This window comes from Streptomyces sp. NPDC043726 (assembly GCF_056436565.1).
Window position 1 is genome coordinate 114202 of sequence record NZ_JBWKCI010000009.1, and the last position, 115343, is coordinate 229544.

Below are 115343 nucleotides of genomic sequence, written 5' to 3' on the forward strand. Positions count from 1 at the left end.
CCGAGCGCCGCGATCGACATCGGCAGGGCGAACGGGAACCGTCTCTCGGCCCGGTCCACGGACCGCAGTCCGAGCAGGGCGACCGTGGCCACGAGGAGGTAGGTCAGCGCCTCGACGAACCAGAAGTGCATGGCCGTCTCGCTGTCGTGCGGCCCGAGGACGCTGTGCAGCAGGGCGAGGTTGCTGAGGCCGTAGTCGTCGGTCAGCGGCAGGACCAGGGCGATCCAGGCCAGGCTGGGCACGACGATCCGGGCGAGGCTGCGCAGCCCGTGCCGGACGCGTTCGCGGCGCTCGGCGGACGGCGTGAGGTGGAAGCGGGCGAGGTTGTACCCGGCCACCGCCAGCAGGAGATGGGCGCCGCCCTTGACGTAGACGACATGGATGTGCGAGCCGACGATCAGGACGATCGCCGCGGCGCGCAACGCGATGCCCGTCTCCAGCGTGCGGCGGCGCGAGAGCTTCCGGGGCTCTTCGGGGCGGCGCAGTTCGCGGATGGGTCTGGTGTGCCAGTCGGGCGGGAGATGGCCGAGCGCCCGCTCCAGGTTCAGGGACATCTCGACGTACGACAGGGAGTCGCCGCCCAGCGAGACGAAGCTGCTGTCCTCCGTGACGTCCGTGCGGTCGAGTATCTCGGCGTACAGCCCGCGCAGATCCGAGGGGTCGAGCTCGTCCGGCGCGTGCAGCGCGCGTACGGCCTCGTAGTCGGGCTTGCCCGTGGCCAGCCGGGGGAGTTCGGGCAGGACGTGGACGCGTACCGCCCGCGGCGGAAGGCCGTACTCGCCGGTCACGAGGCGCCGCACCCGGCCGGGGTCGGTGTCGCCGCCCGCCACGGCGACGACCAGGCGGTCGTCGGTTCCGGCGCACAGCGCGCTGAAGCCGTCGCGACTCAGCAGGGCCTCGACGCGCTCGGGGTCGATCCGCAGGCCGAGGATCTTCGCGAACCGGCTGCGGCGGCCCACGATCTCGTAGAGCCCGTCCGCGGTGCGCCGGGCGATGTCCCCAGTGCGCAGTTCGCCGGTGGTGCGGCCCCGGGCGAGGTCGGAGGGGTGTTCGGCGTAGCCGAGCATCACGTTCGGGCCCGAGTAGACCAGTTCGCCGGTGTCCTCGTCCGGCCAGTCGGGATGGGGTGCCAGACGGAAGGACCCGCCCGGTATGGGGACGCCGATCGCCTCGGGGTGGGCCGAGGCGAGGTGCGGGGGCAGGTAGGCCATGCGGGCGGTGGCCTCGGTCTGGCCGTACATCACGTACAGGTCCCAGCCGTCCCGGCGGCCCAACTCGGCGTAGCGGCGCACCCGTTCGGGGTCCAGTCGGCCGCCCGCCTGGGTGATGTACCGCAGGTGCGGCAGGCGCAGTCCGGCGAAGTCGATCCGGTCCAGCAGGTCGAAGGTGTACGGCACCGCGGCGAAGGTGGTGGCGCGCGCGGCGCGGAACAGCTCCCAGAAGGCGCCGTCGGCGACGGAGAGTTCGGTGAGGATCAGGGCGGCGCCGCGCAGCAGATGGCTGTTGAGGACCGACAGGCCGTAGCAGTAGTGCGGGGGCAGGGTCGTGGCCGCCCGGTCGTCCGGGCCGATGCCCAGGTAGGTGGCGATGGACTCCGCGTTGGCCTGCACGTTCTCGTACGACAGCCGTACCAGCTTGGGCGACCCGGTGGAGCCGGAGGTGCTCAGCATGAGGGCGAGGTCCGGGTGGAACCGGTGCGCGGAGCCGGACCGCCGCTCGTCCAGCCGCCACCGTCCCGTGCCGTCCGCCCCGGCCACGACGTCCGGGTCGTAGGCGGCGGTCAGGGAGCGCACCGCCTCCTCGTTGTCCCCGGGGACCAGCAGGACCGGATGCCCGGCGGAGAGCGCCGCGAGGTAGGTCACCACGGCGTCGACCGTGTTGGCGCCGGCGAGCAGGACAAGGCGCCGCCCGGCGCCGAGCCGGGTGGCTGAATCTTGTACCAGCTCGGCGAGTTCGTGGTATGTAAGCGCTCCACCGTCGCCGGTCAGCAGCGCCGTGCGGTCGCCATGCGCCGCCAAACCCCTTGCGAACAGGGGTGATGTCACGCCCGGGGTGTCTGGGGCCAGGTCGGAGGGGTTGAGCACAGGCGCATATTAGGTATGCCTAACCACTAAGGAAAGGCACAGGAACATCACAGTCAGTGCATGGGGGGCTCACGGATTCGGACCGGAGGGCGTGTGCGATGCCCGTTATCGAGACGTTGTTGACGTGAGGCCAGCCTTACCTTATTCATAGCTCGTTCACAGGTTTCCCGCCGGACCCGAGCTCGGTCAGGAAGGCTTCACCATGCGACGCCCTTCACTCAGACGTCTCGCCGTGCCGCTGCTCGCTCTCGGGCTGCTCGCCCCGGCGCTGGCCGCGTGCAGCGACGAACCGGCCGACCTGGTCATCTACTCCGGCCGCAACGAGGACCTGGTCTCCCCGCTGCTGGACAAGCTGGAGAAGAAGCTCGACGCCAACGTCGAGGTCCGCTACGGCGACAGCGCCGAACTGGCCGCGCAGATCCTGGAGGAGGGCGACAAGACCGAGGCGGGGCTGTTCTTCTCGCAGGACGCGGGAGCCCTCGGCGCCCTGTCCAAGGAGGGCCGCCTGATCGCGCTCCCGCAGGCCACGCTCGACCGGGTCGACCCGGCCTGGCGGGGCGGCGAGGGCGACTGGGTCGGCGTCTCGGGGCGCGCCCGCGTCCTCGCCTACCACCCGGGCAAGGTCCCGACGCCCCCGGACAGCGTCCACGAGCTGACCGGCCCCGAGTGGCGGGGCCGGGTCGGGCTCGCCCCCAACAACGCCTCCTTCCAGGCCTTCGTCACCGGAATGCGCGTCCTGGAGGGCGACGACGCGGCCCGCGACTGGCTGAAGGGCATCGAGGCCAACTCCCCGAAGACGTACGAGAGCAACCTCGACATCCTCGAAGCGGTGGACTCCGGCGAGGTCTCCGTCGGCCTCATCAACCACTACTACTGGTACGAGAAGGCCGCCGAGGAGGGCGAGGACAAGCTCACCGCCAAGCTCCGCTTCCTGCCCGGCGGCGACCCGGGCGCCCTCGTCAACGTCGCCGGCGTGGGCCTGCTGAAGGGCGCCGACGAGAAGCAGGCCGGCTACGCCCGGCAGGCGGCGGAGTTCCTCCTCGGCGAGGATGCCCAGACCTACTTCGCCGAGGAGACCAAGGAGTACCCGCTCGCCGCCGGCGTCGCCCAGGCCGAGGGCGTGCCCCCGCTGGACTCGCTGGAGGCCCCCAGGATCAACCTGGGCGAACTGGACTCGCTGAAGGAGACCCTCGCCATGCTCCAGGAAACCGGACTGGTCTGAGGCGCCGTCAGCCATGGCGACGGTCCGAGAACCCGGGAAGGTTCCGTGGGCGCTGAGCCTTCCCGCGACGGTGGCCGCCCTCCTCGCCCTGCTCCCGCTCGGCTATCTCGTCGTGCGTGCCCTCGAACGCGGCCCCGGATACGCCTGGGACGTCGTCACCACCGCGCGCGCCGCCGAACTGCTCGGCCGCACGCTCGCCCTGGCGGCCGTCGTCGTCGCGGCCTGTCTGGTCCTCGGGGTCTCGCTGGCCTGGCTGACCACGCGTACGGCGCTGCCGTGGGCGCGCGGCTGGGCGGTGCTGGCGACGCTGCCGCTGGCCGTGCCCAGCTATGTCGCCGCCTTCGCCTGGCTGTCGGCCGCCCCCCGGCTGGCCGGGTTCGGCGGGGCCGCGCTCTCCCTGACGCTGGTCAGCTTCCCGTACGTCCATCTGCCCGTCGCCGCCGCCCTGCGGGGCATCGACCCGGCCCAGGAGGAAGCCGCCCGCTCGCTCGGCCTCGGCCCGGTGCGCACCTTCCTGCGCGTCACGCTGCCGCAACTGCGCCCCGCGGCGGCGGGCGGCGCGGTCCTCGTCGCGCTGTACGTGTTCTCCGACTTCGGCGCGGTCTCGCTGATGCGCTACGACACCTTCACCCGCGGCATCTACACCTCCTACCGGGCCTCCTTCGACCGCACCCCGGCCGCCGCGCTCAGCGTCGTGCTCGTGGTGCTCACCGTGGCCCTGGTCGCCGCCGAGGCCCGCACCCGCGGCCGCGCCGGTTACGCCCGCACCGGCACCGGCACCGCACGCCGGGCGGAACCCGCCCGCCTCGGCAAGTGGCTGGTGCCGTCGCTCGGTTGGTGCGCCGCCGTCACCGCGGCGGCCGTGGCGTTCCCGCTCGGCACGCTCGGCTACTGGCTGGCCGTCGGCAACTCCGCGACCTGGGACCCGGCCCGGCTCACCGAGACCGCGACGACCACCCTCGGCGTCGCCGCGGCCGGCGCCGCGCTGACCACCGCACTCGCGCTGCCCGTCGGCGTGATCGCCGCCCGCCACCGGGGCCGGGCCGCCCACCTGCTGGAACAGGCCGCCTACGCGGGCCACGCCCTCCCGGGCATCACCGTCGCCCTCTCGCTGGTCTTCTTCGCGGTGCGCTACGCCCACCCCCTCTACCAGGAACTCCCGCTGCTGGTCGGCGCGTACGCGGTGCTGTTCCTCCCGGTCGCGGTGGCCGCCACCCGGGCCGCGGTGCTCCAGGCACCGCCCGGCCTCGAGGACGTGGCGAGATCGCTCGGCCGCCGTCCCTGGCGGGTGCTGGCCGAGATCACCGTGCCGCTCGCGGCCCCCGGAGTCGCCGCGGGCGCCGCGCTCACCTTCGTCGTCTGCATGAAGGAACTCCCCGCCACCCTCCTCCTGCGCCCCACCGGCATGGACACGCTGGCCACCCGCCTGTGGACGGAGACCGGCACCGCCTCCTTCGCCGCCGCCGCCCCCTACGCCGCCGCCCTGATCCTGCTGGCCGCGATCCCCTCCTACCTCCTCGGAAGGCACCGCACATGACCGAGCTGCGCGTCGAGGGACTGTCGAAGTCCTACGGCGGCCCCGAGGCGCCCCGGGTCCTGGACGGACTCGACCTGACCGTGCCGGGCGGTGCCCTGGCCGCCGTACTCGGCCCGTCGGGCTGCGGGAAGACCACCCTGCTGCGGATCGTCGCGGGCTTCCTGCGCGCCGACGCGGGCACCGTGACCGTCGGCGGACGCGTCCTGACCGGCCCCGGCACCCAACTGCCCCCGGAGCGGCGCCGGATCGGCATCGTGCCCCAGGAGGGCGCGCTGTTCCCGCACTTGAGCGTGGCCCGGAACGTGGCCTTCGGCCTGACCGGTCAGGACCGGGCCGAGCGCGGGCGCCGTACCGGGGAGATGCTGGAGCTGGTCGGACTGTCCGGCTACGGCGAGCGAATGCCCCACGAGCTCTCCGGCGGCCAGCAGCAACGCGTCGCGCTGGCCCGCGCCCTGGCGCCGCGTCCGGCACTGGTTCTGCTGGACGAACCGTTCAACGCCCTGGACAGCGCCTTGCGCGCGGGAGTGCGGGCCGACGTCCGCGCGGCGCTGCGGCTGAGCGACGCCACGGCCTTGCTCGTCACCCACGACCAGCAGGAGGCCCTGTCCACCGCCGACCTGGTGGCGGTCGTACGGGACGGCAGTGTCGCCCAGTGCGGCACTCCGGAACAGGTCTACCGGCACCCTGCGGACCCCTGGGTCGCCGGGTTCGTCGGCGACGCGGTCCTCCTGCCCGCAACAGCGGAGGGCGGCACCGCGACCACCCCCCTGGGCCCCGTCCCGCTCGCCCAGGGCACGGGCACCGGAACCGTGCTGCTCCGCCCCGAACAGCTCGAACTCCTCGGCCCCGAGTCCGCCGCCGTCACCGGGACGGTGACCGACGTGCGCTTCTACGGCCACGACGCCATGGTCAGCGTCGCCGTCGACGGACTCGGCGCCCCGGTTCAGATCCGCACGTCCGGCACCCTGACCACCCGCCCCGGCGACCGCACCGGCATCCGGGCCACGGGCAAGGCGGTTCTGCACGCCGACGAGCCGTCGTAGTTCAGCCGCCGGCACTCGCCCAGGGCGATGACATCCGGCAGGAACCGTGGGTGCAGCTCCGGCATGGCCGCCTCGCGGCGGCATGCCGTGTCAGAGCCAGTCCCGCCGTTTGAAGATGACGTACAGGCTGAAGCAGACAACTCCCATCAGGCCGATGGCGAAGGGGTAGCCGAAGCTCCAGTCCAGTTCGGGCATGTTCTCGAAGTTCATGCCGTAGATCGTGCCGACCAGCGTGGGGGCGAAGAGGATCGCCGCCCAGGACGAGATCTTCTTGATCTCCTCGTTCTGTTCGAAGCCGGCCTCCGCCAGGGCTCGCATCTCGGCGTTCTGTTGCTGGGTGACCAGGGTGGCGTTCACCGTGAGGATGTCGGTGAGGGCCTGGCGGAAGCCGTCGACGCGCTCGCTGGTGTGGGTGACGTGGTCGGCGACGTCCCGCAGGTAGCGCTGGAGTTCCTCGTCCGTGCCGTACTTGGCGAAGCCCGCCATCAGGCCGTGCAGCATGCCGACCAGAGGGCGCGTGGCGCGCTGGAACTCGACCATCTCGCGGGAGAGTTCGTAGATGCGGCGGGAGACCTCCGGGTCGCCCCGGAAGACCTCCGTCTCGATCTCGTCGATGTCGTTCTGGACCCCGGCGACGACGGGGACGTAGCCGTCCACCACCGCGTCGAGGATGGCGTACAGCACTGCCTCCGGGCCCAGTTTCAGCAGGTCCGGGGACTCCTCCATCCTGCGGCGCACCGCCGACAGATCCGGCGCCGCGCCGTGCCGGACCGTGATCACGAAGTCGGGGCCGACGAAGACGTGCAGCTCGCCGAAGTCGACCTCCTCCGAGGCGTCCAGGTAGCGGGCCGCGCGCAGGACCACGAAGAGCGTCTCGCCGTACCGCTCCAGCTTCGGGCGCTGGTGCGCCTCCATCGCGTCCTCGACCGACAGCGGGTGCAGATCGAACTCGGCCGCCAAGGAGAGCAGTTCGGACTCCGTCGGGCGGGCCAGGCCGATCCACGCCATGCCGGACGGCTTCTCGCGCAGCTCGCGGTAGGTCTCCGCGAGGGTCGCGGGGGAGGAGACCCGCACGCCGTCCTGGTACAGGGCCGCCTGGACGATGCTCGCCGGTTCCGCCTCCGGCGCGGACGCCTCGCCGGCGGGGTCGGCGGAGCGCGGTGGGGCGGCCGCCGGTGCCAGGGGGCGGCGCCACACGGACTTCCGGTTGTTCTTCGGCATCGGGGCCGCCTCTCGGCCGAGGTCCGGACGATCTCGGAGCAGGTTAACCGGGGCGCACCGGGAAGCGGCATTGCGGACCGCCGCTGTCCGCGAGTGGTACTAGCGTGCGGAGCATGACGAAGTCGACGACCGCCCAGGGCACCGTTCTCGGCACCCGCGCCCTCAACCGCGCGACCCTCGACCGGCAGCTGCTGCTGCGCCGTACGACCATGTCCGCGAAGGCGGCCGTGGAGCATCTCGTCGGCCTCCAGGCGCAGGAGGTCAAGCCGCCGTACTACGCGCTCGCCGCCCGCCTCGACGGCTTCCGGCCCGAGGAGCTGGCCGGGCTGATGGAGCGGCGCGAGGCCGTGCGGATCGTCACCATCCGCTCGACCATCCACACGCACACCGCCGACGACAGCCTCACCCTGCGGCCCCTGGTCCAGCCCGCCCGGGACCGGGAGATCAACATCTTCCGCAAGGGCCTCGTCGGCGTCGACCTGGACCGGCTCGCCGCCCTCGCGCGCGAGCTCGTCGAGGAGACGCCGAGGACCATGAAGCAGCTGCGCGAGGCCCTGAGCACCGAATGGCCGGACGCCGACCCGCAGGCCCTGGCCATCGCCGCCCGCTGCAAGCTGCCGCTCGTCCAGACCACCCCGCGCGGAGTGTGGGGCAGGAGCGCCCAGGTCTCCCTGACCACCGCCGAGCACTGGCTGGGCCGCGCCCCCGAACCCGCCGCCTCCGCCGACGCCACCGTCCTGCGCTATCTGGCCGCCTTCGGGCCCGCCTCCGTGAAGGACATGCAGACCTGGTGCGGACTGACCCGGATGCGCGCCGCCTTCGAACGCCTGCGCCCGGAGCTGATCACCTTCCGCGACGAGAACGGCGTCGAACTCTTCGACCTCCCCGACGCCCCCCGCCCCGACCCCGGGACCCCGGCCCCGCCGCGTTTCCTGCCGGAGTTCGACAACCTCCTGCTCTCCCACGCCGACCGCACCCGGGTGATCCCGCCCGCGAACCGCGGCCGCACCTGGCAGGTGAACACGGTCTACTGCCCGTTCCTCGTCGACGGCTTCCTCGCGGGCGTCTGGCGGATCCTCGACGACGCCCTCGTCATCGAGCCCTTCGGCGAGCTGACCAAGGCCCAGCGCGCGGAGGTCCTGGCGGAAGGCGCGTACCTGCTCCAGGTCATGCACCCGCGGTCGTCGTACGACATCCGCTTCGGGACCGTGCTCCCCGGATAGCCTCCGGCCCCGGACATGGATCGGGGGCGTTGCGGGCCGCTCGTGGAGGCCCGCAACGCCCCCTGGTATTGCACCTGAGGGATACTCAGGAGTCCGTCCGGGTCACGAGTTGACCTGCGTGGTCACCAGGCTGGAGAAGGTGGTCAGCCGGGTGTAGACACCCGGGTAACCGGCCTCCGCGCAGCCCTCGCCCCAGGAAGTGATCCCTGCCAGGACGCCCCCGACGAGCAGGGGACCGCCGCTGTCGCCCTGGCAGGTGTCAACGCCGCCGGAGGTGTATCCGGCGCAGACCATGTCGGACGCGACGAAGTTCGAACCGTAGGAACTCGCGCAGCTGGAGTTCGACACGATCGGCACGGTCGCCGTCCGCAGCTGGTTGGAGGAGCTGCCGCCCGCGGAGGTGGTGCCCCAGCCGACGATGCGGGCGGTGGTGCCGGCCGCGTACACGCCCGTCTGGGTGGTGGAGACGTACGGCGCCGTCGTGTACGGCATCGACGTCGACAGGGTCAGCACGGCCACGTCGTCGCCGTTGGTGGCGTCGGTGTAGCTCGGGTGGATCCAGATCCTGCTCACCCGGCTGACCGTGCCGTTGGTGCCGTTGCGGTAGGTGCGGCCGCCGACGACTCTGACGCTGCTGGTGGTCTCGCCGACCATGCAGTGCGCGGCGGTGACGACTTTCGTCGGCGAGACGAGCGTGCCGCCGCAGAACTGGTTCTGCGAGGAGTCCGTGATCTGCATCATGAACGGGTACGCGGTGGTGGTCGTCGTCGTACCGCCCACGATGGGCTGGGGGGCCGCGGACGCCGAGGGGGCGACGCCGATCAGCGCGGTGGCCGCGGCGGCGGTCGCGGCGAGCGCGGCCGCGGTCTTCTTGGCACGGGTGAGCCCGAACATGAGTCTCCTCATTGGATGGCCGGTGGGGGGTCGCGCGGGTGTGGGGGGTGAAGCACGGGGGTCTCGGGACAGACCCCCGTGTGCCCGGCGAGCGGCACGAGGCATACGCTAGGACCGGGTGGGTTCTCTTCCCAAGGAGGGAACCCCCTAAGGGAGTTGGGCAGGGAAAACCCTCGGTCGGCCCCCGCTAAACCCCCGCTGCCGGTGATTCGGCCGGGATCTCAGCCGCCGGGACGGCCCGCCGCCAGTCTGACGATGTCGACGCGCGACCGGATCCCGAGCTTGCGGTAGACCCGGGTCAGCGTCGCCTCCACCGTCTTGACGCTGATGAACAGCCGCGCCGCTATCTCCCGGTTCGTCGCGCCCTCCATGACCAGCGCCGCGACCTGACGCTCCATCGAGGCGAGCGAGTCCAGCGCGTCCAGGGCGGCGGACGGCGTCGGCGCCGGTTCCGCGGGCGGCGCCGTCGCCGCCGACTCGACCTGACGCAGCCAGGGCAGCGCCCGGCACCGCCGGAACAGCCGCGCCGCCTCGTCGTAGGTGGTCGGCCCCGGTCTGCGGGTGCGCAGGGCGGCCAGCGCGAAGGCCGCCCGTGCCTCCTCCAGGCCGTAGCCGAGCTTGGCCAGCCGGTCCTGCACGGACGTCAACTGGGCCAGCGCGCGTTCACGTTCCCCGCGCTCCGCGCGCACCAGGGCCTCGGCGCGGTCCAGCACGGCCAGCACGCTCTCCCGGCCCAGGCGCAGCGCGTGCGCGCGGGCCGTGTCGATGACGTCCTGCGCCTCCTCCGCCTCCCCGATCCGCACCAGCGCCTCGGCGAGATCGCCGTGCCAGCGTCCGCGCGCCGGGTCGGTGATGCCGAGGCCCTGCTCCAGCTCGCGCACCCGGCGCAGCGAGGCGACCGCGGCCGACGCGTCCCCGGCCACCAGCTGGGCGTGGCCGAGCGCGGCCAGGGCGCGCGAGACGTACATCTGGTCGCCGTCCCGCTCGGCGTGGTCCAGGGCCTCCCGGGCCAGCTCCAGCGCCCGGTCCAGATCGCCGCCCGCGCCCTCCGCGAGCGAGGTGAGCACGGCGGAGGCGACCTCGCCGATCCCGGTGTCCCGGGCCAGCCGGAGGCTCTCCCGGGCGAGGTCGAGGGCGCGGGCGCAGTGCCCGGTGCGCAGTTCGGTCTCGGCGAGCCCGCGCAGGAAGTGCACCTCGCTCTCGACCGAGCCGCGCCGCCGCACCTCGCGCAGCAGCGCCGTGACGGTGGCCCGCGCCTCGGGCAGCTGGTCGCTCATCACCAGCCAGCGGAACCGGGCGTACCCCGCGCCGTTGTGATGGCACGCCACCCTCGGGTCCTGTGGTTCCCGCAGCGCGCGCTTGATGGTCGCGGGCGCGTCGGGGTGGCCCATCAGGGTCTCGATCTGCGCCCGGAAGGCGAGCGCCATCAGCTCGGTGTACCGGTCCCGGCCCCGCGCCGCCAGCTCCGCGGAGTACGCGGCCTCCTCCCGGGCCGGCTCGAAGTCGCCGTCCACCAGCAGGGCCCGCCAGGCCAGCTGGTAGTGGATCCGGGCGAGCAGCCTCGGGTCGTCGCCCGCGTCGGCGAGCGCCTGCGGGAAGACGGCGTCGACCTCGGTCATGGCGTGCCCGGCGGTCTCGATGACGACGATCCAGGCCCGGACGCGCTCGGCCGGCACGGTCGACCGGGAGAGCACCTCGCGGGCGATGTCCCGGGCGAGGTCCAGCTCACCGGCGGTGATGGCGTCCTCGGCGGACTGCAGCAGCACCGCCTGCGGACTGTCCTCCGCCGGGGTGTGCCGCGCGGCCAGCCGGCCGAGCGCGGCGGCCACCGAGGGCGCGCCCCGGTCCCGGGCCAGGGCGGCGGCCTCCGCCAGCGAGGCGGCCACCGCCGGATCGGTGCCGGTGGTCGCGAGCGCCAGGTGCCGGGCCCGCTCGATGGGGTCCGAGGCCGCCGTGGACAGCGCGGCATGCGCGGCACGGCGCTCCTGGGCGGGCGCCTCCGCGTACAGCGCCGCCGAGATCAGCGGATGCGCGAAGCGTACGGCGGGACCCTCGGACTCCGTGGCCAGCAGCCCGAGTTCGGCGGCCCGGGCGGTCTCCGCCTCGGCGTCCGTCCGCCCGGCCGCGTGCAGCAGGGCCAGCGTGGGGCGGGCGCCGGCGCTCGCCACGAGGAGGGTGTGCCGGGCGTCGGGGGAGAGCATCCGCAGCCGGCTGAGGACGAGGGCGCGCAGCGAGGTCGGCACCGGCAGCGGCTCGCCCGGGCGGGGCGGGGTGGGGTTCTCGGCGAGCGCGCGGCCGAGTTCCAGCGCGAAGAGCGGGTTGCCGCCGCTGGTGCGGTGGATGTCGCGGACGGCGGAGCGGGGCAGCCCGGTGTAGCCGCGGTGGTCGAGCAGCGCCGCCACCTGGGTGCGGGAGAGCGGGCCGAGCCGCAGGGCGAGGGTGTCCGGTGGGGACGCGCGTAGATGGCGGTCGTACTCCTCGTCCTCGGTCCGTGCCGCGCACAGCATCCGGACCGGGGTGTCGCCGAGGCGCCGGGCGGCGAAGCCGAGGAGTTCGGCGCTGGCCGGATCCAGCCACTGCAGATCGTCGGCGACGACCAGCACGGGGCCCTCGGCGGCGAGGGCGCGCAGGGCGGAGAGCACGGCGAGGCGCAGGGCGAGACCGTCGCGTTGCAGGGTGGACTCGCCCCGGCCGGTGAGCGCGGACTCCAGGGCGGTGCGCTGGGCGGCGGGCAGCTTGTCGCAGACCTCGTCGAGGACCAGGCCGAGGAGGTCGGCGAGGGCGAGGAAGGGAAGATGGGATTCGGACTCGGTGGCCGAGCAGCGCAACACGGTCCGTGCCGCTTCGCCGTATTCCGTGGCCAATGCCCTGAGGACGGTCGACTTTCCTATTCCGGCGGGTCCGTGGAGCAGGACGCTGCCGCCCCGGGCGAGCTGCTCACGCGCGGCCGTGACCGGCTCCTCCCGGCCGATGACCAGGTCGGGGCGGGATCTGGCAGGCTCCTGGAAGTCCCGTGGCACGGTCACCGCTCCCCTCCGTGTGGCGTGTCCTGGCCAATATTAGGCAACGGGTCTTTGAATTACGGAGCGCCTGCCGGGTGAGGGAAATAACAGCGCGGGGGCATAGGGAAATTCAGGGCACGGATGAATAAATGGGGGAGCGAGTGCCATGACACGACTCCGACCAGCTGTTCCCACCCAAGGGGCGCGGGGAACTGCGCGACCAGCCGAAACGAGCCCGCACCCGCAACACAACCCATCGAGGCACCCCCAAAGGCGCCCTACGGCAACAGCCCAGCCCGCCGCGCAGCGACCACAGCCTCGCCCCGCGTATGCGCACCAAGCTTCCGCATGGCCGACCGCAAATACCCCTTCACGGTCTCCGGGCGCAGCCCAAGCCGCTCCGCTGCCACGCCATTCGTCGCACCCCCCGCCACACAGGCCAGCACATCCACCTCGCGAGGCGCGAGACAGACCCCCTCCCCGGCAGCCTCCGACGTCAGCAACCCACACACATCCAGCAACTCGGCCCGCAACCCCGGATCAGCAACCCGAGGCAGCATCGCCCGCAACGCAGCATGAGCCTCCCGCACCTGCTCCCACGCGCCGCCCTCCCCCGGCCGCTCCGGCGCAAGCCGTACCGCGTCCATCAACGACCGCACCGACTCCTGCGCCACCAACGCCTGCTCCACATCCCGCGCGGCGGAGACCGCCGCCGACAGCGTCCGGTCCCCGAGCGGCTGCGCGGTGCGCAGGGCGCCGTAGAGGACACCGCGCACCCGGCGCCGTACGACGACCGGGACCGCGAGCACCGAGCGCAGCCCTTCCGTGGCCACGGCGGTGTCGTACTCGTGGCTGATCTGCCGTGAGGAGGAGTAGTCCGTCACCGCGCACGGCCGCGCCAGCGCCACCGCGCGGCCGCCGAGTCCGGTGCCGGAGGTCACGGCGAGGCGGCGCAGCGAGTGCGTGGCGGTGCCGCTCAGTTCGCTGATGAGCATCTGCGGCCGGCCGGAGTCCACCAGGCCGCCGAACGCGACCGGCAGCCCGGTCGAGCGCCGCAACCGGACCAGCGCCCCGCGGATCTCCACCGCTCCCGTGGCATCTGCTGTCAACTGCCCGACCTTCCCCTGCGGCGTACACCCCCGTTCGGGGGTAGTGAGAGCTGCATCACGGATTACACGATGGAACAGAGCCGCCCGGCAACGGTCCGGGAACGAGGAGGACAGATGACGACGGCCACCGAGGACTTCCGCAGGGCCCGGGACTTCCTGCTGGAACACCGCGAGGACTGGGCCACGGCCTACGACGGCTTCGACTGGCCCCGGCCCGAGCTGTTCAACTGGGCGCTCGACTGGTTCGACGTCATCGCGGAGGGCAACGACCGCACCGCGCTGCACATCGTCGAGGAGGACGGCACCGAGGCGAAGCTGACCTTCGCCGAGATGTCCGCCCGCTCCAACCAGGTCGCCAACTGGCTGCGCCGAAAGGGGGTCGGCGCCGAGGACCGCGTCCTCGTCATGCTCGGCAACCAGACCGAACTGTGGGAGACGGCGCTGGCCGCGATGAAACTGCGCGCGGTCGTCATCCCGGCCACCCCGCTGCTCGGCCCGGCCGATCTGCGCGACCGGGTGGAGCGCGGCCGGGTGCGGCACGTGATCGTGCGGTCCGAGGACACCGACAAGTTCGCCGAGGTGCCCGGCGGCTACACCCGGCTGGCCGTCGGCGGCGCGCGCGAGGGCTGGCTGTCGTACGAGGACGCCTACGCGGCCTCCGACGCCTTCGCCCCGGACGGCCCCACCCGCGCCGACGACCCGCTGATGCTCTACTTCACCTCCGGGACCACCGCCCGGCCCAAGCTGGTCGAGCACACCCACGTCTCGTACCCGGTCGGGCATCTGGCCACCATGTACTGGATCGGCCTCAAGCCCGGCGACGTGCACCTCAACATCTCCTCGCCGGGCTGGGCCAAGCACGCCTGGTCCAACCTGTTCGCGCCGTGGAACGCCGAGGCGACCGTCTTCCTGCACAACTACACCCGCTTCGACGCGGCCCGGCTGATGGCGGAGATGGACCGCGCGGGCGTGACCACCTTCTGCGCCCCGCCGACGGTGTGGCGGATGCTCATCCAGGCCGACCTGTCCGCGCTGCGCACCCCGCCGCGCGAGGTCGTGGCGGCGGGCGAGCCGCTGAACCCCGAGGTCATCGAGCAGATCCGGCGGGCCTGGGACGTGACGATCAGGGACGGCTTCGGGCAGACCGAGACCGCCGTCCAGGTCTCCAACAGCCCCGGCCAGCCCCTGAAGACGGGCTCCATGGGCCGCCCCAGCCCCGGCTACCGGGTCGAGCTGCTGGACCCGGTCTCCGGCGCGCCGGGCGCCGACGAGGGCGAGATCGCCCTCGACCTCTCGGCCCGCCCGGTCGGTCTGATGACCGGCTACCACGGCGACGCCGACCGTACGGCGGAGGCGATGGCCGGCGGGTACTACCGCACCGGGGACATCGCGTCGAGGGACGAGGACGGCTATCTGACGTACGTCGGACGCAGCGACGACGTCTTCAAGGCCTCCGACTACAAGATCAGCCCATTCGAGCTGGAGAGCGCGCTGCTGGAGCACGAGGCCGTCGCCGAGGCCGCCGTCGTGCCCGCCCCCGACGAGCTGCGGCTCGCCGTCCCCAAGGCCTACGTCGTCCTGGCCGAGGGCTGGGAGCCGGGACCCGACACCGCGAAGGTCCTCTTCGAGCACTCCCGCGAGGTCCTCGCCCCCTACAAGCGCGTCCGCCGACTGGAGTTCGCGCCGCTGCCCAAGACCGTCTCCGGCAAGATCCGCCGGATCGAGCTGCGCGAGGCCACGGCGGCCGGCTCGGACGCCGAGTACCGCGAGGAGGACTTCCGGTGACCGCACTGTCGTACGCGCACGGCATGGGCCCGACCGCTCTCCTCGGTGACACGATCGGGGACAACCTGGCGCGTACGGCCGCGACCTGGCCGGAGCGGGAGGCGCTGGTCGACGTGCCCTCGGGGCGTCGCTGGACCTACGCGCAAATGCTGTCCGACGTCGACGAGTTGGCGTACGCGCTGCTCGCGAGCGGGGTCGCGAAGGGGGACCGGGTCGGGATCTGGGCGGTCAACTGTCCCGAGTGGGTGCTCGTCCAGTACGCCACCGCGCGCATCGGCGCGATCATGGTGAACATCAACCCGGCGTACCGCGTGCACGAGGTCGAGTACGTGCTGAAGCAGGCCGGGATCTCGCTGCTCTTCGCCTCCCTCGGCCACAAGGGCAGCGACTACCGGGCGATGGTGGACGAGGTCCGGGGCGACTGCCCCGAGCTGCGCGAGGCCGTGTACTTCGGCGATCCGAGCTGGGACGCGCTGCTCGCCCGCGCCACCCCGGTCGCGCTGCCGGACGACCTGTCCTGCGACGACCCGGTCAACATCCAGTACACCTCGGGCACGACCGGCTTCCCCAAGGGCGCCACGCTCTCCCACCACAACATCCTCAACAACGGTTACTTCGTGGGGGAGTTGATCGCCTACAGCGAGCAGGACCGGGTGTGCATCCCGGTCCCGTTTTATCACTGTTTCGGCATGGTCATGGGGAATCTGGCCGCCACGTCCCACGGTGCCTGCATGGTCATCCCCGCCCCGTCCTTCGAGCCGAAGGCCACGCTGGAGGCGGTCCAGCGGGAGCGGTGCACCTCGCTCTACGGTGTCCCGACCATGTTCATCGCGGAGCTGAACCTCCCCGGCTTCGCGAGCTACGACCTCTCCTCCCTGCGCACCGGCATCATGGCGGGCTCGCCCTGTCCGGTGGAGGTGATGAAGCGGGTGGTCACCGAGATGAACATGGCCGAGGTGTCGATCTGTTACGGGATGACGGAGACCTCGCCCGTGTCCACGCAGACCCGGCGGGACGACGACCTGGAGCACCGCACCGGAACCGTCGGCCGGGTCCTGCCGCACGTCGAGGTGAAGATCGTCGACCCGGCCACCGGCGTCACCCGACCGCGCGGCACGGCGGGGGAGTTGTGCACCCGCGGCTACAGCGTGATGCTCGGCTACTGGAACGAGCCGGAGAAGACCGCCGAGGCCGTCGACAGCGCCCGCTGGATGCACACCGGTGATCTCGCGACGATGCGCGAGGACGGGTACGTCGAGATCGTCGGCCGGATCAAGGACATGATCATCCGGGGTGGCGAGAACATCTACCCGCGCGAGATCGAGGAGTTCCTCTACGGCCACCCGAAGATCGCGGACGTCCAGGTGGTCGGCGTCCCGCACGAGCGCTACGGCGAGGAGGTGCTGGCCTGCGTCATCGCGCGCGACGCGGCCGACCCGCCCACGCTCGACGACGTACGGGCCTTCTGCGAAGGCCAGTTGGCGCACTACAAGATCCCGGCCAGGGTGGAGGTCCTCGCTTCCTTCCCGATGACGGTGTCCGGAAAGGTACGCAAGATCGAGCTGCGGCAGCGCTACGCCGGCTGATCCGCCCCCGGGGCACTCGATCATGCCGCGCACGAGCCGTAGGATCGGGTGCCCTTGGGGGGTGGTTATGGGCAGGCAGCGCCCTGGTTCGCCGACGCTGGAAGAGGTCGCGGCCCTGGCCGGTGTCGGGCGGGGGACCGTCTCGCGGGTCATCAACAACGCGGCGGGCGTGAAGGATTCGACGCGCCGGACCGTCGAGCGGGCCATCGCCGAACTGGGCTATGTGCCCAACCTGGCGGCCCGCTCCCTGGCCGGGCGGCGCGCGGACGCCGTGACGCTGGCGATGACCGAGCGGGACTGGCGGCTGTTCGGGGAACCCTTCTTCTCGGAGATCGTCCAGTCCGTCGGCGACGCCCTCGCCGAGACCTCGGTCCAGCTGCTGCTCACCCTGGTCCGCACCGACGCCGAGCGGCGGCGCCTCGTGGAGTACGCGCGCGGCGGACGGGTGGACGGGGTCCTGCTGATGTCCGTCCGGGCCGAGGACCGGCTGCCGGACATGCTCGCCGAGGCCGGACTGCCCACGGTGCTGCTCGGCCGTCGCTCGGGCGACGAGAACGTCACCTACGTGGACGCGGACAACGTGGGCGGCGCCCGAGATGCGGTGGAGCACCTGGTGCGCGGCGGGCGCACCCGGATCGCCGCCGTCACCGGGCCGCTCGACATGTACGCCACCCAGTGCCGGTTGCGCGGCTATCGGGAAGCCCTGGTCAACGCGGGTCTGGAGGCGCTGCCCTCGCTCGTCGTCGAGGGCGACTTCACCGAGAGCAGCGGGCGCCGGGCGACGGCCGAGCTCCTGGAGCGGCACCCGGACGTCGACGCCGTGTTCGCCGCCTCGGACACCATGGCCGCCGGAGCGCTGGGCGTGCTGCGGGCCGCCGGGCGCCGGGTGCCGGAGGACGTCGCGGTGATCGGCTTCGACGACTTCCTGCTCGCCCAGCACACCGACCCTCCGCTGACGACGGTCCGTCAGCCGATGGAGGAGATCGGGCGGACCATGGTGCGTCTGCTGCTGGAGGAGATGGAACAGCCCGAGGTGGCCTGGCGGCACGTCATCCTGCGCACCCGGTTGGTGGTGCGCGGCTCCGCCTGAGCCCGGTCCGCTCCGCAACATTTCGGGAGCGCTCCCAAAGTGCCGACAGGTGTCCGGCCGCCCTCCGGGCTGACCTGCGGCTTCGAAAATCCTTCGACACAGTCGTTGCGTACGGGGTTGTCAGGGACATGGGAGGACTCCTACAGTCCGGACTCAACCGGTGGGTGGGAGCGCTCCCATCAGTGGGGAGTTGGGAGCGCTCCCGAAATGACCCGTCCGGATCTTCCGTGAGGCGCGACCTGTCCGGATCTCCTTCCGAGAGGCACCCGCATGCGACCGTTACCGCACCGTCCCCGCACCGCGCGCGGCCTGTTCGCCGCGCTGCTCTCCGCTCTCGCCGCCGTCGCGGCACTCCTCGTCGCGGCACCACCTGCCCAGGCCGACACCGTGATCTGCGAGCAGTACGGATCGGCCGTCATCCAGGGGCGCTACGTCGTCCAGAACAACCGCTGGGGCACCAGCGCCGCCCAGTGCGTCACCGCCACCGACACCGGCTTCCGGGTCACCCAGGCCGACGGCTCGGTCCCGACCAACGGCGCCCCGAAGTCGTACCCCTCGGTCTTCAACGGCTGCCACTACACGAACTGTTCGCCGGGCACGAACCTCCCGGCGCAGGTCAGCACCATCTCCAGCGCGCCCAGCAGCATCTCGTACGGCTATGTGTCGGACGCCGTCTACAACGCCTCGTACGACATCTGGCTGGACCCGACGCCCCGCACCGACGGCGTCAACCGGACCGAGATCATGATCTGGTTCAACCGCGTCGGGCCGATCCAGCCGATCGGCTCCCCGGTCGGCACCGCCTCCGTGGGCGGGCGCTCCTGGGAGGTGTGGACCGGCAGCAACGGCTCCAACGACGTGATCTCCTTCGTCGCCCCCTCGGCGATCAGCAGCTGGAGTTTCGACGTCATGGACTTCGTCGACCAGACGGTCGCCCGCGGGATGGCGCAGAGCAACTGGTATCTGACGAGCGTCCAGGCCGGTTTCGAGCCCTGGCAGAACGGCGCGGGTCTGGCCGTGAACTCCTTCTCCTCCGCCGTCAACCTCGGCGGCGGCGGTGACCCGGGCGGCCCCGGTGAGCCGACCACGGCCTGCCAGGTGACGTACGCGACCAACGTCTGGCAGGGCGGGTTCACCGCCAACGTCACGGTCAAGAACACCGGTTCGGCAGCCGTGAACAACTGGCAGCTCGGTTTCACGCTGCCCTCCGGACAGCGTGTGACCAACTCCTGGAACACCACCCTGTCCGGCTCCTCCGGCGCGGTGACGGCGAGCCCCGTGGCGCACAACGCGCAGATCGCCGCCGGGGGCAGCCAGAGCTTCGGCTTCCAGGGCACCTACAGCGGCACGTTCACCAAGCCCACCGGATTCAGCCTGAACGGCACCGCCTGCACCAGCGCGTGACCGACGCCGGTGCCCCGCACCGGCCTCCTCCGGGGCCCGCCCCGCCTTCCCGCACCGACGGGGGCGGGCCCCGGCCCCTCCTCCGCCCCTCCGGCCCGCACCCGGAAAGGCCCGCCGCCCATGAGCCCGAGCCGCCTCCTGCCCGCTCGCCGCCCCGCGTCCCCGCGCCGCCCCGCGATCGTCGCCGCGCTGTGTGCCGCGGCCCTCACCCTGACCGGTCTCGCAGCCGCCCCGCCCGCCGAGGTCCCGACGGCCGCAGCCGCCCTTCCTTACCAGGACCCCGCCCTGCCGGTGCCCGAGCGGGTCGCCGACCTGCTCTCCCGGATGACGCTCGACGACAAGCTCGGGCAGATGACCCAGGTCGAGAAGGACGCGCTCGTCCCGCGGTCCGACCTCGCCGCCTACCGCATCGGCTCGGTGCTCTCCGGCGGCGACTCGACGGTCAGCCCCAACAACGCCGGGACCTGGGCCGACACCTACGACTCCCTCCAGCGCACCGCCCTCGGCACCCCGCTCGGCATCCCGATGATCTACGGCATCGACGCGGTGCACGGCCACAACGCCGTGCGCGGCGCCACCCTCTTCCCGCACAACATCGGCCTCGGAGCCACCCGCGATCCCGCGCTCGTGCAGCGCGTCGGACGCGCGGTGGCCGAGGAGGTGGCCGGCACCGGGATCGACTGGTCCTTCGCGCCCTGTCTGTGCGTGGCCCGCAACGACCGGTGGGGCCGCACCTACGAGTCGTTCGGGGAGAAGCCCGAACTGCCCACGTCCATGGCCACGTTCGTCACCGGCATGCAGGGCACGACCCTGGGCGGCGACCCGGCGTCGGTGCTCGCCACGGCCAAGCACTACCTCGGCGACGGCGGCACCACCGGGGGCGTCGACCAGGGCAACACCGCGTTGTCCGAGGCGGAGTTGCGCGCGATCCATCTGCCGCCCTTCCAGGAGGCGGTACGGCGGGGCGTGGGCTCGGTGATGCTCTCGTACAGCAGCTGGAACGGGGTGAAGTCGCACGCCCACAAGTACCTGGTCACCGATGTGCTCAAGGGTGAACTGGGCTTCTCCGGCTTCGTCGTGTCGGACTGGGCCGGGGTCGACCAGCTCGACGGGCAGAGCGGCTTCACCGGCGCCGAGATCGCCACGGCGGTCAACGCGGGGGTCGACATGGTGATGGTCCCGCACGACTACCGGAAGTTCCTCACCCTGCTGCGCGGCGAGGTGTCCGCCGGGCGCGTCCCGCTCGCCCGCGTCGACGACGCCAACCGGCGCATCCTCACCAAGAAGTTCCAGCTCGGCCTGTTCGAACGGCCGCTCACCGACCGCTCGTTGACGCCGTCCGTCGGTTCCGCAGAGCACCGGGCGCTCGCCCGGCAGGCCGTGCGGCAGTCGCAGGTGCTGCTGAAGAACGACGGCGGCGTCCTGCCGCTGGCGAAGAACGCCAAGCTGTTCGTGGCCGGCAAGTCCGCCGACGACATCGGCAACCAGAGCGGCGGCTGGACCCTGGGCTGGCAGGGCCGCAGCGGGCCGGTGACCGAGGGCACCACGATCCTCCAGGGCATCCGCGCCGCCGCGAGCGACCCGTCCCGGATCGCGTACGACCGGTACGGCAACGGCATCGACGGCAGCTACACGGCCGCCGTGGCGGTGGTCGGGGAGACCCCCTACGCCGAGATGCACGGTGACCGGCCCGGGAGCATGGGCCTCGACCAGGAGGACCTGCAGACGCTGGCCCGGCTGAAGGCGAGCGGGGTGCCCGTCGTGGTGGTCCTGGTCTCGGGGCGCCCGCTCGACATCGCCGCGCAACTCCCCGACTGGCGGGCCCTGCTGGCCGCTTGGCTGCCCGGCACCGAGGGCGGCGGAGTGTCGGACGTGCTCTTCGGCGACCACGCCCCGAGCGGCAAGCTCCCCATGACCTGGATGCGCGCCGCCTCCCAGCAGCCCGTCAACGACGGCGACGGCCAGAGCCCGCTCTTCCCGTACGGGCACGGCCTGACCTACGGCACCGATCCCGGCCCCGACCCGGACCCGGACCCGGAGCCCACGCCCAAGGCCTGCACCGCTCAGCTCAAGGTCGTCTCGTCCTGGTCCGGCGGCCACCAGGCCGAGGTGACCGTCAAGAACACCGGCACCGGCCCGCTCACCGGCTGGTCCGTCGCCTGGGACCTGGGCGGCTCCACCGTCACCAGTCTGTGGAACGGCTCCCTGACCGTGGCCCAGGGCCGCGCGACCGTCCGCAACGCGGCCCACAACGGCGCCCTGTCACCCGGCGCCACCACCTCGTTCGGCTTCACCGCGAGCGGCACCGCGGGCGCTCCCGCGGCGCAGTGCACCGGCTCCTGACGTACGACCGGCACACCCGCACGTACCACCGAGGAGGGCACGAGATGACCGAACCGACCAGACCCGCCGGCGCCATGCGGCCGCGCACGCGCCGACGACGGTCGGCAGCCCTGGCCACCGCCCTGGCCACCCTGATGCTCGGGGTGGCGGGCCAGATCGCGGGACAGCCCGCGGCAGCGGCGGAAGCACATGTCGACAACCCCTTCGCCGGGGCCACCTTCTACATCAACCCCGACTACGCCGAGCGCGTCGACACGTCCATCGCCCAGACCTCCGACGCCACGCTCAAGGCGAAGATGGAGAAGGTCAAGAGCTATCCGACCGCCGTCTGGCTGGACCGGATCGCGGCCATCCACGGCGGTACCGCCAACGCCGGACGCAAGAGCCTCGCCGACCATCTCGACCTGGCGCTCGCCCAGAAGAAGCCCGGACAGCCGATCACCGCCACCATCGTGGTGTACGACCTGCCCGGGCGGGACTGCGCCGCCCTCGCCTCCAACGGCGAACTCCCGGCCACCCAGGCGGGTCTGGACCGCTACAAGACCGAGTACATCGACGTCATCGCGAACGTCTTCAAGAACCCCAAGTACCAGGACATCCGCATCACCACGGTCATCGAGCCCGACAGCCTGCCCAACCTGGTCACCAACACCGCCGACCCCGAGTGCGCCCAGCTCAAGAGCAGCGGGATCTACGTCAAGGGCATCCAGTACGCCCTGGACAAGCTGCACGCGATCCCCAACGTGTACACGTACCTGGACTACGCGCACTCCGGCTGGCTCGGCTGGGACAACAACCTCACCCAGACCGTGCAGCAGTACACCGAGGTCGCCAGGGGCACCGCGGCCGGTCTGAGCAGCGTCGACGGGCTGATCACCAACGTCGCCAACTACACGCCGCTGGAGGAGCCCTTCCTGACCAACCCCGACAAGACGGTCGGCGGCAACATGGTCAAGTCGGGCAAGTTCTACGAGTGGAACCCGAACTTCGACGAGTCCGACTTCACGAAAAACGTCCACCGGGCGCTGGTCGCGGCGGGCTGGCCCGCCTCCACCGGCATGGTGATCGACACCTCCCGCAACGGCTGGGGCGGCGCCGCGCGGCCCACCGCGGAGAGCACCAGCACCACGCTCGACACCTACGTCACCGAGTCCAAGGCCGACCGCCGTACCCACCGCGGACTGTGGTGCAACGTGAGCGGAGCCGGCATCGGGCAGCCGCCGCAGGCCTCGCCCTCCGGATACCCCGACTCGCACCTCGACGCCTTCCTGTGGGTCAAGCCGCCGGGGGAGTCGGACGGCGCCAGCAAGGACATCCCCAACGACGAGGGCAAGCGCCAGGACCCGATGTGCAACCCCGACTACTCCGCGCCCAACGCGGGCGGCAACAAGACCGGGGCGCTCCCCGACGCGCCGCTGGCCGGGCACTGGTTCCACAACCAGTTCGCGATGCTGGTGCGCAACGCCCACCCGGCCGTGCCGGGAGGCGGCACCGACCCGGGTGACACCACGGCCCCGACCGCCCCGACCGGACTGCGGGCCACCGCGAAGACCGCGAGCAGCGTCTCCCTGGCCTGGACCGCGGCCACCGACAACGTGGGCGTGACCGGGTACGACGTGTACCGCGACGGCACCCGGGTCGGCTCGCCGGCCTCCGGAACCACGTACACGGACACCGGGCTGAGCGCCGCCACGGCCTACAGCTACACCGTGCGGGCCCGCGACGCGGCCGGGAACGTCTCCGCCGCCTCCACCGCCCTGAGCGTCACCACCGAGACGGGCGGCGGCGGTCCCGACCCGGCGGGCGGCCTCAAGGTCGCCTACAAGAACAACGACTCCTCGGCCACCGACAACGCCATCCGCCCCGGTCTGCGGATCACCAACACCGGCACCGCCGCCCTCGACCTGACCGGCGTGACAGCCCGCTACTACTTCACCCGGGACGGCGGCTCGCCCACCGTGAACGCCTATTGCGACTACGCCGCGGTCGGCTGCTCCAACCTCAAGCTCAGGGTCGTCCCGCTGAGCACGCCGGTCGCGGGCGCGGACGCCTACCTCGAGGTCGGGTTCTCGGCCGGCTCGCTGGCCGCCGGCCGGGACAGCGGTGACATTCAGCTCCGGATGGCCAAGTCCGACTGGTCCGCGTTCAACGAGGCCGACGACCACAGCCGTACCACCGCCACGACGTACACCGACGCCCCGGCGATCCCCGGTTACCTCGGCACCGTCCTGGCCTGGGGCGCACCGCCCGCCTGATCCGCCTACCTCCCCACACTCCCCCGCCCGCCCGGAGCGACCGTGTCCCCGGGCGGGCGGGGGCTCCACAGCGGACAGCCACGGAACGACAGGAGGCACCACAATGGTTCGACGCAGAAACCGGCTCCTCTCCTGGGCGGCGGTGCTCGCCACCCTGCTCAGCGGGCTCGGCCTGGCCCTGCTCGGGCAGGGCAGCGCGCAGGCGCACGGGGTGGCGATGATGCCCGGATCGCGGACCTATCTCTGCTACCAGGACGCCAAGACCGGCACCGGCGCCCTCGACCCGACGAACCCGGCGTGCAAGGCCGCGCTGGCGGAGAGCGGATCGACGGCGCTGTACAACTGGTTCGCCGTGCTCGACTCCAACGCGGGCGGGCGCGGCGCGGGTTACGTGCCGGACGGCAAGCTGTGCAGCGCCGGTGACCGCTCCCCGTACAACTTCACCGGCTACAACGCCGCCCGGGCCGACTGGCCCCGCACGCATCTGACCTCCGGGAAGAGCATGCAGGTCCGGTACAGCAACTGGGCGGCCCACCCGGGTGACTTCCGGGTGTACCTGTCCAAGCCCGGCTACTCGCCCACCTCGCCGCTGGGCTGGGGCGACCTGGAGCTCATCCAGACCGTCACCAACCCCGCCCAGTCGGGTTCGGTGGGCAGCGATTCCGGTCACTACTTCTGGAACCTGAACCTGCCCGCGGGCCGCTCGGGTGACGCGGTGCTGTTCATCCAGTGGGTGCGCTCGGACAGCCAGGAGAACTTCTTCTCCTGCTCCGACATCGTCTTCGACGGCGGCAACGGCGAGGTGACGGGCATCCGCGGCTCGGGCGGCACGCCCACCCCGACCCCGACGCCCACGCCGACGCCCACCCCGACCGACCCGCACTCCGGCTGCATGGCCGTCTACTCCGTGACGAACTCCTGGAGCGGCGGCTTCCAGGGCTCCGTCGAGGTGATGAACCACAACACGGCCGCGCTCAACGGCTGGGCCGTGCGCTGGCAGCCGGGCACCGGAACCCGGCTCAGCAGTGTTTGGAACGGCGCGCTCAGCACCGGAACCGACGGCACGGTCACGGTCAGGAACGTCGACCACAACCGGAGCATCCCGCCGGACGGCAGCGTCACCTTCGGCTTCACCGCCACCTCCACGGGCAACAACCATCCGGTCGGTTCGATCGGCTGCGTCAACCCGTAGCGGGCCCTTCCCCGGCGCCGGCTCCCGTCTCCCCGGGAGCCGGCGCACTCGTGTGCGCGGGCGGTCAGCCGGTGGGGGAGTCCAGGGCGTCGGCGTGGTCGTTGACCGGCTGCGGAGTGCCGGTGAGGTCCAGGACGAACAGGGGGACGCCGAGGGCGTCGGCGCGGGAGCGGGCGTCGGGGGCGTATCCGGCGAGGGAGAAGTAGACGCAGTCCGCGGACTCGGTCATGGCGGTCAGCCACAGGCACTCCACGTCCCGGACCGAGGCCGGGCGCACGGTCGGATCCACCTGCGCGACCAGTCCGTGGGCCGCGAGCCCGATGCCGGAGGGGGGCCGCTGGTCGGCGCGGCGGATGTCCCGGTAGCCGAGCCAGCGCAGATAGAGCGCGGCGGCCGTGACCGTGTCCCGGGCGGTGCGGATCGTCACGGGCTGGAAGGGCGCGCGACGGCGTGACCGGCCGGGGCCGCCGGTGCCGGTCGCGCGCGGGTCGGTGCGGGGGCCGCTCCCGGTGCCGGGCCCGGCCGCGGAGAGGGTCCCGGCGACGGGGATCCGTACGACCGTCCCGCACGGGCACCCCAGCTCCGGATGCGGCCACTGACCGCGCCGGCCGCAGGAGGCGCACTCCACGGTCACCCACTCCTCCGCCCACGCGCGATGCGTGACGGCGGACGGGGTGCCGCGGCGGTCCAGCGGCGGGGTGACGGGGGCGCCGCAGACGCACGGGTACGACGGAGCCGCGTACTGGTGCTCACGTCTGCAGGCCGGGCAGCACACCGCCACGCTCTGGGGCATGGCCCCATGGTCCTCCCGCGCACCCCGGCTTGTCCGTCTCTTGACGCGCTTCGTCCCCCCTCTTACTCTGCTTCCAGATAGTAGAAATTACTTTCCGCAATACGGAAGAGCATCAACCGCGGGGCGCGACGGGCGTGCGAATCCGACAGCCGAAGCAGGAGTACTCGATGGCTCGAATGACCGCTGCCCGTGCGGCAGTTGAGATCCTCAAGCGCGAGGGCGTCAGCAACGCGTTCGGTGTGCCCGGCGCGGCGATCAACCCCTTCTACGCGGCGCTCAAGGCCTCCGGTGGCATCCACCACACCCTCGCCCGCCATGTCGAGGGCGCCTCGCACATGGCCGAGGGCTACACCCGCACCCACGCCGGCAACATCGGCGTGTGCATCGGTACCTCGGGCCCGGCCGGCACCGACATGATCACCGGTCTGTACTCGGCCATCGGTGACTCCATCCCGATCCTGTGCATCACGGGCCAGGCCCCGACCGCCGTGATCCACAAAGAGGACTTCCAGGCCGTCGACATCGCCTCGATCGCCAAGCCGGTCACGAAGATGGCGGTGACCGTCCTGGAGGCCGCCCAGGTTCCGGGCGTCTTCCAGCAGGCCTTCCACCTGATGCGCTCCGGCCGTCCCGGACCGGTCCTGATCGACCTGCCGATCGACGTCCAGCTCACCGAGATCGAGTTCGACCCGGAGACGTACGAGCCGCTTCCGGTCTACAAGCCGGCGGCCACCCGCGCCCAGGTCGAGAAGGCGCTCGGGATGCTGAACGCCGCCGAGCGGCCGCTGATCGTCGCGGGCGGCGGTGTCATCAACGCCGACGCCGCCGACCTCCTCGTCGAGTTCGCCGAGCTGACCGGCACCCCGGTCGTCCCGACCCTGATGGGCTGGGGCGTCCTGCCGGACGACCACGAGCTGAACGCCGGCATGGTGGGCCTGCAGACCTCGCACCGCTACGGCAACGCGACCTTCCTGGAGTCCGACTTCGTCCTCGGCATCGGCAACCGCTGGGCCAACCGCCACACCGGCAAGCTGGACGTCTACACGGCCGGGCGGAAGTTCGTCCACGTCGACGTCGAGCCGACCCAGATCGGCAAGATCTTCGCCCCGGACTACGGCATCGCCTCCGACGCCAAGGCCGCCCTGGAGCTCTTCGTCGAGGTGGCGCGGGAGCTGAAGGCCGCGGGCGAGCTGCCCGACCGCGGCGCCTGGTCCGCCGCCGCGCAGGAGAGGAAGGCGACCCTCCAGCGCCGTACGCACTTCGACGACATCCCGATCAAGCCGCAGCGCGTCTACGAGGAGATGAACAAGGCCTTCGGCCCGGAGACCCGGTACGTCTCCACCATCGGCCTCTCGCAGATCGCCGGCGCCCAGATGCTGCACGTCTTCCGGCCGCGGCACTGGATCAACTGCGGCCAGGCCGGTCCCCTCGGCTGGACGATCCCGGCCGCGCTGGGCGTCGCCAAGGCCGACCCGGAGGCACAGGTCGTGGCGCTCTCCGGCGACTACGACTTCCAGTTCATGATCGAGGAGCTGGCGGTCGGGGCGCAGCACAGGATCCCGTACGTCCATGTCCTGGTGAACAACTCCTACCTGGGCCTGATCCGCCAGGCGCAGCGGGCGTTCGAGATCGACTTCCAGGTCAACCTGGAGTTCGAGAACATCAACTCGCCGGAGCTGGGTGTGTACGGCGTCGACCACGTCAAGGTCGCCGAGGGTCTCGGCTGCAAGGCGATCCGGGTGACCGACCCGGCCGAGCTGGGGGCCGCCCTCGAGCAGGCCAAGAAGCTGGCCGCGGAGTTCCAGGTGCCGGTCGTCGTCGAGGCGATCCTCGAGCGCGTCACCAACATCTCCATGTCGGGCACCAACGACATCAGCAATGTCGTGGAGTTCGAGGAGATCGCGACCGAGCCCGGCCACGCGCCGACCTCGATCAAGACGCTGAAGGTCTGACCCACAGGTCAGTCAGGGGCGGCCCGACCCGGGTGGGGGTCGGGCCGCCCCGCTTTGTCGTCTCCGGGCGCGATCAGTCCCCGCCGCCCCCGCCGCAGCCGTATCCGCCGGAGCCGGAGTCGTAGCCGCTGGAGCCGTACTCGCTGCCTGCCGCCATCTCGTCGGTGAGGGCGCGGCGCAGGCCGGTGATCGGGCTGACGGAGCGACGGCCGTCGTGTCCGCTCCGGTCACGGCCGCGTCCGACGAGCCCCTCCGCCTCGGCCCAGCCGGGCAGCAGCGCGGTCAGCGCGCGGTCGCCGTGGAGCGCGACGGCGAGTGTCAGCTCCTCGGGGGTGAGACCCGCCGCGTCCGACGGCAGCGGGTGCAGGCTCCGCAGCTCCGCCAGTCGGCGGCGGCCGGCGCGGGTCGGGCCGGGGACGGTGGAGCGCAGCAGCCCGGCCGCGGTGAGTTCCCGGCGCAGGCGCTTGAGGGCATGGCGTACGACGTACCGGGTGAGCAACTCCCGCGGCCCGGCGGGCCGGTAGAGCCCCACGCGGACCGCCTTCTCCAGCGGATGCCAGGGCCCGGAGCCGTCGTCGGGCGTCCTCGACCGGCGCAGGGTGCCGGGCCGGCCGGCTTCGACGACCCCCCGCCGGTACAGCGCCACCACGGCCGTGGTGACGGCGGCGCGGGGGCCGCCCCGCAGCAGTGCGATCCCGTAGGGCTCCGGAGGGTGGTCCGTACCGTCGCTCATGCCCTGCCCCGGACGGCAGGGCGACCCCGTGGGTCTCCGGTAGGTGCTGCGTACCCGTCGCTCATGACCCGCCCCCCGTCCGGCCTGAGCCCCGCCGCACACCCCCGTCCGGCGGGGCTCGGGCCGCCCCCGTCCCCCGTGGTACCGGGCCGCCCGGACACCCCTGACCGGAGTGCGGCCCGAGGGACCCGCCGCCCCCGTGCCGGCGGGCCCCGTGTTCCGAGAATGTGCCCGCGCCCGGGGGTGGTTGAAGCCCCCGGGCGCGGGTTCAGAGGTTGATTTGAGGGTTGCGTAGCCGGACTACGGACAGCGGTGTACGTGGCTCAGGCCCCGGGTGTCTCGTGGTGCTCCGAGAGACCCGGCCAGTCGTCGGGGCCGCCGCCCTGCCATTCGATGAGGTCGCTCTCCGCGACGTCCGTGACGTACAGGTCCGCCAGCCGCAGGAACTCGGCGACGTCGTCGACGTGCGAGGCGATGCCCAGCGTCTCGTTCCCCGCGGTGACCCGCCGGGAGCCGTCCAGGGCCGGGGAGTGGACCACGATGTGCGGTTGCTGCGTCGGTTGTGCCATGTCTTCAGCCTCCGGCGCTTCGAGGGGTTCCGCACCCCGGAACACCGAACAGCGCCGGATACGGGACCGTCCGTATCCGGCGCTGCTCAGCCCGGTGAGGCTCCTTCTTTCGGGACCGCGGCGGTGGCGACGGAGCCTGAATCACCCTTCCCTCAGGTCGAGAAGGGAGTTCTGGTCCTTCACCACCGCACTGGCTCGCACACCGCCGCGGTCCTCACCCCGGCCCGCGCCCGATGCTGATCGACCACCCCTCATCCGGGTCTCTCAGCTGGTCGGACGCGGCCAGGGAGCTGGTGCTAGTCCTCGCGCAGGGCGCGGACCGCCTCCTCCACGCGCTTGCCGTACTCCGGGTCGGCGGCGTGGAAGTGGGCCAGGTTCTTCTCGATCACGTCGTCGCGGGAGACCTGCGAGAGGCCGCCGGCGATGTTGGCGATCAGCCGGGACTTCTCCTCGGCGGACATCAGCCGGTACAGCTCACCCGCCTGGAAGAAGTCGTCGTCCTTGGTGTGCTGCGGGGCCTCGTGGGTGCCGGTGTACCCGGTCACCGCCAGCGGGGCGGCCAGCGGGCGGCCGGTCTCGACGGGGCCGTCGTAGGAGTTCGGCTCGTAGTTCTTGGCGTACCGGCCCTGGGAGTTGGACGCCATGAGGCCGTCGCGGCCGTAGTTCTGCGCCGTCGTCGCCCTCGGGGCGTTCACCGCGAGCTGGGTGTGGTTGACGCCCAGGCGGTAGCGGTGCGCGTCCGCGTAGGCGAACAGGCGGCCCTGGAGCATCTTGTCGGGGGAGGGGCCGATGCCCGGAACGAAGTTGTTCGGGGAGAACGCGGCCTGCTCGACCTCGGCGAAGACGTTGTCGGGGTTGCGGTCCAGGACCAGTCGGCCCACGCGCTGCAGCGGGTAGTCCTTGTGCGGCCACACCTTCGTCAGGTCGAAGGGGTTGAAGCGGTAGTCCGCCGCCTCGGCCGCCGGCATCAGCTGCACGTACAGCGTCCAGGACGGGTTCACGCCCCGCTCGATGGCCTGGAGCAGGTCCGTCTGGTGCGAGTTGGGGTCCTGGCCCGCGAGCTCGGCGCCCTGCTCGGCGGACAGGCAGCGGATGCCCTGGTTCGTCTTGAAGTGGTACTTGACGAAGAAGGCATCGCCCTCGGCGTTCGTCCACTGGTAGGTGTGCGAGCCGTAGCCGTTCATGTGGCGGTACGACGCCGGGATGCCGCGGTCGCCCATCAGCCAGGTCACCTGGTGCGTGGCCTCGGGGGCGTGCGCCCAGAAGTCCCAGACGTTGTCCGGCTCCTGGCGGCCGGTGAACGGGTCGCGCTTCTGCGAGTGGATGAAGTCCGGGAACTTGATCGGGTCCTTGATGAAGAACACCGGGGTGTTGTTCCCCACGAGGTCGTAATTGCCCTCTGCGGTGTAGAACTTGACGGCGAAGCCGCGCGGGTCACGGACCGCGTCCGCGCCGCCGAGGCTGTCGGCCACGGTCGAGAAGCGCAGGAACACCTCGGTGCGCTTGCCGACGCTGTTCAGGAAGTCGGCGTGGGTGAAGCCGGTGACGTCGTCGGTCACCTCGAAGTAGCCGTAGGCGCCGGAACCACGGGCGTGCACCACGCGCTCCGGGATGCGCTCGCGGTTGAACCGGGCGAGCTTCTCCAGGAGGTGCTGGTCCTGGAGCAGGAGCGGTCCGCCGACGCCGGCGGAGGCGGAGTTCTGGTTGTCGGCGACCGGGGCGCCGGACTCGGTCGTGAGCACGCGCTTCGACATCGTGGACCTTCCGTGCGGGAGTCAGCGGAAACCTGTTTCCGCTTTGTGGAGCCTAGGAGGGGGCAATCGGGGCGTCAACAGTTTGTTGAAGATGCGCTCGGGCTTCTCCGACTCGTTGTTGAAGTGGATTCCGGGCGGCGCCGCCGCTTGGGCGCGACAGGACAGGTGTCAGCGGCGGCGCCGCCCGGAGGTCTGGGCAGGTCGTCAGACCTGCGCGCCGGAGAGGCGCTCGACCGCGCGCAGCAGCGCGGAGTGGTCCAGGCCGCCGTCCCCCTGGGCGCGCAGGGAGGCGACGAGCTGGGCGACCACGGCACCGACGGGCAGGGCCGCGCCGACGTTGCGGGCGGCGTCGGTGACGATGCCCATGTCCTTGTGGTGCAGGTCGATCCGGAAGCCCGGCTTGAAGTCGCGCTGCAGGAAGTTGTCCTTCTTGCGCGTCAGCACGGTGGAGCCGGCGAGGCCGCCGTTGAGGACGTCCAGGGCGGCCTTCAGGTCCACGCCGGACTTCTCCAGGAAGACCACGGCCTCTGCGCACGCCTGGATGTTGACGGCGACGATCAGCTGGTTGGCGGCCTTCACGGTCTGGCCCGAGCCGTGCGGACCGCACAGCACGATGGTCTTGCCGAGGGCTTCCAGGACCGGCTTGGCCTCGTCGAAGTCGGCCTGCTCGCCACCGACCATGATCGACAGTACGGCCTCGATGGCGCCGGCCTCGCCGCCGGACACCGGGGCGTCCAGCACGCGGATGCCCTTGTCCTTGGCGGCCTTCGCCAGGTCGACCGAGGTCTGTGGGGTGATCGAGGACATGTCGATCAGCAGGGCGCCGGACTTCGCGTTCTCCAGGATGCCGTCGGGGCCGTAGGAGATGGCCTCGACCTGCGGGGAGGCGGGGACCATCGTGACGACGACGTCCGCGTCCTTGACGGCCTCGGCGATCGAACCGGCCGCGGTGCCGCCGGCCTTGGCCAGGCGCTCCAGCTTGTCCTGCTCCAGCGTGAAGCCGGTGACGTCGTAACCGGCCTTGATCAGATTCTCGGACATGGGGGAGCCCATGATGCCGAGGCCTATCCAGGCGATCTTGGGAAGGGTGCTCATGATGGGGGTGCCTCTCTTGCTACGGCTAAAGGTCAGCCACTACGGCTGAAGCTCAGCGAATGGGCGGGCGTCGGCGCTCGCCGGCGTTCAGCGGGCGGCGCGCCGGTCCGCCGGCAGCCAGCCGAAGGCCTCCGCGCTCGGGCGGTCGCCCGGCTTGTACTCCAGGCCGACGTAGCCCTCGTAACCGGCCTTCCTCAGCTGGTCGAGCAGCTCCTCCAGCGGCAGCGTCCCCGTGCCGGGGGCGCCGCGGCCCGGGTTGTCGGCGATCTGGACGTGGCCGGTCTTCGCCGCGTAGCTCTCGATCACCGAGGGGAGGTCCTCGCCGTTCATGGACAGGTGGTAGAGGTCCATGAGGAACTTCGCGTTGCCGAGTCCCGTCGCCTCGTTCACCCTGTCGACGACGCCGACCGCGGCCGGCGCCGACACCAGCGGGTACAGCGGCGACTCGGGCTGGTTCAGCGCCTCGATCAGCAGGATCGCGCCGATCCGGTCGGCGGCCCGCGCCGCGAGGACGAGGTTCTCCAGCGCCAGCGCGTCCTGCTCGGCCGGGTCCACGCCCTCGACGCGGTTGCCGTAGAGCGCGTTGAGCGCGGTGCAGCCGAGGGAGGCGGCGAAGTCGGCGGCCACGTCGATGTTGGCGCGGAACCTCTCCGACTCCTCGCCGGGCACCGACAGGGCGCCGCGGTCCGGGCCCGGGAGCTGTCCGGCGTAGAAGTTCAGGCCCGTGAGCTGGACGCCCGCGTCCTCGATCGCCTTCTTCAGGGCGTCGAGCTCGGACTGCTCGGGGGTGGGGGAGTCGATCCAGGGCCACCACAGCTCGACCGCGGTGAAGCCGGCCGCGGCGGCGGCCGCGGGGCGCTCCAGGAGCGGGAGTTCCGTGAAGAGGATCGACAGGTTGACGTTGAAGCGCTGTTCTGCGAATCCCATCAGGATCGGCGCTCCCTTCCGTGTCGAGATTCCGTATGACGGAAGTTGTTTTCTGCTTATTGGAAGATTGCCGTCGGGTGTCCGGGCTTGTCAAGAGGGCTCGGCGGAAAGCGGCACCGCGCGTTAGGTTGAGCGCGTGCGACTGAGAGTGGAATTCACGACCGAGCCCTTCGACCTCGACGAGGCGCCCGCGCACGCGGTCGTCGCCCGCGAGGTCATCGAGGCGGCCGAGCTGGACGCGGTGGACGTCGGCCCGTTCGGGAACACCGCGGAGGGCAGCGCGGACGCCGTGCTCACCGCCGTGGACGCGCTGCTGCGCAAGACCCTGGAGTCCGGCGCCACCCGGGTCTCGCTCCAGCTCAATGTCGTCGGGGAGGGCGAGCGGTGAACGAGGAGCCCTTCATCACGGCCGTGAAGCCCCTGGTCGACGCCATGGGCGGCGAGATGCTCCCGCCGGACGAGGCGGGACCGGACGACGTCGTGCTCGCCTGGGAGGGCGCGGACGTGGTCGCCGTACGGCTGCCGCAGCTCGCGGACTCCCTGGACCACATCCTGGCCGCCATGGAGCGTCGGCAGGGCAAGCCGCTCGCCGACCTCGACCGCAAGGCCAAGCAGGAGGTCGTACGGATACTCGAGGCGCGCGGCGCCTTCTCCGTACGGCACGGGGTGGAGACCGTGGCGAGCGCCCTGGGCGTCAGCCGCTTCACCGTCTACAACTACCTGAACCGCGAGAAAGGGGCCTGACGGGGGGCTCCGGGTTTCGTTACCCGGAATTTTCAACAAAGTGTTGACGTGATGTCGCGCAGGGCGTTAGCTATCGGCAGCCCGTTCAGCACAAGGCCACGGAGGCTCCCGTGACGTCCACATCCACGCCGGGCCTGCTCCGGTTCAACGCCCTGGAGCAGCACGCGGCCCTCGCCGCGCTCCACGAGGCGTGCGCCTCCCGGGCGTGGGCCGAGCGGCTCCTCGCCGCCCGCCCGTACGCCACCGCCGAGGCCCTCTACGCCGCCAGTGACGCCGCCATGGCCGAGCTGACCGCCGCGGACCTCCAAGAGGCGATGGCCGGACACCCGCCGATCGGCCGCCCCAAGCCCGGCGACCCCACCTCGGCCCGCGAGCAGCGTGGCATGGCCGGCGCCTCGGAGGAGCTCAAGGCCGAGATGCTCGAACTCAACCTGGCCTACCAGGACAAGTTCGGCCATGTCTTCCTCATCTGCGCCACCGGCCGGACCGGCGAGCAGATGCGCGACGCGGTCAAGGAACGGATCGGCAACTCGCCGGAGCAGGAGCGCGAGATCGTCCGCACCGAGCTGGGCAAGATCAACCGTATCCGGCTCGCCCGACTCGTCGAAGAGGACTGAGAGCAGCATGAGCACCAGCACCACCGCCTCCGTGTCCACCCACATCCTGGACACATCCGTCGGCCGCCCCGCCGAGGCCGTCGCCGTCCAGCTCTCCGCCCGCGGTGCGAGCGGCGCGGACTGGCAGACCCTCGGCGGCTCCGCGACCGACGCGGACGGCCGGTGCAAGGACCTCCCCGCCCTGCCGGAGGGGACCACACACGTACGGCTCGACTTCGCCGTGGAGCCGTATTTCGAGAAGAAGCAAGCCGATGCGCAGCAGGACGCCCCCGCGAATCGGGACAGCGGTGCCGCCGTGTTCTTCCCGGAGGTGGCGATCACGTTCGCCGTCGTGCCGGGCGAGCACTACCACGTACCGCTGCTGCTCAACCCGTTCGGCTACTCCGTTTACCGAGGGAGCTAGCTAAATGCCCACCATCCTGGGACAGAACCAGTACGGCAAGGCCGAGAACCGAGTCGTAAAGATCACGCGGGACGGCGCCACCCATCACATCAAGGACCTCAACGTATCCGTGGCGCTGAGCGGCGACATGGACGAGGTCCACTACTCCGGCTCCAACGCCCATGTCCTGCCGACCGACACCACCAAGAACACGGTGTACGCGTTCGCCAAGGAGTACGGCATCGAGTCGGCCGAGCAGTTCGGCATCCACCTCGCCCGGCACTTCGTCACCTCGCAGGAGCCGATCAAGATCGCTCGGATCCGCATCGAGGAGTACGCCTGGGAGCGGATCGCCACCTCCGACGCCAACTCCAGGTTCATCGGCGCCGACGAGGTCAAGCACTCCTTCGTGCGCAAGGGCCAGGAGACCCGCGTCACCCAGATCACCTACGACGGCACGTCGTGGGAGGTCGTCTCGGGTCTGAAGGACCTGGTCGTGATGAACTCGACGAACTCCGAGTTCTGGGGCTACGTCAAGGACAAGTACACGACCCTCCAGGAGGCCTACGACCGGATCCTCGCGACCCAGGTCTCCAGCCGTTGGCGGTTCAACTGGACCGACGACGAGCAGAAGATGCCCAACTGGGAGAAGTCCTACGAGCAGGTGCGCAAGCACATGCTCCAGGCCTTCGCCGAGACGTACTCGCTCTCGCTGCAGCAGACGCTGTACCAGATGGGCTCGCGCATCATCAACAACCGCAGCGAGATCGACGAGGTCCGCTTCTCCCTCCCGAACAAGCACCACTTCCTGGTGGACCTGGAGCCGTTCGGGCTGAAGAACGACAACGAGGTCTACTTCGCCGCCGACCGCCCCTACGGCCTGATCGAGGCCACCATCCTGCGGGACGGCTGCGAGGCGAGGATCCCCGTGGACCTCACCAACCTGTGATCCACCCGTAGGCGAAGCAACTTCATCGCGGCACCCGCGGCCGGAGAGGTCCCCCCGATCCGGCCGCGGCACTCAAATCTCCCGGGGTCCTGCCGTGCCCTCTCCAACACTGCACAACTCCCGTGAAAAAGGGGCGAACCATGGCAGCTGACCAGCGCATCGTCATCGAGAACTGTGCGATCGCGACCGTCGACGCGGGCGGGACCGAGTACGCGAGCGGTTACCTCGTCATCGCCGGCAACCGCATCGAGGCGCTGGGCGCCGGCCGGGCCCCCGAGGGCCTGGAGAACGTCGTACGGCGCATCGACGCCACCGGCCACCTCGTGACCCCCGGTCTGGTCAACACCCACCACCACTTCTACCAGTGGATCACCCGGGGCCTGGCCACCGACCACAACCTGTTCAACTGGCTGGTCGCCCTCTACCCGACCTGGGCGCGCATCGACGAGCAGATGACGTACTCGGCCGCGCAGGGCTCGCTCGCCATGATGGCCCGCGGTGGTGTCACGACCGCGATGGACCACCACTACGTCTTCCCGCGGGGCTCCGGCGACCTGTCCGGATCGATCATCCGCGCCGCCCGCGAGATGGGCGTCCGCTTCACCCTCGCCCGCGGCTCGATGGACCGCAGCGAGAAGGACGGCGGTCTGCCCCCGGACTTCGCCGTCGAGACCCTGGACGGCGCCCTCGCCGCCACCGAGGCCACCGTCAAGGAGCACCACGACGCCTCCTTCGACGCGATGACCCAGGTCGCCGTCGCGCCCTGCTCGCCCTTCTCCGTCTCCACCGAACTCCTGCGCCAGGGCGCCGAGCTGGCCCGCAGCCTGGGCGTCCGGCTGCACACCCACGGCTCGGAGACGGTCGAGGAGGAGAAGTTCTGCCACGAGCTGTTCGGCATGGGCCCGACCGACTACTTCGAGTCCACCGGCTGGCTCGGCGAGGACGTGTGGATGGCGCACTGCGTCCACATGAACGACTCCGACATCGCCGCCTTCGCCCGTACGAAGACCGGTGTCGCCCACTGCCCCTCCTCCAACGCCCGCCTCGCGGCCGGTATCGCCCGCGTTCCCGACATGCTCGCCGCCGGTGTCCCGGTCGGCCTCGGTGTCGACGGCACCGCCTCCAACGAGTCCGGCGAACTGCACACCGAGCTGCGCAACGCGCTGCTGATCAACCGCCTCGGCGCCCACCGCGAGGCCGCCCTGAACGCCCGCCAGGCGCTGCGCCTCGGCACCTACGGCGGCGCCCAGGTCCTCGGCCGCGCGGCCGAGATCGGGTCACTGGAGCCGGGCAAGCTCGCCGACCTGGTGCTCTGGAAGCTCGACACCCTGGCCCACTCGTCCATCGCCGACCCGGTGACCGCGCTGGTCTTCGGCGCGGCGGCACCGGTCACGGCCTCCTTCGTCAACGGCGAGCAGATCGTGGAGAACAACCGACTGCTCCACGTCGACGAGGACGCCATCGCCCGCTCCACGCGGGAGCAGGCGCAGCGCCTGGCGCGGATCGCCGCGCAGGGCTGACCAGTTGAAGATCTCCGGCTGAGGGGGACGGCCCTCGGCCGGTGGCCGTGGACCCGAGCGGGGTCCATGGCGGCCGTCTCCGGGGCGTGCATGGACGTGTGCGCCCCGGAACGGTCTACCGTCCCCGTCTTCACCGGTCCCGCACGACCGCGCATCACCTCCAAGAAACCCACGTCAGAGCCGACGTGTTAGCTGACCCGGAGGAACCGCCGTGACCGCCCATCCCGTCGACGAAAAACTCCCCGCACTCAAAATGGCCACCACCGGCCTCCAGCACGTGGCCGCCATGTACGCGGGAGTCGTCGCCCCGCCCCTGATCGTCGGGGCGGCCATCGGCCTCTCCGGCGCCGAACTGACCTTCCTCACCGGCGCCTGCCTGTTCACCGCGGGCCTGGCCACGTTCCTCCAGACGCTCGGCATCTGGAAGATCGGCGCCCGGCTGCCGTTCGTCAACGGCGTCACCTTCGCCGGTGTCGCCCCCATGACCGCGATCGTCGCGTCCACCGACGACAAGTCCGACGCGCTGCCGATCATCTTCGGGGCGGTGATCGTCGCGGGCCTGCTGGGCTTCATAGCGGCGCCGTTCTTCAGCAAGATGGTCCGCTTCTTCCCGCCCGTGGTCACCGGCACGGTGATCACCCTGATCGGCATCTCGCTCCTGCCGGTGGCCTTCGGCTGGGCCCAGGGGCCGAATCCCGCGGGCGACGACTACGGCTCGGCCACCAACCTGGGCCTCGCCGCGGCCACGTTGGTGATCGTCCTGCTGCTGCGCCGGTTCACCCGGGGCTTCGTCAAGCAGATCGCCGTCCTGCTGGGCCTCGTCGCCGGCACCCTCGTCGCCATTCCCTTCGGCGTCACGGACTTCGGGCCCGTCGCCGACGCGGACGTCATCGGCTTCCCGACCCCGTTCCACTTCGGCGCACCGCAGTTCCAGATCGCCGCGATCGTCTCGATGATCGTCGTGATGGTGGTCTCGATGACCGAGTCGACCGCCGACATGCTGGCGCTGGGCGAGATCGTGGACCGCCCCGCGGACGAGAAGACCATCGCGGCGGGCCTGCGCGCGGACACCCTCGGCTCGGCGATCAGCCCGCTGTTCAACGGCTTCATGTGCAGCGCCTTCGCGCAGAACATCGGTCTGGTGGCGATGACGAAGATCCGCAGCCGCTATGTCGTGGCGACGGGCGGCGGCTTCCTCGTCCTGATGGGCCTGTGCCCGATGGCCGCCTCACTGATCGCGGTCGTGCCGCGCCCGGTGCTCGGCGGCGCGGGCGTGGTGCTCTTCGGCTCGGTCGCGGCCAGCGGTATCCAGACCCTGGTCAGGGCCGGTCTGGAGAAGGACAACAACGTCCTGATCCTGGCCGTGTCGCTGGCGGTCGGCATCATCCCGATCTCCGCGCCGGAGTTCTACCACGCCTTCCCGGAGACCGCGCGGATCGTCCTGGACTCCGGGATCTCCACGGGCTGTGTGGTGGCGGTCCTGCTGAACCTGGTCTTCAACCACCTCGGCAGGGAGCGCGATGCCGAGGACGTCACCCACCCGATGGAGGCGGGCGAGGAGATCACCGGCTCGGCCCGGCCGGCCCCGGCCACGCCATGAGATGGGCGAACAGCTCGGCCTGCTCCACGGCGTCGTCGAGGGCATGGTGCGTGTGCCGGCGCCGCGACAGCAGCTCGCGCGGCATGGTGCCCTTGGCGACGGCCCGCAGGGGCAGCCCGGCCTTGGTGGCGTAGAGGGTCTTCATGTCCAGGCACCCGGAGTGCCCGAAGGGACTCTCGCCGGTGAACCGGATGAGATACCAGTAGAGAAAGGTCCAGTCGTACGAGGCCGGGTAGCCGCACATGACGGCCTGCGCCCCCTGACTGACCTCCCGCACCCACTGACTGAACTCGGCGAGCGCTACGGCCGGTTCAGCCCCCTCCGTGCCGAGGCGCTCCCGGTCGAGCCCGCTGACCGCGAGCGCCTCCGGCACGAAGTCCGCACTGATGGGCCGCAGTTCCCGGTAGAAGGTCCGCGCTTCGGGATCAGCGGCCTCGAACCCCTCGCCATCCTGCCGCCCGGCCACGGCGGCCCCCAGGCTGAGCATGGAGTAGGGCCCCGGAATCGGCCCGTCGGCCTCGATGTCGACGGAGATGTAGAGACTGGGCTTGATACGTCGTGCTGCCATGACAGGTGAGCCTCGCAGCCTCATGGCGGCGCCCGCACCCGGATTTACCCGGCATCCGGCAGGGCGCCGCCCGGGGCAGCCATCCGGCGAAGGACGACCGGAGTGCCGGCGGTCAGCGTCGGGGCCGGAGAACCCACGCTGCCAGCGCCAGCGCTCCCACCGCGATCACCGTCGCCACCCGGAACGCCAGCTGGTACCCCTCCGCCGCGGCCGCCACCACCTCGGCCCCGCCCCCCAGCAGCCCTTCCGTCCGATGCGCCGCCAGGACCGACAGCACCGCGAGCCCCAGTGAACCGCCCACCACCTGGGTGGTGTTGAACAGTCCCGAAGCCACGCCCGCGTCCTCTTCGCGCACCCCGGACATCGCCAGCCCCGTCAGCGCGGGCATCGCGGCCGCGAACCCGACCGACAGCAGAAGCATCGCGGGGAGGACATCCACCACGTACGAGCCTTCGGCCGGCGCCCGTCCGAGCAGACCCATGCCCGTGGTGATCAGCGCCAGCCCCGCCAGCAGCACCCGATACGGCCCGTACCGCCCGATCACCCGCGCCGACAGCCCCAGCATCAGCACCCCGATCACCAAAGGGGCCGGCAGGAACGCCGTGCCGGTGAGCAACTCCCCGTACCCCAGCACCCGCTGGAGATACAGCGCCCCGATGAACTGGAAGCCGTACATCGTCGCGATCATCAGCACCTGCACGGCATTCGCCCCGGCCGTCAGCCGAGCCCCGAACACCCGCAGCCGCAGCAACGGCCGAGCGGCCCGCGCCTGGCGGACGGTGAACCCGACGAAGAGCACGAGGGCCGCAAGGGACATCCACAGCGTCTCGGCGACCTCCCGCTCACCCGACCCCACGATCACATACACCGTCAGCATCAGCGCGGCCGTCACCAGCGCCGCCCCCGGATAGTCCGCGCCCTTCCCGAGCCCGGCCCCGTCCTCCCGGTCCAGCACCCGCACCGCGGCCGCCCACGCCACAAGCCCGATCGGCAGATTGATCAGAAAGATCCAGTGCCAGTTCAGTGCCTCGGTCAACGCCCCGCCGAGGAAGGTACCGAGCGCCCCGCCGGCCGCCCCCACCGCACTGAACACCGCGATGGCCTTGGCCTGTTCACGCGGCTCGGGGAACAGGGACACCAGCATCCCGAGCACCACGGCGGTCGTCATCGCCCCGCCGACCCCCTGGAGGGCACGCGCGGCGATCAGCGCGCCCTGACTCGTCGCCACCCCGCACAGCACCGACGCCACCGTGAACACGGCGAGCCCCGCCGTGAACATCCGCTTGCGGCCGACGAGATCCCCGAGCCTGCCCGCCAGCAGCAACAGCCCGCCGAAGGGGATCAGATACGCGTTGACCACCCATGCCAGCCCCGACGCCGAGAAACCGAGGTCGCTCTGGATCGCCGGCATCGCCACCGTGACGATGTTGCCGTCCAGGATGGTCATCAGCGCTCCCGCGCAGAGGATCACCAGGGATGCCCAGCGGGAGTACGTTCGTTGCGTCGACCGCGTACGGGACTCGATGATGGCCGTCATGGCGGCACCGCCTCCAGGTCTTCCGGCTTCCAAAGGTGCACGACTTGTAACGGGCAACATCGTGCGGAACCATGGAAGTCGGCGTAAGGAGGCAGTTCGATGTCCCAGAGGAACACCGGTGTTACCTCGCAGGTCGTGAACGCGCACGCCTGCCCCGTGCGGGAAGTTCTTGACAGGGTCGCCGGAAAATGGAGCGTGCAGATCCTGGTCGCCGCCGCCCACGGCCCCATCCGCTTCACGGAGTTGGAGCGCAGCATCGAGGGCATCAGCCGCCGCATGCTCACCCTCACCCTGCGCAACCTGGAGCGCGACGGCCTGGTCACCCGGACCGTGCACCCGACGGTCCCGCCCAAGGTGGAGTACGAACTCACGCCGCAGGCACGTGAGTTGCACGAGACACTGCAACGCCTCACCGACTGGGCGGAGCGCAACCGCGTGCACATCGCCGAGTCACGGGCGGCCTACGACGCCGAGCACGACCCGGAGCTCGCCGACGCGTAGACCGCCCGTCCCTCACGGTGTCGCCAGTGCCTCCGTGGGCGAGAGCCGGGCCGCCCGGAGCGCCGGGTACAGGCCCGCCAGGCCACCGATCACCAGCGTGGCCGCCACCCCGCCCGCCACGGCCCAGGCCGGCACCACCGTCGGCCACCCCTGGTACAGGGCATACCCGGAGGTCACGGCCAGGCCGAGCACGGCCCCGCCCGCACCGCCGAGCGCCGACAGCAGCAGCGACTCGGCGAGGAACTGGCCCCGGATCTGGCCGCGTGTCGCGCCCATCGAGCGGCGCAGCCCGATCTCGGCCCGGCGCTCCAGCACCGAGATCACCATCGTGTTGGCGACCCCCACCCCGCCGACCAGCAGCGCCACCGCCCCGAGCCCGAGCAGCAGCCCGGTGAAGGCCTCGCCCGCCGCCCGCTGCGCCGCCAGCGCGTCCGACGGGCGGGAGACCTCGACCTCGCTCGGCGCCTCGGGGTTGGCCGTCGCGCCGAGCACCTCCCGCACCGACTCCACGCTCGCCTCCGCCGAGCGTGTGTACAGGGTCGTCGCGTGTCCGTCGAAGCCCAGCTCCCGCTCGGCCACCGGCCAGCCGATCAGCGCGGCGGAATCCAACTCCGGTGCCAGCGGAGCCCGTTCGAGGATCCCGACCACCGTGAACCACCGTCCCCCGACCAGCACCCGGGTGTCCTCGCCCGCGTGGCTCACCCCCAGCCGTTCGGCCGCGGCGGCACCGAGCACCACCGCCGGAAAACGGGCCGTGGCCGCGTTGAGCCAGGCGCCGTCCGCGAGGCCGGCACCGACGGCATCACGCAGCGAGGTACGGGCCGCGTAGGTCGCGAGACCGTTCGTTTGGACCTCCGGTATCCGGTCGGTGCGGTACACCTTCGCGTCCGGTACCTTGCCGACCGCCGACACGGACTCCACTCCACCGATCCCGGCGACCATCCGCTCGGCCGTGAGCGGCAGTTGGGCCTGTCCGCCGGTGAGCGTGCTGCCGGGCGAGACGGTAAGCAGATTGGTGCCCAGCGCCGCGAGCACCCGGTCCAGATCGGCGCGCGAGGACGAGGAGATCCCGACGACGGCCACCATGGCGGCGATGCCGATCGCGATGCCCAGCGCCGACAGGAAGGCCCGCAGCGGACGGGTGCGCAGCCCGACCGCGCCGACCCGGACCACGTCCGCGGGGCTCAGCCGGGCGGGCCGCAGCACCTCGGGCGCCGGGACCGTCGCCGTCATCGGGCCGCTCCCGCCGCCGTACGGGCCGCCGAGTCCTCGACCACCCGGCCGTCCCGCATCCGCACCTGCCGGGGCAGCGACGCGGCGATCTCCCGGTCGTGGGTGATGATCACCACCGTGGTGCCGGCCGCGTTCAGCTCCCGCAGCAGGGTCATCACGCCCGCCCCCGACGCGGAGTCGAGCGCCCCGGTCGGCTCGTCCGCCAGCAGCAGCGGCGGCTCGCCGGCCACCGCACGGGCCACGGCGACGCGTTGCCGCTCCCCGCCGGACAGCTCGTGCGGCGCGTGGTGCAGCCGATGGCCCAGACCCACCCGGCGCAGGGCCGCCGTGGCCCTCGCCCGCCGCTCCGCCGGGCGCAGACCGGTGTACAGCAGGCCGTCGGCCACGTTCTTCAGCGCCGACGCCCCCGCCGCCAGATGGAACTGCTGGAACACGAACCCGATCCGCCGCGCCCGCAGCGCGGAGAGCCGCCCGTCCGACAGGGAGCCGGCGTCGTAGCCGTCGATCCGCACCCGACCCGACGTGGGCCGGTCGAGCGTGCCGAGCATGTGCAGCATCGTCGACTTGCCGGACCCGGACGGGCCGACCACGGCGACGAGTTCGCCGCGCGCGACGGCCAGCGAGACCCCGAACAGCGCGGTGACCCCGCCCGGGTAGACCTTGGTGACGTCCGTGAGCTCGATCATCCGGGCATCCCCACCGTCGTACCGGCGGCGATGCCCTCACCGCTGATCTCCACCCGTCCGTCCGCGAACAGGCCCGTGCGCACGGGGACGTACGCCGTGCCGCCGTCCGCCCGGACCACCTCCACGCCGAACCCGCCCCCGTCCAGCGCCACCAGCGCCGCCACCGGAACGGTCAGCACGTCCTCGCGCTCACCGGCCGTGAACGACACGTCCACCGACGCCAGCACGTAGGAAGCCGCCGCCTTCTGGGCCTTGGCCCCGTCGAGGGCGACGAGCACCTTCACCTTGGTCGTGGGGTCCGCCTCGGCGCCGTCACCCGGATCGACCTCGGTCGTGACCTCGGAGACCCGGCCGTCGACCCGGGTCCCGTCCGGCAGCTCCACGCTCACCTTCGCGCCTCGTTCGGCCAACCGCCGGTCCGCGGTGTCGAGTTCGACGGTGACGGCCTGGGCGGTCGCGGTGTACGTGAGCACCTTCCGACCCGGTGCCGTCGCGGCGCCCTCCTCGGTGTCCAGGACGTCCACCCGGACGGCGGCCGGCGCGAACACCACCCGGCCCGGCGCCACCGTCCCGGTCTCCTCCAGACCCAGATCCTCCTGCCACTGCCGTACGGCCTCGGCGGTCGCCTCCGTGTACGTGTCGTCCACCGTGAAGCCGTCGTGGCCGAGGGCCTTCAGGTTGCGTTCCAACTGCTCCACGTCCCGGCCCTCGACCCCCGCCCGCAGCTCCCGGTAGGCCGGGACCGCGCCGTACAGCAGCACCACCGGCTCGTCGTCCAGGCGGTACAGCGCCTCGCCCCGGGTGATCCGCTCGCCGGCGTCCGGCAGCTGGGTGATCGTCCCGGGAACCCGGGCGGTGGCGGTCGTGGCCGCGCCGTACCCCAGTTCGCCGTCCTCGGTACGGGTGTCCCGCAGCGTCTGCCGGGTCACCTCCGCGGTGGCGGGCGGCCGCCGGTCCTCCGCCCGCTCGGCAGACCCGCCGTCCCGGAGGCCGGCCCCTGCGGCCACCGCTCCGCCCACGGCGGCCAGGGCGCCGAGGGCCACGAACAGGCGACGGGTACGGCGTGGGCGGCGCGGGCCGGACGAGCCGTCCTCGGGGGCCGGGTGCGCGGCCGGGGCACTGGTCACCTCGTCGGTCTCAGTCATCGCCCTCGGTCTCCGTGGACCCGCGGCTGCCCGAAGGGGCGTACTTGTCGCACTCCTTCTGCGCCTGCTCGAAGTCGGGGTCCGCCGCGACACCCTGGTCGAGCTGGATGCCCTTCCCGGGCTCCGGGTCGGGGAAGTCCTCGACGCCGTTGTCGCGCATGCACTGCGCCATCTTCCGCATCCGCTCCTCCGCCTCCGGATCCGGACTGCCCCCGTTCTGCATCGGGCTGTACTCGCGGCAGGCCTCCATGGCCGCGTCCACCTTCTCCTTGGGCACCCGGCCGGTGATCCGGATGCCGCCGCCCTCGCCGGGGTCCGCCACCTCCACGCCGTGCTCGCGCAGGCACTCGGCGAACTTCACGGCCATCTCGTCCTGGGCGTTCGCCTCCGCCACGGCATCGGCCGCCGCGTCGGTGGAGTCGTCGCCGGAACCGCACCCGGTCAGGGCCAGCGCCAGGGCCAGGAGCAGGGCCGACGGCAACGCCCCCCGGGCGCCGCCGGTCCGAAACCGCGTCATGTCGTCTCCTCGTGTCGGGATCTTTGGCCTGAAGCGAAGCGGGCGGGCTGTTTCCCCACCGTTTCCGCACCCGGCGCGACGGCTTTCCACCCGACAGGGCGGCCTTCCTTATGCCCGGGAAACGCGGGCTTCGGCACTCTTTCCGGGCGGGGCGGAGCGCTCCCGAGGGGACAGAGGGGTGACGTGGATGCGGGTGCTGGTGGTCGAGGACGAACCGTTGCTGGCCGACGCCGTCGCCGAGTGGCTGCGCGGACAGGCCCACGCGGTCGACCTCGCACACGACGGCGCCGCGGCTCTGGAGCGGGCCGGGGTCGTCGACTACGACGTGGTCGTCCTGGACCGGGACCTGCCGGTCGTGCACGGGGACGACGTCTGCCGCGAACTCGTCGCCTCGGCGTCCGACGCCCGCGTCCTGATGCTGACCGCCGCCGCCGACGTCACCGACCGGGTGCGCGGACTCGCCCTCGGCGCCGACGACTACCTGGTCAAGCCCTTCGCCTTTCCCGAACTCGCCGCCCGGGTCCTGGCGCTCGGCCGGCGCTCCCGGCCGGCCGCGCCGCCGGTGCTGCGCCGGGCCGGTCTCACCCTGGACCCGGCCCGCGGCGAGGTCTTCCGGGGCAGCCGCTACGTACCGCTGTCCAAGAAGGAGTTCGCCGTGCTGGCGGAACTGCTGCGGGCCGACGGGGCCGCCGTCTCCGCGGAACACCTGCTGGAGAAGGCCTGGGACGAGAACGCCGACCCGTTCACCGGCGCGGTGCGCATCGCGGTCCTCAAACTCCGCCGCAAACTGGGAGATCCGCCGGTGGTGGAGACCGTGACCGGCGTCGGGTACCGCATCCCGTGAGCCGACCGAGCCCGAGCCCCCTGTGCCGTCGGATCCTTCCGCTGCCCCGCCGTATCACCCTGCGGGCCCGCCTCACCCTCACCTACGGCGGTCTGTTCCTGGTCGGCGGAGTGGTGCTGCTGGGCGTCACCTACGCGCTCCTCGGCCGGCAACTGGGCGGCACCGGCACGAAGGTGGTGTCGCGGACGCATCCGGCCGGGCAGCCCACGCCCTCCCCGAGCGACGCCCTGCGCGAGTCGCGGACCGTGGTCGGCGGCGGCCCGGGCCTGTCCACCCCGCCGCCCGGCGCCGACCTGGAGAAGTGGATGGAGAAGCAGCGCGAGCACTGGCTCGACGAGGCCACCACCTCCCTCCTCACCCAGGGCGGCATCGCGCTCGGCGTGGCGGGCAGCGCGGCGGCCGGACTCGGCTGGGTGCTCGCCGGGCGGGTGCTGGCGCCGCTGCACCGGGTCACCGACACCGCGCGCCGGATCGCCGGTGCCCCCGCGGCCGACCGGGGACTGCACGAACGCATCGCGCTGCGCGGCCCGGACGACGAGGTCAAGGACCTCGCCGACACCTTCGACACGATGGTGGAACGGCTCGACCATTCCTTCGACGGCCAGCGCCGCTTCGTGGCCAACGCCTCCCACGAGCTGCGCACCCCGCTCACCCTCGGCCGTGCCCTGGTCGAGGTGGCCATGCACCGGCCCGCCGCGTCCTCGGACGTGCGGCAGCTCGGCGAGCATCTGCTGGAGATCAACGCCCGCCACGAACGGCTGATCAGCGGGCTGCTGCTGCTCGCCCGGTCGGAGCACGAGATCGCCGAGCGGCTGCCCGTGGACCTGGCCGACGTGGTGGGCCATGTGGTGGAGCAGAGCGCGGCGGAGGCCGACCGGGCCGGGATCGTCGTGCACGACGAGTCGGCCGAGGCGCCTGTGCTGGGTGACGCGCTGCTGCTGGAGCGGCTCGTGCACAACCTCGTGGAGAACGGCGTCCGCCACAACCGCGGCGAGGGCGGCTGGGTCCGGGTGGTGAGCCGGGCACCGGACGCGGAGCGGGTGGAGCTGGAGGTCAGCAACACCGGTCCACCGGTGCCGCCGTACGAGGTGCCCGTGCTCTTCGAACCCTTCCGGCGGCTCGGCGCCGACCGGCTGGTCACCGGGAAGGGGGCGGGCCTCGGCCTGTCCATCGTGCGGGCCATCGCGCACGCCCACCACGGGGAGGTCACGGCGGTGCCCCGGGAGGGCGGGGGCCTGACGGTGACCGTGACGCTCCCCAGGGAGCCGGAGCCGGAGCCGGAGCCGGGGCCGGGGCCTCAGAGCCCGAACAGGCCTGGATCCGTGGCCAGTTCCTTGAAGTAGCCCTGCGGATCGGGGAGCAGCTTGCGTGCCTTGAGATCCATCAGCCCGCCGACAGCCGTGATCTCCGCCGCCACCGTGCCGTCCGTCTTCGTGATCGTCTGCCGCATGCGGAAGGTCTTGCCCTGGCCCCACTCGAAGACGCAGGAGACCTCGACCTCGTCACCGGCGAGCAGCTCCCGCTGGTAGCGGATGGTCGTCTCCAGGGCGACCGGTCCCACGCCCTTGCCGATCAGGCCGGCCTGGGTGATCCCTGCGGCCCGCAGCAGCGACCAGCGGGCGTGCTCCGCGTAGTTGAGGTACACGGCCTGGTTGAGGTGCCCCTGTACGTCCGTCTCGTACCCACGGACGGTCACCGGAACGGAGAACGGCTCGGTCACGACTTCCCCTTCTCGTGCCACGCTTCCTGATCGCTCCGATCCTGGCATGTGCTCCCTACGTCCGTCGCGGGGATGCCAGCAGATACCGGGCGCGTGTTCGAGGGTCCGTATGCTCGCTCACCTGCCAGCCCGCCTTCTCCAGGGTCGCCCCGCACGCCCGCAGCCGCTCGGGGTCCGGCTCGTGCACGGCCACGGCGTCCGGCTGCGGGGTCGCGCGGACCCGGTAGCCGTCGTCGCCGGCCGGCCCCGCCGGAGGATGTCCCGCCGCCTCCAGCGCGAGCGCGGCGCCCGGCACCAGATGCGTGCGCTCCCAGCCGCACGGCCGGTCGGTGGCGCCGTCCGGGTTGGTCATCCGGCGCAGCTCCAGCAGCCCCTCCCAGGCGCTGCGCACCTCACGGAGGCGGGCCGGACCAGCCGGGGGCGGCTCCTCCTCGCCGCCGATGCGCGCGGCGAACACTCCGGTCGCCGAGGCGGCGGGCTCGGGCGCGAGGCCCGCGACGGCCGCGTCGCCGCCCGCCGCCTCCCGTATCCGGTGCCCCGCCGGGGTCAGGAAGTGGTCGTGCGGCGGACGCGGATGCCGGAAGGCGAGCCCTCGCTTCACCAGCGCCGCGAGCTGGGTCTCCGTACCGCCCCGCAGGCGCCCTGTCTCCGGGTCGGCGGCGTCGATCACACGCCGCTGGGCGGCGGTCGGCGGTCGTGTCACGGCGTGCTCCCCTCTCACGGCGGCGAGATCCCCACCGCTTCGAAGGTTACGACCCGGGTCTGACAATCCGGTCGGCGACCGCTACGACCGCGCCCGACATTCCACCGGCGATCACTCCGACCCGGGTCCGACATCCGAGTCGGCGATCGCTACGCCCTGCATCCGACATCCGAGTCGGCGATCGCTACGCCCTGCATCCGACATCCGAGTCGGCGATCGCTACGCCCTGCATCCGACATCCGAGTCGGCGATCGCTAAGCCCCGCATCCGACATCCCAGCCCGCGATCACTACGCCCCGGGTCTGACATTCCACCCCGCGATCACCGGCCGCCCGTGCTCGGTGCCCAGGCGGCACACGGTCCCGGTGGCCAGTTGGAACAGGGCCCCGTCCGTCGGCGGCAGCCCGAGTCGCCGTGCCGTCAGCACCCGCAGGAAGTGGCCGTGCGCCACCAGGACCACGACTCCCTCGGTGTTGGCGTGCGCCGCGTCCACCTTGGCGAGCACCCGGTCCGCGCGCGCCCCGACCTGCGCCGGACTCTCCCCGGGATGGTCCGGCGGCCCCGGCGCGACCCCGTCGGTGAACAGGAACCAGCCGGGCCGCTCGCGCTGGATCTCGACGGTCGTGACGCCCTCGTACCCGCCGTAGTCCCACTCCCGCAGATCCGGATCGATCCGCACGTCGGTGAGCCCGATCAACTCGGCGGTCTCGCGCGCCCGCTGCAACGGGCTGACGAAGGAGGCCCCGATCCGGTGCGAGCGGATCAGCGGCACCAGGCGCCGCGCCTCCTCCCGTCCGTGCTCGGTGAGCGGGACGTCGGTGGAGCCGGTGTGCCGGCCGGACCGGGACCACGCGGTCTCCCCGTGCCGTACGAGCAGAAGATCACCCATGCCTCACAGGCTATGGGCCCATCGCTCCAGCCGCGCGAACTCCGCGTCCCCCAGACCCCGGCGCGGATCGATCCGCAGCAGCAGCGCGGGCCCGTCGTGGTGCTCGGCCACATACGTCACGTCCAGATCGGTGACCATGTCGTCGACCCATACGAACGGCCGTCCCGCCGCCCACGCCACGACCTGCCGGGTCTTCCAGTACAGGCCCTCGGGGTCCTCGGCGAACAGGTCCGTGAACTCGATGACCGGCAGATCGGTGGGCAGCCCGATCACCGGCCCGATCATCTCGTTGGCCTCGTGCATCCAGGTGGTGGCCCAGGCCAGCTCGTACGGCAGCCCGAGCAGCCGTGACCCGTGCCCCGGATGCAGTCGTACCCGCAGTCCCCGCCGCAGCCGCCGGGAGCCCGGGACCTGGCGGGCGGACCAGTTCGCTGGGTGCACGCGACGGGTGACGTAGCCGCGATGTCTCAGGTAGGGGGCGCGGAACGGGTTGAGGGGGCCGTCGACGTCGAGGAGTAACAGCGGGCGGTCGCTCATGGTGGTGGGTCTACCCAGGCGGCGAGGCGAAGCCACGCGCGGTCAGTGCACGGGGCGCCGGCGATCGCAGGCCTCGTCCAGCAAGGGCGCCTCGGGGTCGTCCCAGACCAGGCAGCCCCACACCAGGCCGGGTACGTCCGGGCCCATGGCGTCCGCCGGCCCTACGGTGAGCGTGCGGTGAACGGCCTCGAGGTAGGCGGCGATCGACGGATAACCGGGCTTGTCGCACGCGAGATCGTCCGGCAGCGACCAGGAGCCGACGCCGTCCTCGCCCACGTAGTGCCCGGACTCGGGGCCGGCCTCGTCGCCGGTCAGCCACGGCACCACCGCGGCGCGCCCCACATGTCGTCGCGGCCGGCTTCCGGCAGCCGGGGCCTGAGCGCGTCCTGCGGGCCGAGCAGGATCCCGCCCGGCAGGAACGCCCCCGAACCGACCTCGCCCGCCTCCTCGTTGGCCTCGATGTACTGGTGCTCCACACCACCGCACAGCCGCCACAGCGCCGCCAGTTCCGTGGGCAGCCCGAATCCGAGGGCAGCCCGCAGGCGTACGTCGGCCGCGGCGATCTCCTCCTCCGTCGCGGGCGGCAGAAGAGAGGCGTGGGAGACGGGCGCGTGCTCGGCGAGCCAGCCCGTCACGGACCGCCAGGCGGCCGCGACCCGCTCGGCCTCACTGCGGTGTTGAACAGACATTCGCCCACCGTAGCCACCGAATTGCCTGCCCGGGCCGGCAACGGATCACCGGTGGCGCGAAGTCAACCCCTACTGCCGGTACCCGCTGAGGAACCGCCCGATCCGCCCGATCGCCGCCTCCAGGTCCTCCGCGTGCGGCAGGGTGAGGATGCGGAAGTGGTCGGGGGTGGGCCAGTTGAAGCCGGTGCCCTGGACGACCTGGATCTTCTCGCGCAGGAGCAGGTCCAGGACGAACTTCTCGTCGTCGTGGATCCGGTGCACCTTGGGGTCGAGCCGCGGGAAGGCGTAGAGCGAGCCCTTCGGCTTCACGCACGACACCCCGGGGATCTCGTTGAGCTTCTCCCAGGCCACATCGCGCTGTTCGCGCAGCCGCCCGCCCGGCGCGGTCAGCTCGTTGATCGACTGGCGGCCGCCCAGCGCGGCCTGGATGGCGTACTGCGCGGGCGCGTTGGCGCACAGCCGCATCGAGGCCAGCATGGTCAGCCCTTCAAGGTAGTTCCGGGCGTGCTGCCTGGGCCCGGTGACGACCAGCCAGCCCGAGCGGAAGCCCGCCACCCGGTACGTCTTCGACAGCCCGCAGAAGGTGAGGACGACCAGGTCGGGGGCGAGCGCGGCGGCCGAGTGGTGGACCGCGTCGTCGTAGAGGATCTGGTCGTAGATCTCGTCCGCGAAGACCATCAGGCCGTGCCGGCGGGCGAGGTCGAGGATGCCCTCGATGATCTCCTTGGGGTAGACCGCGCCCGTGGGGTTGTTGGGGTTGATGATGACCACGGCCTTGGTGCGATCCGTGATCTTCGACGCCATGTCGTCCAGGTCCGGGTACCAGTCGGCCTGTTCGTCGCAGAGGTAGTGGACCGCCTTGCCGCCCGCGAGGGTGGTGACGGCCGTCCAGAGCGGGAAGTCGGGGGCCGGGATCAGGATCTCGTCGCCGTCCTCGACGAGCGCGGTCACGGCCATCGAGATCAGCTCGGAGATGCCGTTGCCGAGGAAGACGTCGTCCACGTCGACGTCCAGACCCAGGTTCTGGTAGCGCCCCACGACGGCCCGGCGGGCCGAGAGGACGCCCCGCGAGTCGGTGTAGCCATGCGCCTGGGGGAGCATCCGGATAATGTCCTGGAGGATCTCCTCCGGCGCCTCGAAGCCGAACAGCGCGGGGTTGCCGGTGTTCAGGCGCAGCACGCTGTGGCCCGCCTTCTCCAGTGCGTCGGCGTGCTCGATCACCGGGCCGCGGATCTCGTAACAGACCTCGCTGAGCTTGTTCGACTGCCGGAACTCCATGCGCCCCTCCAGGATCTGGTGTCACTTGGTTTTACCAAGTCCGCGCTTGGAAAGTCCAATGACATGTCTAGACTGCGTGCCATGTCACCACGCCGAAGCTACGACCAGTACTGTTCCGCCGCCCGCGCGCTGGATGTCGTCGGCGACCGCTGGACCCTGCTGATCGTCCGTGAACTGCTGGCGGGCCCGCGCCGCTACACCGACCTGCACGCGGACCTGCCGGGCGTGAGCACCGACGTACTCGCCTCACGGCTGAAGGACATGGAACGGGACGGCCTGAGCACCCGCCGCCGACTGCCGCCCCCCGGCGCCGCCTACGTCTACGAACTCACACCGCGTGGAAAGGAGTTGCTGCCGGTGCTCCAGGCCCTGGGTGCCTGGGGTCAGGCCGAACTCGGCGAGCGGCGACCGACGGACGCCGTCCGCGCCCACTGGTTCGCGCTGCCGCTGCTGCGGGCCCTGGAGGGCGAAGGGCTCGTCGAAGTGCGTCTGGAGGAGGGGGAGTTCCACGTGTACGTCGGCGGCGAGGGCGATCCCGTCTACGGCGACGGACCCGCCCCGGCCGAACCCGACGCGCGGCTCGCGCTGGACACCGACACGTGTACGGCCGTGGCGCGGGGGGAGTTGAGCGTGGCGGACGCGGTACGGGACGGGCGGATCACGGTCACTGGGGACGGGACCCTCGCCAAATCTCTCCGCGAGGCATAGGCGCTGCGCCAGGCATGGCAAAGGGGCCCGTCAGGCCACGGGCCCCTTCGGCACAGAGCGGTCAGACGCCCGGCGGTCGCCCGGTCCCGCGCGTCAGCGCGTACCCGCCGATGCCCGCGAGCGCGGCCAGCACCCCGCCGATCGCCGTCCACACCCAGCGGTCGGACCACCAGCCGGACGCCCAGCCGTCCTCCGGGTCGATGCTGGACAGCACGGCGGCCGAACTGTCCTCCTCCGCCTCGGACTTCACCGCGACACCCGGCACCAGCGGCTCGGCCAGCGAGCCGTCCACGGCCGCCGCGCCGCCCATGTCCTTGGAGTCGACCCGGACCGAGGCCCGCACCGGCAGACCCAGGTCGGCCGTGGCGAGGTTCACCACGGTCAGCCGGACGTAATAGGTGCCCGGCAGCGGGTCGTTCGCCCACGGCTCCGACCAGGCGCGGACCGTGCGCATCACACAGGCCAGCTCCACCGAGGAGGCGTCGGCGGCAGCGGTGCGCGTCTGGGATCCGTACTGGCAGGCCTGGCGGCGCCGCAGCCCGTCGTAGACGTCGATCTGCCAGGTCTCGGCGGCGTGCGTCTCGGGCAGCTTCACCGTCGCCTTGACGTCGGGGCGCTGTCCGGCGTCCGCGGGGAAGGACCAGTACAGGTAATCGCCCGCCGAACCGCTGGCGGTCGCCTCCTGGCCCTGCTCGATCTCGGTCGCCGTACGGAAGGACGTACCCGCCTCGTCCGGGGCCTTCTCGTCCGCCAGGGCGGGCGCCGCCGCGAGCCCCAGCATCAGCAGGGCCGCTGCCGCCGCTGTCAACGTACGTGTGATCCGCATCAGTTGGTCCTCCAGACCGCGACCCGCCAGCGCGACACCCAGCCCCAGATCAGCCCGGCGAGGAAGCCGGCCAGGATCAGCGCCCCGAGCAGCCACCAGCCGCGTCCGAGGCCGAAGGAGGCCACGTCGCCCGACCCCGAGGGGCCGTCGACGACGTCCACGGTCAGCTCCAGCGGCAGACCGGGTGTGGTCTTCACCCCGGAGGCGGCCGAGAAGGAGTGCGTGACCTGGAGGCACACGGTCTCCGCCGTGGCGTCCTCGTCGTCGCTCTCCGCCTTCGGGTGGCGCAGACCGGTCGACACCACGTCCGTACGGCCGTTGCCCGCCGCCTCACCGCGCACGATCTCCCGGCCGCGTTCTGTCACCGCCCGCAGCAGCACGCCGTACGACGGGTTCACCTCGCGGTCGGCCGACACGCTCACCGAGGCCCGCAGCTCCTGGCCGGGCTCGACGTCCACCCGGTACCAGCGCTGCTGACCGAACTCCGCGCGGTCGGTGTACAGGCCGGATTCGAGCGTGGGCGCCTCGGCGCAGACCGAACCGCCCTCCGTCGCCACGGGCGTCACCACCGGCTCGGCCGCCCGGTCCACCAACTGGTTGACGCGGTCGCTGAGTTCGTCGGTGTGCTCCACCGAGGTGTAGGTGCCGCCGGTCGCCTCGGCGATACAGCTCAGCTGCTGCCGCATCTTGGTGTTCGGGACCAGACCGAGCGTGTCGATGGTCAGCCCGATGCCCTTCGCGGCGATCTCCCGGGCCACCTCGCACGGGTCGAGCGGGGCGCAGGTGTCCTCGCCGTCGCTGATCAGCACGATGCGCTTGGAGCCGGTGCCGCCGTCGAGGTCGTCGGCCGCCTTCAGCAGCGCGGGCCCGATCGGCGTCCAGCCGGTGGGCGTGAGGGTCGCCACCGCCGTCTTGGCCTCGGTGCGGTCCAGCGGGCCGACCGGGTAGAGCTGCGCGGTGTCCTTGCAGCCCGTCTTCTGGTTGTCGCCCGGGTAGTTGGCGCCGAGGGTCCGGATGCCGAGCTGGACCTCCTCGGGCGTGGCGTCGAGGACTTCGTTGAACGCCTGCTTCGCCGCCGCCATCCGGGACTGGCCGTCGATGTCCCGGGCCCGCATCGAGCCGCTCACGTCGAGGACGAGGTTCACCTTCGGCGCGTCCTCGCCCGTGGGTTCGCCGGCGGCCGCCCCGGCCGGGAACGCGAGCCCCGCCGTCAGCGCGGCGAGCAGGGCACAGGCCCCTGCCGCCAGCCGTGTTCTTGTGATCATCGGCGGATCCTATTGATCCGGACCGCCGCACTCCAAAACGACCCCGGACGGCCACCTGAAAGCCCCCTCAGCGCAGGGGATTGGGCAGCCGCGCCCACTGGTCCCCGGGCGTGCTCGGCGACAGCCGCATCAGCGTCAACGCCTTCGCGGGCAGCGGCTCCTCGCGCAGCACGGCGAGATCGGGCGTGCGCGGCAGATCCCGTACGACCGTCTCCAGCGCCCCGCCGAGCGCCGCCGCCGAACCCGCCGTACCCGCGAGCGCGCCCGCCACGAGGGAGCCGAACAGCTTGCGGCGCAGGGTGGTCTCGTCGTCCGTGACGATCCGTCCGGTCAGCTCCGGCACCGGGATGCCGTGCCGGGCCAGCCGGGCCGGGCTGATCCGGATGTCGGCGAGGTCGCGGTAGACCAGGCGCAGCGGGGTGCCGTCGGCGTCCAGCACGACCAGCAGGTTCTGGCCGTGCGCCTCCAGGGCCACGCCCAGCTCCAGCAGCCGCAGCCCGACGGTCAGGGCGAGCCGGGCGAAGGAGGCCAACCAGTCCGCGGACGCGGGCAGTTCCGTGGTCGCGAGCGCGGCCACCGGCACCACCCGCTCGCCCGGCCCCGCGTACTCCTGCGGCGACTCGCGCAGTACGGCCGCCAGGTCGGGGGAGTCCGCGGTCGCCGCCCCCAGCGTGCGGGTGATGTGGAGCAGCCCGTCCGTGTGCGCGGCCAGCGACTCCGCGAACGCGGACAGGGTCGCCGAAAGGCCGATGGAGTACACCGAGATGTCCCGCACCGACGAGGTCAGCCGGGCGCTCAGGGCCGTCTTGACGTGCGGTCCGCCGGGCAGGGCGAGTGTGCGCAGGGACATCAGCGGACGCGCGCCGCCGAGGCCGCGTTCGCAGGGGCGCTTGAGCACATGCGCGGCCTGCCAGGGATGCACCGGCAGCAACAGGCTCTCCCCGTCCCGGAGTTCGTCCGGCCAGGCGCCGGTCAGCAGGCACTCGGCCGCCGGTACCGGCCACAGGCCCAGCTCCACCAGCGGCCGGTGCTCGGGCCCGTAGGCGAGCTGCTCGGCCACCGAGAAGCCGGGCCGGGAACGGCAGTTGGGGTGGTACGGATGGCCGTCGACGACCCGCTGCTCCCACTCCCAGTCGTGCGCCGGCCACTCCGGCGAGGACCCTGGCTGATTCGCCCGGGACAGCGCCAACGAGGCCACACTGTGCCCGAGTTCGGACACGAAGGCCGTTCCCTCGGCTACGCCCAGGCCGGTCGCCAGCAGCGCCGGATCGGCGTACGCCGTCTCGTCGAGGCGTACCTCCGTGACATACGCGGCGGTGGCGTACGGGTCCGCGTGCGGTCCGTGCAGCCGGCGGCCGTCGGCCAGGCGCAGGGTGAGGCCGTCCCGGCCGGTCTCGCGGGCCGTGATCCAGGGCAGCGGCTCATGAGCGAGCGCCCGCCACAACCGCGTCAGTACGGCCGCGCGGGCGCCGGGCAGCTCGGCCGCGTACCGGGAGGCCATACCGGGGCGGAGTTCCGCCAACTCGGCCGCTACCTCGGCTTCGGCGGTGAGGGGACGGTGCACGGTCGGGCTCCTCGGGTACGAGTAGGGCGTCAGCGCGGGTGGTGACGACAGACATACTGATCTTCGCCGCCCGAACGGACCGTAGAGAACGAGTGAACGCGTGGACCTGATGCCCCCGCCCGCCGCTGCCGACGCCGCCGCCGACGCGTATGCCGCCGCGCCGCTGCTGAACTGCCTGCTGCGGGAGGTGGCCGAGCCGCTCGACCGGCCCGGCGAGCCGCGCGTGCACCGCCTGCCCAGCGGGCGGCTCCTGAGGGTGCGCGGCACCCGGCGCCCGGCCGCGCCGGAACTGCGTGTGGACGGGGAGTGGCTGCGCGTCGGCCATCCCGAGCTGGTGAAGCTCGTCGCCGAGGAGCTGCGCCGGCACACCGGCCTGGACAACCCCGAACTCCCCGCCGAGATCGTCGACAGCCGGGACGCGGTCGCCGCGCTGCTCGCCGTGCGGTCCCGAGCGGTGCCCCCGGCCGACCCGTACCTGCTCTCGGAGCAGTCCCTGGTCACCGGTCACCCGCACCACCCGGCGCCGAAGGCGCGCGGCGGCGGCCCGGTGGCGGCCTGGCTGCCGTACGCGCCCGAGGCGCACGCCCGCTTCCCGCTGGTGCTGCTCGGCGCGCGGGAGGACACGGTCGTGGAGGAGGGCGACACCACCGCCCTGGACGCCCTCGGCGAGGCACCGCCCGGCTACCGGCTGCTGCCCGCCCACCCCTGGCAGCTCGACCTGGTGGACCTCGGCCGGGCCTTCACCGACGGACGGCTGATCCGCCTGGGCACGACCGGCTTCGAGACCTGGCCGACGGCCGCGATCCGCACGGTGTACGCCCCCGAGCGCGATCTGTTCCTGAAGTTCAGCCTCGACGTCCGCATCACCAACGACATCCGCCGGCTCTGGCGGCACGACCTGCTCAAGCTCCGCAGGACCGATGCGGCGGTCACCGAGGCGTTCGCCGCCGGGCCCGGCGCCTGGCTCAGCGACCGGGGCTACCGCACGGTCGACTTCGCCTTCGAGGAGCTGGCCGTCCTGGTCCGCGACGGCTTCCACGGCCACCTCCGCCCCGGCACGACCCCGCTGCTGGCGGCGGGCCTCGTCGAGGGCTTCGCCGGCAGCCCGCTGGACGCCGCCGAGGACCCCGTGAGCTGGTGGGACGCGTACCTGGACGCGGTCGTACCGCCCGCCCTCACCGCCTTCGCCGACCACGGCGTCGTACTGGAGGCGCATCTGCAGAACACGGTGGTCGCCGTCGACGCCGAGGGCACCCCGGTGCAGGCGCTGTACCGGGACGCCGAGGGCGTGAAGCTGCTGGCGGACGTGGACCGGGCAGCCGGATGGGAGCGGCTCGTGTACTGCCTGGTGGTGAACCACCTGTGGGAGGTCGCCGCCGCCCTCGCCGAGCGCCGACCGGGCTTCGACCCCTGGCCCGCCGTACGCCGGGCCCTGACCGCGCACGACCTCCCCGAGATCCCCGCCCTGCTCACCGCCCCCACGCTCCCCGGCAAGACCAACCTGCTGCTGCGCTGGACCGGCGCGGACGGCGCCGCCGCCCGCTACCGCCCCCTGCCCAACCCCCTGGCCACACCTGAGCTGACATAGGCTGGCCGGTGTGCTGCGTGAAGTGACCGGTGAGCGATACGTGACCCCGCTGCGGTCCGGCGGCTCCGTGCCCGGAGTCGTCGAGGCCGACGATCTGGGCACGTACGTCGTGAAGTTCACCGGTTCCGCGCAGGGGCACAAGGCGCTGGTCGCCGAGGTGATCGTCGGGGAGCTGGCGCGCGCCCTGGGCCTGCGGTTCCCCGAACTGGTGCTGGTCCACTTCGACCCGTCGATCGCCGACGCCGAACCGCACCAGGAGGTCCGGGACCTGCACGCGGCCAGCCACGGCGTCAACCTCGGCATGGACTACCTGCCGGGCGCCAAGGACTTCACCCCGGAGCTGGCCGAGGTGTTCCCCGTGGACCCGCTGGAGGCCGGCCGGATCGTCTGGCTCGACGCGCTGACGGTGAACGTGGACCGCACGGTCCACAGCTCCAACCTCATGGTCTGGCCCACCCTCGGCACCGTCCCGCCGCGCCTGTGGCTGATCGACCACGGCGCGGCCCTGGTCTTCCACCACCGCTGGGACGGCAGCGACCCCGCCAAGGCCTACGACTTCCGCCACCACGCCCTCGGCCGCTACGGCCCCGACGTACGGGCCGCCGACGCCGAACTCGCCCCCAAGGTCACCGAGGAGCTGCTGCGCGGGATCGTCGCGGAGGTCCCCGACGCCTGGCTCACCGACCACGCCTCGCCCGACGAGGCGCGCGAGGCCTACGTGGCGTACCTCCACGCGCGCGTGCGGGCCTCCGAGGCCTGGCTGCCCACGGACTTCCCCACCCGGGACGAGCTCGCCGCCGAGGACGCCCGCCGGGCGGCGCAGAGACAGCAAGGACGCCCCGCGTGGCTCAAGCAGGTCCCCGACCTGCACGGCAAGCCCGCGGCCGAACAGGATTGGTCGGTGCACCTCGGATGAGTGGCCGGGTCGAGATCGAGTACTGCACCCAGTGCCGCTGGCTGCCGCGGGCGGCCTGGCTGGCGCAGGAGCTGCTGACGACCTTCGAGGCGGAGCTGGACGAACTGGCCCTGAAGCCCGGCAAGGGCGGGGTGTTCGTCGTCCGGGTCGACGGCGAGGTCGTCTGGGACCGCCGCGAGCAGGGCTTCCCCGAGCCCACGGCGGTCAAGCAGGCCGTACGCGACCGAGTGGCCCCGGGGAAGTCCCTGGGCCACTCGGACAGGTCCGCGCAGGAGTAGGTCCCGCCCCGCGCGGTCAGCCCCGGAGCTGCTCGTACGCGGGCAGCGTCAGGAAGTCCGCGTAGTCGGCGTCCAGGGAGACCTGGAGCAGCAGGTCGTGGGCCTGCTGCCAGTGGCCGGCCGCGAAGGCCTCCTCGCCGATCTCCTCGCGGATGGCGGCCAGTTCCTCGGCGGCGACCTTGCGGGCCAGCTCGGGGGTGGCCTTCTCGCCGTTCTCGAACTCGACGCCCGCGTTGATCCACTGCCAGATCTGGGAGCGGGAGATCTCGGCGGTGGCCGCGTCCTCCATCAGGTTGAAGATGGCGACCGCGCCGAGCCCGCGCAGCCAGGCCTCGATGTAACGGATGCCCACCTGAACGGCGTTGACCAGGCCGGGGTAGGTCGGCTTGGCCTCGAGGGAGTCGACGGCGATGAGGTCTTCCGCCCGCACCTCGACGTCCTCGCGCAGCCGGTCCTTCTGGTTCGGCCGGTCGCCGAGGACCCGGTCGAAGGAGGCCATGGCGATCGGCACCAGGTCCGGGTGGGCGACCCAGGAGCCGTCGAAGCCGTCGTTCGCCTCGCGGTCCTTGTCCGCCTTGACCTTCTCGAAGGCGACCTTGTTGACCTCCTCGTCCCTGCGGGACGGGATGAAGGCCGCCATGCCGCCGATGGCGTGCGCGCCGCGCTTGTGGCAGGTGCGGACGAGGAGTTCGGTGTAGGCCCGCATGAACGGGGCCGTCATCGTCACCGCGTTGCGGTCCGGCAGGACGAACCTGGCGCCGCCGTCCCGGAAGTTCTTGACGATGGAGAAGAGGTAGTCCCAGCGTCCCGCGTTCAACCCCGAGGCGTGGTCGCGGAGTTCGTAGAGGATCTCCTCCATCTCGTACGCGGCGGTGATCGTCTCGATCAGCACGGTCGCGCGGACGGTGCCCTGCGGGATGCCGACGTAGTCCTGGGCGAAGACGAACACGTCGTTCCAGAGGCGGGCCTCCAGGTGCGACTCGGTCTTCGGGAGGTAGAAGTACGGGCCCTTGCCGAGGTCGAGCAGCCGCTGGGCGTTGTGGAAGAAGTACAGGCCGAAGTCGACGAAGGCGCCGGGCACGTGCCGTCCGTCGATCTCGAGGTGGCGCTCGTCGAGGTGCCAGCCGCGCGGGCGCATGACGACGGTGGCGAGTTCGTCGGCGGCCTTCAGGGCGTACGACTTGCCGGACCGCGGGTCGGTGAAGTCGATGCTGCGGGTGTAGGCGTCGATCAGGTTGAGCTGGCCGAGGACCACGTTCTCCCAGGTGGGAGCCGAGGCGTCCTCGAAGTCGGCGAGCCAGACCTTCGCGCCCGAGTTGAGGGCGTTGATGGTCATCTTGCGGTCGGTGGGACCGGTGATCTCCACCCGCCGGTCGTTCAGGGCGGCGGGGGCCGGGGCCACCTTCCAGGAGTCGTCCGCGCGGATCGCGGCGGTCTCCGGGAGGAAGTCGAGGGTGGAGGTGCGGGCGATCTCGGCGCGGCGCTCCGCACGGCGGGCGAGGAGTTCGTCACGCCGGGGCGTGAACCGGCGGTGCAGCTCGGCCACGAAGGCGAGGGCCGCGTCGGTGAGGACCTCCTCCTGCCGGGGCAGGGGCTCGGCGTCGACGATGGCCAGCGGGGACGGCGCTGGTGCGGACATGAGCTGTCACTTCCTTCAGCGGTGGCACCGGGTGCCAAGAGGCACACATGGGTCGGGCAGCGCCCCTGTGCGGTCGGACGCTTCTGAACAGTGGATAGTAGTTTCCTCATCGTGGAACTTCAATGGTTTGTTGATGTCGAGATTCTCTGAGTCGAGGCAAGGTGTCGCTCAGTGCCACCCCGCTCACTCAAGGTGGACCAGGTCGGCCTCGGTGTCGATGTCGTACGGCCGGGCCACGTCCGCGCACTCGACGAGCGTGACAGCGTCCGCGTGCTTCTCGAGGTAGCCGCGCGCTCCCCGGTCCCCGGTGGCGGCCTCGGCGATCCCCGCCCAGTGCGCGGCGCCGAACAGCACGGGATGCCCGCGCACGCCCTCGTAGGCGGCCGACACCAGTGAGGAGTCCCCCTCATGGGCGGCGAGCACCCGGGCCACCGCCTCCGCTCCGATCCCGGGCTGGTCGACGAGCGAGACCAGCGCGGCGGATGCGCCTGTTCCGGCCAAAGACGCGAGTCCCGCGCGCAGCGAGGTCCCCATCCCCCGCTCCCAGTCGGGGTTGTCCACCAGTACGCAGTCGCCGAGCTCCGCCCGCTCCCGTACGGCGTCGGCGCGGGCCCCGAGGACCACATGGACGCGGGTGCAGCCGGCTGTACGCAGGACGCCGACCGCGCGTTCGACGAGCAGCTGTCCACGGTGTTCGAGCAGGGCTTTGGGCCGTCCGCCGAGCCGTCGCCCGCCGCCCGCGGCGAGGATCAGACCGGCGACCTGCTGTTCGTTCTGCGTCATGTCTCCTGCATACCCGATGCCCTGCCGACGCCACGATGTCACCAGAGGATGAATTTCGGCCCGCATGGTGGCGCACGGCGCACGGGTGGCGTTTACTGACCCGCGTCCCCACGGCGCCCGACCAGGGCCCGGGGACACTCGGCGACAGCACGACATGGACGCGCACCCCGGCGTGCGTGGGGGGAGGGGCTGTGGTGCGGAGCTTGGGGCAGAGGCCGATGACCGGCAGCGACGAGGATCCGAGGGTGACGGGACTGCGGACCGCGGTGTCCCGGCTGCGCCGCGAACTCGCCGCGCTCCCGGCCGAGTTCCCGGACCGGGCCATCGCGGAGGACGAACTCGCGGCGCTGGCCGCGATGACGATCAGCGGCGCCCCGGAGATCCCGCGGTTACAGCGGTCGCTGCTGCTGATCGCCGGGGCGATCGGTTCGGTGAGCGCGCTGTCGCGAGGGCTCGGCGAGGTCCGGAACGCGGTGGAACTGTTCGGGGAGCAGCGGCCTTAGGGCCGGCCGCGGTAGGGGAACGGGCCCCGGTAGCCCCGGTTGGCGGTGCGGTGCTCGAACTGTTCGCACAGCCAGGTCTCCTGGACGAACTCCGTGAGGTGCTCCCAGATCGTCATGATGCCTTGCGAGCCGTACTTGCCGTCGCATGCCCGGTAGACGTCCTTGGCGCCGCGGAAGCAGGCCAGGCCGGTCATCAGGCTGTGCCCGATGGGGTGGTAGTCCGACCAGGCGCACGAGACGCAGGCCTTGAGCCGGGTGCCGGCCGGCAGTGCGACCCCGATCTCGTTGAGCGCGTCCTCGAAGTCGGGGTGCGTGGCGCGGTACTCGCGCCTGTCGAGGCGCAGGGCGAGGGTCAGGTTCTCCGTCTCCTCCGGATACCAGAGGTTGAGCGCGCAGTGCAGCGTCGCGATCCGTTCCCCCGCCCCCTCGGCCTCCACGGGCACGGTCAGTCCCCACTCCAGCAGGCAGGACCACAGATCCCCGTCCTGGAAGGTGAACATCGGCTCGGGCGGGTTCCCGGTCTGGGCGCCGAGCGAGTCCATCGTCGGGCCCTCGAAGCGGACGCCCCTGATCGTCGTACGGATCAGCTCGCGGCCGTCGGACTCGAGGACGAGCTCCTCGGAGCCGTGCCGGTCGGTGTACCGGCCGGGCCAGCTCGCCAGGCCGGTCATCCAGGGCTCTGGGCGGCCAGCGCCTCGGACAGTTCCCGGGCCATCTGCTGGAGCACCGGGACGATTCGTTCGGTGGCGGCCTCGGTGACCCGGCCGGCCGGGCCGGAGATCGAGATGGCGGCGGCGGTGGGGGAGTCGGGCACCGACACCGCGAGGCAGCGGACCCCGATCTCCTGCTCGTTGTCGTCCACCGCGTAGCCGAGCCGGCGTACGTCCGCCAGCGCCGCGAGGAAGCCGTCCGCGGTGGTGATCGTCTTCTCCGTCGCGGCCGGCATGCCGGTACGGGCGAGCAGGGCCCGCACCTCGGGGTCCGGGGTGTTCGCCAGCAGGGCCTTGCCGACGCCGGTGGAGTGCGGCAGGACGCGGCGTCCGACCTCGGTGAACATCCGCATCGAGTGCTTGGACGGCACCTGTGCCACGTAGACGATCTCGTCGCCGTCGAGCAGTGCCATGTTGGCGGTCTCGCCGGTCTCCTCGACCAGACGGGCGAGGTAGGGGCGCGCCCAGGTGCCGAGCAGGCGGGAGGCGGACTCGCCGAGGCGGATCAGCCGCGGGCCGAGGGCGTACCGCCGGTTGGGCTGCTGGCGGACGTAACCGCAGGCCACGAGGGTGCGCATCAGTCGGTGGATGGTGGGAAGCGGCAGTCCGCTGCTCGCGGAGAGCTCGCTCAGGCCCACTTCGCCGCCCGCGTCCGCCATCCGCTCCAGCAGGTCGAAGGCGCGCTCGAGGGACTGGACGCCACCGCCGGAGCTGGGCTTGGCGGCGTCGGTGGTGCTGGCGCTGGACGTCGGCACGGCGCGTTCCTTTCGGGGCGGGCGGGAAGGGCAGAAGCCTACCCGGGAGCCGGTTGACTCCCCGCTTGTGCGTAGCTACGTTCTGCTTGCTGGAATTCTAATTCCGCTTTGTGGAAACGTCCAGAGTGGGTCCGTGGAGTGCGCCCGGTAGCAGTGTGCCCTTGACGGGGTGGAAGCGGGAGTTCAAACTCCTTCAACAGAACGTTGAATTCCGTAACGTGGAAGTCAGCCCCGTTTCCGGAAGCGCCGTCAACGGCAGAGAGAGGGGTCCCGGGTGTCCGACGTAGAACTGGTGCTGCGCTCGACGCGCGTCATCACCCCGGAGGGGACGCGGGCCGCCTCGGTCGCCGTCTCCGCCGGAAAGATCACGGCCGTGCTGCCCTACGACGCATCCGTCGGGAGCGCCCGGGTGGAGGACCTCGGCGACGACGTCCTGCTGCCCGGCCTGGTCGACACCCACGTGCACGTCAACGACCCCGGCCGCACCGAGTGGGAGGGCTTCTGGACCGCCACGCGCGCGGCGGCGGCCGGCGGTATCACCACGCTCGTCGACATGCCGCTCAACTCCCTCCCGCCGACGACCACGGTCGAGAACCTGCGGGTGAAGCAGCGGGTGGCCGCCGACAAGGCGCACATCGACGTCGGCTTCTGGGGCGGCGCGCTGCCCGACAACGTCAAGGACCTGCGCCCGCTGCACGAGGCGGGTGTGTTCGGCTTCAAGGCCTTCCTCTCCCCGTCCGGCGTGGACGAGTTCCCGCACCTGGACCAGGACCAGCTCGCCCAGTCCCTGGCCGAGATCGCCTCCTTCGGCGGCCTGCTGATCGTGCACGCGGAGGACCCGCACCACCTGGAGGCGGCCCCACAGCAGGGCGGCCCGAAGTACGCCGACTTCCTGGCCTCGCGCCCCCGGGACGCCGAGGACACGGCGATCGCCCAGCTGATCGCGCAGGCCAAGCGCCTGGACGCGCGGGTGCATGTCCTGCACCTGTCCTCCTCCGACGCCCTGCCGCTGATCGCGCGGGCGAAGGCGGAGGGGGTACGGGTGACGGTGGAGACCTGCCCGCACTACCTCACCCTGACCGCCGAGGAAGTCCCGGACGGGGCAAGCGAGTTCAAGTGCTGCCCGCCCATCCGGGAGTCCGCCAACCAGGACCTGCTCTGGCAGGCGCTCGCGGACGGCACGATCGACTGCGTGGTGACGGACCACTCCCCGTCGACGGCCGACCTGAAGACCGACGACTTCTCCACCGCCTGGGGCGGTATCTCCGGCCTCCAGCTGAGCCTCGCCGCGGTGTGGACGGAGGCCCGCAAGCGCGGCCACGGCCTGGAGGACGTGGTGCGCTGGATGTCGTCCCGCACGGCGGAACTGGTCGGCCTCGACACCCGCAAGGGTGCCATCGAGGCGGGCCGGGACGCCGACTTCGCGGTCCTCGCCCCGGATCAGACGTTCACCGTGGACCCGGCGGCCCTCCAGCACCGCAACCGGGTCACGGCGTACGCGGGCAAGACCCTGTACGGAGTGGTGAAGTCGACCTGGCTGCGCGGCGAGCGCGTCGTGGCGGACGGCGACTTCACGGAGCCGAGGGGTGAGTTGCTGACCCGTACCAAGTGACCCCGATGTTTGTCCCCCGAGACCGAAAGGCACCAGCAGTGACGGCGATTCCGAGTTTCACCGGCGACGCGAACCCCTACGGAGGCGGTGACCCGTACGCGGACTACCGCACGGCCGACCTCCCCTTCACCCAGTACGCCAACCTCGCCGACCGGCAGCTCGGGGCCGGTGTCATCGCCGCCAACGACGAGTTCTTCGCCCAGCGCGAGAACCTGCTCGTGCCCGAGCGGGCCGAGTTCGACCCGGAGCACTTCGGGCACAAGGGCAAGATCATGGACGGCTGGGAGACGCGGCGCCGGCGCGGCGCGTCGGCGGAGCACCCGTGGCCGACGGCCGAGGACCACGACTGGGCGCTGGTACGGCTGGGCGCGCCCGGTGTGATCCGGGGGATCGTGGTGGACACGGCCCACTTCCGCGGCAACTACCCGCAGGCCGTGTCGGTCGAGGCGACGTCGGTACCGGGCTCCCCGTCGCCCGGGGAACTCCTCGGCGACGACGTGAAGTGGACGACGCTGGTCCCGAGGACGCCGGTCGGCGGCCACGCGGCGAACGCCTTCGAGGTGTCGGTGGAGCAGCGCTTCACGCACCTGCGCGTGAACCAGCATCCGGACGGCGGCATCGCGCGCCTGCGGGTGTACGGCGAGGTGGTCCCGGATCCCGAGTGGCTCTCGGTGCTGGGCACGTTCGACGTCGTGGCGCTGGAGAACGGCGGCCAGGTGGAGGACGCGTCGAACCTCTTCTACTCCCCGGCGACGAACACCATCCAGCCCGGCCGGTCCCGCAAGATGGACGACGGCTGGGAGACGCGGCGCCGCCGTGACCAGGGCAACGACTGGATCAGCTACCGCCTGGTCGCGCAGTCCCAAATCCGCGCGATCGAGATCGACACGGCGTATCTGAAGGGGAACAGCGCGGGCTGGGCGTCGGTGTCGGTGCAGGACGGCGAGTCCGGCGACTGGGTGGAGATCCTCCCCCGCACCCGCCTCCAGCCCGACACGAACCACCGCTTCGTGCTCCGGACGCCGGTGGTGGGCACCCACGCGCGCGTGGACATCTACCCGGACGGCGGAATCTCCCGCCTGCGCCTGTTCGGCTCCCTGACCGAGGAGGGCACGGCCTCCCTGACGGCGAGGCACCAGGAACTGGGCGGCTGACCCGAACGCCTCACGCCGGACGGGCCGCTTCTTCCAGCCCGTCCGGCGTTCGAGGACGAGACCCGTTCAGGGCCGACGGGGGAGGGCTACGCCGCGTGGCCGCCGTCCACCGCGAACTCGGCCCCCGTGACGTACGACGCCCCGGCCAGATGCACCACGGTCTCCGCCACCTCCTCCGCCCGCCCGAACCGCCCGAGCGCCGTCATCTCCGCCTGCCCCGCCGCGTAGGGACCGTCCGCCGGGTTCATGTCCGTGTCGATCGGCCCGGGATGGACGATGTTCGCGGTGATCCCCCGGGCCCCCAGCTCCCGCGCCAGCGCCTTTGTCAGCCCCACCAGCGCCGACTTGCTCATCGCGTACAACGTGCCACCCGGCCCCGGAACCCGCTGCGTCATGCACGTCCCGATCGTGATGATCCGCCCGGCTCCCTCGGGCATCCGTGAGACAGCCGCCTGCGACGCCAGGAACACCCCGCGCACGTTCACCGCCAGCACCCGGTCCACATCGGCGAGGGACAGCGACTCGAGCGGCCCCAGCACCCCCACCCCCACGTTGTTCACCAGCACGTCCAGGCCGCCCAGCGACGACACCGTGCGCGCCACGGCCTCCGCCGCATCCCCGGCGTCCGCCGAGTCCGCGCGCAGGGCCACCGCCCGCCGCCCCAGCGCCTCCACGGCCCGTACGACGTCCTCGGCCGCCTCCTTGCCGTTCACATAGGTCACGGCCACATCGGCGCCGGCCCGGGCCAGCCGTACCGCCGTGGCCGCGCCGATACCGCGGCTCCCGCCGGTCACGAGAGCCACCTTGCCGTCAAGCGTTCCACCGTTTGTGTTCATGCCCCCATCCCACCGGCCGGCGCCCCCGCGCGCTGGCGGCCGACGGACATCGACGTCAGCACCGGGGCCGGGCCGCCGAGCGATGAGTTGCGGGTGCCGGTGGGGTCTGAACTCATGGCACACAAACCCCCCGCCCGCACCAGGGCCCGAAGGAAGGCACCCGTCATGGGCAAGCTCGTCTCCACCGTCTTCGTCACCCTCGACGGCGTCTACCAGGCCCCCGGCGGCCCCCAGGAGGACCCGCGGGACGGCTTCGCGCACGGCGGCTGGGTCTTCCCGTACGCCGACGACGACTTCGGCACCTTCATCAACGGCGTCTTCGACCGCGCCGGCGCGTTCCTCCTCGGCCGCCTCACGTACGACATCTTCAGCGGGTACTGGCCCAAGGTGACCGACCCCCACAACCCGGTCGCCGCGCCGCTCAACTCCCTGCCGAAGTACGTCCCCTCGGCCACCCTCACCGACCCGTCCTGGTCCGGCACCACCGTGCTCACCGGTGACCTCGCCAAGGAGGTCACCGCCCTCAAGGACCGCACCGACGGCGAGCTCCAGATCCACGGCAGCGGCGCCCTCGTCCGGTCCCTGCTCGGCCTCGGCGTCCTGGACACCGTCCACCTGCTGACCTTCCCGGTCGTCCTCGGCACGGGCCGCCGCCTGTTCCCGGAGGGCAGCACGCCGACCGCGTTCCGCCGGACCGACGGCAGCGTCACGTCGAAGGGCGTGTCGATCCAGACGTACGACGTGGCGGGCGAACCGGACTACGGCGAGTTCGGCCTGCCCGAGGAGGACTGACCGCTTCCCCGCCCTCGGCGGATGTGACGTTCCCCCTTGCGCCGCCGGGCCGGTGTCGTAAGTCTCTCGTGGAACTGGTGTCCGAGTAACTGTTATCCGCGGCGCATCGAGCGATCTCCCAGGTATCGGACAGCACCGTTCGGCGTCGAGGACAGGGAAGCTTTTGATGAGTACAGAGGGCACGAGGGACGCGGCGGCACTGGTGACCGCCGCCCGAGACGGCGACCCGGAGGCCCAGGACGCCCTGGTCAGCGCGTACCTCCCACTCGTCTACAACATCGTGGGGCGGGCGCTGAACGGCTCGGTCGACGTGGACGACGTGGTCCAGGAGAGCATGCTCCGCGCCCTCGGCTCGCTGGGCGGTCTGCGCGACCCCGAAGCCTTCCGCTCCTGGCTCGTGGCGATCGTGATGAACCAGGTCCGGGCGCACTGGCACGACCGGCAGTCCGCCCCCGGCGCCGTGGAGGAGGCCCAGGACCTCGCCGACCCCGGGGCCGACTTCGTGGACCTGACCATGGTGCGGCTCCAGCTGTCCGGGCAGCGCCAGGAGACCGCGCGCGCCACCCGCTGGCTGGACCCCGACGACCGCGGACTGCTGTCGCTGTGGTGGCTGGAGTGCGCCGGTGAGCTGACCCGGACCGAGGTCGCCGCGGCGCTCGAACTGTCGCCTCAGCACACGGCCGTGCGCGTGCAGCGGATGAAGGCGCAGCTGGAAGCGGCCCGGGTGGTCGTGCGGGCGCTCGACTCGCGGCCGCTGTGCGAGGAACTGCAGGGTCTGCTGGCCACCTGGGACGGCCGGCCCTCGACGCTGTGGCGCAAGCGGACAGCCCGGCATGCCCGAGGGTGCGCACGCTGCTCCGGCCTGTGGAGCGGACTGCTGCCAGCGGAGGGACTGCTGGCCGGGCTTGCCCTGGTCGCTGCGGCCCCCGCGCTGCTGGACAGGGTGCTGTCGGCGTCCGGCGGGTTGGCCCTCGTGGGCTCCACGTCCCGGCTGGACGCGTCCGCGGGTCCTGGAGGCCCGGGTACCGGGGCCGGGCGGCGGGCCGCGCGCGGGCGTACGACCGCCCGCGGCGAGGCCCGCCGGCGTCGCCGCAACCGCCGCCGCGCGGTCGGCGGCGCCGTCGTGGCGGCCTGCGTGGCGGGCGGCGGACTCTGGTACGCCGACAGGGACTCCGGGACCGGGACCGGCCCCGGCGAGGCGTCCGCCGCACGGACCGCCGGAGCGCCGGCGCCCGAACTCGCCGAGACACGCGCCGCCGAGACCACCCCGTCGGCCAGCAGGTCCGCGTCGCCGTCCGCGTCGAAGTCGAAGAAGCCGCGCCCCTCCAAGACCGCCGAGGCCGGCGAGAAGCCCACGCCGACTCCGAGCGCCGCCACCCGGCAGGCCAGGACCGCGTCCGGCGCGCCGCAGGCCCAGTCGGCCCCGACCGACACCGTCGGCCAGGTCGTCGCCCTGGTCAACAAGGAACGGGCGGCGGCCGGCTGCGGTGCCCTCGCGCAGGACGCCCTGCTGAACAAGGCAGCGCAGGGCCACTCCGCGGACATGGCCGCCCGCGGCTTCTTCGACCACACCAACCCGGACGGCGAGGACCCCGGGCAGCGCATCACCGCGGCGGGCTACCGCTGGTCCACCTACGGGGAGAACATCGCCAAGGGCCAGCAGACGCCGGAGGCCGTGATGGAGTCCTGGATGAACAGCCCCGGCCACCGGGCCAACATCCTCAACTGCGCGTTCAAGGACATAGGCATCGGCGTCCACAACGGCTCCGGCGGCCCCTGGTGGACACAGAACTTCGGCGCCAAGCTGTGAGCCGGAATCGCACCTGGTGTCGACCCGGACCACGCTCTCGTCCTCCTGCCGCCCTGGCGATCACCGTGGCCCGAGGGAAGTAGCCGGGACGCTCGGGCGCCGCGCCACCCGTGACGACCTCGGCGCGCTCCGGCGGCCGCCACGGCGGCCCCGGTCACGGGAGGTCGTCGAACTCCAAGCTGCTCACGTCGTCCACGTACCACTCCGCACCGTCGTCCGGGCCCTCCTCCACCTCGTCCAGAAAGCCGGGTTCGTCGTCCCGGAACAGGTGCCGGACCATGCCCTTCGCCCGGAAGAGCGGCGTGAGCGCACCTGCTGACAGGACTTGCAGACTGGCCACGGAACCGCCCGCCCATTGCAGTCCGCCGGAGGCTGTGAGCAGGTCGAGACCGGCGACGGGAGCCTCGGCCGTGGCGCGCAGGGCGATGCGGTCGTTGCGCTTGCTGCACATGATCGCCGTGGTGCTCGTGGCATGGGTGACCTCGGTGATCACGACCTGGTCGCGGGGCCAGTCGCCATGGCGGTGCCGTTCCATCATGAGCTTCTCGACCAGGTCAATGCGGTCGATCTCGTGAGTTCTGCAGCCCGTCGCGCGAAAGAACACGGAGTCAGCCTTGCCGAACTCCAGCACGACCGACCCATCAGCGTTGACCAGCGCGGCTCCTGCGCCGATGGCGCTGTTGTGGTGTACCTGCACGGTGCCCTTGGAATCACTGGAGTAGACCGTGGTCGTCTCCTTGACGCGCCGATGCTTGACGTGCAGTCCGAACAGCGTCTTGAGAGTGCCCCTCCGCTCGAAGTTGCCCTTACGGAACCGGCCCACCGCTCCGAGCTCGTGGTCGGCATCCGGCGGCCAGGACGGCTCCATGCCCAGGTCTGCGCGGACATGCTCGATGTACTTTCGGTAACGGCCGTCGGTCATGGCGGTCCCCCCGCAGTGGTTCGGCCCAAAGAGTGGATGGCGTAGCGTAGAACGCTTGACGGTCCGTCAATAGACCTTATTTCGAAGCGAGTTCAAACGGTCATCCGTCGTCCAGAAGGGGGCGTGATCAAGCATGAATCGATCAGCCGTGCTCGAGATCAGTGACTACCACATCGATCAGATGAGCGGCCTGCCGGACTGGTGGATCTGGTCGCTGCGACAGCCGGGTTCACTGGGTACCGAGTTCAACGAGGTGCGTCTCGAATCGGTGGACGAGCTGAAGACGGTGTACGCGCTGCCTGACCGAATCGCACAGTTGCGCAAGGCGCGAGCCGGGGTGTGGGCACTGGAGGAGGAGGTGCGGGTCTGCGGAGAGTGGATCGGGGGGACGGGACTGGGACGGACGGCGGCTTGTCTCCGGGCCCTCGGGCCGGTTGCGGTCGAGCTTCGACTACCGCCGCGGTTGAGCGACTTCGAAGCCCTTCCTTGGGAGCTGGCGCTCTGCGACCACCGTCCGCTGGTGCGGGACGGAGTGATCTTCATCCGTGGACTGCGGCCGAGGGCACCGATGACTTGTGCACAGGGCTCGCCGCTGCCGGAACACTTGCGCATGCTGGCGCTGTTCAGCCTGCCGTGGACGGCGTCTCCCGTGGACCTCGGGGCGCACCGGTCCTTCCTGAGCGCCGAGCTGCTCGACATGGCCGCGAGCGGGTCCGGCGAAGCGGTCCCGCTGGAGCTGCGCACCCGGCAGTTCGGGGTGAGCCGCGGGACCCTGGAGCGGATGGTGGCGGAGCCCGACGGTTGGGACGTTCTGCATGTGGTGGCCCACGGGCAGCGGGGCGGCCTGTGTCTGGAGCGGGCCGACGGCACCGTGGACGAGGTCCGCACGTCCGACGTCGTCGGCCTGCTGCGACCGGGGTGCGGCCGTATTCGGCTGGTGTTTCTCTCCGCCTGCTGGTCGGGGAGTGAGGTCGCCGCTGACGAGGGTGGTGCACGTCCCGCTCCGGCCCCGTCCCTCACCTCCTTGGCAGCCGCCGTGGCCACGGAGCTCGGGTGTGCCGTCGTAGCCATGCGCTTCCCTGTCAGCAATGACTTCGCTCGCGCCTTCGCCGTACGCCTCTACAGCCGCCTCTTCCGCGACGGCCACACGCTCCCTCTGGCCGTGCACAAGGCGCTGGTCGACAGCGGTGGCAACAGCGAACTCGACGAGGTCCACACCCCGCTGCTGGCGGCGGCGACACCCGTGCTCTTCGGGGCCGCCGCCCGGGGACAGCGGCTGCCGGACCGCCCGATGACGCGCGGCCCCGTGCGCGGTCACGTGAGAACCGGTGTCGGGGACCTTCCAGACAGCCCGAGTTCCTTTGTCGGACGCCAGCGGGAGATGACCGAGGCGAGCCGCGCGCTCGCGCCGGAGAGCGGGCTGCGTGGCGTGGTGGTACACGGGGACGGCGAGCGGGGCATGGGGGTGACGGCATGTGCGTCACTCCTCGCGCACGACCATCGTGAGGCATTCGACGTGCTCCTGTGGCACCCGAGCCCGGCGGGTGAGGAGGCGATACCGTCCTCCCCAGAGGATTCGTTCGAAGATCTCCTGCGAAATCTGATCATCCAAGCACCAGGACTCGAGCGGCTCGGCACGAAAATGCCCTGGCCGGAGTATCTGGACGCGGCGAGGTCACTCCGACTGCTCCTTGTGATCGACGCGGCCGACCGAGCCATTGCGGGGGACTCCCGGTTCGCCTCCCTGATCGAGCATTTCACCCGGGCAACCGGCCCCGGCAGAATTCTTTTGACCTCCGGGGACGCGTTGGCGCACCTTGCCCCCGCGCTGCCTCGCGTGCCACTGAACCCGCTGAGCGGAGCGGAGCTGACGCAGATGGCGCGGAGGCTGAGCCGCCTCGGGCGTCTCGCGCGGGACCCCCGTACCTCGGTGTTGGTCAGCAAGGTGGTGCGCCGGGCAGGCGGATTGCCCGGTCGGTTGATGGACGCGGAGAGCTGTGCCGGGACAGTGGAGAGTCTGCAGGAGTGGATCGACCGGCACTGAGGCTGAATTCGCATTCGTATTCGATTGATTCTGCCTTGAGATCGTCGGCGAAGGATCAATCACCGAGAGCGAACGCATTTCTCCGCAGCTATGGAACACATGAGGCCCGCATGGGTCTACTCTTCTGCTCTGCACTGGCATATGCGCGGGGTTCTTAGGGGGACTGAGAACGTGACGGGGGAATACGACGCTTTACTGGAAGTCCTGGACTTCAGCAAGGGAGAGGGCGCACCGCGATGGCGGTGGCGAATCAGCGGCGGTGACGCTTCGGGCGAAGCCCATGAGTGCTCGGTCGACCTGACGGGTGACTCGCTGGGCCGTCAGGAGTACTACGGCTTCCTGACCGATCCGTCCGGGTTCATTCGAAACACGTGGCTCGACGAAGCCGGGAAAGCCAACACGCTGCGAAGACTGAGCCATTGGCTGCGCAGTTCGGTGCTCACGCAGGGGATCTGGGACAGGCTGCCTCTGGGACGGCCGTCGACGGTGCTGATCCGGCTGAATCCGCGGGGACCGGAGCGTGAGATGCTCGGGTACCCACTCCTGCTGGCGGCGGACGACAGCGGATCTCTGGTCAAACGCAGACTCACCTTCGTACACGATGTCTCGTCCGGGCCCTCCCTGGTCCGCCGGGCGGCCAAGGACCGACCACTCCATCTCGTCGGAGTGTTCAATCGGACGAAGACCGGCGAGCCGCTGGACCTGCACGCCGAACAGTCGCAGGTGTTCAGTACCGTGCGTGACATAGCTGCTGACGGCGACGGGATGGACGTCACGAGCCGGACGCTTTCGTACCATGTGACCCACGATCAGCTCAAAGACTTAGTGGAGAGCGCCAAGCGTGGCGGGCGCCAGCACGAGGGCCGCTGGCAGATGATTCTGCATCTGGCCGATCGAGGGGTCCCGGGCAGCTGGTCCGCGGTGTCCCGAAGTGGGGAGTCCGGAACCAAGCAGCCGTTGAGCGCGTCCGAACTGGTCGACATGCTGCAGACCAGTGACAACGACGAACGTCTGCGACTCGCGGTGATCACCACGAGACCGGTCAGCAGTCCGTCGATCGCGGATCAGTTGGACCTGTTCCGCATCCCCTCCCACCTTGCGGCCGAACCATCCTTGGCGGCGAGTCCCCAAGGAGACGCGGATCTGGCCGTTGATCTGGCCAGGAGGCTGGGCTGCGCGGTATTGGCCTTCCGGCACCGAATCGGCGACCAGGCCGCGGTCGACTTCGTCACCAAGGTCTACGCCTATCTGCTCGAGCGGAATCTGACCCTGCCCAGAGCGGTGGGCACGGTCCTCGCCGAGTGCGATTCGCTGAAAACCCTCGACCGTGTGGCGCCCGTCATCTACGGTGCCGAAGCCTGCGGTCTGGTCGTGGCGCCGCCCCGACTGCGCACGCCTGATCCGCCGACGCTCGAGGATCCGCCGCCCAGCTTCATCGGCCACCACGACCCGATGTGGAAGGCCAGCGAGATCCTCGCCCGGATCGGCGGCAGCACGGCCAACGGCGCCGTCCTGCACGGCATGGCGGGAGTGGGCAAGACGACCTGCGCCGACGAGCTGCTCAGCCAGTACGCCCACCGCTACCGGGAGGTCGTGCGATATCCGCTCAAGGGCGGACAGATGGATGACGACCCCTCGGACGCGCTCTGCGGCTTCGTCGGCGAACTGCTGAAACTGCCGGCACTGCGAGCGGCGTTCGACAGCCGTTCGGAAGCCGTGCCCGACCCTGCCGACCTTGCGGGCTTCCTCGCCGACGACATCAAATTCGAGCGGTTGTGCACGGACATCGAACAGAGACTGACGAAGAACAACCGCGAATACGCCCTGGTTTTCCTCTCCGACGTCGAGAAACTGATTAAGCGTCAGCCCCGGGATCTGCGGGCGTCGTCCGCGAACGGTCACGAGGCCGGTGCCCGCGGCCCCTGGATTCACCCTCGCTGGGAGCGGCTGATCAACGCGATGGCTGTGCCCAAGGCTCCGGGCTTCCGGCTGTTGATCACCAGCCCACGCGCGCTTCGTCTGGACCAGCGGCAGATGCCCGACGTCCGGGTGCCTCTGCTGGCGCCGGCCGAGGCGTATCTGTACGCCCAGAGCCTTCCTGACCTCGGCCGTGTCATCACGGACGCTGCTGCCGGGAACATGTCCGGCGAGGACGAACGGGACCTCGTACGCAGGGTGATCGTACGGGCCGAAGGGCACCCGGGACTGCTGCGCTTCGCGGACGAGGTGGCGGCCGGGGGCGGTGGGTACGAGCGGCTCCGTCGCCTCGCGACCGCGGACGCCGACCAACTGGAGCAGGAGTTCGACGAACGGATTCCTGAGGTGTGGCAGCGGATTCAGCGGTGGACCCTGGACACGCTCCGCTGCATCCCCCGCGACGATCCTCGCCATCTGCTGCTGCTCGCTCTCTCCTGGCTCAGCCATCGGCACCGTGAACTCCACCCGGACGGCGACGACTGTTCGCCGGGCCTGCTGGGGGAGGTGTGGGCCGGACTGCGCAGCCGTGCTCACTGCTTCACCCGTCCCGTCGGGGAACAGGGAGGCGCAGAGGGGCAGTCCGCGGACGGAGAGCGAGACGAACTCCGGTTTCTGCTGCAGTCCTTGGAGGACTCCTGCCTGATCGACTGCCTGACGCCGGTGGACGGGAAGCACCTGAAGATCAGGATGCAGCTCGCGGTCGTCACAGCAGTTCAGCGCGATCACGCGTCCTGGCTGGACCCCGACGGTGAGCTGCGGGCAGAGGTCGAGCGGATCGCTCGGCGGCACACAGAGGGCCGGGTAAAGGTGGCCCTGCGGCACCGGACCCACGGCAGAACGGCCGCGGTCCAGCAGCTGATACCCGACGCGATGCCCTATCTGGAGCGGGCCGGCGACTGGGAGACGTGGCTGCACTTCGTCGCCGTCAGTATGAGCCGCTCACGCCGGGGCCGCTCGGGGCTGGACGACACGGTGCGCAAACTGGAGCGGGTCACCGCCGCCATAAAGGACAGGGAGTCCGACCAGTTCACGATGGCCCAGCGTTTGAGCGACGTGTTCGAGGCCCTGAGGAAGGGCGAGCGCCCCGGCCTGTCCGCGCTCCTCGGGGAGGGGCCCGGCGACACCGTCGTGGACAACTCGCCGCTGGCCATGGCCATGAGTGTGGGGATCCTCAGCGGGCTGCGGGACACCGGCAGACTGACCGAGGCCCGGGAGGTGGCACAGGACTACCTCCGCTTTGTCGCTTCGGGCAGCGGTGCAGGCCTCGTGGCCAGCGCCGTCGAGGTCGAACTGCTTCGGGTGCTGGTCGACGAGGGGAAGCTGAGCGAGGCGTTGGACCGCGTCGAGTACGCCTTCGAGGAACTGGCCGACGTCCGATTCCGCGACGCCGTCCGAACCCGCTGGGCCGATGGGGAGATCTTGCGCCGCAAGCTGTTCACCATACGACGGGACATCCACGTCCTGCGGGCCAAGAACACGTCGGAAGGGGATCCGACCCGAGTCGGCCACATGGAGCTCGCATGTGCCGACCATGAGCGGCTCGGTCAGCAACTGCTGCTGGAGGGTCATGACGAGGTCGAGCGGCATCTGCACACCGTGGAAGGCTGCCTGCTGGAGCTGGACAGACGACTGGACATCGACGGGGACGAGTTGGAGGCGTTCGATCAGAAACTGATGGGCTGCCTGCAGGAAGTCGAGCGTTCCGGTGACATCGTCGTCCGGGCCATGACCGATGCGGCCCGTGCCCAGATCAGACGCCGGCAGGCGGAACGGATGCGTCGGACGGAGGGCGAGGATGCGTGGCACAGGGGCATGAAGGCGGCCCGGGACTACGAACTCAAAGCGCTCAGACTGCTGTACGCGCAGGGCACGCCCATGGACATCGGTGTCTGTCACCGACGAATAGGTGACGACCAACTCGCCTGTCAGCACGAGCCCTTGCGGCGTACGACTCCGGCGCACCACATGTACGCAGGGTTGATCGGCCGGCTGACCGGAGCACACGCTCTGCGGCCGCAGGCCGCGCATCGTGCGGGCGGAACGCTCCCGGGCACGGTCGAGGAGCTGTGCGAACGCGTGGGCGAAGACCTTATCGGGGAGGGGAACAAGCCGGTACCCGGCGCGCTGGACCCGAGGAGCGTGCTGGGGAAAATCGCGAACGACGCCGAGGTGGAGCGGGCTTTTCGGGAACTTTCAGCGGATTCATAGGCTCCATCGATAAAGTGCGGGGAGTATGGGGGGTGGGTGAATGACGCACGTCGTCCACCTGAGGGTCGGATCGGCTGGAGAGGCCACTCCGGCGTCTTACATCGTCGAGACGACGTTCTTGCGGGACAGCGGGGTCGAGAGGGAACGCATACCGCTGGAACTGAGGAAACCGGACGGACCGCAGGCGCTGTGGGGCCGATTGCTGGAGCTGATGGCGGAGCGCCAGGATGACGGGGGTGCCCCCGATCTGCTGGCCCTGCAACTGAGAGAGCCCGAGCTGCGCGCTCTGAACTGGGAGGACCTTGTCCATGGGACGACGGTCGCCGCGGGAGACGCCGAGCTCAGGGTGGTGCGGACCGCGGCCGGTCCCGGCAGTTTTCATCAGAGCAGGGAATTGTCGTTCGGTGATCTCCCGGTACGGGTATTGGTCGTGGGGGTGGATTCCCTCGTGGAGCACGGGGCGGCGGACGACCCGCTGTGGCACGAGGACGTCGCCGTGCATGACGCGGTTCACCAGCACGCCGAGTGGTGGGAGGTCGACGTGCTCCCAGGGTCAGTGAGCCACAAGGCCCTTGCCGAGGCCATCAAGACGAGCAAACCCCACCTTCTGCACCTGGCCGGAAACACTGCCCGCACGCTGTACGAGGACGGCGCGCACTCCCTGGGCGGGCTCGACCTCTGCGACGTACGGCTGGTGATCTCCAGCAACCACGAGCCTCCGGCCGAGGCGCACCGACTGCTGGAGCCGTACATCCAGCCCGATGCCCTGACCCCCGCGCTCGCCGTGGTGTCCCTGACACCGGGTCCGGAACCAGAGCCGGGGCATGCGCTGTGCAGGTCGCTCAAAGATCTGTACGGCATGCTGGCCACGGGCGTCGCCGTCGATGTGGCGGCGCGGATCGTTACCGAAGCCGATCCGTCGGTGTCCGCGGCTGTCACCATCAACTGCAGGCCCGAACATCTGCTGCCGAGCGCCCCCGAGCCGCCGTCGGCGGTCCCGGAGCTGTACGGCAGCCTGCGCGGGGCCACCGACCGGGTGGGCCAGCGTCTCACCGCGCTGGAGAAACTGGAGTCGGGGACCGCTGCCCGCCAGCTGATCGTGCTGTCCGGCGGCGAGGAAGACGACAAGATCGGTGCCACCTGGTTCCTGCTGTCCCTGATCCGGCTCTGGGAACAACGCCCCCGTTGCCGGGCGCTCTACCTGGACTTCAGCCGGCCGAGCAGCACCAGACCGCCAAGGTCTGTAGGACAGGTACCGCAGCTCGACGATGTCGTCCGGGAGACGGTGGCCCTGCTGGCCGACAGTGTGCGCGCACACAGCGAACGCCAGGGTGGCTGGGGCTTGGACAACCGGCTGGACGCCGTACAGGATCTGGTGACGGGTGACGGTGGCTACCACACCCGGATGAGCTCCGTCCGGAACGATGTCATCAAGGCCGCGATCGATCTGCTCGTCAACGCCGCACCGGCCGGCACCCACCTCGTACTGGCTCTCGACCATTTCCTCGAGAACGACAAAGTGCGGTCGTCGGTCGAATACCTGGTCAGGCACTTGTTCAGGCCGGTTCTGCACAGCCATAGCAGCATCACGGTCGTGGTGACCGCCAAAAGGCCGCATCAGCCTCAGACTGCCGACCGGCTCGCGGAGTTCTTCGCGGAGCGGCAGTACATCAACCTTCAGCGCTGGCCCGCCCACCACGGCGGGTCGCTGTTGCGGGAATTGGGCACACGAATGGGCTACGACTGGCATGCCATGCCCGAGTGGCGCGAGCTGGTCAGGGAGAAACTCGGCACCATTGCGGAAGGTGGGGACTTCGGCCCGAAGTTCTTGCAAGAGGTCTGCGACACCGCACTCACCAGGATCGGCTGAGACGTGGGAGAAGGGGGGGCGACGAGCGAATGGGACAGGCTGGACGAGGAGCTGCGGCCGGGGCCGACGAGTACGGAACGGCGTTCAAAGACTTGAGCGGCTCTCGCGAGAACAAACCGGTGCGTTACGAGGTGCTCAAGCGTTGCAGTCTGATGACAGCCATCAGTAAGACTGCCTTCGCGGTCGCTGCCGACGGCCTGGACTACTCGTTCGAGGAGTTGCGGCGGGTCCTTGCGGCACACCCCGCCGAAGCCGGATGGTTCCAGCTCAACGGCATGGTCCGCAAAGGAGCCTGGGCCGCATGGTGGCTGGACGGCCAGGAGAAGTCCTTCACGGCCGCAGGTCTGCCCTCCGCGATGACAGAGACGGCCGCCAGGCTGGCTGCTCAGCTGACCCGCGTGGACGGGGACACGGCCGTGGTCGAGCGGTTGCGGCTGCTGGTGCTCGCGGGCCGGCACCGGGAAGCGGTCGACGAGTTCGACAGGTGGTACCCGCAGTTCGAGAACGTCGCCGACTTCACCGTCTGCCGCAAGCTCGCCGAAGCCGTCGCCCCGGATGATCTGCGTCGGTTCGCCGCCGATGCCCTCGATGCCGAACTGCTGCGGCGCCGTGAGCGCGCGGAGCGCCGACTGGAGTTGAGTGCCGGGCTGCACGAGTACTTCGAACGAACCCGGCACTATGTCTCCCGCTGTGACATCGAGGGCATCCTGGAGTCGGCGATCCACGGCACCGTGCCGTCGCCGCCCGGCGTGCTGTCGGAGGGCATTCCGCCCGGACCGCCCCGGGTGATCCATCTGCACGCCGGCGGGGGGATGGGGAAGAGCACCCAACTCGCCTGGCTGGTAGCGCGTTTCGGCGTCCAGCAGCATCCGCCGTTGCTCTCCGCCGTGCTGGACGCGCAGAGCATGGTCTCGGAGCGCGTTCGCGATGTTCCGGAGCTGCTGCTGGTCAATGCGGCTGAGCGGCTGTTGGAACAGGCACAGGTACTCGACCGCGAGCACCGGACGTCGGGCATGGAGGACTTCTTCAGGGCTCACGGACACCGGCGCCGTGAACTCGACCGCGAGTTCGCCCCGCCCGGTTACGCCCCCATGCAGCACTGGAACGCCACACCGCTGCCGCAGGATGTGGTCGCAGTCTTCGCCGACGCCCTCAATGAGATCGCGGGTCGTCACCCCGTCCTGCTCTGCCTGGACACCACCGACGAACTCTTGCAAGCAGAGGAGGGCGAACTCAGTCGTCTCTTCGGCATGCTGGGGCGGCTGGTATGGCAAGTCCCCTGGTTGCGGCTGGTGCTGTCGGGACGCTCCGACGTCACCAGCCGAGACGACTTCCGAGATGCCTTTCGCGACGTACCGTGGCGAGCCCTCGAACTCAAGCCCTTCACCGGCCAGGAGGCGCGGAGGTACTTGAGGCTGCGTGGCGTCGCGCCGGAGCAGGCGGCACGGATAGTCGCCGTGTGCGAGCAAGACGTCGAGGGATCCCCGGCCTTCAATCCGCTCATCCTCGCCCTGCTCGCCGACTCACCGGACAAGTTGCCCACTGCGAGTGACTCGCTCTATCTGTTCGTCGTCGACCGCGAACTGGACTACATCAAGGACGACTACACCCGCACCGCCCTCAAGTACTGCGCGGTGGCCCGTCATCCGACGTACGAGTATTTTCTGAAGGTCCTGTTCCCCCTGCTTCCCGCGCACGGTGGCGACGCCACGGACACGGAGCAGGACGAACCGGCGGACCCCGAGGGACTGTGGCGCCGACTGGTCCATTACGCCAGGCGTTCGGCCTGGATCAGCGCCCAGGACACCCGTTTGAACGTGCACGTCAACGTGCGGCGGGAACTGCTGCGGACCATGCGATCTACCGAGGAGCGTGTGTGGCGGCAACTCCATCGAGACGCCGCCGTCCGCTGTGAGGACCTCGCCCGGTTGGCCGGGAGCGCTCAGGAGCAGGCCGGCTGGGTCGCCGAGCAGGTCTACCACCAACTGCATTCCGCCGTGGACCGACCTGACGACCACGACGCGTTCCTCGAAGAGGTGGCTCAGACCTGGCACGAACAGGTGGCTTCGGCTTGGCGGCGGGGCGACTTCGCGACCGTGATCGACCTGGCCGACCGGCTGCTCAGCGCCGACCTCGAGCACCCCGACAGCGACGCCGACGGACTTGGGTGGCCCGATCCCCAGGTGATGTCATTCCAACTCTGGTACGACATCGCTCTTGAACGCGCGTACGGCGAACTACACGCCGTGCTGTACGGCGGCAGGGCGGGCTGGTTCGACATCGAGCGCTATCTCCGGCTGGCGGAACGCCGGTCCCGGATGAGCTGTCCGGGCCACTCCGCCGTGCGGCAGGACCGCTTGCGGGTCGAGGTCATCACCGCCGCGCTGAGTATGCGCCGAGGGCTGCGTGACGGCCTGACCCCGGTGCACGATGCCTACGATCGACTGCGGCGCGTGCTGGAAGAGCGACGAACATCGGAGGCCGGCACGTCCCGAGGGCTTGCGGACCTGTGGACCGCCGACGCTCAGCTACTGCTGGCCAGTTGCCAGATCAGGATCGGTCGTACCCATGAACGGCCCCACCTCACTCATGCCGGAGCCGACCGCGACCTCGCCATGATGTTCGAGGCGGCAGTCGCGCGCGAGGCCTCCCAAGCGCCACTCGTGGCGCGCTACGCCATGCAGGACTGGGACCTGGCGGACCGCCCCGACCTAGTGCGGACTTGGCACGGACGGCTGGAGCGACTCAACGCTCCCATCGAGAACTGGCTGCAACTGCTGGCCGCCGATGCCGAACTGCGCTCCGGGCTGCCCCTGGCGGCGGAGCGGTTCCCGCGTTCCGGGCTGACTCCGGACGACCTGCGGGCGGATCTGATGCTGGCCAGATCGCTGATGCTCCTGGGCGATGCCGAGGACGCCGGGCGGCTGCTGCGCGAGGTCACTCTGCCCGCCGTGGCCGGGCAGGTGGAACCCGGTCTGGCCTTCGAGACGCTGATGGTGCTGGCCCGCGCGTGTGCGCAGGTGCTGGAGCTGGGCCAGGCCGAGACCTATGCGGGCATGGCGATGGGACGCGCCTCCGACGACGAGCGGCGGCTGTCGGTGATGGTCCTTCGGGCCACCACCGCTCTGTCCGTCGCCGGCGATCTGGGACGGGCGGACCAGTGGATCTCCCGCTCCAAGCCGCTCCGAGACGGTCCCCGAGGTCCGGCCGGTACGGCCATGAACGGCGCCGAATGCGCGCTGCTGCACCGCTGGGGACGCTTTGAGGAGGCCGAAGACCTGGTGCGCCGCTGGGCTGCCCAGTTGCGTGAGCGCCGCGCTGCGGCAGGACGTCAGGGCGCCCCGCCCACCCCGGCGGAATGGCTCTGCTACGGCCTCCACGCTCTGGTATGCGGACCGGTCGGCGAGGTGAAGAACCATCTCGCGACGTTGACCACGGCGGGTGAGTCCATCCCGACCATGAACCGGCGACTCATGCTCCTTGCCGAGCAGGCGAGACTGTACGCGACGATCGCCGAGAAGGGGCTGCTCACCGATCCGGCCCGGATTGATGCGATGGAGCGTTTTCTGGGGCGACACAGCTCCGGCGTCAAGGAGGCCGACCGGCCCGCCGGGCTGAGGGCCCTGTGGTCGGCGGAACTTCACATGCTGCTGCTCGGCCGGAGCGGCCGAGCAGCCACCGATCTGCGCAAGGCAGCCGACCTGCTGGGCCCGGACAACCGTCAACTGCACTCCACCTGGCTGCGCCTGCACCCCGTGGTGCCCGAGGACCTGCTCCCCGCCCCACTGCCCGAGGCACAGGACATCGACACCACCCAACACCTCACGTTGCGCGCCGCCGACATGATGGCCCGCGCTCACCACAAGTCGCGCAGGCAGCGCCGCAAGACCGCCGCCGAAGCCGCCGCGATCCTGAGACTGACCACCGAGACCGACGTGCCCACCGCCTGGCACCTGCACGCCGCCCGCCACGGCGCCGACGTCGGAATCCCCGCCGACACCCTCGCGGACCTGCTGCACACGCCGATGATCGAGGAGGCCCGCCGCCGCAACCTGCAGTTCGCGTTGCGACGGCTCGGCCGGTACGACGACGCCTTGCCCACAGGAAAGGCGGACGAGCGATGGTACAAGGCATGGGCGGCGTATCGGCGCGAGGTCCGCGGCGAGGTCCCCGACGACCTGAGGCAGGCCGTGCTCGCTGCCGCCGAGGAAAGGCCCGTGACCCAGGTCGAGGTGGACGTCCACGGCAATGCCCCCGGCGCGGCCCGTCCCATGCTCGAGCCTCCCGCGGCGACGCAGGAGAATCCGAGGCGTGGGCCGGTCGTGTGGCGGGTGACCGAGGATTTCCTGCTGTCCTCGGAACCCCTCGGCGTGGCCGACGAGCAACCCGTCGACGTGATTCTGCTCCACGGCGACATGCGACCTTACGACCAGGGCGCTGCCTTACGCCTGCCGGGCAGTGCCCGGTCCATCCGTCCGGAGGACGTGGACGCCGCCGTACGCAAGCTCTGCGACCGGCGGCGTCAAGCGCCACCGCTGGTGGTACTGGATGCTCTGCCGCAGGAGGCCGCGGACGGTGACGCGGCTGAGTTGCGCGATCTTTTCGCCTTCCAGTTGCACCTGCTCGGATATGTCCCCGCCGTGCTGACGTCCGGCCCCCTCCACTCGGATCCGGACGGAAGCTGGCGCCGGACCGCGCTGAGGCAGGCCGTGGCCTTCGGCCGGACTGCCCATCAGATCGCCGAGCGGCTTCAGCAGATGGCAGCGCGGCGTGAGAAGACCGGCGCGCGTATCCGGCTGCTGACACATATCCCGGAGGAGGAAAGCTTCGGCATCGGCCTGTTGTGAGCGGACCCGCCAGGCCGTCAGGCCGCGTCGCGCCACATCACTACGACCACCAGAAGCATCACGACGACGGCAAAGCCGAGCAGCAGCTTGCCGAGCAGCAGAAAGTCGTCGGTATTACCCTCCGGCCGCGCGCGAGGCGGTGTGTCGGCCCTATGCGCCGCTTCCGTCTTTCCGCCGCGCTTCCTGCCCGCCAGCCAGTTCGCGGGTCTGAATCGTGGCGGGCGGCTCGACGGCCCCCGGGGGCGAGGCCGAGTGCTGTCGGGCTGTTCGAGGCGCAGTGCACGGGGAATGGCCCAGCGACCCATGACGACGAAGAAGACCGAATGGATGTCGACGAGGTGCCGGTCGTATCGGTCGAACATTGCCTGGACCACGGAGCGCAGCGGCTCGGTGAGCGCGGCTGTGGACTCCTGACGCAGGAACACGGCCCACTCGAGGGCCGGTTCCCGCTGATATAGGTTCGCGCCGATCAGCAGGTCGAACACCTCTTGAGGATCATGGGAGAAGACCGGCTTCCCGGCCTGGCCACGTTCTCTGCGTGAGGTCAGGCCGAGCCGGAAGCGGATCGCCGTGAGACACGCGATCTCTCTCTGCGACTCTCTCCACGTACCCGACCGGTACGCGATCTCTCTCAGCAGTTCCTCCCCCTCCTCCGCGCTGCGGGCCTGGAACAGCCGCTCGACCAGGGCGGCAGCCTCCCGGTCCAGGGCCTCGTCGTCCGGTTGGTCGAGCCGGGGCACATCCGGGGCGTGGGACGGCAGCGGGGGTTCCGGGGCCGGTGAGGGTTCCTGCGCCCGCATGGGCTCGGGTTCGTCCCGGTCCGCCTCCGGGTCCGTCGGCGCAGTCAGTGTGTCGGCCCCCTCGATGGCGTACTCCTGCTCGTGGGCGGCCGGAGGAGAGGAGGGAACCGCGGGCAGCTCCTTGTGCGGCGTGGTCCCCGCGTGCAGAGTCAGCAGGTTGCGCAGCGACTCGGCCCGTTCGACGGCGGACATCGTCTGCCAGTCCCCTCGTTGGCGCAGCACCTCGAGACCCGGCAGGCCGTAAGCCTGGTAGCGAGCGACCAACAGTTGTGCGGCCGTATGCGCCGGACCGTCGGGCGCGGGCTGGTCGATGATGCGCCGTCGGCCGTAATCGGGGCTGCCGACCCGGGGCCAGACCGGCATGACGATGAGACGGTACGGGCCCGATTCGGTGGACTCCTCCGTGGAGAAGGTCCAGTCGCCAGGAACCAGTCCGGAGAGCATCTCCATCAGGCCGAGCAGCACCGCGCGCGGTTCTCCGGCCACCTGGGCCGCGGCCACCGACATCTTGGATCGCGGTTCGGTCAGTACCCAGGTCGCGAGGTGGCACAGTGTCTCGGTCAGGCTCGCTGCACGGCTGATATCACGGAGCCGGTCCGCGCCCTCGCGCCCGAGGTGCCGAAGCTCGTTGGGGTTCGGGCGGGGCAGCGGCTCACCCCGTTGTACGCGGGCGATCGCGTCGCCCAACGGCCAGTCGGCCTGGTCGAGTCCCAGGGCCGTCTCGGGGGAGAACTGGTCACGGCCTCCGATCACGGCCTGGCTGAGGAGATTGTCCCGGCGCAGGGAGTCGATGACGACGACCCGGCGGACGATGAGATCCTGCCCTGAGGGCAACTGCCCGTAGGCGATCGAGTTGCCGACCGCGAAGCTGCCCGGTGGCCGTAGGACGGTGGCCGCGAGCTTGAACAGGCTGACCTCCTCCAAGGTGGGGAGAGAGGACGCGACCGGGCCGAACCCCTTGCTGTCGGCGGCGTTGTCGGGGTCGTAGGCACAGATGACCTGGTGGACCTCGGTGCTCGGGACGGACACGTCCTCACACTCCCCTCAGCTGAGCGACGGGCAGCGGAATGTCGAGCAGACCGCACATCTGGAACACGGAGAGCAAGGGGCCCAGCACCCGCCGAGGGCGGATTCCACCAATGAAGGCGGTCGGTGGAGTCGCGCCCGACGAGCCCCCGCCGGCCGCGGGCAGCACGGCGGGGGACATCCCGGTGGCCGTGGCGAAGTGCAGGGTGCAGCGACGGCACTCCATGAACGGACGCAGCCATGAGGACGCTTGATGGTGAGTGAGGAAGGCGAACACGTCCTGGCTCTCACGAAGTACCTCCGCCGGGTCCGGGGCGCTGCGGGGGCGGCTGTCCTCGCGCAGCCATTGGTCGATCGGCGGCTCGAACCGCAGGACGTCGCACTTGTTCAACACGATCGCCGTCGGCACGTTGCACAGGCCGTCCTCACGTGGCAGGCGGTCGAGAACGGCGCCGAACGTGGGGTCGGCCACGCCCGCCGCGTCCGCCCGAACGCCCGCGAGCTCTCGGGCCGGCATGAGCTGCTTCAGCCGCAGCGCTCTGAGTGCGTCGACGACGAAGATCAACGCATCCACGCCCAGGAGGAACTCAGTCGTCTTCCCGGGCAAGTTCAGTGACTCCCCTGCGATGTCGAAGAAGGCCACCGGCCTGGTTTGGCCATTGACTGTGATCAACAGGGCGTCGGTGAAGTCGACGAAGTCCGTCGGCCTGGTGGCCGGCAGAACTCGTCCCGCCTCCAGCTTGTTGACCGCCTCGGCAAGGAACGCATGGTGCTGCGAGGTGTTCACCGCACGGCAGCGCATGCCCAAGGAGTCAAGGCCGCCCCGGCCGATCTCGGCCATGATCGCTGCCAGTAGGTGCGTCTTGCCGGTGCCGGACTGGCCGACGAACGCGATGGTCAACGGCTTGCCGAACATGAGATACGGCACGGGAAGGAAGTGGGGGTCAGGCCTGTCGTTGGGACACTTCATGAAGGCGCGGTTGAGCTGGTCCTGACGCCGCAATCGGTTGGGCTCCGACGCCGGGTCCCACGGCACCATCTTCTCGGTGTGCGGATCCGGGACGTGCAGTTGCCGTTCGTCCAACAGCAGTTCCTCAAGACAGCTGGGACATCGCACCGGTTGTCGCGATTCTCCGTTGGGGAATACCTGATCCACTATCCGCCATCTCCCGCCCTGCGGCCGCCTGTGCCCCAGCGTCCCGTTCCGGAACCCTTCCGTCGGCGGCCCCAGCCGCCGAACTGGTCGTACGAACCGCTCCGTTCCCCAGAGTCGGCCTCCTGCGGGGGAACGGATGGGCCCGGGTCCGCAGCCGCGGGTACCACCGGCCAGGCCGAGGGCCCTTTGTCCGTGAGGAGTTCGAGGAATCGGCGGCGACTGTCCAGTAGCGGATCCGAGGGGCGTCCGAGGTCGTCCCACGGATCCGGCGCGGCGACCCGCCGCAGCATGGTCTTCGCGTCCGGCCGCTGCTCGGCGAGTTCAGCGAAAACGTTCTTGAGCAGGTCGTCGCGGACCGGCCCGGCGAGCGGCGGCATCCGATTGCCCGTCGGCTCCCGGGAGTGGGCGACGAAGTACACGAGCTGTCCGGCGCTCCAGATGTCGTCACGGGGGTCGATGCTGCCGGTGCCCTCGCGCTGCTCGAGGGGGGCCCAGGGCGGGGAGCCCAACCGCTGTCGCGGTCGTCCCACTCGTTCGGCGGTGCCGAAACCCGTCAGCTGCACCCGGGCGCCGTCCCAGCGCACCGTCGCGGGGCTGATGGACCGGTGGACCAGGCCCGCCCACTCCAGCAGGCGCAATGCCCGAAACAGACTGCTCTCGAACTTCTTCTGCTCGGCGGACAGCACCAGACCGCTGGCCCGCTCCGCCAAGGTCCGTCCGTCGCGCGGCAGGTCCAGCAGCAGGAACGGCTGCTCCGCCTCGATGGCGTACCCGGCGAGCCGCGTGAACTCGGGGGGATAGCTGACCTCTCTGAACACTCGCACGAGGGTGAGTCCGGCCCGGATCTCCGCCTCCAGCGCGTCGACGCTCTCCGCGCGCGTGGTGTACGCGGGCAGCAGCCGCCGCTGCAGGAAGAGCCGTCCGTCCTCCAGCCTGAGGGTGCGGGTGCGCAGCCCGGAGGCGGGCGCCGGCTGCTCGTCGATACCATATTCGAGCACCCGGACTCGTTCGGGCATGCCGGATGAATCGACGAAGGACAAGCTCTCGTTCATCCCGTCACGCTCCGGGTCGTTTTCCGTGCCACTTCCGCCGCGCCCCTCCGCCTTACCCTGTCTCGCCCGGCGTCCGCGAAACCGACGGGCCGGGCGGGGCGCCACGCGTCGAGACGCCGTCCGCCTCGGCGTCCGGCCACACCGCGCGTACCGCGCCCGATGACAAGGGCACCAGCCGCAGCAGGCCGGCGAACCGGCCCGAGGCCGTCCAGACGATCTCGGGCAAACCTGCCCCCACCGCCGGGGATCCCGACGCCGCCCAGCGGTTGGTCTTCGTGGTCTGTTCCCTGCCGACGGGCCCCTTCTCCGTGCCCGAGGTGCTCACCAAGGCCTTCCAGAACGCCCCCTGCATGGCCTGCGGCACGAAGCCGAGGCTGTGCGCGGAACCCGGCGCTCGATCGAGCATGCGCAGCTGGTCCGGGGAGCACAGCTGCAACGCGTTGTCGCGGCCGTCGGGCAGCAGGACGTCGATGATCCGCCGCAGGTCGATCCCGACGAGCGTCGCGGGATCGGGTCGGCCGGCCGACGCCGAGGCGAACGGAGGCGGAGGGGTGGTGCCCATCCTGGCCAATTGCTGCTGGTACGCATGCATGAGCTCGTCGGTGCGGGAGATCAGGGGCAACGATGCGGCACTGGACGGGTCGCGCAAGACCACGTCCCAGTATGGTGCCAGCACCTCCGCCACCAGATCGGTGACGTCGCCGGCGAGCGTCGTGCGCAGAGCCTGCCCCGCCTGGCCGACGTACTCCACGGCGAACGTGCTGCCCCCTCGCCCACCCGCCGGTCCGGTCCGACCGCCGCCGCGAGGCGCGCTTTCCCAGGCAGGCCGGGCGCGGCGGCCGAGCTGCTCAGCGAACTCCGTCAGTGCCTCGCAGACCGTTTGCACCAGATGGGCCAGCGCCTTGGCCTGGTCGGAAGCGGCGGCTCGGGCGTCCGCCAACAGCCAGTGCCGTAGCACCCCTTGGTCGAGGACGTCACCGAGCCGCTCCACCGCTCGGGCGGCCTCCGCCAGACCGGTGTCGGTACGCCACCGCTGCACCGCGGCGACCCACAGCGACCGTGCTGACAACGCCGCAGCCAGCAGGGCCAGCACGATCAGTGGGGCGCCGGTCCACTCGGGCACGCCGACCGAGCGCAGCGCCACTCCCGCGGCGCCGCCGACCAGCCAGGACACCGCCAGAGCACCCGCGGTGGCGGGCGGTACCCGCCCGGGGGAGCCCGCGGTGCGTGCAGCGCACAGGCCGAGCAGCATTAGGATGATGACCGCTCCCCACACGCCCAGCGGGCTCAGCGCCGCCAGCAGGGCCGCAGCGGCCGCCCAAAGGGCCGACGGCACCGGGTCGGTACCGATCACCGGTGGTGGTGGGTTGCGAAGGGATTCGAGCAGGTCGTCGGGGCAGATGCGGTGCAGCCGGTCCAGCTGTGAGGCGCTGCCGGTGGGGACCGTCCGTCCAGCGAAGTCGCGCAGCCAGGACACGATCTCGGGCAGCGGACGGCGCCGTTGGAGCCGCTGCACGACCTGCTGTCGCAGTTCTTCGCCGACCTCCTCCGGACGGGTGCCCGGCAACGGGGGCAGCTGGATACCCATTTGTGCGAGGTGGTCGCGTCCTTCGGCGTTGAGCCCCGCACGTCCGTCTGCCCATTCGAATGTCTGCTCGATTGCATCGCGGTAGTCCGCCAGCGCGTGCCCGGCATCCCGTGCCGCGCGCACCACGTCACCGGCCGGATCCCCGGGCAGCAGCAGGCCGCGCCAGCCCTCCAGAACGTCAAGCCGGTCGGCCGCCTGACCGAGACGCTCGACGCTGCGCCAGTGTGCCTGCCGCAGCACACTGCTCTCCGGCAGGCAGTCCTCGACCGCCAGATCCTCGGGCTGAACGTACCCGGCCAGGATGTCCAGCGCGCCGCCCGGAGCGGGCGCGCTGCGCAGGTCGTCCGAGGCGGTCACGCAGGCGTCGAGGGCATGCAACTGGGCACGCAGCAGATCCTCTTCGGGCACTTCGTGCACCAGCAGCCGCAGGGCCGGGCTGGCCACCGCGGACGGCAGATCGCTCAGCGACGCCATGGCGGCATCGAACACCTCGGCCACCCGCAGCAGGTCGATCAGCGGCTCAAGGCCGGTGATGTCGTCTGCCGCGATGTCGGTGTCGGTGAGCGCCAGCGAACGGGCTTGCCCCGGGTGCCAGCCGATGCCTCGGACATCGCCGACCCACAGAGTGGCCGCGACCGGGGGCCGCAACTGCGAGGGCACGCTCAGGACCCGTTCATCGGGTCCTGGCAGCGGTCCCACGGCCAGACACAGCACGGTGGACACCAGGGGGTTGGAGCACAGGCGCTCGTACGCCGTGTGATGCCCCAGCAGCGCGGTGACGGTGTCGATGACCAGGACCCTGGAGACATCTGCGGACCGTATACGTGCGTCGCGCATCGCGTCGCGGAAACGCTCGTCCAGGGACCGGGGGTCCAGTACCTCCGCAAGTTCGTGGCGCAGGTCGATGCAGACGACGAGCTGGTCGTCGGTGGTGCCGATCATGGTCATTCTCCCCGCGGGTCCCTGGTCTGGTCGGCGCCGACACCGAATCGCCGGTCATGCACCGGCGGCTGATAGTGGCCGGACGCCGGCTGGAAGGACTGGTGGAGTTTGCGCAGGTTCCAGCCCGACATGCGGTGCGCTCGAGGGAAGGGCAGGTCGAGAGCTCCCGGCAGCGTCTCGTTCCAGAAGGCCGTGAGGTCGGTGAACCCAGCCGGACGCTGTCCGTCCTCCTCATGCGTCAGCTGCGCGAGCAGCCTGCTCTGTTGTGGTGCCACCTCGTGCACCAGCGTGTGGAACAGGCCGTGCGGGGGGATCGGCGAGACCTCGAGTCCCACGGGGGTGGTGGTCATCAGCTGTTCGCAGAAGGCGTTGCGGATGCCTCCGCTGTCCTCGGCCAGTGTCCAGGCCTCGTACGCGCGCAGCAGGTTGCCCCAGCTGGACAGCCCACCGCCGGGCGCGTCGAGTGGGCAGACCATTGCGGCGGAGTCCCGGTCCTGCAGCCCGATGCGGATGCGCCGGGGGCTGGTGATGTCGCCGAAGACCTGGACCTGGTTGTTCCACATGGCGCACAGAAGGCGGTGCAGGATGTGTCGCCGGTCCGCCGCCGTACCCATCAGGAAGTCGTAACCGTGACCGAGCCTCTGCCGCCATCTCAGATGGTCGCCGGGTTGCTCGGCGGCCAGCGCCTCGGCCCACAGGGTCAGCGTCTCGCGCACCTCCGGCACCTCGGTCAGGCTCATCGCGCTGCGAAAGAGCACCACGGTGATGGACTCCGTCGACACCGGCCGGAACTCGATGTCGCGTTCGCTGTCGCGCGGCAACCGCATCTCGCGTTCCAGGAATCTGCGTACGGTCGCGTCCGAGGACGTGGACGGATACACGATGAGTACCTTCAGCCGACCGCTGCCCTCCGGCGAGAACCCGACCGGAAGCAGGGAGGCCAGTTTGTGCCGGCACTGTTCCAGGGCGTCGTCGCCGACCTGACCGCCGCCGCCCGAGGCCGCCTCGGCCAGTAGTGTGCCCAGCCGTGGCAGCAGAGGGCGTTCTTCTCGGTCACCGGGTTCCACGAACAGGCGCTTGACCCGGTGCTGGAGTTGATCTTTGATCACATGGACAGCGCGGCGAGGATCGGTTCGTGCCTCCCCGAAGGCGGCCCGCCATTGTTCGGAGCCGACCAGCCGCCCCAGCAGAGTCCGTTCGTCGTCGGTCTCGCGCAGGCCCTCGGCCAGCAGCAGCCGCCGTACCACAGCGTCGTAGAAAGAAGTGAGGTCGGCCTGGGCCGGCAGCAGATACGACACACCGGTGCGGGGCCGATACAGGTGTCGGGTGCGTTGGCTGAAGGAGGTGTGCTCCTCGTCCGCCTGCTCTCGGAAGGCGGTGACCAGGGCGTTGAGCTCGGACTTCACCGCGGCCAGAGTGCGATCCCAGCGCGCCGCGTGGTCGGCCCAGTGGCGGTGCCAAATGCGTCTGGCCTCCCACTGGTACCAGGTGTCCTGCTGCTGGAGTACCGCCGAAACCTCCGGGTCGGTCCACTTGGCCTTGACGAATCCGCCCATGCGGTCGCGGATGCCTCGGGGTTGCGGGGGACCGGTGGTCAGCCCCGGGGGGCGCTCGGGCTCACGGCGACGGTTTTCCAGGAGTCCGGCGAAGCCGACCCGTTCCAACCGGTCCTTGGCGCCCGTGTCGCCGAGCAGCACACGGTGCAGCTCCGTGACATCGCATCGACCGAGCAACTGCCGCACTCCACGCACGGGGTCGAATGCGGCCGCCAACTCAGCTACTCGCTGCCGAAGTTGACGGTCGAGGTCTCCGAGGGCGTCCTCCATCGCGACGTGCCGTGTAGCGAGCGCGTCGAGGATGGCGCGCGCTCCGGTGACGGGGCGAGGCTCGTTGATCGGCAGACTGGCCCGGCTCCATAGGGGGTCGATGTTCGAGGCCGTGAAGAATTCCCGGACGAGTTCTCGTCTGGATCCGTCGGGAGGTCGGGGCGCTGCGTCCTGTTGGCGCAGTGCAGTGGCCTGCAACCGAGAAGCGAGGAGTTCCGCCAGCTCGTCGACCGGCACGGTCATGGAAGCCACCAGGCTCGTCGACACCCCTCGGTGGCCGATCCCTGTCGGAGCTACGGCTGCCCGCTCCACGTTGGTGTTGATGAAGGAGTCGGCGAAGGATTGATACAAGTGGTCGCTGGAGTGCGTGCGGCCGTCGTCGTCGCCGAGTTCGGTGCCCAGGAGCGACATCACGAGCGAGACCACACTGCGGTGCAGGTCCTCGCGCTCGATACCGGAGGTGCGGCTGAACAGGAACGCGGTCTGTGCGGTCGAGGGCCGCAGCCGAGTGGACAGTCCGCCCGGGTACTCGAGGCGGAGCTGACCGTGGGTGCCCACGTCGTCGAGGTTGTCCTCGGCATCGGGGGCGTTCTGATCGTCGACCAGACGGAAGAGGTCCACTAGTGAGCGACCGGCATTGAGGCGTGCGGCCCTGCCGCCTCCGCGCCCGTCGTCGAAGGCGGACGGCATCAGTACCAATGGGTAGATCTTCACGCGGTAGTGCGCCTCTTCGAAGGCCTGGCCGATCAGATGCAGGTAGTCGTAGAAGATGCCTGATCCTGTGCCGCCGGCCACGGAGAAGGACACGAACACATCGCAGCTGTCGGCCAGTGTCCCGCCCAGCGAGGTCAGATCACCGCCCGACTTGCTGATCATCGAGATCGCTTCGCGCAGCGGCTCCATCGCCGCCCCAAGGCCGCTGCGGAACGTCTCGAACAGGGCCGCCCGCCCCACGGTGGGCAACTGACCGGCGCCGCGGATCAGCGGCGCGATGCGCGGTTCACCGGTGCGTGGGGGCAGCCAACCACACAGCGGTCCGGGCAAGTTGGTCCGCAGGCTGCGAGCCACCTCGGGATAGGAGTCGAAGCGTGGCAGCAACCCGAAGGTGGCGTGCGAGGTCCGGCTGTAGGCGGCTTTGAGCGGGCCGTCGGCGCGCATGTGCGGAAGGCGGTTCAGCTCCGCCTCGTTGAGGTCGGCGTAGACGAATTGCAGGCAGTCGGGCAGCTGGTAGGGCAACAACTGCCGTCCCCGGAGCACGGAGAACAGAGCGGTGCCGTCCGGCCCGCACAACGCCTCGCGCAGCCGGTTCTCGAGTTCTGCACCGATGAGGCACCCGGTGCCGCCGAGGCCGACGAAGAGCATCGGCTGATAGATCTTCACTGGGCTTCACCTCGTGGGACGTGTCGCGCGTCGACTGTGCGGACCGGAGACGCCTCAGAAGTCATCGTCATAGGGCCGCCGTTTGGTCAGCGTGGCGTTGTGTGCGGCGGAACCTCGCTCGCCGCGACCCCGTTTCGTCCGCGTCTTCGGCCGCTGTTCGGGGGTGCTTCGCTCGAGACGCGTCTCTCCGCGGCCGCCGGCGGTTCCACGCGCCGAACGGGCGGAGGGACGGTGGTCGGCGAAGCCCAGGGACAGCCCGTCGGCGAGCGCTGAGCGCTGGTTGCGGGGGACGACCAGTCGCTCGCCGCTCGGGAGCCGGACGGTGAGTCCGCCGTCGGCCGTCCTGCGCACCCGGTAGCGGCCCGGGGAATCGTCCGACATGAGCCGCTGATTGCCGCCGCCCGAGGAGCGCAGCGAAAAGCCGAACTCGGGACCGGCGGAGGCGGGCGCCCGCAGTCGGCTGAGTTCCTCCTCACCCCGATAAAGGATCAGTTGGAGATCCGAGGTGTCGCGCGTGCGACGCCGGTCCTGCCATCGCAACCCGAGCAGCACCGCCAGCGCGAGCACCACAGCGGCCGCGGCACCCACTTCCTTGGCGTACTGGTCGAGGAAACTGGGCACCGGCACGACCTGCACTGTGACGAAGGCCTGTGCCACTACCTGGCCCGAGGTCTCGTCCTGCACGGTCAGCCGACCGGGCACGGCGCCCAGCGCCGCACCTTTCCCGAAGTCGAGCCGCAAAGGCACACGATCGGCCTCGCCCGCGGCGACGGTCATCCTCTGCGGCCGGACCGTGAGCGCGCTGTCCGGCGAACCGCCCAGCAGCGTCATCCTCAGGCGGTGTGACGCGTCGTCGTCGTTGCGCAGCTCGATGCTGCCGTGGGCCGTACCACCCGGGTGTACCTCGCGGTCGTCCAAGACGATTGCGGCGGTCACCAGCGGTGCTTCGGCGGTGAGTTCAGTGGCGTAGGGGCTCTGGTCGCCGGCGATGCCCTCACCGACCATGACACCGGTGAAGGACAGGGCGCCGGTCGCGGTGCGCGGTACTGTGATCCGCGCCGAGAACTCACCATCGTGGGGCTGAGGATCGGGGCCTTTGCCGTTGTCAGCCAGGTCAACCATGCGGGAGTCGAAGCCGGCGCCCGTCAGTTTCACCGAAACCTTGATCCCAGCCAGTTGCTCGCGCCGAGTGAGGACGACGCCCTGCCGGGTCTGAAGGGTGACATGGGCCGTCACCTGCTGACCGGGCGTCGGAACGGGTGGGTCGACAACGATGTACGAGCGCAGCACGCCCTGCCAGATCGCCGTGGCCGTGATCCGCTGTGCGGGCGCCCCGTCGAGCACCTCCACGTGGATCCGCCAGGTGCCGGGGTAGGGGTTGCGGATACGGAGGGCTTCCACCGGCCCGGACTGCCCGACGAGTTCGAACTCCGAGCCGAAGGCCTCACCGTGCAGTGGCACCTTGCGGCCGCGCGGGTCGTAATAGGTGACCGCGATGCCGTCCGCGTTCTCCTTGACGACGTTTATGGTTCCGTCCGTGGCCACCGGGGGGATCGTCACACTCAGGTCCGTGCTGGAGGACACGGACTCAGCTTCTCCGGCTGTCGTACGGGCACAGCGCGCGCCCGCGAAGGCTGTGAGCAGAGTCTTGGCCACATCCGCGGCGCCCGTCGTGACCCGTGCGGTGGGGCGGGCTGAGGGCAGATCGGCACAGCGGCTCTGGTAGCCGCCCGCCGCCAGCTCTTCCAGCTGCTTCTTGTCGATGGCCGAGCCGAAACCGAGGGGCCAGATCTGCACCTTGTCCGCCCGGGCTTGCGCGACCTTCTTCTCAAGAATCTTCTCGGCGTTGGCGTTGCGTGAGCCGGGGTCATCCCCGTAGGCCGGGCTGTCGCTGACGTCGAGTTGCCCGTCGGTCAGCAAAAAGACGATCTTTGGGATGTTGTCGTCGCCGCCGGACAACAGGGACAACGCCTGCGCCAGAGCGGCGGGGAAGTCGGTTCCGTTTCCCTCGTCGTCGGTGCGGCGGTGGATGTCCTCGATGCACGTACTCAGCCGCTCACGGCCGACTGCGTCCGCACGGGTCAACGGACATACGGTGTCCACGGGCGCCTGGCCCGGCCGTGTCACGCTGCCGAAGCCGACCACGGCCACCCGGGATCGGTCGGAGACCTCACCGAGCGCGAGCACTGCGGCAGCCGCGCGCTCCGCGGCGACATCTGTCTTTGACAGGCTCCCCGATTCGTCCACCAGGACGACGAAGTCGACAGGCTCCGGATTTAGCGATCCTTGATCTTCTGCGCGAGCTGGGACCGGAATGACCGACGGCAGGAGTGCCAGCAATAGCGCGCAGAAAAGTCTGACCGCGCTCAACCGGCCGCTCGGGCGGAACACGTTGAGGCCTACCGAGCCTCGCGAAGCAGAACTCCGTCGTGCCAAGGAACGGCTGGAGGCGCCCGCCATCATCGGACCACCCCCCTGGCGCCTGCGAGACGTGTCAGTAGTTGTAGCACCATGCGACGACGCCCCGTAAGGGTTTGAGTCAATCAGGCAGAGGGCGTGAGTTGATCAATTGGGAATGAATCAAAAAAGGCTGCTGATGTTCGAATTGCGCGCCGTGCGAGATTGGATTCGGAATCTCTTTCTCCGTATTCGTTCGATCAGGTTCGAATGATTTACGGTAAGTTGCCGCGCGGTCTCCGTGCGGACCCGGTCCCGGCCGACCTCAGGTTAACCTCCCGAAAACTCCTCGGACTTGCCGGGAAATTCTGCGTTGCCAAGCTGTGAGCCGGAATCGCGCCCCTCACAGCATGACGTGCTTGACCTGGGTGTAGTCGAGCAGTCCGGTCAGGGAGAGGTCGCTGCCGTAGCCGGAGTGCCGCACACCCCCGTGCGGCATCTCGGACACCGTCGTGCCGTGGGTGTTGACCCAGACGATGCCGGTCCGCAGCGCACGGCTCGCCCGCATGGCGCGGTCGTGGTCGCGGGTCCAGACGCTCGCGGCCAGTCCCTGCGGCACGCCGTTGGCCAAGGACAGGGCCTCGGACTCGTCGGCGAACGGCTGGACGGTGACGACCGGACCGAACACCTCGCCCTGCACCACCTCGTCCTCCTGCCGCACCCCGGCGATCACCGTGGCCTGGTGGAAGTAGCCGGGACGCTCCGGCACCGCGCCACCCGTGACGACCTCGGCACGCTCCGGAAGCCGCGCCAACATCCCCCGCACGGATGCGAGTTGGGCCGCAGTCGCGAGCGGCCCGAAGTCGGCGTGCTCCTCGTCCGGTGCCCCGGGCCGCAGCCGGGCGGCGCGTTCGGCGAACCGGGCGAGGAAGGTGTCGTGGATCCGCCGGTCGACCAGGATCCTGGTCGCGGCCGTGCAGTCCTGCCCGGCGTTGTAGTAGGCGAGGGCGGACAACTGCGCGACCGCGTCGTCGAGATCGGCGTCCGCGTGGACCACCACGGGCGCGTTGCCGCCGAGTTCCAGATGCAGCCGCTTCAGATCGGCCGCGGCCGCGGCGGCGATCTCCTGTCCCGCGCGGACACTGCCGGTGACGGCCACCAGCCGGACGTTACGGTGGGCGACCAGGGCGCGTCCGGTGTCCCGGTCTCCGCACACCACGTTCAGCACACCCGGCGGCAGGTGCTCAGCGGCGAGCCGGGCGAGGAGCAGCGCCGACGACGGAGTGGTGTCGGACGGCTTCAGAACGACGGTGTTGCCGGCGGCGAGAGCGGGCGCGATCTTCCATACGGCCATCATCAGCGGGTAGTTCCACGGGACGATCTGGGCGCACACCCCGACCGGCTCGCGCCGCAGCACGGAGGTGCGGCCCGGCGTGTACTCCGCGGCGGCGGCGCCCGGCAGGTTCCGGGCGGCCCCGGCGAAGTACCGCAACACGTCCACGATCGCGGGCAGTTCGTCGCCCAGGAACAGGCCCCGGGGCTTGCCGGTGTCGGTCACCTCGGCGCTCGCCACCGCGTCGGCCCGCCGCTCCAGCGCGTCCGCGATGCCCAGCAGCGCGCCCTGACGCTGCGCCGGAGTCGTCGTCGACCAGCGGGGGAAGGCGTCCTCGGCGGCCCGGCAGGCCGCGTCCACGTCCTCGGGTCCCGAGAGCGGGGCCGTGCCGTGGGGGAGACCGGTGGCGGGGTCGACCAGCGGCAGGGTGGCGCCGGAAGCGGCCGGCAAGTCCTTGCCGTCGATGTGATTGAGGCGGTCGGTGTCAGCCACGGCGCAGCGCCTCCTGGGCGGCAGCCCGGCCGGTGCGCACGGCGCCCTCCATGTATCCGGCGACCCACTGGTCGGATCCGCAGACGTAGAACGGCGGTTCATGGGTGCCGTGCAGCGGTCCGACCGCCATGACCTCGCCCGGCGGCCACTGGGTGACGTACCCCTGCGTCCACCGGTCGGTGCCCCACAGCCGCAGATGGCAGGCGCTCGGCCGCAGCGCCTCGGCGCCGAACATGCCGGCCATCTGGGCGAGCAGTTCGGGAGCGCGCCGCTCCGGCGGGGTGCCGAGCAGGACGCCGTACCGCTCGGGCGGGATCAGCGCCGACAGGACGCCCTCGCTCTGCGGCCAGGTGCTGCCGAGCACTCCCTCCGCCTCGGACAGGCCGTTCAGACCGGCCTCCCGCCAGAAGGGACGGTCGTAGACGGCGGTGAACTTCGCGGCCGTCGCCTGGCGTTGCCGGTGCAGGGAGGCCAGCCGGGCCTCGCTCACTCCGCTGACGGCGACCTCGCGCAGCGGTCCGACGGGCAGGGCGCTCACCACGGCCGCCGCGGTGAGGACCTCGCCGGTGACCAGGCGTACCGCGCAACGGCCGGGGCGTACGTCCACGGCGGCCACGGGTGAGCCGAGCCGGACGCGGGGGCCCAGCTCGCGGCCCAGGACGTCGGCGAGCGTCGCGGACCCCTCGGCGAGCCGCAGCCCCTCCCAGTCGGCGTAGTCGTAGTCGCCCGTGCCGGAGCCGGGGACGGCCGCGCTCTTGCGCAGCGCGGCCAGCAGCGAGATCCGCTCGTAGGAGCCGCCGGCCAGGGCGAGTTGGCCGATGTCCCACAGGCGTACCACCGCGGGTGTGGCGTGCCGGGAGCGCAGCCAGTCGGCCACGGAGAGATCGTCGAGGGCGGTGGCGTCCGGATGCGACCAGGGGTCGTCGGGGTCGACGGTGGCGGCCAGGGCGGTGAACTCGGCGCTCAGGCGCTCGTGCAGGACGCCGTCGCCGGAGCCGAACCAGTGCGGTGGATCACCGGCCGACCGGCCCTCCGGTGTGGCGCGGGTGAGACGACCGGGCTCCGCCACATAGCTGGGGACGAGTTCCAGGCCGAGTTCCTTGGCGAGCCCGAGGTAGGCGGTGTGCCCGTGGCCGACCACCTCGCCGCCGAGCTGGACGGTGCGGCCGTCGGGGGTGCGGGTCTGCTCGACCCGGCCGCCGACCCGCTCCCGGGCCTCCAGGACGAGTACGTCGGTGCCTCCGGCGGCCAGGTCCCGGGCGGCGGCGAGTCCGGCCAGACCGGCGCCGAGCACGATCACGTCGTGATGCATCTGCTTCGCTTTCGTCAGGGGCGGACGGCGCTCAGGCCAGGACCAGGCAGTGCTCGGGCCGCCAGCCGAACTCCACCGTCTCGCCGCCGCTCCAGCGGTCCTCCATACGGGCACGGGCCGTGTTCTGCTCCAGCACCGACAGGGTGACGCCCGGGGCGAGTTCGATCAGGTAAGTCGTGGTGGGGCCGCTGTAGACGGTCTCGCGGATGACCCCGCGCAGCATCGCCATGCCCGGTTCGAAGTCGGACAGCCAGATCTTCTCGGGACGCACGGACACACTGACGGCCGTGCCGTCCACGATGTCCGACCGCGTCCCGACGGGCAGGGCGGGGCCCTTCTCCAGGGCCACCTCTCCGTCCCGGTAGGTGCCCGCCATCAGGTTGGAGGTGCCCATGAAGGAGGCGACGAAGCGTCCGGCGGGGTGCTCGTAGACGTCTTCGGGGGTGCCGCACTGCTCGACGCGGCCCTCGTTCATCACGGCGATCCGGTCGGACATGGTCAGCGCCTCGTCCTGGTCGTGCGTGACGAAGACGAAGGTGATGCCGACCTCGCGCTGGATCTGCTTGAGCTCCACCTGCATCTGCCGCCGCAGCTTCAGGTCGAGGGCCGCCAGCGGCTCGTCGAGGAGCAGCACGGCCGGACGGTTGACCAGCGCGCGAGCGAGGGCGACGCGCTGGCGCTGGCCGCCGGAGAGGGTGCGGGGCTTGCGGTCGGCGAGGCCTGTGAGCTGGACCAGCTCCAGCATCTCGCCCACGCGCTGCCGTGTCTCGGCCCTGGCGACGTTCTTGCGCTTGAGGCCGAAGGCCACGTTGTCGGCGATGCTCAGGTGGTCGAAGAGGGCGTAACTCTGGAAGACCGTGTTGACGTTGCGCTTGTTCGGCGGCACCGCGGTCACGTCCTCACCGGCCAGCAGCACCGAACCCTCGGTGGGATCGCTGAAGCCGCCGATCATGCGCAGGGTGGTGGTCTTCCCGCAGCCGGACGGGCCCAGCAGGGAGAAGAAGGCACCGGCCTCGATGTCCAGGTCGAGACGGTGGACGGCGTAGGAGCCGGCGAACTGCTTGGAGACGCCGTCGAGCCGCACAGCGGGGGTCGTGTCCATGAACGTCACTTCCCGGAGAGGAGGTCGAGGCCGCCGCGGCGGCCGAAGAGGCGCGGGATGAACAGGGCGAGCACGATCAGGGCGATGGATCCCAGGAGCATGAGCGTGCCGACCGCGTTGATGGTGGGCTGCACGCCGAAGCGGATCGCGGAGTAGATCCGCACCGACAGCGGCTGGGGGTCGACGCCGGTGGTGAAGTAGGCGAGGACGAAGTCGTCGAAGACGAGGGCGAAGATCAGGACGGCACTCGCCAGCACCGCGGGAAGGAGCGCGGGCAGCGTCACCAGCCGGACCGCCTGCAGGCGCGTCGCGCCCAGGTCCATCGCGGCCTCCTCCACCTCCGGGTTCAGCGCGGCGACCCGGGAGCGCAGGATGACGGTGACGTACGAGATCGAGAAGGTGATCTCGGCGAGCATCACGGTGCCGGTGGACAACGGCACGCCCAGCCCCTTGAAGAGCAGCATCGACGCCACACCGGTGACGATCTCGGGCGTGATCAGCGGGACCAGCATGACCAGCCCGGCCAGCGAGCCCAGGCGGGTGCGGCAGCGGACCAGGCCGAGCGCGAGCGCCACCCCGAGGAGCACCGAACCGGCCATCGCCACCAGGGAGACGCGCAGACTGGTGCCCAGGGAGGCGATCAGGACGTCGTCGTTCGCGAAGGCGCGGTACCAGCGCAGGCTGAACCCGTCGAACACGGTCAGGGACTTCTGGGAGTTGAAGGAGAACAGCGCCACGACGGCGATGGGCACGTAGAGCAGGGCGAAGAACAGCCCGGTGACCGCGATGAGGACGCGGGGCCTGCGGTGGACCCGGCGACGGGTGCGGGTCCCGGCGGACCGGCGGGCCGGGGCGGTGGCGGAGGGGGTGCGGACCAGGGTCATCGCAGGGCCTCCGCCTCGTCCTTGCGGGTACGCCGCAGATAGCCGAGCATCCCGATCAGCAGGACGAGCATCAGCAGCATGGTGAGCGCGGATCCCAGCGGCCAGTTCTGGCCCTGGAAGAACTTGTCCTGGATCAGGTTGCCGATCATGATCTGGTCGGGTCCTCCCATGAGCTGCGCGCTGACGAAGTCGCCCATGGCGGGCAGGAAGACGAGGACGAGACCGGCCGCCGCGCCCTGCCGGGTGGCGGGCAGGGTGACGTGCACGAAGGTGCGGACCGGGCCGCCGTACAGGTCGCGGCCGGCCTCGATGAGGGAGACGTCCAGCCGTTCCAGGGCCGCGTACAGCGGGATGATCATGAAGACGACGAAGCCGTAGACCAGTCCCGCGACCACGCCGAAGCCGCTGTTGAGGATCTTCGTGCCCGAGTCGGCCAGGCCGACCGAGCGCAGGGCGCGCAGCACGGGCCCGTCGTCGGAGAGGACGACCGACCAGCCGTACATCCGCACCAGGTAGTTCGCGAAGAACGGCACCACGATCGCGGCGATCAGCGCGTGCTTGTACCGCCCGCCGTACAGGGCGATCGTGTACGCCACCGGGTAGGCGATCAGCAGGCAGATCGCGCAGGTCAGCAGGGCGTAGCCGAGCGAGCGGGCCAGGACCTGGGTGTAGGCGGGATCGGCGAGGGCGCGGACGGCGGCCAGGTCGAAGCCGAAGCGCGGGTTGCCCAGTTCGTCGGTGGTGCCGACCGAGAGGACGGCGACGAGCGCCAGCGAGGCGATCAGGAAGCCCGTCATCCACAGGGTGCCGGGCAGCATGAACCAGACCCACATCCGGTTGCCGCCGGCGTCCCGGCGACGGGTGCGGGAGGAGTTGCGGAGCAGCGCCATCTCTCAGCCCGCCTTCACATGGGTCCAGGCGGTGTCGCGGGCGTCCTCCGCCGCGCGGTCGCCGTTGCGGAAGAACCGGCCGGCCTCGAGGTCGGCCTGGGTGACGAGGCACTCGGGGAAGGGCTCGACCAGATCGGCGTAGGTCTTCTCGGAGCCCGCCACCGGCATCGGATAGCCGATGTACTCGATGTTCTTCTTCACGTTCTCCGGCCGCAGCATGTAGTCGATGAACAGCATCGCGGTGCCGGGATGGGGGGCGTTCCAGGGGATGGCGTAGCAGTCGGAGTTGATCGGCGTGCCTTCCGCGGGGGCCTGGAAGCCGAACACCGACGGGTCCTCGGCCTGGTGGAGCATGGCGGCCATGTCGCCGCTCCAGGCCTGCTGGATCCACGCGTTGCCGTTGAGGAGGTTGTTGTAGCTGTCGCTGGAGAAGCCGCGCAGCCGTGGGCGCAGGGTGTCGAGAAGGGAGGTGACCCGGTCGAGGTCGTCGCGGTCGCCGGTGCTGACGTCGAGGCCGAGCGCGAGGGCGCCCATGCCGAGGACCTCGTCCCGGTCGTCCAGCAGGAAGACCTTGCCCCGGGCCCGGTCGTTCCACAGGTCCTGCCAGGAGTCGGCCAGTTCGCCGACCTTGTCGCGGCGCCATCCGATGCCGGTCTTGTACGCGGTGAAGGGGACGGTGTGCGCGGAGCCGGGGTCGTACCAGGGATCCGCGAAGTACGTGTACGTGTCGAACACGGCCGGGGCGTTGGTGATCTGGGTGTGGTCGATACGGCGCAGGCGGCCGCCGAGGGCCAGGCGCTGGGCCCATTTGGCCGTGGGGAAGACGATGTCGTAGCGGTTGCCGGCGTTGAGCTTGGCGACCATGCCTTCCATCGAGTCGAAGTTGGCCTGGACGACCTTGACGCCGTACTCCTTCTCGAAGCCCTTGAACACGGACGGGTCGACGAAGTCGGCCCAGTTGAAGTAGACGAGATCGCCGTCGACGCGGGCCTTGACCGGCGCGAGGTCCTTGGCGTCGGGCTTGGCCGCGGGCATGAACCCGCAGCCGGCGGCCGCGGCGCCCAGCAGACCGCAGGCGCCCGCCCGCAGCACGGCGCGGCGGGACGGCGGTGGTGTCTCGGGGGACATGAAGCGTCCTCTTTCGTCGAGGAACGGCACAAGTCCAGGGCGGGACCGGCTGGTCGGCTCACTTCAGGCCCTGATTCCGCAGTGATGACCGGTCTGGGGAGGGTGCGTGCCCGCGTCAGTGGACGCGGCGTAAGACCACCGGGGGGCGCACGGCGGGGTGCGGCGGTTCTCGGGTCGCGCCGGACGGCGTCACCGCAGCTCTCCCAGGTCGGCCCGGATCCGGCGGGCGAACCAGCCGACGGCGGCCTCCCGCTCGGACAGCGGACCCGGCTCGAAGCCGGGCGTGCGCAGGCCGGCCTGCACGCGCTCCACCAGCTCCGCGTCCTCGTCGTTGGTGACCCAGCCGATGTGGATGTTCAGCCGCCGGGCCAGCCGGGTGCGCATGCTCTCCCCGTGCCGCGTGTAGAAGCCGCCGGGAATGGCCGCCCGGTCCTGGGCGGTGGGCAGGGCGGTCCACGCGAGCACGTGGTCAGGGTAGAAGTCGATGAGCGTGTTGGGATAGATCACGGCGTAGCGCCATACGCGCCGGTCGGCCTCGCTCAGCCCGGGCATGGGGGTCGCCAGCCGCTGGTAGAGCCGCTCGGTCCAGTTCGAGGAGGGCTTGTCCCGCAGCGGTGACTCGAACAGGACGTAGTTCTCCCGCACGTCCACCGTGTACGCCTGGTAGTCCAGCAGCCGCATGAGCGCCGGGTGGGCGACGGGGACGTGGTAGCCCTCCAGATAGTTGTCGACGATCACTTTCCAGTTGGCGTTCTGCTGCTCGCCGCCGGCCAGGTCGTGGATGCGGTGCTTGCCGACGGGCACGAGGCCCGGTCCGGCGTAGTGGCCGACGGCCTCGGCGAGCCCGGCGCAGCTCTCGGCGAGCGGGGTCGCCTCGAGGTCGAGGTTGACGAAGACGAAGCCGAGGAACGACTCCACGTTGACCGGGTGGAGTCCGAGGCCGGGCTTGTCCAGGCAGGGGATGCGGCGGGCCTCGGGGGCGCCCACCAGCCGTCCGTCCAGCTTGTAGGTCCAGCCGTGGTACGGGCAGCGGATCGCCTTGCCCGACGGTTCGGGCGCGGTGACCAGGCGGGTGCCGCGGTGCCGGCACACGTTGAGGTGGGCGGCGAGGTCGCCTTCCTCGGTGCGGACCACCAGGACCTCGCGACCGGCGGCGGTGGCGGCCAGCCGTGCGCCGGGCCCGGGGAGGTCGGACTCGTGGCAGACGAGCTGCCAGGACCTGGCGAAGACGCGGTCGGTCTCGGCCTCGGCGATGACCGGATCGGTGTAGTAGCGGGCGGGCAGGGCGTCCCCGGGGTGGTCGGGGGGTGACTTCTGAGGGGGCGCGGTGCCTGCGCGGGTGGTCGGGGGGTGCATGGGGTCCTCCTCCGCGCCGCGAGGGCGGCGATGGGCGGTGAGGCTGGGGCCGGGCCAGGGCAGGGCCAGGGCCTGCCAAGGGAAGCCGGCCTGCCAGGGGAAGCCGGGCCCGCCGGATTCCGGCTGACTAATTGGTTAGTCAGAGTGAGCCCGGGGCGGAATCAAGTCAAGACTTGTGGGCTGACTAATTAGTTAGTTAGTGTCGTGGCAGGCGGCTGACCCGGGTTCCCGGGCTGTCGCCCCGGGAGCCTTGCGCCCCCACGGACGATCGTCCGCACCGCACCGGGTGTCCGGATCCGGACCCCTGTCCCGGGCCGTGCACGGCTCCCGCCGCGCACCCCGCACCGCTCCCGCCCTCTCCGCACGGCCTCGGAGCATCCCCGTCCACGCCATCGCCGCGCCGTCCCGTACCCCGACCAGCCGGGAACGCCGCGCCCCCGGAGGCACGCATGAGCGCTCGACGAAGTCTCGTATGGCTCGGCCTCACCCCGGAGCCCGAACAGGAGCTGCCCACCGCGGTGGCCGCCCTGCGGTCCCCGGCGGACGGCCGCCCGCCGTCGGCCCTCGTCGCCGCCGAGCGGCACCGCGTCGAGCGGCTGGTGCTGCGCGGCACCCAGCGAGGCTGGCTGCGCTACCTCCGCGAAGTCACCGACCTGGTCGTCGAGGCCTCGGGTTCCGGGACCGCCGACCCGGGGGCGGCGCTGCTGGCCGGCGAGGTCGTCCTCGATCACCACCGGATGCTGATCGGCCTGCCCGGGCCGGGCTACGACCGCACCGCCGCGCAACGCCGGGACCTCGAAGGGGCGCTGGCGCGGCTGCGGTCCCGCCGCGCAGCCGTACCCGTTGGCCGTTCCGAGCCCAGGAGCACCGTATGAACGGCGTGTTCTCCCAGGAAAGCCGCATGACCGGCGTGATGTCCCTCCTTCCCGCAGGACGGGCCGGCCTCCTCGTCCCGTTGCCGTTGCCGTTGCCGTTGCCGTCCGGGGCCGGACCGGCGGGAGCGGGTGAGGACATGGCCCGCTACCTCGCCGCCGGCGGTTACGCGCCGCTGGTCGCGCCCGACCGGCTCCTCGACCGCGTCGCCGCGTCGGGACTGCGCGGCCGGGGCGGGGCCGGTTTCCCGGCCGCGGTCAAGCTCCGTGCCGTCCGCGACAGGCCCGGCCCACGCGTCGTCGTCGCCAACGGCGAGGAGGGCGAGCCGGGTTCCGTGAAGGACCGCTGGCTGCTGCGGCACCGCCCCCATCTGGTCCTGGACGGCCTCCGGCTCGTCGCGGCCATGACCGGCGCCGCGCGCGGCTGCGTGTACCTCTCCGACGGCCCCGCCGAACGATCGGTGCGCCGGGCGCTCGCCGAGTACTCCTCCGAGCCGCGCATCGACCGTGGCCGGGGGGACGTCGTAGGGATCGACGTCGTACGGACGGAGCACACCTACGTCGCGGGGGAGGAGACCGCCGTCGTACGGCGCATCGACGGTGGCCCGGCGCTGCCGACGGCGAAGCCCCCGCGCCCGTTCGAGAGCGGTGTCGGCGGTGCGCCGACGCTGGTCCTCAACGTGGAGACGCTGGCCCGCGTCGCCCTGACGCACTCGCGTCCCGACGAGGCGGACGCCGTCGCGGGAAGCCACCTGGTGACCCTCTCGGGCACCGGTGCAGACGGGGCCGCGCTGGTGGAGGTGCCCGCGGGGACGCATCTGAAGGTCCTCGCCGACCTGTGCGGGCACGGCAGAGCCGAAGCGGTGCTGCTGGGCGGCATGTTCGGCGGGCTGTACGGCGCGGGCTGGCCGGATCTCCCGCTCGACCACGACAGTCTGAACGCGGCAGGCGGAGCCCTCGGCTGCGGGGCGCTGCACTTCCTGGGCCCGCGGGACTGCCCGGTCGCCGTGGCCGCCGAAGCCGCCGCCTACCTCGGGGCCCAGAGCGCCCGGCAGTGCGGAGTGTGCCTGTCCGGCACCGGCGCGATGGCCAAGGCGCTCCTGGGCGTCGCGCACGGTCAGGCCGGTGCCGACACCGCCGGGCAACTGCACCGCTGGTCACGGCAACTGCCCGGCCGTGGGGCCTGCGGCCTGCTGGACGCGGCGGCCCGCGTCGTCGCCACCCTTCTCACCCACTTCCCCGACGCGATCGACGCCCACCGCCGCGCCTCCTGCCCGGCCTGCGCCGACGCGGCACCCGAGGACGGCCGCCGCTTCAGGGTGCCGGTGCCCTGAACTGCCGTCGGCCACTGCGACGCACTCCTGCCCCTGCCTCCGGCCCTGTCCCCTGCGACGTACTCCCGCCCCTCCCTCCGGCCCTGTCCTCCGCGACGTACTCCTGCCCCTGCCTCCGGCCCCGCCCACCGCCGCGCACCCCTGCCCTTGCTTCGCGCCCTCCCGTCTCGCCCCCTCACCCGCCCCGCGCCCTCCCGCCTGGCCCCTCACCCGCGCCGCCGCCAACCACCCCGCACCCTCACCGCCCGCCCCGAACCGCCCGCCCCGACCTCCCCCGCCCCGAACCGCCCGCACCGACCTCCCCCGCCCCGAACCGCCCGCACCGAAGGGACCCGCACCATGAAGCTTCTGCTGGACTCCACGCGCTGTCAGGGCTACGGCCTCTGCCAGGAACCCGCGCCCGAGCTGATCGACCTCGACGAGTGGGGCTACGCCCAGGTGCGCGCCACCGAGGTGCCGCACGCTGACGAGGCCGCCGCCGAGGCCGCCGTCGCCGCCTGCCCCAACTCCGCTCTGCGCCGGGTGAAGTGACATGGGACGTGACCTGTCTGCCCTGTTCGACCCCGTCTCCGTCGCCGTCGTAGGAGCCAGCGACGACCCGGCCAAGTACGGCCACGCCATCGCCGCCCAGGCCGTCCGCGCGAACGGCCGCCGCCCCGTCCACCTGGTCAACCGGCGCGGTGGCACCGTGCTGGGGCGCGCCGCCGCCCCCAGCCTGAGCGCGATCGGCGAACCCGTGGACCTGGCGGTGGTCTCCGTGCCCGCCGCCGGCTTCGAGGACGCCGTCGACGAGGCGCTGCGCTGCGGGGCCCGGGCGATCGTCGCCATCACGGCGGGGTTCGCCGAGACCGGCGACGCGGGACGGACCCGGCAGCAGGCCGTCGCCGAGCGGGTCCGCGCGGCCGGTGCCGTGATGGTCGGGCCCAACTGCCTGGGCATAGCCGACAACACCACCGAACTCTTCCTGGCCTCCGACACCTTCACTCCGGGCGGGGTCGCGCTGCTCAGCCAGAGCGGCAACCTCGCCCTCGAACTCCAGCTCCGCTTCCGCCCGCACGGCCTCGGCTTCTCCCGGTTCGTCTCGCTCGGCAACCAGGCCGACGTCACGCTGGTCGACCTCCTCGCCGACTGCGCCCGGCACGAGGGCACCGACGCCATCGCGGTCTACGCGGAGGACTTCGGCGACGGACGTGCCTTCGCGGAGGCGGCCGCCGACGCCGGCAAGCCCGTGGTGCTGCTCAGCGCCGGTCGCGGCGACGCCTCCGCGCGCAGCGCCCAGTCGCACACCGGCGCGCTGACCACCTCGGCCGACGTGGTGGCCGCGGCCTGCCGCGACGCCGGGGTGGACCTGGTCGCCACGCCCCGCGAACTCACCCTCGTGCTGGCCGCGTTGCACGGTGGCCGCCGGGCGGCCGGGCGCCGGGTCGCGGTGCTCACGGACGGCGGCGGGCACGGGGTCATCGCCGCCGACTCCGTCGAGGCGGCCGGCCTGACCGTGCCCGAACTCCCGGAGCCGACGCGGCTGCGGCTGCGGGAGGTGCTGTGGGAGCAGTCGGCCGTCGCCAACCCGGTGGACCTCGCCGGGATGGGTGAGCAGGACCCGGGTTCGTACGCGGAGACGGTCGCCGCGCTGCTGGCGGCCGAGGAGGTCGACGCGGTCCTGATGACCGGCTACTTCGGCGGCTACGCGGCCACCGACGGCGGTCTCGGCGGCGGCGGTACGGCACTGGCGGACGGGGAGCAGGAAGCCGCGCGCCTCATCGCCGCGCGGTACCGCGCCTCCGCGAAACCCCTGGTGGTGCAGTCGATGTACCCCGATTCGGCGAGCTGCCGCACGCTCGCCGCCGCCGGGGTACCGGTCCTCGGAGCCACCGAGGACGCGGCCCGCGCCCTGGCCGCCACGGCTCCCGGCACCCCGCACCCCGGTGTGACGCCCCTGCCCCTCCCCGCGCCCCCGTTGCGGGAGACCGGCTACCTGCAGACCCGCAGGGCCCTCGAAGCGGCCGGACTCGCCTTCCCCGCCGCCCGGGAGATCCACGACGAGTCCGAACTCCTCGTCGTGGCAACGGAGTTCACCGGCCCGTACGTCCTCAAGGCGTTGCACCTCCTACACAAGTCCGACGCCGGGGGAGTGGCGCTGGGCCTGGCCGGACCGGACGAACTGCTTGCCGCCTTCCGTGAGATGCACACACGGCTCGGGGCCTCCGCCTACTCCGTGGAGGCCATGGCGGACCTGACCGACGGCGTCGAGCTGATCGTGGGCGTCAACCGCGACCCGCGTTTCGGCCCGGTCGCCATGGTGGGCCTGGGCGGAGTGCTGGCGGAGGTCCTGCACGACGTCGCCTTCACCCTCGCCCCGGTGCCCGCCGACCGCGCCCGGCACCTGCTGCGCGGACTGCGCACCGCCGCGCTGCTCGACGGGGTGCGCGGCCGCCCGCCCGTCGACCTCGACGCCGCCGCGCGGGCCATCGAGACGATCACCGCCTTCGCCGCCGCCCACCCCGAGATCGCCGAGATCGAGGTCAACCCCCTGCTCGTACGGCCCGACGGGGCCTTGGCCCTCGACTCCCGCGCCGTACTCGCCTGACCGATTGGAAACGACCCCATGGACATGCGCTACACCCCCGAACAGGCCGACCTGAAGCGTCGTGCCGCCGAGTACGCACGGCTGCTCATGCGGTACGAGGACCAGTCCGAGCAGGCCGGCGGCCCGCTCCCGCAGGAACTCGTCACCGAACTGACCCGAGCCGCCATGGACGCGGGCGTCTACGCCATCAACATGCCCGCGGAGTGGGGCGGCGCCGGTCTTAGCCTGCTCGACCAGGTCATCGTCGAGGAGGAGTTCGGCAGGGTCACCAACTGCCTCTGGGACATCCCCTGGCGGCCCGCCAACGTCCTCGCGTACGGCGACGAACGGCAGCGCGAGAAGTACCTGCTGCCGGTGATCCGCGCCGAGAAGTTCGACGCGTTCGCCGTCACCGAACCGGGCGCCGGGTCCGACCCTTCCTCCGGCACCTCCACCGCCACCCGCACCGACGGCGGCTGGCTGCTCAACGGCGAGAAGTGGTTCGTCACCTGCGGCGACATCGCCGACTTCCTGCTGGTGCAGGCCGACGCCGGTCCCGAGAAGCTCCCCACGCTGTTCTTCGTGGACAAGGCCGCACCCGGCGTCGAGATGACCCGGCTGCCGCACTTCATGCACTCCGCGGTCAACGGGCACCCCGAATTCACCTTCACCGACGTCTTCGTGGCCGACGAGGACGTGCTCGGCGGTGTCGGCAACGGCTATGAGCTGACCAAGGAGTGGTTCACCGACGAGCGTCTGATGATCGCCGCGCGCACGGTCGGCGCCGCCGAGCGCGCCCTCCGGCTCGCCCGCGACTGGGCCGTCGAGCGGGAGCAGTTCGGGGCGCCGATCGCGTCGTACCAGCTGATCCAGGGCATGCTCGCCGACTGCGCCGTGGACATCGCCGTCAACCGCGCCTACACCCATCAGGTCGCCTGGGAGGCCGACCAGCCCGGCACCGACCGCAAGACGCTGCACGCCAAGGCCTCCACCGCCAAGCTCGCCGCCAGCGAGGCCGCCGGCCGGGTGGCCGACCGCTGCCTGCAGATCTTCGGCGGCCGGGGCTACGACCGCACCTGTCCCGTCGAGCGCATGTACCGCGAGCTGCGCGTGGACCGGATCTGGGAGGGCACCTCCGAGATCCAGCGGCTGATCATCGCCAACGAGCTGATCAAGCGCGGTACCCGCGCCCTCGCCCTGCCCACCCCCTGACATCCCCTTCCCGCATAGCTTCCCCCATAGCGAGGACTTCGATGGACTTCCGCCTCACCCCGCGCCAGGTACAGCTCAAGGCCGACGCCCGCGCCCTCACCGACTTCATCGCCGACTACGAGATCCAGTGCGAGGAGGAGAACGGCCTGCCCGCCGACGCGCACGCCAAGGTCCGTGACGCGGTGCTCGACGCCGGACTCCAGGCCGTCAACATGCCGTCCGAATGGGGCGGCGCCGGCCTCACCATCGCCGAACAGGTCACCGTGCAGGAGCAGTTGGGCCGGCTCACCGGCGCGCTGTGGGACATGGTGTGGCGGCCCGCCAACGCGCTGCGGTTCTGCACCCCCGAGCAGCGCGAGCGCTTCCTCGTCCCGGTGATCAAGGGCGAGCGGCGCGACTGCTACGCCGTCACCGAGCGCGGCGCCGGCTCCGACCCGCAGAACCTCGCCACCACCGCCACCAGGAACGACGGGGGCTGGGTGCTCAACGGCGAGAAGTGGTTCGTCACCGTCGGCGACCACGCCGACTTCATGATCGTGCTGGCGGCGGCGGGGCCGGAGCGCGCGCCCACCCTCTTCCTCGTCGACAAGGACACCCCCGGCATCGAGATGACGCGCGTCCCGCGCTTCATGCACACCTTTGTGTACGAGCACCCGGAGTTCACGTTCACCGACGTCCAGGTCGGCGAGGACGCCGTGCTCGGCGGCATCGGCGAGGGGTACGACATCACCCGTTCCTGGTTCACCGAGGAGCGCCTGATGATCGCCGCCCGCACCACGGGCGCCGCCGAGCGGGCGCTGGAGCTCTCCCGTGACTGGGCGGTGGAGCGGGAGCAGTTCGGGGCGCCGATCGCGTCGTACCAGCTGATCCAGGGGATGCTCGCCGACAGTGCCGTGGACATCGCCGTCAACCGCGCCTACACCCACCAGGTCGCCTGGGAGATCGACCACTCCTCGGCCGAGGACCGCAAGACGCTGCACGCCAAGGCGGCCATCGCCAAGCTCTCGGCGAGCGAGGCGTCGGGCCGGGTGGTCGACCGGTGCCTCCAGATCCACGGCGGGCGTGGTTATGACCGCGCGTACGCCGTCGAGCGGCTCTACCGCGAACTGCGCGTGGACCGCATCTGGGAGGGCACGTCCGAGATCCAGCGGCTGATCATCGCCAACGAGCTGGTCAAGCGCGGGACCGGGGTCCTGGACCTGGCCGTCGGAGAGGGAGACGGATGACCGGCGTCCGGCGCGTGGGTGTCGTCGGCTGCGGTCTGATGGGCGCCGGGATCGCCGAGGTGTGCGCCCGGGCGGACGTGCCCGTCACGGTCGTGGAGCGGGACGCGGAGGCAGCCCGGGCCGGGAGCCTCCGTATCGCCCGCTCGCTCGACCGGGCCGTGGCCCACGGCAGGATCGACGCCGGCCGCCGCGCCGCCGCCGCCGACCTGATCACCGTGGTCGACGACCTCGGGGCACTGCACGGCCACGACCTGGTGATCGAGGCGGTCGCCGAGGACGAGCGCCTCAAGCTCGACGTCTTCACCCGCCTCGACGGCGTGCTGACCGACGAGCACGCCGTCCTCGCGACCAACACCTCCTCCATCCCCGTCATCCGACTCGCCGCCGCCACGTCACGCCCCGATCACGTCGTCGGCGTGCACTTCTTCAACCCCGTACCGGTGCTGCGGCTCGTGGAGCTCGTGCCGTCGCTGCTCACCTCGCCCGCCACCGCCCGGCGGGCCGAGGACTTCGTCACCGGCACCCTCGGCAAGGAGGTCGTGCGGACCAGGGACCGGGCCGGGTTCGTCGTCAACGCGCTGCTCGTCCCGTATCTGCTGGCCGCCGTCCGCATGGTCGAGTCGGGCGGCGCGACCGTCGAGGACGTCGACCGCGGCATGGTCCTCGGCTGCGCGCACCCGCTCGGCCCGCTGGCCCTGACCGACCTGATCGGGCTGGACACCACGCGGGCCATCGCCGAGTCGCTGTACGCCGAGTTCCGCGAACCCCAGTACTCGCCGCCCCCGCTGCTGTCCCGGATGGTCGAGGCCGGGCTGCTCGGGCGCAAGTCCGGGCGGGGCTTCCACACGTACGACGAGGAGCCGCGGCGCGAGGCGCCGGTACCGGTGCGGCGGCCGTGAGGGAAGATGGTCATGGCGTACGACCGAGCGAGGGGAGCGGCAGGGTGTCCACGAAGGTGCGCACGGCAGACACCCGCGAGCGCATCCTGGCCGCGGCGTGCGAGGTCATCGCCGACATCGGCTTCGAGAAGATCCGGATGCGCATGGTCGCGGAGCGGGCCGGAGTGTCGACGGCGCTGCTGCACTACCACTTCGACACCCGGGAGAAGCTGTTCACCGAGGCGATGACCCACTCCTTCGCCAACACGGCCGTGGGCGTCGAGCACGACGTGGAGACGGCACCGGCGGCGGTCATCCTGGCCCGCATCCTGCGCAACCTGCTGCCGACCGATCCCCAACTGCACCAGGACTGGCGGCTGTGGCAGGAACTGTGGGTGCGGGCGCTGCGCGACGAGGCCACCCGGGTCTTCGCCGTGGACCTGTACGGGCAGCTGCACGGCTGGGTGGGCGACGCGATACGGCGGGGCATCGCGTCCGGCGAGTTCACGCCGACGGACGTGGACGGCCTCAGCACGCTCGTGCTGTCCCTGAGCGACGGCTACGGCATCCGCCTCATGCTGCGGGACCCGACCGTCACCCTCGACACCGCGCTGACCGCCATCTGGCGCCATGTCTCCGCCGCCCTCGGCCTGCCGGACACGCTCCCCGAGCCCGGCTAGCCGAGGGCGCGGCGTCGCCGAGCGGTCAGGTTAACTCCCCGAAAACTCCTCGGACTTGACGGGAAATTCTCCGTTGTTGTCATTGACATGCCATCGTCTACGCGCGTCATCATGGTGCCCATGAGATTCCCCCCACGCACCACTCGCATCGGCGCCGCCGCCGCGCTTCTGTCCGCCGTCCTGCTGGGCGGCACCGTCACCGCGACGTCGGCGACCGCCGCCACCACCGCGGTCGGTGACATCTGCTACAGCGACCTGCCCTCCCAGGCCTACACCACGCTCGACCTGATCGAGCAGGGCGGCCCGTACCCCTACTCGCAGGACGGATCGGTGTTCTACAACCGGGAAGGCATCCTGCCCAGCCACTCGTCGGGCTACTACCACGAGTACACGGTCAAGACGCCCGGCGTCTCCACGCGCGGAGCGCGCCGGATCGTCACGGGTGAGGCGTACCAGGAGGACTACTACACCGCCGACCACTACGCCTCCTTCGACCTGATCGACTACGGCTGCTGAACCGGGTGACCTTGTTCAGCCGGGCCTCCGGCTCTCGGCGGCCGCGAACAGCGCGAACGCCAGTACGAGCAAGGTGACGCTCGCGTAGATCTCGTAGCCGTCGAGCAGGCCGAGCCTGTGCACGAGACCCCAGTCCCAGTCGGTGAACTCGTGCACGAGACCGGCGACGCCCTGGACCAGGGCGAGGAAACCGAGGATTTCCAGCAACTGCTTCATGGCACGACCCTCGCCCCGCGGACCCCCCACGCACATCGGCCGCGGGGCGAGACCCGGCCGCCGGAAGTCCCCGGCCGCGCCGGCCCGTCGCACCGAAAGTCTGCGATGCCGCGACTTTGGTCGACGATCCCGCTCGGGCAGAGGTGCCGAGGCGCGAGTCTGCGTAGATTTGTCGACCGTGAGTGGTGAACTGCCGGGGCCCGAGAACCAGCCCTTCGTCCAGCAGCGCTGGCTGCTGCCCTCGGCCGTGGTGAAGGAACTCGACCCCGACGCGGGACGCCCGGGGCGCCAGCGCCGTACCGCCCGCGACTGGGTGGTCGACTTCTCCTGTTTCCTGGTGGCCGCCGCCGTCGGTCTGATGGCCGCCGACACCCTGCCGGACGAGCGCCTGCCGGACGCCGTGCGCGTCGTCGACCAGCTGATCGGCGCGCTCGCCTGCGCCGCGGTCTGGCTGCGCAGGCGCTGGCCGCTGGGGCTCGCCGTGGCGATGGTCCCGGTCAGCCTCGTCTCCGCCACCGCGGGCGGCGCCGGGCTCATCGCCCTGTTCACCCTCGCCGTGCACCGGCCGTTCCGGTACGTGGCCTGGGTAGGCGCAGGCCTGCTGGCGACCGCCCCGGTCTTCTACTGGTACCGACCCGACCCCGACATCCCCTACGGCTGGACGCTCTTCATCAGCGCCGTGCTGACCGGTGCCGTCGTCGGCTGGGGCATGTTCGTGCGGTCCAAGCGGCAGCTCATGCTCAGCCTGCGCGACCGTGCCCGGCGGGCCGAGACCGAGGCACGGCTGCGCGCCGAGCAGGCCCAGCGGCTGGCGCGCGAGGCCATCGCCCGGGAGATGCACGACGTCCTCGCCCACCGGCTGACCCTGCTGAGCGTGCACGCGGGCGCGCTGGAGTTCCGCCCCGACGCACCCCGCGAGGAGATCGCCCGGGCGGCCGGGGTCATCCGGGAGAGCGCCCACGATGCCCTCCAGGACCTGCGGGAGATCATCGGCGTGCTGCGGGCGGGGGAGCGCGACGACACCAGCCGGCCGCAGCCCACGCTCGGCGCGATGGAGTCGCTGGTCGCCGAGTCCCGCGAGGCCGGGATGAAGGTCGTCCTCGACAACCGCGTCACCGACCGCGCCGCCGTCCCCGCCTCCCTCGGCCGCACCGCCTACCGCATCGCCCAGGAGGGCCTGACCAACGCCCGCAAGCACGCCCCCGGCACCGAGGTCACCGTCGCGGTCAGCGGCGCCCCGGGCGAGGGGCTCGACGTCCGGGTCCGCAATCCGGCGCCGGAGGGCGAGGCGCCGCACGTGCCCGGCTCCGGGCAGGGGCTGATCGGCCTGACGGAACGGGCCACCCTCGCGGGCGGCCGTCTGGAGCACGGCCCGACGGACGACGGCGGTTTCGAGGTACGGGCCTGGCTGCCCTGGGGGTGACAACTGGGCCTGGGGTGAACCCGGTTGACTTGCGTGGAACGATGGCACACGTTTGTGCAGCCACTGTCCCGCAGGCACCGGAAGGAAGTCAGCAGCGTGAGTTTCGGGGGACCGTACAACCCGTACCAGACACCACCGCCGGGCCCGCCGAACGGCGGACCGTACCCGCCGCCGCCCCCGAACGTCCCGCCCCAGCCCCACCCCTACGGCTATCCGCCGCCCCAGCCCTCCCCTTACGGCTATCCGCCGCCCCCGCCCTTCGTGCCGCCCCCGCAGCCGGCGCCCACCACGCTGTGGGGCTGGCTGCGCGGTCTGCGCGAGGCCGAATGGCCGCCCCTGCGCGTGCTGTTGCGGGCCGGACGGCCCCGGATCCACGGATGTGCCGCGGCGTTCGTGCTGTTCCCCTGCGCCTGGTTCATGACCGTGCCGCTGATGGTGGGGTACGTCTTCGCCCGGTCCGCCCGCACCCGGGCCCACGCCCTCTTCCCGCCGCGCGGACACCGCCGGATCGAGGACCCCGACATCGTGCGCGTGCAGCGGATCCGGGCCTGGACGGCGGTCGCCATGTCCCTGCTGCTGCTCGTCGTGTACGGCAAGCCGGAGGACGTCAGCGAGGCGCAGCAGCAGTACATGATGCGGCTGGCCGTCACCCCGCCGCTGCTGCTTCTGAGCGCACC

93 protein-coding genes (2 of these 93 only partly in view) are annotated in these 115343 nt (G+C 71.2%); 46 read left to right on the plus strand and 47 right to left on the minus strand.

Going from position 1 to position 115343, the window contains the following annotated elements; all coding sequences use genetic code 11:
• Nucleotides 1-2018, minus strand: partial view of an AMP-binding protein gene (locus AC068Z_RS26000; RefSeq protein WP_478560151.1) — the 5' portion only. Its footprint begins 442 nt before the window's first position; 2018 of the gene's 2460 nt are visible here — the first part of the coding sequence; it begins with the start codon at nt 2016-2018; its stop codon lies off the left edge, out of view.
• 268 nt (nt 2019-2286) lie between these two features.
• Between AC068Z_RS26000 and AC068Z_RS26005 the strand changes: the two genes are divergently transcribed.
• The 3 genes from AC068Z_RS26005 to AC068Z_RS26015 are packed head-to-tail and all read left to right on the plus strand — an operon-like array spanning nt 2287 to nt 5886.
• Complete coding sequence (locus tag AC068Z_RS26005; RefSeq protein WP_478560154.1) at nt 2287-3306, plus strand: iron ABC transporter substrate-binding protein; 1020 nt, start codon at nt 2287-2289, stop codon at nt 3304-3306.
• A gap of 13 nt (nt 3307-3319) precedes the next feature.
• Complete coding sequence (locus tag AC068Z_RS26010) at nt 3320-4843, plus strand: ABC transporter permease (protein WP_478560157.1); 1524 nt, start codon at nt 3320-3322, stop codon at nt 4841-4843.
• A complete protein-coding gene (locus AC068Z_RS26015) occupies nt 4840-5886 on the plus strand; it encodes an ABC transporter ATP-binding protein (protein WP_478560160.1) in 1047 nt (348 codons plus the stop codon). Before AC068Z_RS26010 ends, AC068Z_RS26015 begins: the two co-directional genes overlap by 4 nt.
• 90 nt (nt 5887-5976) lie before the next feature.
• On the opposite strand, the gene AC068Z_RS26020 is transcribed toward AC068Z_RS26015, so the two are convergent.
• Nucleotides 5977-7107, minus strand: a complete 1131-nt coding sequence (locus tag AC068Z_RS26020; RefSeq protein WP_478560163.1) for a magnesium and cobalt transport protein CorA — start codon at nt 7105-7107, stop codon at nt 5977-5979.
• Between the two features lie 113 nt (nt 7108-7220).
• On the opposite strand from AC068Z_RS26020, the gene AC068Z_RS26025 reads away from it, so the two are divergent.
• A complete protein-coding gene (locus AC068Z_RS26025; RefSeq protein WP_478560166.1) occupies nt 7221-8330 on the plus strand; it encodes a winged helix DNA-binding domain-containing protein in 1110 nt (369 codons plus the stop codon).
• A 102-nt stretch (nt 8331-8432) separates the two neighbouring features.
• Here the strand turns inward: AC068Z_RS26025 and AC068Z_RS26030 are convergent, their stop codons facing one another.
• From AC068Z_RS26030 to AC068Z_RS26040, 3 genes are all read right to left on the minus strand, one after another.
• The gene (locus AC068Z_RS26030; protein WP_478560169.1) at nt 8433-9224 is read right to left on the minus strand and encodes a S1 family peptidase; all 792 of its coding nucleotides are present in this window, start codon (nt 9222-9224) and stop codon (nt 8433-8435) included.
• A 221-nt stretch (nt 9225-9445) separates the two neighbouring features.
• On the minus strand, nt 9446-12250 hold the full coding sequence (locus AC068Z_RS26035) for a helix-turn-helix transcriptional regulator (RefSeq protein WP_478560172.1): 2805 nt from the start codon (nt 12248-12250) through the stop codon (nt 9446-9448).
• Between the two features lie 254 nt (nt 12251-12504).
• Nucleotides 12505-13335, minus strand: coding sequence for a response regulator transcription factor (locus AC068Z_RS26040; RefSeq protein WP_478560174.1), 831 nt, complete (start codon nt 13333-13335; stop codon nt 12505-12507).
• Nucleotides 13336-13449: 114 nt separating this feature from the next.
• Between AC068Z_RS26040 and AC068Z_RS26045 the strand changes: the two genes are divergently transcribed.
• From AC068Z_RS26045 to AC068Z_RS26075, 7 genes are all read left to right on the plus strand, one after another.
• Entirely contained in the window at nt 13450-15120 is a 1671-nt protein-coding gene (locus AC068Z_RS26045; RefSeq protein WP_478560177.1) for an AMP-binding protein, read from the plus strand.
• A gap of 23 nt (nt 15121-15143) precedes the next feature.
• Nucleotides 15144-16706, plus strand: a complete 1563-nt coding sequence (locus AC068Z_RS26050; RefSeq protein WP_478560985.1) for an AMP-binding protein — start codon at nt 15144-15146, stop codon at nt 16704-16706.
• A gap of 67 nt (nt 16707-16773) precedes the next feature.
• Entirely contained in the window at nt 16774-17796 is a 1023-nt protein-coding gene (locus AC068Z_RS26055; protein ID WP_478560180.1) for a LacI family DNA-binding transcriptional regulator, read from the plus strand.
• Nucleotides 17797-18066: 270 nt separating this feature from the next.
• The gene (locus tag AC068Z_RS26060) at nt 18067-19200 is read left to right on the plus strand and encodes a glycoside hydrolase family 12 protein (RefSeq protein WP_478560183.1); all 1134 of its coding nucleotides are present in this window, start codon (nt 18067-18069) and stop codon (nt 19198-19200) included.
• A 120-nt stretch (nt 19201-19320) separates the two neighbouring features.
• Nucleotides 19321-21543 carry a glycoside hydrolase family 3 N-terminal domain-containing protein gene (locus AC068Z_RS26065; protein ID WP_478560186.1) on the plus strand — a complete coding sequence of 741 codons (2223 nt, stop codon included), beginning with the start codon at nt 19321-19323 and terminating at the stop codon, nt 21541-21543.
• A 44-nt stretch (nt 21544-21587) separates the two neighbouring features.
• Nucleotides 21588-23798: a glycoside hydrolase family 6 protein gene (locus AC068Z_RS26070; RefSeq protein ID WP_478560188.1), complete on the plus strand. Its 2211-nt coding sequence runs from the start codon at nt 21588-21590 to the stop codon at nt 23796-23798.
• Between the two features lie 103 nt (nt 23799-23901).
• Nucleotides 23902-24990 (plus strand): lytic polysaccharide monooxygenase auxiliary activity family 9 protein, encoded by a 1089-nt coding sequence (locus AC068Z_RS26075; RefSeq protein ID WP_478560191.1) that lies wholly within the window; start codon nt 23902-23904, stop codon nt 24988-24990.
• Nucleotides 24991-25054: 64 nt separating this feature from the next.
• Here the strand turns inward: AC068Z_RS26075 and AC068Z_RS26080 are convergent, their stop codons facing one another.
• On the minus strand, nt 25055-25783 hold the full coding sequence (locus AC068Z_RS26080; protein WP_478560194.1) for a hypothetical protein: 729 nt from the start codon (nt 25781-25783) through the stop codon (nt 25055-25057).
• Between the two features lie 167 nt (nt 25784-25950).
• Here AC068Z_RS26080 and gcl point away from each other — a divergent pair, with 167 nt between their 5' ends.
• The gene (gene gcl, locus AC068Z_RS26085) at nt 25951-27735 is read left to right on the plus strand and encodes a glyoxylate carboligase (RefSeq protein WP_478560197.1); all 1785 of its coding nucleotides are present in this window, start codon (nt 25951-25953) and stop codon (nt 27733-27735) included.
• Nucleotides 27736-27808: 73 nt separating this feature from the next.
• Here the strand turns inward: gcl and AC068Z_RS26090 are convergent, their stop codons facing one another.
• From AC068Z_RS26090 to AC068Z_RS26110, 5 genes are all read right to left on the minus strand, one after another.
• Nucleotides 27809-28468: a TIGR04222 domain-containing membrane protein gene (locus AC068Z_RS26090; RefSeq protein WP_478560200.1), complete on the minus strand. Its 660-nt coding sequence runs from the start codon at nt 28466-28468 to the stop codon at nt 27809-27811.
• Between the two features lie 323 nt (nt 28469-28791).
• Nucleotides 28792-29037: a hypothetical protein gene (locus AC068Z_RS26095; protein WP_478560203.1), complete on the minus strand. Its 246-nt coding sequence runs from the start codon at nt 29035-29037 to the stop codon at nt 28792-28794.
• A gap of 296 nt (nt 29038-29333) precedes the next feature.
• Entirely contained in the window at nt 29334-30791 is a 1458-nt protein-coding gene (locus AC068Z_RS26100; RefSeq protein ID WP_478560205.1) for a catalase, read from the minus strand.
• A 204-nt stretch (nt 30792-30995) separates the two neighbouring features.
• Nucleotides 30996-31886, minus strand: a complete 891-nt coding sequence (locus AC068Z_RS26105; RefSeq protein WP_478560208.1) for a 2-hydroxy-3-oxopropionate reductase — start codon at nt 31884-31886, stop codon at nt 30996-30998.
• An 87-nt stretch (nt 31887-31973) separates the two neighbouring features.
• The gene (locus tag AC068Z_RS26110) at nt 31974-32813 is read right to left on the minus strand and encodes a TIM barrel protein (RefSeq protein ID WP_478560211.1); all 840 of its coding nucleotides are present in this window, start codon (nt 32811-32813) and stop codon (nt 31974-31976) included.
• 136 nt (nt 32814-32949) lie between these two features.
• On the opposite strand from AC068Z_RS26110, the gene AC068Z_RS26115 reads away from it, so the two are divergent.
• The 7 genes from AC068Z_RS26115 to AC068Z_RS26145 all read left to right on the plus strand — a co-directional run bounded on the left by AC068Z_RS26115 (nt 32950) and on the right by AC068Z_RS26145 (nt 38625).
• Nucleotides 32950-33201 (plus strand): thiamine-binding protein, encoded by a 252-nt coding sequence (locus AC068Z_RS26115; RefSeq protein ID WP_478560214.1) that lies wholly within the window; start codon nt 32950-32952, stop codon nt 33199-33201.
• Between the two features lie 44 nt (nt 33202-33245).
• Nucleotides 33246-33557 carry a helix-turn-helix domain-containing protein gene (locus AC068Z_RS26120; RefSeq protein WP_478560988.1) on the plus strand — a complete coding sequence of 104 codons (312 nt, stop codon included), beginning with the start codon at nt 33246-33248 and terminating at the stop codon, nt 33555-33557.
• Between the two features lie 110 nt (nt 33558-33667).
• Nucleotides 33668-34174 carry a 2-oxo-4-hydroxy-4-carboxy-5-ureidoimidazoline decarboxylase gene (uraD, locus tag AC068Z_RS26125; RefSeq protein WP_478560217.1) on the plus strand — a complete coding sequence of 169 codons (507 nt, stop codon included), beginning with the start codon at nt 33668-33670 and terminating at the stop codon, nt 34172-34174.
• 7 nt (nt 34175-34181) lie between these two features.
• The gene (uraH, locus tag AC068Z_RS26130; protein WP_478560220.1) at nt 34182-34577 is read left to right on the plus strand and encodes a hydroxyisourate hydrolase; all 396 of its coding nucleotides are present in this window, start codon (nt 34182-34184) and stop codon (nt 34575-34577) included.
• 4 nt (nt 34578-34581) lie between these two features.
• The gene (gene pucL, locus AC068Z_RS26135) at nt 34582-35505 is read left to right on the plus strand and encodes a factor-independent urate hydroxylase (protein ID WP_478560223.1); all 924 of its coding nucleotides are present in this window, start codon (nt 34582-34584) and stop codon (nt 35503-35505) included.
• 140 nt (nt 35506-35645) lie between these two features.
• Nucleotides 35646-37025 carry an 8-oxoguanine deaminase gene (locus AC068Z_RS26140; protein WP_478560226.1) on the plus strand — a complete coding sequence of 460 codons (1380 nt, stop codon included), beginning with the start codon at nt 35646-35648 and terminating at the stop codon, nt 37023-37025.
• Nucleotides 37026-37236: 211 nt separating this feature from the next.
• On the plus strand, nt 37237-38625 hold the full coding sequence (locus AC068Z_RS26145) for a nucleobase:cation symporter-2 family protein (protein WP_478560229.1): 1389 nt from the start codon (nt 37237-37239) through the stop codon (nt 38623-38625).
• On the opposite strand, the gene AC068Z_RS26150 is transcribed toward AC068Z_RS26145, so the two are convergent.
• Together AC068Z_RS26150 and AC068Z_RS26155 are read right to left on the minus strand one after the other, a co-directional pair.
• Nucleotides 38588-39193, minus strand: coding sequence for a 3'-5' exonuclease (locus AC068Z_RS26150; protein WP_478560232.1), 606 nt, complete (start codon nt 39191-39193; stop codon nt 38588-38590). The two genes, AC068Z_RS26145 and AC068Z_RS26150, sit on opposite strands and share 38 nt — an antisense overlap.
• A gap of 112 nt (nt 39194-39305) precedes the next feature.
• On the minus strand, nt 39306-40730 hold the full coding sequence (locus tag AC068Z_RS26155) for an MFS transporter (RefSeq protein ID WP_478560235.1): 1425 nt from the start codon (nt 40728-40730) through the stop codon (nt 39306-39308).
• 99 nt (nt 40731-40829) lie between these two features.
• Here AC068Z_RS26155 and AC068Z_RS26160 point away from each other — a divergent pair, with 99 nt between their 5' ends.
• Nucleotides 40830-41231, plus strand: coding sequence for a winged helix-turn-helix transcriptional regulator (locus tag AC068Z_RS26160; RefSeq protein ID WP_478560237.1), 402 nt, complete (start codon nt 40830-40832; stop codon nt 41229-41231).
• Between the two features lie 12 nt (nt 41232-41243).
• Here the strand turns inward: AC068Z_RS26160 and AC068Z_RS26165 are convergent, their stop codons facing one another.
• Genes AC068Z_RS26165 through AC068Z_RS26180 form a run of 4 tightly spaced genes read right to left on the minus strand, consistent with a single transcriptional unit; the run spans nt 41244 to nt 44812 of the window.
• Complete coding sequence (locus tag AC068Z_RS26165; RefSeq protein WP_478560240.1) at nt 41244-42464, minus strand: ABC transporter permease; 1221 nt, start codon at nt 42462-42464, stop codon at nt 41244-41246.
• Entirely contained in the window at nt 42461-43150 is a 690-nt protein-coding gene (locus tag AC068Z_RS26170) for an ABC transporter ATP-binding protein (protein ID WP_478560243.1), read from the minus strand. Before AC068Z_RS26170 ends, AC068Z_RS26165 begins: the two co-directional genes overlap by 4 nt.
• The gene (locus AC068Z_RS26175) at nt 43147-44295 is read right to left on the minus strand and encodes an efflux RND transporter periplasmic adaptor subunit (RefSeq protein ID WP_478560246.1); all 1149 of its coding nucleotides are present in this window, start codon (nt 44293-44295) and stop codon (nt 43147-43149) included. Before AC068Z_RS26175 ends, AC068Z_RS26170 begins: the two co-directional genes overlap by 4 nt.
• Nucleotides 44288-44812, minus strand: coding sequence for a hypothetical protein (locus AC068Z_RS26180; RefSeq protein ID WP_478560249.1), 525 nt, complete (start codon nt 44810-44812; stop codon nt 44288-44290). The genes AC068Z_RS26175 and AC068Z_RS26180 overlap by 8 nt, the downstream gene beginning before the upstream one ends.
• Before the next feature lie 187 nt (nt 44813-44999).
• On the opposite strand from AC068Z_RS26180, the gene AC068Z_RS26185 reads away from it, so the two are divergent.
• Both AC068Z_RS26185 and AC068Z_RS26190 read left to right on the plus strand, forming a co-directional pair.
• Nucleotides 45000-45656 (plus strand): response regulator transcription factor, encoded by a 657-nt coding sequence (locus AC068Z_RS26185; protein WP_478560991.1) that lies wholly within the window; start codon nt 45000-45002, stop codon nt 45654-45656.
• Entirely contained in the window at nt 45653-46999 is a 1347-nt protein-coding gene (locus AC068Z_RS26190) for a sensor histidine kinase (RefSeq protein ID WP_478560252.1), read from the plus strand. The genes AC068Z_RS26185 and AC068Z_RS26190 overlap by 4 nt, the downstream gene beginning before the upstream one ends.
• On the opposite strand, the gene AC068Z_RS26195 is transcribed toward AC068Z_RS26190, so the two are convergent.
• The 7 genes from AC068Z_RS26195 to AC068Z_RS26225 form a co-directional block, all read right to left on the minus strand.
• On the minus strand, nt 46954-47376 hold the full coding sequence (locus tag AC068Z_RS26195) for an acyl-CoA thioesterase (protein ID WP_478560255.1): 423 nt from the start codon (nt 47374-47376) through the stop codon (nt 46954-46956). The genes AC068Z_RS26190 and AC068Z_RS26195 overlap by 46 nt on opposite strands.
• A 55-nt stretch (nt 47377-47431) precedes the next feature.
• Entirely contained in the window at nt 47432-48079 is a 648-nt protein-coding gene (locus AC068Z_RS26200) for a hypothetical protein (RefSeq protein ID WP_478560257.1), read from the minus strand.
• A 289-nt stretch (nt 48080-48368) separates the two neighbouring features.
• Nucleotides 48369-48968: a histidine phosphatase family protein gene (locus tag AC068Z_RS26205; protein WP_478560260.1), complete on the minus strand. Its 600-nt coding sequence runs from the start codon at nt 48966-48968 to the stop codon at nt 48369-48371.
• A 3-nt stretch (nt 48969-48971) separates the two neighbouring features.
• On the minus strand, nt 48972-49505 hold the full coding sequence (locus AC068Z_RS26210) for an HAD domain-containing protein (protein WP_478560264.1): 534 nt from the start codon (nt 49503-49505) through the stop codon (nt 48972-48974).
• 42 nt (nt 49506-49547) lie between these two features.
• Entirely contained in the window at nt 49548-49829 is a 282-nt protein-coding gene (locus AC068Z_RS26215) for a hypothetical protein (RefSeq protein ID WP_478560267.1), read from the minus strand.
• Nucleotides 49817-50194: an SMI1/KNR4 family protein gene (locus tag AC068Z_RS26220; protein WP_478560270.1), complete on the minus strand. Its 378-nt coding sequence runs from the start codon at nt 50192-50194 to the stop codon at nt 49817-49819. The genes AC068Z_RS26215 and AC068Z_RS26220 overlap by 13 nt, the downstream gene beginning before the upstream one ends.
• A 69-nt stretch (nt 50195-50263) precedes the next feature.
• A complete protein-coding gene (locus AC068Z_RS26225) occupies nt 50264-51472 on the minus strand; it encodes a pyridoxal phosphate-dependent aminotransferase (protein ID WP_478560273.1) in 1209 nt (402 codons plus the stop codon).
• Nucleotides 51473-51553: 81 nt separating this feature from the next.
• Between AC068Z_RS26225 and AC068Z_RS26230 the strand changes: the two genes are divergently transcribed.
• The gene (locus tag AC068Z_RS26230) at nt 51554-52180 is read left to right on the plus strand and encodes a winged helix-turn-helix transcriptional regulator (RefSeq protein WP_478560276.1); all 627 of its coding nucleotides are present in this window, start codon (nt 51554-51556) and stop codon (nt 52178-52180) included.
• Between the two features lie 61 nt (nt 52181-52241).
• Here the strand turns inward: AC068Z_RS26230 and AC068Z_RS26235 are convergent, their stop codons facing one another.
• The 3 genes from AC068Z_RS26235 to AC068Z_RS26245 all read right to left on the minus strand — a co-directional run bounded on the left by AC068Z_RS26235 (nt 52242) and on the right by AC068Z_RS26245 (nt 55835).
• Nucleotides 52242-53006: a hypothetical protein gene (locus tag AC068Z_RS26235; protein WP_478560279.1), complete on the minus strand. Its 765-nt coding sequence runs from the start codon at nt 53004-53006 to the stop codon at nt 52242-52244.
• Nucleotides 53006-54271 carry a VWA domain-containing protein gene (locus AC068Z_RS26240; protein ID WP_478560282.1) on the minus strand — a complete coding sequence of 422 codons (1266 nt, stop codon included), beginning with the start codon at nt 54269-54271 and terminating at the stop codon, nt 53006-53008. The genes AC068Z_RS26235 and AC068Z_RS26240 overlap by 1 nt, the downstream gene beginning before the upstream one ends.
• Before the next feature lie 67 nt (nt 54272-54338).
• A complete protein-coding gene (locus AC068Z_RS26245) occupies nt 54339-55835 on the minus strand; it encodes an IucA/IucC family protein (RefSeq protein WP_478560285.1) in 1497 nt (498 codons plus the stop codon).
• Between the two features lie 109 nt (nt 55836-55944).
• On the opposite strand from AC068Z_RS26245, the gene AC068Z_RS26250 reads away from it, so the two are divergent.
• The 3 genes from AC068Z_RS26250 to AC068Z_RS26260 are packed head-to-tail and all read left to right on the plus strand — an operon-like array spanning nt 55945 to nt 58617.
• Nucleotides 55945-57423 (plus strand): IucA/IucC family protein, encoded by a 1479-nt coding sequence (locus tag AC068Z_RS26250; RefSeq protein WP_478560993.1) that lies wholly within the window; start codon nt 55945-55947, stop codon nt 57421-57423.
• Between the two features lie 10 nt (nt 57424-57433).
• On the plus strand, nt 57434-58339 hold the full coding sequence (locus tag AC068Z_RS26255) for a HipA family kinase (protein ID WP_478560288.1): 906 nt from the start codon (nt 57434-57436) through the stop codon (nt 58337-58339).
• Entirely contained in the window at nt 58336-58617 is a 282-nt protein-coding gene (locus AC068Z_RS26260; protein ID WP_478560291.1) for an Rdx family protein, read from the plus strand. Before AC068Z_RS26255 ends, AC068Z_RS26260 begins: the two co-directional genes overlap by 4 nt.
• 16 nt (nt 58618-58633) lie before the next feature.
• Here the strand turns inward: AC068Z_RS26260 and aceB are convergent, their stop codons facing one another.
• Together aceB and AC068Z_RS26270 are read right to left on the minus strand one after the other, a co-directional pair.
• Nucleotides 58634-60256 carry a malate synthase A gene (aceB, locus tag AC068Z_RS26265; protein ID WP_478560294.1) on the minus strand — a complete coding sequence of 541 codons (1623 nt, stop codon included), beginning with the start codon at nt 60254-60256 and terminating at the stop codon, nt 58634-58636.
• 183 nt (nt 60257-60439) lie between these two features.
• Nucleotides 60440-61039: a nucleotidyltransferase family protein gene (locus tag AC068Z_RS26270; protein ID WP_478560296.1), complete on the minus strand. Its 600-nt coding sequence runs from the start codon at nt 61037-61039 to the stop codon at nt 60440-60442.
• A gap of 218 nt (nt 61040-61257) precedes the next feature.
• Here AC068Z_RS26270 and AC068Z_RS26275 point away from each other — a divergent pair, with 218 nt between their 5' ends.
• On the plus strand, nt 61258-61542 hold the full coding sequence (locus AC068Z_RS26275; RefSeq protein WP_478560299.1) for a DUF5955 family protein: 285 nt from the start codon (nt 61258-61260) through the stop codon (nt 61540-61542).
• On the opposite strand, the gene AC068Z_RS26280 is transcribed toward AC068Z_RS26275, so the two are convergent.
• Together AC068Z_RS26280 and AC068Z_RS26285 are read right to left on the minus strand one after the other, a co-directional pair.
• Nucleotides 61539-62213: a DUF6304 family protein gene (locus tag AC068Z_RS26280; RefSeq protein WP_478560302.1), complete on the minus strand. Its 675-nt coding sequence runs from the start codon at nt 62211-62213 to the stop codon at nt 61539-61541. The genes AC068Z_RS26275 and AC068Z_RS26280 overlap by 4 nt on opposite strands.
• A complete protein-coding gene (locus AC068Z_RS26285) occupies nt 62210-63007 on the minus strand; it encodes an IclR family transcriptional regulator (RefSeq protein ID WP_478560305.1) in 798 nt (265 codons plus the stop codon). The genes AC068Z_RS26280 and AC068Z_RS26285 overlap by 4 nt, the downstream gene beginning before the upstream one ends.
• A 274-nt stretch (nt 63008-63281) precedes the next feature.
• Here AC068Z_RS26285 and allB point away from each other — a divergent pair, with 274 nt between their 5' ends.
• On the plus strand, nt 63282-64619 hold the full coding sequence (gene allB, locus AC068Z_RS26290; protein ID WP_478560308.1) for an allantoinase AllB: 1338 nt from the start codon (nt 63282-63284) through the stop codon (nt 64617-64619).
• Nucleotides 64620-64657: 38 nt separating this feature from the next.
• Nucleotides 64658-65773, plus strand: coding sequence for an allantoicase (gene alc, locus AC068Z_RS26295; protein ID WP_478560310.1), 1116 nt, complete (start codon nt 64658-64660; stop codon nt 65771-65773).
• Nucleotides 65774-65859: 86 nt separating this feature from the next.
• Here alc and AC068Z_RS26300 read toward each other — a convergent pair whose 3' ends face one another.
• Nucleotides 65860-66609: an SDR family oxidoreductase gene (locus AC068Z_RS26300; RefSeq protein ID WP_478560313.1), complete on the minus strand. Its 750-nt coding sequence runs from the start codon at nt 66607-66609 to the stop codon at nt 65860-65862.
• A 165-nt stretch (nt 66610-66774) separates the two neighbouring features.
• On the opposite strand from AC068Z_RS26300, the gene AC068Z_RS26305 reads away from it, so the two are divergent.
• Both AC068Z_RS26305 and AC068Z_RS26310 read left to right on the plus strand, forming a co-directional pair.
• A complete protein-coding gene (locus AC068Z_RS26305) occupies nt 66775-67401 on the plus strand; it encodes a dihydrofolate reductase family protein (RefSeq protein WP_478560316.1) in 627 nt (208 codons plus the stop codon).
• A 166-nt stretch (nt 67402-67567) separates the two neighbouring features.
• Nucleotides 67568-69211 carry a sigma-70 family RNA polymerase sigma factor gene (locus AC068Z_RS26310; protein ID WP_478560319.1) on the plus strand — a complete coding sequence of 548 codons (1644 nt, stop codon included), beginning with the start codon at nt 67568-67570 and terminating at the stop codon, nt 69209-69211.
• Nucleotides 69212-69365: 154 nt separating this feature from the next.
• On the opposite strand, the gene AC068Z_RS26315 is transcribed toward AC068Z_RS26310, so the two are convergent.
• Nucleotides 69366-70133: a hypothetical protein gene (locus tag AC068Z_RS26315; protein WP_478560322.1), complete on the minus strand. Its 768-nt coding sequence runs from the start codon at nt 70131-70133 to the stop codon at nt 69366-69368.
• Between the two features lie 133 nt (nt 70134-70266).
• Here AC068Z_RS26315 and AC068Z_RS26320 point away from each other — a divergent pair, with 133 nt between their 5' ends.
• The 4 genes from AC068Z_RS26320 (at nt 70267) to AC068Z_RS26335 (ending at nt 83079) form a co-directional block, all read left to right on the plus strand.
• Nucleotides 70267-72177 (plus strand): CHAT domain-containing protein, encoded by a 1911-nt coding sequence (locus AC068Z_RS26320; RefSeq protein ID WP_478560325.1) that lies wholly within the window; start codon nt 70267-70269, stop codon nt 72175-72177.
• Between the two features lie 99 nt (nt 72178-72276).
• Complete coding sequence (locus AC068Z_RS26325) at nt 72277-76362, plus strand: hypothetical protein (RefSeq protein ID WP_478560328.1); 4086 nt, start codon at nt 72277-72279, stop codon at nt 76360-76362.
• Nucleotides 76363-76561: 199 nt separating this feature from the next.
• Nucleotides 76562-78232, plus strand: a complete 1671-nt coding sequence (locus AC068Z_RS26330) for a hypothetical protein (RefSeq protein ID WP_478560331.1) — start codon at nt 76562-76564, stop codon at nt 78230-78232.
• Complete coding sequence (locus tag AC068Z_RS26335) at nt 78124-83079, plus strand: hypothetical protein (RefSeq protein WP_478560334.1); 4956 nt, start codon at nt 78124-78126, stop codon at nt 83077-83079. The genes AC068Z_RS26330 and AC068Z_RS26335 overlap by 109 nt, the downstream gene beginning before the upstream one ends.
• A gap of 17 nt (nt 83080-83096) precedes the next feature.
• On the opposite strand, the gene AC068Z_RS26340 is transcribed toward AC068Z_RS26335, so the two are convergent.
• The 13 genes from AC068Z_RS26340 to AC068Z_RS26400 form a co-directional block, all read right to left on the minus strand.
• Nucleotides 83097-84908 carry a hypothetical protein gene (locus AC068Z_RS26340; RefSeq protein WP_478560337.1) on the minus strand — a complete coding sequence of 604 codons (1812 nt, stop codon included), beginning with the start codon at nt 84906-84908 and terminating at the stop codon, nt 83097-83099.
• A 4-nt stretch (nt 84909-84912) separates the two neighbouring features.
• Complete coding sequence (locus AC068Z_RS26345; protein WP_478560341.1) at nt 84913-85989, minus strand: hypothetical protein; 1077 nt, start codon at nt 85987-85989, stop codon at nt 84913-84915.
• A gap of 71 nt (nt 85990-86060) precedes the next feature.
• Nucleotides 86061-87113 (minus strand): protein kinase family protein, encoded by a 1053-nt coding sequence (locus AC068Z_RS26350; protein WP_478560344.1) that lies wholly within the window; start codon nt 87111-87113, stop codon nt 86061-86063.
• 52 nt (nt 87114-87165) lie between these two features.
• Nucleotides 87166-89643: a hypothetical protein gene (locus tag AC068Z_RS26355; protein WP_478560347.1), complete on the minus strand. Its 2478-nt coding sequence runs from the start codon at nt 89641-89643 to the stop codon at nt 87166-87168.
• A 2-nt stretch (nt 89644-89645) separates the two neighbouring features.
• Complete coding sequence (locus AC068Z_RS26360; RefSeq protein ID WP_478560350.1) at nt 89646-92849, minus strand: tubulin-like doman-containing protein; 3204 nt, start codon at nt 92847-92849, stop codon at nt 89646-89648.
• A 54-nt stretch (nt 92850-92903) separates the two neighbouring features.
• On the minus strand, nt 92904-95240 hold the full coding sequence (locus AC068Z_RS26365) for a vWA domain-containing protein (protein ID WP_478560353.1): 2337 nt from the start codon (nt 95238-95240) through the stop codon (nt 92904-92906).
• A 409-nt stretch (nt 95241-95649) separates the two neighbouring features.
• Nucleotides 95650-97071: an aminobutyraldehyde dehydrogenase gene (locus AC068Z_RS26370; RefSeq protein WP_478560356.1), complete on the minus strand. Its 1422-nt coding sequence runs from the start codon at nt 97069-97071 to the stop codon at nt 95650-95652.
• Complete coding sequence (locus AC068Z_RS26375) at nt 97064-98383, minus strand: flavin monoamine oxidase family protein (RefSeq protein ID WP_478560359.1); 1320 nt, start codon at nt 98381-98383, stop codon at nt 97064-97066. The genes AC068Z_RS26370 and AC068Z_RS26375 overlap by 8 nt, the downstream gene beginning before the upstream one ends.
• Nucleotides 98384-98414: 31 nt before the next feature.
• Complete coding sequence (locus AC068Z_RS26380) at nt 98415-99485, minus strand: ABC transporter ATP-binding protein (RefSeq protein ID WP_478560362.1); 1071 nt, start codon at nt 99483-99485, stop codon at nt 98415-98417.
• Between the two features lie 5 nt (nt 99486-99490).
• On the minus strand, nt 99491-100369 hold the full coding sequence (locus AC068Z_RS26385) for an ABC transporter permease (protein ID WP_478560365.1): 879 nt from the start codon (nt 100367-100369) through the stop codon (nt 99491-99493).
• On the minus strand, nt 100366-101259 hold the full coding sequence (locus AC068Z_RS26390; RefSeq protein WP_478560368.1) for an ABC transporter permease: 894 nt from the start codon (nt 101257-101259) through the stop codon (nt 100366-100368). The genes AC068Z_RS26385 and AC068Z_RS26390 overlap by 4 nt, the downstream gene beginning before the upstream one ends.
• Before the next feature lie 3 nt (nt 101260-101262).
• Nucleotides 101263-102387, minus strand: a complete 1125-nt coding sequence (locus tag AC068Z_RS26395) for a polyamine ABC transporter substrate-binding protein (protein WP_478560371.1) — start codon at nt 102385-102387, stop codon at nt 101263-101265.
• A 189-nt stretch (nt 102388-102576) separates the two neighbouring features.
• Nucleotides 102577-103743 (minus strand): aromatic ring-hydroxylating oxygenase subunit alpha, encoded by a 1167-nt coding sequence (locus AC068Z_RS26400; protein WP_478560374.1) that lies wholly within the window; start codon nt 103741-103743, stop codon nt 102577-102579.
• Between the two features lie 449 nt (nt 103744-104192).
• Here AC068Z_RS26400 and AC068Z_RS26405 point away from each other — a divergent pair, with 449 nt between their 5' ends.
• From AC068Z_RS26405 to AC068Z_RS26445, 9 genes are all read left to right on the plus strand, one after another.
• Nucleotides 104193-104618 (plus strand): hypothetical protein, encoded by a 426-nt coding sequence (locus AC068Z_RS26405; protein ID WP_478560377.1) that lies wholly within the window; start codon nt 104193-104195, stop codon nt 104616-104618.
• Nucleotides 104615-105949: an NADH-ubiquinone oxidoreductase-F iron-sulfur binding region domain-containing protein gene (locus AC068Z_RS26410; protein ID WP_478560380.1), complete on the plus strand. Its 1335-nt coding sequence runs from the start codon at nt 104615-104617 to the stop codon at nt 105947-105949. The genes AC068Z_RS26405 and AC068Z_RS26410 overlap by 4 nt, the downstream gene beginning before the upstream one ends.
• A 339-nt stretch (nt 105950-106288) precedes the next feature.
• Nucleotides 106289-106480, plus strand: coding sequence for a ferredoxin (locus AC068Z_RS26415; RefSeq protein ID WP_478560383.1), 192 nt, complete (start codon nt 106289-106291; stop codon nt 106478-106480).
• Between the two features lies 1 nt (nt 106481).
• A complete protein-coding gene (locus AC068Z_RS26420) occupies nt 106482-108536 on the plus strand; it encodes an acetate--CoA ligase family protein (RefSeq protein ID WP_478560386.1) in 2055 nt (684 codons plus the stop codon).
• 18 nt (nt 108537-108554) lie between these two features.
• Complete coding sequence (locus AC068Z_RS26425; RefSeq protein WP_478560389.1) at nt 108555-109727, plus strand: acyl-CoA dehydrogenase family protein; 1173 nt, start codon at nt 108555-108557, stop codon at nt 109725-109727.
• Between the two features lie 41 nt (nt 109728-109768).
• Nucleotides 109769-110953 carry an acyl-CoA dehydrogenase family protein gene (locus AC068Z_RS26430; RefSeq protein ID WP_478560392.1) on the plus strand — a complete coding sequence of 395 codons (1185 nt, stop codon included), beginning with the start codon at nt 109769-109771 and terminating at the stop codon, nt 110951-110953.
• Nucleotides 110950-111852, plus strand: a complete 903-nt coding sequence (locus tag AC068Z_RS26435; RefSeq protein ID WP_478560395.1) for a 3-hydroxybutyryl-CoA dehydrogenase — start codon at nt 110950-110952, stop codon at nt 111850-111852. Before AC068Z_RS26430 ends, AC068Z_RS26435 begins: the two co-directional genes overlap by 4 nt.
• A 44-nt stretch (nt 111853-111896) precedes the next feature.
• Nucleotides 111897-112511 (plus strand): TetR/AcrR family transcriptional regulator, encoded by a 615-nt coding sequence (locus AC068Z_RS26440; RefSeq protein WP_478560398.1) that lies wholly within the window; start codon nt 111897-111899, stop codon nt 112509-112511.
• Between the two features lie 120 nt (nt 112512-112631).
• On the plus strand, nt 112632-113027 hold the full coding sequence (locus AC068Z_RS26445) for a guanyl-specific ribonuclease (RefSeq protein WP_478560400.1): 396 nt from the start codon (nt 112632-112634) through the stop codon (nt 113025-113027).
• 15 nt (nt 113028-113042) lie between these two features.
• Here the strand turns inward: AC068Z_RS26445 and AC068Z_RS26450 are convergent, their stop codons facing one another.
• Nucleotides 113043-113243, minus strand: a complete 201-nt coding sequence (locus AC068Z_RS26450; RefSeq protein ID WP_478560403.1) for a hypothetical protein — start codon at nt 113241-113243, stop codon at nt 113043-113045.
• Nucleotides 113244-113421: 178 nt separating this feature from the next.
• Between AC068Z_RS26450 and AC068Z_RS26455 the strand changes: the two genes are divergently transcribed.
• Together AC068Z_RS26455 and AC068Z_RS26460 are read left to right on the plus strand one after the other, a co-directional pair.
• Nucleotides 113422-114666 (plus strand): sensor histidine kinase, encoded by a 1245-nt coding sequence (locus AC068Z_RS26455; RefSeq protein WP_478560406.1) that lies wholly within the window; start codon nt 113422-113424, stop codon nt 114664-114666.
• A gap of 96 nt (nt 114667-114762) precedes the next feature.
• Nucleotides 114763-115343, plus strand: partial view of a hypothetical protein gene (locus tag AC068Z_RS26460; RefSeq protein WP_478560409.1) — the 5' portion only. Its footprint extends 490 nt past the window's final position; only the first 581 of its 1071 coding nucleotides appear in the window; its start codon is at nt 114763-114765; the stop codon falls past the right edge of the window.

Excerpts from the sequence above, each read along its gene's own strand:
- AC068Z_RS26005 (WP_478560154.1), top strand. The coding sequence starts at position 2,287 with ATGCGACGCCCTTCACTCAGACGTCTCGCCGTGCCGCTGCTCGCTCTC.
- AC068Z_RS26010 (WP_478560157.1), top strand. The coding sequence starts at position 3,320 with ATGGCGACGGTCCGAGAACCCGGGAAGGTTCCGTGGGCGCTGAGCCTT.
- AC068Z_RS26015 (WP_478560160.1), top strand. The coding sequence starts at position 4,840 with ATGACCGAGCTGCGCGTCGAGGGACTGTCGAAGTCCTACGGCGGCCCC.
- AC068Z_RS26020 (WP_478560163.1), bottom strand. The coding sequence starts at position 7,107 with ATGCCGAAGAACAACCGGAAGTCCGTGTGGCGCCGCCCCCTGGCACCG.
- AC068Z_RS26025 (WP_478560166.1), top strand. The coding sequence starts at position 7,221 with ATGACGAAGTCGACGACCGCCCAGGGCACCGTTCTCGGCACCCGCGCC.
- AC068Z_RS26030 (WP_478560169.1), bottom strand. The coding sequence starts at position 9,224 with ATGTTCGGGCTCACCCGTGCCAAGAAGACCGCGGCCGCGCTCGCCGCG.
- AC068Z_RS26045 (WP_478560177.1), top strand. The coding sequence starts at position 13,450 with ATGACGACGGCCACCGAGGACTTCCGCAGGGCCCGGGACTTCCTGCTG.
- AC068Z_RS26050 (WP_478560985.1), top strand. The coding sequence starts at position 15,144 with ATGGGCCCGACCGCTCTCCTCGGTGACACGATCGGGGACAACCTGGCG.
- AC068Z_RS26055 (WP_478560180.1), top strand. The coding sequence starts at position 16,774 with ATGGGCAGGCAGCGCCCTGGTTCGCCGACGCTGGAAGAGGTCGCGGCC.
- AC068Z_RS26060 (WP_478560183.1), top strand. The coding sequence starts at position 18,067 with ATGCGACCGTTACCGCACCGTCCCCGCACCGCGCGCGGCCTGTTCGCC.
- AC068Z_RS26065 (WP_478560186.1), top strand. The coding sequence starts at position 19,321 with ATGAGCCCGAGCCGCCTCCTGCCCGCTCGCCGCCCCGCGTCCCCGCGC.
- AC068Z_RS26070 (WP_478560188.1), top strand. The coding sequence starts at position 21,588 with ATGACCGAACCGACCAGACCCGCCGGCGCCATGCGGCCGCGCACGCGC.
- AC068Z_RS26075 (WP_478560191.1), top strand. The coding sequence starts at position 23,902 with ATGGTTCGACGCAGAAACCGGCTCCTCTCCTGGGCGGCGGTGCTCGCC.
- AC068Z_RS26080 (WP_478560194.1), bottom strand. The coding sequence starts at position 25,783 with ATGCCCCAGAGCGTGGCGGTGTGCTGCCCGGCCTGCAGACGTGAGCAC.
- gcl (WP_478560197.1), top strand. The coding sequence starts at position 25,951 with ATGGCTCGAATGACCGCTGCCCGTGCGGCAGTTGAGATCCTCAAGCGC.
- AC068Z_RS26090 (WP_478560200.1), bottom strand. The coding sequence starts at position 28,468 with ATGAGCGACGGTACGGACCACCCTCCGGAGCCCTACGGGATCGCACTG.
- AC068Z_RS26095 (WP_478560203.1), bottom strand. The coding sequence starts at position 29,037 with ATGGCACAACCGACGCAGCAACCGCACATCGTGGTCCACTCCCCGGCC.
- AC068Z_RS26100 (WP_478560205.1), bottom strand. The coding sequence starts at position 30,791 with ATGTCGAAGCGCGTGCTCACGACCGAGTCCGGCGCCCCGGTCGCCGAC.
- AC068Z_RS26105 (WP_478560208.1), bottom strand. The coding sequence starts at position 31,886 with ATGAGCACCCTTCCCAAGATCGCCTGGATAGGCCTCGGCATCATGGGC.
- AC068Z_RS26110 (WP_478560211.1), bottom strand. The coding sequence starts at position 32,813 with ATGGGATTCGCAGAACAGCGCTTCAACGTCAACCTGTCGATCCTCTTC.
- AC068Z_RS26120 (WP_478560988.1), top strand. The coding sequence starts at position 33,246 with ATGGGCGGCGAGATGCTCCCGCCGGACGAGGCGGGACCGGACGACGTC.
- uraH (WP_478560220.1), top strand. The coding sequence starts at position 34,182 with ATGAGCACCAGCACCACCGCCTCCGTGTCCACCCACATCCTGGACACA.
- pucL (WP_478560223.1), top strand. The coding sequence starts at position 34,582 with ATGCCCACCATCCTGGGACAGAACCAGTACGGCAAGGCCGAGAACCGA.
- AC068Z_RS26140 (WP_478560226.1), top strand. The coding sequence starts at position 35,646 with ATGGCAGCTGACCAGCGCATCGTCATCGAGAACTGTGCGATCGCGACC.
- AC068Z_RS26150 (WP_478560232.1), bottom strand. The coding sequence starts at position 39,193 with ATGGCAGCACGACGTATCAAGCCCAGTCTCTACATCTCCGTCGACATC.
- AC068Z_RS26155 (WP_478560235.1), bottom strand. The coding sequence starts at position 40,730 with ATGACGGCCATCATCGAGTCCCGTACGCGGTCGACGCAACGAACGTAC.
- AC068Z_RS26160 (WP_478560237.1), top strand. The coding sequence starts at position 40,830 with ATGTCCCAGAGGAACACCGGTGTTACCTCGCAGGTCGTGAACGCGCAC.
- AC068Z_RS26165 (WP_478560240.1), bottom strand. The coding sequence starts at position 42,464 with ATGACGGCGACGGTCCCGGCGCCCGAGGTGCTGCGGCCCGCCCGGCTG.
- AC068Z_RS26170 (WP_478560243.1), bottom strand. The coding sequence starts at position 43,150 with ATGATCGAGCTCACGGACGTCACCAAGGTCTACCCGGGCGGGGTCACC.
- AC068Z_RS26175 (WP_478560246.1), bottom strand. The coding sequence starts at position 44,295 with ATGACTGAGACCGACGAGGTGACCAGTGCCCCGGCCGCGCACCCGGCC.
- AC068Z_RS26180 (WP_478560249.1), bottom strand. The coding sequence starts at position 44,812 with ATGACGCGGTTTCGGACCGGCGGCGCCCGGGGGGCGTTGCCGTCGGCC.
- AC068Z_RS26185 (WP_478560991.1), top strand. The coding sequence starts at position 45,000 with ATGCGGGTGCTGGTGGTCGAGGACGAACCGTTGCTGGCCGACGCCGTC.
- AC068Z_RS26205 (WP_478560260.1), bottom strand. The coding sequence starts at position 48,968 with ATGGGTGATCTTCTGCTCGTACGGCACGGGGAGACCGCGTGGTCCCGG.
- AC068Z_RS26210 (WP_478560264.1), bottom strand. The coding sequence starts at position 49,505 with ATGAGCGACCGCCCGCTGTTACTCCTCGACGTCGACGGCCCCCTCAAC.
- AC068Z_RS26220 (WP_478560270.1), bottom strand. The coding sequence starts at position 50,194 with ATGTCTGTTCAACACCGCAGTGAGGCCGAGCGGGTCGCGGCCGCCTGG.
- AC068Z_RS26225 (WP_478560273.1), bottom strand. The coding sequence starts at position 51,472 with ATGGAGTTCCGGCAGTCGAACAAGCTCAGCGAGGTCTGTTACGAGATC.
- AC068Z_RS26230 (WP_478560276.1), top strand. The coding sequence starts at position 51,554 with ATGTCACCACGCCGAAGCTACGACCAGTACTGTTCCGCCGCCCGCGCG.
- AC068Z_RS26235 (WP_478560279.1), bottom strand. The coding sequence starts at position 53,006 with ATGCGGATCACACGTACGTTGACAGCGGCGGCAGCGGCCCTGCTGATG.
- AC068Z_RS26240 (WP_478560282.1), bottom strand. The coding sequence starts at position 54,271 with ATGATCACAAGAACACGGCTGGCGGCAGGGGCCTGTGCCCTGCTCGCC.
- AC068Z_RS26250 (WP_478560993.1), top strand. The coding sequence starts at position 55,945 with ATGCCCCCGCCCGCCGCTGCCGACGCCGCCGCCGACGCGTATGCCGCC.
- AC068Z_RS26260 (WP_478560291.1), top strand. The coding sequence starts at position 58,336 with ATGAGTGGCCGGGTCGAGATCGAGTACTGCACCCAGTGCCGCTGGCTG.
- aceB (WP_478560294.1), bottom strand. The coding sequence starts at position 60,256 with ATGTCCGCACCAGCGCCGTCCCCGCTGGCCATCGTCGACGCCGAGCCC.
- AC068Z_RS26270 (WP_478560296.1), bottom strand. The coding sequence starts at position 61,039 with ATGACGCAGAACGAACAGCAGGTCGCCGGTCTGATCCTCGCCGCGGGC.
- AC068Z_RS26275 (WP_478560299.1), top strand. The coding sequence starts at position 61,258 with ATGACCGGCAGCGACGAGGATCCGAGGGTGACGGGACTGCGGACCGCG.
- AC068Z_RS26280 (WP_478560302.1), bottom strand. The coding sequence starts at position 62,213 with ATGACCGGCCTGGCGAGCTGGCCCGGCCGGTACACCGACCGGCACGGC.
- AC068Z_RS26300 (WP_478560313.1), bottom strand. The coding sequence starts at position 66,609 with ATGAACACAAACGGTGGAACGCTTGACGGCAAGGTGGCTCTCGTGACC.
- AC068Z_RS26305 (WP_478560316.1), top strand. The coding sequence starts at position 66,775 with ATGGGCAAGCTCGTCTCCACCGTCTTCGTCACCCTCGACGGCGTCTAC.
- AC068Z_RS26310 (WP_478560319.1), top strand. The coding sequence starts at position 67,568 with ATGAGTACAGAGGGCACGAGGGACGCGGCGGCACTGGTGACCGCCGCC.
- AC068Z_RS26315 (WP_478560322.1), bottom strand. The coding sequence starts at position 70,133 with ATGACCGACGGCCGTTACCGAAAGTACATCGAGCATGTCCGCGCAGAC.
- AC068Z_RS26320 (WP_478560325.1), top strand. The coding sequence starts at position 70,267 with ATGAATCGATCAGCCGTGCTCGAGATCAGTGACTACCACATCGATCAG.
- AC068Z_RS26325 (WP_478560328.1), top strand. The coding sequence starts at position 72,277 with ATGAGGCCCGCATGGGTCTACTCTTCTGCTCTGCACTGGCATATGCGC.
- AC068Z_RS26350 (WP_478560344.1), bottom strand. The coding sequence starts at position 87,113 with ATGAACGAGAGCTTGTCCTTCGTCGATTCATCCGGCATGCCCGAACGA.
- AC068Z_RS26355 (WP_478560347.1), bottom strand. The coding sequence starts at position 89,643 with ATGATCGGCACCACCGACGACCAGCTCGTCGTCTGCATCGACCTGCGC.
- AC068Z_RS26375 (WP_478560359.1), bottom strand. The coding sequence starts at position 98,383 with ATGCATCACGACGTGATCGTGCTCGGCGCCGGTCTGGCCGGACTCGCC.
- AC068Z_RS26380 (WP_478560362.1), bottom strand. The coding sequence starts at position 99,485 with ATGGACACGACCCCCGCTGTGCGGCTCGACGGCGTCTCCAAGCAGTTC.
- AC068Z_RS26385 (WP_478560365.1), bottom strand. The coding sequence starts at position 100,369 with ATGACCCTGGTCCGCACCCCCTCCGCCACCGCCCCGGCCCGCCGGTCC.
- AC068Z_RS26390 (WP_478560368.1), bottom strand. The coding sequence starts at position 101,259 with ATGGCGCTGCTCCGCAACTCCTCCCGCACCCGTCGCCGGGACGCCGGC.
- AC068Z_RS26395 (WP_478560371.1), bottom strand. The coding sequence starts at position 102,387 with ATGTCCCCCGAGACACCACCGCCGTCCCGCCGCGCCGTGCTGCGGGCG.
- AC068Z_RS26400 (WP_478560374.1), bottom strand. The coding sequence starts at position 103,743 with ATGCACCCCCCGACCACCCGCGCAGGCACCGCGCCCCCTCAGAAGTCA.
- AC068Z_RS26405 (WP_478560377.1), top strand. The coding sequence starts at position 104,193 with ATGAGCGCTCGACGAAGTCTCGTATGGCTCGGCCTCACCCCGGAGCCC.
- AC068Z_RS26410 (WP_478560380.1), top strand. The coding sequence starts at position 104,615 with ATGAACGGCGTGTTCTCCCAGGAAAGCCGCATGACCGGCGTGATGTCC.
- AC068Z_RS26415 (WP_478560383.1), top strand. The coding sequence starts at position 106,289 with ATGAAGCTTCTGCTGGACTCCACGCGCTGTCAGGGCTACGGCCTCTGC.
- AC068Z_RS26420 (WP_478560386.1), top strand. The coding sequence starts at position 106,482 with ATGGGACGTGACCTGTCTGCCCTGTTCGACCCCGTCTCCGTCGCCGTC.
- AC068Z_RS26425 (WP_478560389.1), top strand. The coding sequence starts at position 108,555 with ATGGACATGCGCTACACCCCCGAACAGGCCGACCTGAAGCGTCGTGCC.
- AC068Z_RS26430 (WP_478560392.1), top strand. The coding sequence starts at position 109,769 with ATGGACTTCCGCCTCACCCCGCGCCAGGTACAGCTCAAGGCCGACGCC.
- AC068Z_RS26435 (WP_478560395.1), top strand. The coding sequence starts at position 110,950 with ATGACCGGCGTCCGGCGCGTGGGTGTCGTCGGCTGCGGTCTGATGGGC.
- AC068Z_RS26445 (WP_478560400.1), top strand. The coding sequence starts at position 112,632 with ATGAGATTCCCCCCACGCACCACTCGCATCGGCGCCGCCGCCGCGCTT.
- AC068Z_RS26450 (WP_478560403.1), bottom strand. The coding sequence starts at position 113,243 with ATGAAGCAGTTGCTGGAAATCCTCGGTTTCCTCGCCCTGGTCCAGGGC.